This window comes from Paenibacillus sp. FSL R10-2771 (assembly GCF_038000205.1).
Classification (GTDB): domain Bacteria; phylum Bacillota; class Bacilli; order Paenibacillales; family Paenibacillaceae; genus Paenibacillus_AQ; species Paenibacillus_AQ phytohabitans.
In genome coordinates, this window is sequence record NZ_JBBOBM010000001.1 from 8,069,178 (window position 1) to 8,172,481 (window position 103,304).

The following is a 103,304-nucleotide window of genomic DNA, read 5'->3' on the forward strand; positions in this document are numbered from 1 at the left end:
GTAACGGATACTTCCGCGTTCAAAATCTTTTAATTGCAGAGTACTGGTAGGATTGCTAATTTCAAGCTTCCAGTACAACAGCCCTGAGAAAGTCCGGGGGAGCGTATACTCCAGTGTTCCGTTTGCTTTGTTCACTTTGACTGAAGCTACAACCTGCTGTTCGCCCATGGCAATGGATTTATCAAGGTTAATGTACAACTTGGCTGTCAAAGGATGATTCTCGAGGTCTATAGTGTTGCCGACGCTGAAGTTGAATTTCAGCTTATCACCTGGAACATAGATCTTTCCGTCTGTGGATGCGGGAACGTAGTTTTGGATCTCACTGCTGTTAGTAATTTCAAGTTGTGGGCGTTGCTTCAGGATGGAACTGTCGGTCTTCAGACCGTTAAAGAAATCAGTCAGTCCATTATCATTCAAAAAAAGAACATTGCTTTTCTTAGCTGTAGAGCTGCGCAAGGGATTGAAAGCTTCATAGAGGATGCCTTTGCTGGCGCCTGACTTCTCCTGATTTAAAAAGGTTTGCTCATGGAAAATTACATACAAGCCCTTATCAATGAAGAGCTTAGTAATATCGTCCGCCCGAAGACGCGTAATATCGTTCTGGACTGCCGAGGTATTCATTGCTTTGGAGCGGACAGAAGGGTCCGTATCCTTAAGATTACCCAGGGTTACGGGACTGTAGGTACCTTTACCTATGTAAATGCCGTCATATTGTCCATCCAGATCATCGCGTAATGCTACAAATCTCTTCATGCTCATGGTAACGACTGTAAAGTCTGTCAATCCGGTCTTGAGGGAGGATAACTGGCTTGCACCGTCTTCCGTGACTTCAAGCAGGCGAATCGGATAACTGGCCGGGCCAGCGTCAATTTTGGATACCATGCTCCAGACGATACCAGCCATGATCAAAACCAGTGGAAGGCTAAGCATAAGCAGCAGTCTTTTTCGTTTCAAGACCTTCATCGCGATCTCTCCCCAATAGTTATAAATAACACAAAATTTGTCATATAAACTTCTATTTTGCCTTATAAAGTCTGCAGTTTAGGTCGGTTTCCGTTGTAAAATTATCCATTCTATGCTATATACATTCTAGGACATATTTAGTAGATAGGCAATTAAAAGATATGCATATTAACCTAGAAAACTGAGACTAAATAACTATAAAATTTAAGATATTTTACGCGGGGACAATAGATACGCTGAGTTCAGCGGATTAGAGTGATTAGTTTGTACTAAGGTCAAAAATAAAGCGCTCTGGAGTGAAACGGATATGGCTATCATGAAGAAGAGACTGGGAGATTTGCTTGTAGAGAACGGAATTATCTCTCAAGAACAGCTTGAAGAAGCGCTAGTGGAGCAACGCAAAACCAAACGCAAGCTGGGAGATCTTCTAATTACTCAAGGCTATATCACTGAGCAACAGCTCATTGAAGTGCTGGAGTTTCAGTTAGGTATCCCCCATGTAAGCCTGTTTAAATATCAAATAGACCCGGCGATCACGCAGATTATCCCTGAAAGTATGGCTAAACGCTATCAAGTGCTCCCTTTCATGAAGGAAGGCAGCAAGCTGATGGTAGCGATGGCAGATCCCTTGGATTATTTCGCCATTGAAGATTTGCGCATGAGCACCGGATTCCGGATTGAACCGGCGATTTCCAGCCGGGACGAGCTGACAAGAGCGATAGCCAGACACTATGGCATGCGGGACTCTATGAGCCAGATGATGGTTGAGCTTCCTACTCAGGAGGAAATAGAAGAAACAGAAATTACGGATGAGGATTCGCCGATTGTACGGCTGGTCAACCAGATGATTCAGCAGGCAGTTTCATTACGGGCTTCGGATATTCATGTCGACCCGGGCGAGAATAATCTCTCCATCCGTTACCGGATTGACGGAACTTTACGTACAGAGCGGATCATTCCTAAGCAAATGCAGGGCTTTATAACCGCCAGACTTAAGATTATGGCCCGCTTGAATATAGCAGAACGGAGATTGCCGCAGGATGGCCGGATCAAAATGCAGTTTGACTACAAGATGGTCGATATACGTGTCTCTTCGCTCCCAACTATGCATGGCGAGAAGATTGTACTGCGGCTGTTGGATCTAAGTACCGGAGTGAAGTCGGTAGACACACTGGGGTTCAGTGATGGTAACGCGGAAGCCTTCAGAGATATGATCAGCAAGCCTTACGGAATACTCCTGATTACAGGCCCGACGGGCAGCGGTAAATCAACAACCTTATATTCAGCCTTGAGTCAGCTGAACACTGAGAATGCAAATATTATTACAATCGAAGATCCGGTGGAGTATCAGCTTGAGGGCGTTAATCAGGTACATGTGAATCCGGCGATTGGCCTGACCTTCGCAGCGGGCCTTCGTTCCATTCTCCGGCAAGATCCGAATATCGTTATGGTAGGAGAAATACGGGATACGGAAACTGCGGAAATTGCTGTGCGTGCTTCGCTGACAGGACATCTCGTATTGTCCACATTGCATACAAATGATGCCATCAGCACGATCTCAAGACTGCGTGACATGGGTGTTGAGCCCTATCTGATTGCATCTTCCTTGCTGGGGGTTGTCGCTCAGCGGCTGGTGCGCAAAATTTGCCCGGATTGCAAAGAGGAACACAAGCCTACTGAACAGGAAGCCATTATGTTACGGCGCCATAGCCTGCCTGCTGAGGTGATATACCGCGGGAGAGGCTGCGGTAACTGCAACAATACGGGCTACCGGGGACGGATTGCCATACATGAGGTGCTGAAGATTAATGATCGTATGCGGCAGCTGATTACCGACTCTGCTTCCATAGAAGAGCTTCGTGCAGCCGGAAGAGAACAGGGAATGGTGCAATTGATGGAAGACGGGTTCATCAAAGTGTCCAAAGGAATTACAACATTGCAGGAAGTAATGCGTGAGACGGTATCGCATTAGTTAGGGGGAGTAAGAATGCCATTATTCAATCGTGATATTGTTCAGCTGCTGCACATGGCCTTTACTTCCAAAGCTTCGGATTTGCATATATCTGTTGGATCGCCACCGGTTATCCGGATTGATGGGATGCTTCAAACGCTTGAGGGAGAGAATATCGTCCCCCAAGAATCTGCAAGCATGGCGGATACTTTGCTTGGCAGCAGCAGGAGTGAAATCTTCCGCAATATTGGAGAAATGGATTTCTCTTACCCTCTGGACAACGGAGTCCGGTATCGTGTCAATGTGTATAGGCAAAGAGGGGAAGTCAGTATAGCGGCGCGGGCAATACCTGTAGAGATTCCAACTCTGGAACAGTTATCATTGCCTCCCATACTCTCTAGTCTTGCTATGAAACCGCAGGGTCTAATATTAGTAACGGGTCCCACAGGCAGCGGTAAATCCTCAACACTTGCCGCAATGCTGAATCATATTAACAGGACAGAACGCAAACATATTGTGACTCTGGAAGATCCGATAGAATTTCTGCATACCCACGGCACTTGTATAATAGATCAGCGTGAGGTGGGAAGTGACACCGGCAGCTTCTCCAGCGGATTACGGGCTGCACTCCGGCAGGATCCTGATGTGATTCTGGTAGGCGAGATGCGTGATCTGGAGACGATGTCGGCAGCGGTTACGGCAGCGGAGACCGGACACCTTGTGATGGCTACTCTACATACGACAGATGCACCGCAGACAATCGACCGGATTATAGATACGTTTCCAGGCCATCAGCAAGGTCAGATCCGTTCACAGCTGGCCTCGGTTCTGCTGGCGATACTCTCGCAGCGCCTGTTCCCGCGGGCAGGAGGCCGGGGGCGGCTGAGCGCAACGGAACTGCTAATCAATACTCCGGCTGTTGCTAATCTCATTCGCACGGAAAAGACCCATCAGCTCAAAAATGTGATGCAAACCGGGCGTTCACTCGGAATGCATACGCTTGAAATGAATATACGTGAACAATTGCAGTATGGGCTTATTAAACCCGAGGCTGCCAGTGCTTATCTCACGGAGGTGGGCAGCTGATGCCGCAGTTCGAATATCAGGTTAAGACTCATGCCGGAAAGCAATTGAAGGGGAAGCTCACTGCAACGGACAAGGCCATAGCGATGGAAGAGCTCCGTAAACGCGGATTGACAGTGTTCTCGCTTGTAGAACGCAAAACTTCGATTCTGTCTATGGAGATTTATATTGGCAATCCGGTCAAGACGATTCATTTCATAATTTATTGCCGCCAGTTCGCCACACTAATGCGTGCCGGTGTTTCTATTGTTGATGCTACGCGTATATTGGCGGAGCAGACGGAGAGTAAACCTCTACGCAAGGCATTAATGGATGTGAATTCCAGCTTGTTAAGGGGGGCGGCGTTCTCGCAAGCCATTCAGGACCATAAGAAAATATTCCCGCCGCTCTTCATCAGTATGATCCGTGCAGGTGAGGAAACAGGTGATCTGGAAGGAACGCTTGAGCGGCTTGCTGTATATTTCGAGAAGCAGCATACAACCACCGAGAAGATCAAATCAGCGCTCACTTATCCAATTACAGTTGGAGTTATGGCCATTGCGGCCGTGGTGTATCTTCTCTGGGCGATTGTGCCGCAGTTCGTCAGCATGTTTGAGTCCATGGATGCAGAACTGCCCGCTATTACCAAGATGGTACTGGCACTCAGTAAAAGCATTCAAGGACAATGGTATATTTGGTTGCTGGTAATTATTCTGCTTATAACTGCCTTTCAGTTTGCCAAACGGACAGAACGTGGTGCGTATGCGCTTGATTATGCAAAGCTCAAGATTCCGGTGTTCGGCAAGCTGAATCAAAAAGGCTCCATTGCGCAATTCACGCGAACCTTCTCTTCGTTGTATGCCAGCTCTGTGCCTATTCTTCAATCGCTCGCGATTGTGGAAGAAGTGGCAGGCAACCGGGTAATCGGCGGATATATCCGCAAGGCTAGTGATTCTCTGCGCCAGGGTAAGCCGTTGTCAGAGCCGTTGAAGAAAGCCTGGGTATTTCCGCCGCTGGTTACACAGATGATTGCCATCGGTGAGGAGACAGGGGCACTGGATCAGATGCTCTCCAAGGTTGCTGATTTCTATGAAATGGATGTTGAGAATACAGTAGACCGTCTGAAATCACTGCTTGAGCCGTTACTTATTGCTTTTCTGGCAGGGGTGGTTGGAATCATAGTAGCATCGATCATGCTTCCTATGTTTAGTATTTACAGCAATATTTGAGTGTGGTCTTCCTTGTGTAAATTGAGAGGGGTGACGCCAATCGGGCGTACTCAAAGTGAGAAGAATGCTTTCGGGTAGCTTGAGGATAGAATAAGTACATTTCTATGACAGTCCACAAGCAGCAGGAATTACTGCTAATAGCAGAGTATCAGTTCTATTCATTTATCATACCACTATCGAGGGGGAATTAAGATGTTGGCACAAGCGATTCGCAAGAAGTTGGGCAAGGCAGTTAAAGAGGAAAAAGGGTTTACGTTGATTGAGTTATTGGCGGTTATTGTAATTATGGGGATTATAGCAATTATAGCTATTCCAATGATTAGTGGTCTTATTAAAAATACAGGTGATAAGGCAGATTTGGCGACTGCCCGGCAAGTTTATGAAGCCTCGCGTATGTATATTACTACTGAGCTTGATGGTACTATCGGGACTCAAACTATTGATGTTATAGGTACTGCTGCAAGCGGGACGACTAAAGCTACAGGTCTTCAAGCATTAAAATTTCTAGAAACTCCATTAGTATTACCTAGTACTAAAGAAAATATCGTAACAGGTTCTATAATTTACTATTCTAACGGAAAATTAGCTGATAATTCCTCTGGATATGCAGTTATGCTAAAAGATAGCTCTACTACTCCAGTAGTTAAAACATTTACTGCAGAGGAAATTTTAGAATCAAAATTAAAATAACTTTATTTCCAATTTAGGAATCGGAATTCCCGATTCCTTTTTTAAAATTCACCAGACAGGAACCGTTGAAACATGACGATTTTTTTAGCAAGTTACATCACGCTTATCGGTCTGATTCTGGGCTCTTTTTTTAATGTAGTAGCCTTGCGTATACCGGCAGGCGAATCGCTGTTGCGGCCGCCCTCGCATTGTCCAAGCTGCAATGCACAACTGAAAGCAAGAGATCTTGTGCCTGTCTTAAGCTACTTGTTCACTCAGGGCAAGTGCCGCCACTGCGGAAGCAGAATATCACCGTTATATATGTTTGGTGAACTAGCGACAGGCTTATTATTTCTATGGATATACCTGCAGTTTGGCCTAACGGGCAAGGGGATTATTGGTTTTCTATTGGTCAGTCTGGCGGTTATTGTAACGGTGGCCGATCTTAAGTTTATGCGGATTCCGAATAAGGTGCTGCTGTTTTTTCTCCCATTAGTCTCTATAGCAGTGCTGCTGTTTCCTGAAACTTCACTAGGCTTTCATCTGCTGGGGGCAGCTTCGGGTGGCGGTATTCTCTTATTATTAGCCTTGTTTGGCGGAATGGGCATGGGGGATGTGAAGCTGATGGCATTGCTGGGTCTGGTGCTGGGATTCCCTAATGTCATTCTGGCCTTTCTGATCGCCTGCCTGTTAGGGACGATGGTTGGCGGTACTTTATTACTTACCGGACGCATTCAGCGCAAGCAGCATATTCCTTTTGGACCATGGCTGGCAGCAGGAGCGCTACTTGCCTTCTCATACGGGTCACATCTTATCAGCGGTTATCTTGCGCTCATTCGTTAGGAGGAACTCTAGAGCATGTTTGGATTAGGTCATAGAGCGGCTGGTATCTCCATTGAGCAGACTGGAATCCGCTATATCAGCTTCAAGAATAACAATAAGCAGGTTCATAAAAAGAAATTCATCTCCCTGCTTCCGGGGATGATTGTAGAGAATCAGATTGCTGACAGGGAGGCTCTGCTTGACCGGTTGAAGCAATGGGTCAAAAATAAGGGCCTGCGCGGCAGTGTAGTGGATCTGTCGATTCCTCCCTCACAAATGATTGTCCGTAAGATGATGATTCCCAGTATCGGCGACAAGCAGATTGACCAGCTTGTAAAGCTGGAGGTTGAAACCGGCCTGCATCTGCCGTTTGAGAATCCGGTATATGATTATGTGATTACCGGTCAGGATGAGGGCCAAAGCCAGTTAATCATTTTTGCTGCGCCGCGTAAGGTTGTTCAGGATTATGTGGATGTTCTCGAAGCTGCCGGTCTGCGGATCAGGAGTGTAGAAGTAACAGCCACTGCGCTTGCGCGAAGTATTGTAGCAGGTTATGGACATGAATTCAGTGAGACGATGCTGATTCATCTGGAGCAATCTTTGCTGGATATTTATATGTTCCGCAGTGGTAATCCTGTGTTCATGAGAACCATTAACCTGGTAGATCTGACGCATGAGCAGCCGCTGAACCTCCAAAAGGAGCTGCCATTCCTGGCTGAATCCGAAGTTGCAGCTGCGTCACAGGAATACCTCTCTACCGAGCAAGTCGTAGAAATAACAGCAGAAATTTCCCGTATGCTCAGCTTCTATCAGTACAGTCTGCATGATGGTTCCACGCGGATTACAGAGATGCTGATTACCGGGTCTCCGGAGATGCGGGTACAGCTGCAGCAGGAACTTCAATTAGCGCTTCCGGAGATGGCAATCGCACCCATTGCTGTGGACCAATTCTCACAAGGGGCGAAGCCGGATAGCAGTCTTAATGATTACAGGATTGCTGCAGGAGCGGCACTGCGTGACAACAAAATCCGCAGCATTAATCTGCTGCCCCGTGAAGACCGTGAAACGATCGTTTTTCCCTATTTTGCTATATCCTTAGCGGCAATATGGATTCTGGGTGTTGCCGGGACAGGCATTCTATATGCATCTGCCCAGGGGCAATATGCGGAGCGGAGCGAACAGATTCAAGCTTATCAGAATCAGAATGCAATGCTTCAGGCAGAGTTAGCCGGATTAAACGACAGTAATCCATCCTCGGGAGGTCTTGATCGGACAGCTGTTATTGAAGCGATGTCGGCCAACCGTTCGGATGCCGCCGCCGTTCTCGACGAATTGCAGGCGGGTCTTCCCTATGGCGCAGTCATCAGGGACATTAATTATTCGTTCCATGGAGAAATTGCCCTTTCAGTGAACTTCACGGCAATGGAGCATAGCACAACTTATTTGACTGCATTACGTCAGATGTCGTTCTCCAAGGGAGCCTCTATTCAGAAGCTGACAGAAGGAATTCAGAATTCCGGTAATTCTCTTGCCAAATACACCGCTGTCTACAGGGTGGATATGACTCCTGTGGCAGAACAGAATGTAGACGCCCAGACACCGGCGGAAGGAGGAACGGATAGCAGTGGAACAAATCAATAAATACCGTTCGTCCATCGTACTAGGGTTGCTCGTTTTGTTCCTGATTCTGTTTGCTTTCTATATGTTCGCCATACGTCCGGTGAATAATGACATAGCCCTGCAAGACAATGAGTTTTCGATGCTCCAGCAGGAAAAAGAAATTCTGGCGAATAAGATCAATGAGCTTAAAAGTGCAGAAGCCGGGCCGGATTCAAGTGAAGACACTGCCTTGGCAGCAATCCCGCAGGGCGATGACAGCGAGGGGCTGATTCTGGATTTGAAAAGCATTGGCAACAGCTCCCACGCCAGATTGAAGGATATTGGATTCTCGCTAACAGAGACTAACGGAATTAGTGAGTGGACGGGGATTCCCCCGGAGGCTACCGGTAGCCTGAAAGAAATTAAAATGGCGGCCATTGTAGAAGGCGGCTATGCAGAGATTCACGAATGGTTAAAGCAGCTACATGACCTTCCGCGTATCATCACTGTAGACTCCTTTTCCTTTCAGCAGCCATACGAATTCCTTACACTGACGAAACCGGGCAGTATTCTGACCGCGAATGTTTCCTTTACCGCTTACTATGAAGCTGAAGCAGCTGCGTCACAGCCTCAGTAATTAAGGTGATTCATGCTATATAGTTCCATTTATTCCAGCTCTGGCCCCTATAAACAGGAGGGCGGAGCTTTTTTATGCTGTTTTGGGGTTTAACCGTTTACACATGGGGTAGTATTGGGTATTTTAGCTTACGGGCTATCGTAAGTTATATAGTACTTATCGCAGCAGTTGAAGAGAAATAGTTCTTCAATTTATAAAACAGGATTACAAGGAGGCATTCAGGATGAACAAAAAAATGTTGATCGGTTCATTAGCACTATCACTGGGTCTGGTTTCTGCGGGAAGCGGAGCACTCGCGGCTTCGCCAGCGGTGGGAATAGAGGGAGTAAGAACAGTAGCGGTATCTGCACCCGGCAAGGAAGGTCCCGCTACCATTAATAACCTTACGGTACGGAGTGTTATTCCGCTGGTAGTCCATGCCAAAGCACTGTATACGTACGCAAGCCGGGGAGGCAACGAATACAAGCCGGAGCTATTCACCTACAAAACGCTTGAATACCGTTATCTGTCCAGTGACCTTGGCACGAAGCAGCAGCTGATGAACTATATTAAGAAAGCGTACACGCATAATGCTGCAGCTTTCTATGTACAGACACAGTTCCTGGAATATAACGGAAGAATGGCCCAGGTCCATGCGGACTTAGGCAATACACTGGATTATACGAAGGCAACAGCCCGGATGATCTCAAAAACGGCACAAGCTGCAGTGTTTGAACTGACTGTGCCAAGTGAGGGTTCAGATGGAGTTACCGAAACCGTAACGGTGAAGCTGAAGAAGGTAAGCGGCTACTGGAGAATCGACATGTCGCCGGATACTCTTTTCTAGAGGGGATGGAGAACTGCACTCAGTGCAGCAGCTCCGCAGGATGAAGAATACCGGCAATCCGGCCTTGATCGGTCACGATAATGCAGTCGTTTCTCATCGGTTCGGGACGCTGCATGGCTTCGGCCCAGAGTGTTTCAGCCGGGGTGGAGATGTCTGCCACCAGAGGTTTGCGGTTCATCAGCTGGGATACGGGTTCATGGTAGAATCTGTCCATGCCCATCCGGCCTGTAGCCTTGAGGAAGAAGCGTTCGCACATGATCAGTCCCACGGGTTCATTGCTGCTGCTGCGGACGATGATGCATTTGGACTCCGGATGCTGGAACAATACCCTCAGAGCTTCACGGCAGGTAAGGGAAGGCAGAACAGCAGGAGCCTGGCGGAGGATCGCGGACAGATCGGTTGTTGATGCTGTAGTCATAAGAATTCATCCTTTCTGAAGAGGTCTACTTCAACTGTAGCGCGCAATCGTAAATTATAATGGCTTCCCGGGTAAGCCCTATGTAAAGGATGTCATTATTTATTAAAAAGCATGCTTGGGCTACAGTTTAAGTTTCCGCCTAATGTTACGCACGAACGGCTGTGCCTCCCTTTTACAAGGAGGGCACAGCCGTTTTTACTTGCAGCAGCTTATTGGCCCTTTACTCCGTCCTCCACCAGCTGTCTGCCCGGGGATTCCGGCTGCGCAGATTTGCTCATGCCGCCGCGGTTGATGGCAATGACGCGTTTCTGGGCGTAGTAGGTATCGCGCGAAAGTTTCTTCTTCTCCATGGCTTTACCGTCCACATAGCGGGTAATGTAAGTCTCTACTACATAGCCGGTTTTGCCGGCCTGCAGGACCCTTGTTCCGCCCTTCGGAAGCGAGGCATCGCTCACATACTTGTCGGTGGGAGGAAGTACCTCAACAGTGCGGGATTCTACGGAATAAGTAACGTTTCTCGGAAAAGTACCGAACAGCTTGACGGTCAGCGTGCGCCCCTGGAGTGTGGATTTGATAATCAGATATTTGCCGGTATTGTTGCGGAAGCGGAAATTGATATAGCCCTCGGCAAAAGTGGCATCCTGGCCCTTGGGCAGGTAGCTGACCGGAAGAGAATGGTTGCGCCGTTCCACGATCTCAAGCCCGGAGCGCAGCGCGGCATTATACAGGGTGCTGGAGACCTGGCAGATTCCCCCGCCCGTGCCGGGCTGCAGCTTGCCGTTTACAATCACCGGAGCCTCGCGGAAGCCATATTCCGCCTGGGCCTTCTGGATCGCTTTTCCGTAATCGAAAATAGCGCCAGGCGGCAGTATGGTCCCGTTGACTGCTTTGGCGGCAGCCTCCACATTGAAGCTGCGCCCGGGTCCGCTGGCCCCGAGTGAGGTGCTGAACTGGGTGATTTTGCGCTCGATGCCTTGATCCTTGAGCGCCTGCAGTGTGACATTCGGCTGCTTGACCGTTAAGGGCACCTCCAGCAAAATACGTTTACCCTCCAGTGCCCCGTTGCCGGCAAGCCGGGTTGGTACGGCCGCCTGCAGGGCAAGCTCCAGCGCATGCCAGTCTACCTCGAAGGAGGTGGTCCCGGGAGTATAGACGACACGGTCATCACTGGTAATCTGCCGCACCGCGTCGACAGGAACGCCGAAGGATTCTTTTTCCCAGGCCAGACTTAGGCTGTTCATGAGCTGCGAAATCTCCAGATGAGTTCCGATATTCCAGTTCCCGTTCCAATTGTACCGGGCCTGTACCCGGTCCATTAGCGGACCGTCCGTCAGCGTCCTCAGGGCGCGCCGGAATTCCTGGGCTTCATAGGTTACCCCTGCCTGCTGCAGTGAGACACTCAGCCCGGTATCCCCCTTGGCCTTCAGGGTGAGCGGCGTAGCTTCCAGCGCCTGAAGTCTTGCCTCCAGTGCGGCCCGCACCTCGGTGATGTCCTGGCCGCTGATATCCCAGCCGGCAATGGCTGTTCCCTTGGGCAGGGTGGTCTGGGTGCCATATAAATGAAACCCTCCGGCAACCAGCGAGCCGGCCAGAATCAGGCCGAAACCCGCGATGAGGGCAGCGTGTACTTTTTTCATATGCAATCTCCTTCTGTAGGGGCGGATTTGCGCCGGAAGCGGCGCGGGCCATGGACACAAGTGTTAAGGAACGCCTGGGAATGCCGATATATATAAGAGCTGGAGCTGGAGTAAACCTGATATTTTTATGTATATGTAAGGATTCGGTAAAACTTTCGGGTACTCAAGGGGTTAGGGATTTGTTACAATAGATACGCCTGCGATAATAATGCAGTTTATGGAAGCTTCCGCAGTTTGGTGCCCGGTGGACAAGGCCCGGCGGAATATGTCAGAATCGGGAAGTGAAAAGATGATCGAGATGCAGGATGTATGGAAGACCTATCCTAACGGAACCCATGCGCTCCAGGGGATATCTGTCAAGATCGACCGTAATGAGTTCGTGTATGTCGTCGGACCGTCCGGCGCAGGTAAATCAACGTTCATGAAATTAATTTATAGAGAAGAAACACCGACCAAAGGACAGATCTCAGTAGGCGGGTTCAATATCGGCAAGCTTAAGCCCCGCAAGATTCCTTATGTCCGCCGCAACATCGGCGTGGTGTTTCAGGATTTCCGCCTGCTGCCGAAGATGACGGCTTATGAGAATGTCGCTTTTGCCATGGAGGTTATCGAGGCGCCGAAGAAGGTTATCAAGAAACGTGTGAATGAAGTGCTCGATCTGGTGGGACTGCGCAGCAAAGCGGGACGTGAGCCCTCACAGCTCTCAGGGGGAGAGCAGCAGCGGATCGCCATTGCCAGAGCCATTGTCAACAATCCTTCCGTCATTATTGCGGACGAGCCTACAGGCAACCTGGACCCGGAGACCTCCTGGGGCATTATGCAGCTGCTGGATGAGATTAATTTTCGCGGAACAACGATCGTAATGGCTACCCACAACAGGGATATTGTCAACAAAATGCGCAAACGGGTGCTGGCTATTGAGAACGGGACGATTGTCAGAGACCAATTGAGAGGGGATTACGGTTATGAGTTTTAAAACCTTCTTGCGGCATGTGCGGGAAGGCTTCAAAAACGTATTCCGCAACGGCTGGATGTCAGTGGCCTCCATCACGTCCATCGTTGTCTCTCTCTTCGTGCTCGGAGTGTTTATATTGCTGGTGCTCAATGTCAATGAAGTAGCGGACAAAGCAGACAGCCAGGTGCAGATCAACGTGCATCTGACGCTGAATACGGACCAGAAAATGCGGGAGAAGCTGGAAAACGAAATCGGCAGTATGCCGGAAGTCAGCAAGGTGGAGTTCGTCTCCAAAGAACAGGGTCTGAAGGAATTCCGTGAAGATATGGGGCCGGATGCCGCCGAGCTCCTGGAAGGCTTCGATGAAGATAATAATCCGCTGCCGGACAAGCTGCTCGTAGAGGTGATCGAGCCGACAACTGTTCCGTTTGTAGCTGAGAAGATAGAAGCACTGAACAAGACCCATGAAGAGCAGCCGATCTACAAAGTGAACTATGGCAAAGGCTCGGTGGAGACCTTGTTTAAAGTAACTAAGGCTGTGCGCAACATCGGGTTTATTTTTGTGGCAGGTCTGGCGCTGATGTCCATGTTCCTGATCTCGAACACCATCCGCGTAACGATTCTCGCCCGCCGCAAGGAAATCGGCATCATGAAGCTAGTAGGGGCAACGAATTATTTTATCCGCTGGCCGTTCTTTATTGAAGGAGCACTCATCGGGCTGATCGGCTCGCTGGTTACTTCGGGTGCGCTGTATGTGGGCTATAGCAGTCTGGTCTCTTCGGTGCAGGGAGATCCGATGCTGGGGCTGCAGCTGATCCCATTTCAAGATATCTGGCTGCTGCTGTGCGGACTGCTGGTTGGCCTCGGAGTATTGATTGGTGTGTGGGGAAGTACCGTATCGATCCGCAAGTTCTTGAAGGTATAACATAAATAAAATTCACATTTGAACAAAGGACGGGGAGTGCGAGTTGAAGAAGATTGTCGCCGGAATAGCCGTAATGTTGCTGGCTGTCACAATGTTCGGGCCCTCTGACGGATATGCGAAGAAAACAAGTGTTGCCGAGATTGACAAGCAGCTGAAGCAGCTGCAGCAGGAGGTCCAGGCGGCCAAGGCGGCGCAGGAGAAGGCGGCATCCCGCAATCAGGAAGCGCAGCACTATAAGAATAAGACGACGCTGAATCTCCAGTATGTGCTGGACCAGATTGACCAGGTGAAGGGCGAGATGACGACCATTTCCGGTAAAATCGCCAGTACGGAGGAGTCGCTTAATGTGACGGCAACTGAACTGGACGATGCAGAGGCACGTGTGGCTTCCCGCGAAAAACTGCTGGAATCGCGTGTCCGCCTAATGTACACGGATGGTGCAGTCTCTTATCTGGATGTGCTGCTGTCTTCCACCAGCTTCTCGGATTTCCTCGACCGGGCCGATTCCCTGAAGATGATCGTGGATCAGGATCAGGATCTGCTGGTGCAGCATAAGCTGGACAAGCAGACGGTCATCGCGAAGAAGCAGGAGCTGGAGGGCCAATACGCCCAGGCTAAGCAGCTGTACACCGATCTGGAGTCCCAGCGCAGTGTGCTGAAGGAGAAGGAAGCGGAGAAGCAGGAGCTAATCGCTTACTACGATGAAGAGATTCAAGAGGCTGAGGTGATCTCCGAAGAGCAGAATGCCAAGCTGGTGCAGCTGGCCAGCAACCGCTCTGCCCTGGAGGAGCAGAAGGACAAGCTTAAGGCTGAGGAAGCTGCCCGCCGGGCAGCGGCCGCCAAAGCTGAAGCGGCACGCCGGGCGGCAGCAGCTGCTGCCAAAGCGGCCAAGGCCGCCAAGTCTGCGAGCAGCGGAAGCTCCATTGCCAGCGTAGAGGAATATGCCGGCGGTGACGGGCCGTTCCTGCTGCCGGTAGGCTCGGCGCGTGTCTCTTCGCCTTATGGTGTCCGGACGCATCCGGTTACGGGTGAAGTCGGCAAAATGCATACAGGCGTAGACTTTGCAGTTCCGCAGGGCACGAATATTCATGCCGCGGATTCCGGTACTGTCCTGGTGGCGGAATGGTGGAGCGGCTACGGCTATTGTGTAATCATTGACCATGGCGGCGGGGTATGGACGCTGTACGGCCATATCCGCGAAGGCGGAATCAAAGTGAAACCGGGAGAACGGGTAGAGCGCGGACAGACGATTGCCGAATCCGGTGCCACCGGACGTGTGACCGGACCGCATCTGCATTTCGAAGTGCGGGTCGACGGCAAGACGGTTAATCCTATGCCTTATCTGTAAATTTAAGCTCTAATAAATATAATTTGATTCAGCGGCATATACTGGAAGAGATGCCGTTTCTCATGGAACGGACCCTTGCGGGTGATAAGATGGACAAGAAGGGACGGTGGGAACATCATGTTAAAGAAGAGTACCGCGGCCTTTATGATCGTCGCCGCGCTGCTGTGCGGCAGCCTGCTGACCCTGGGCGTGACCGGCTATGCGCATGTATTCGGACAAGCGGCAGGCGAGGGAATTGCGACGGTCCTGCAGACAGCCGGACTGCAAGACAAGGAATCCAAGAAGCTAGGTACCGCCCTCAGCCTGATCGAGAGCAATTATTATGAGACCGTGGACCGCGAGAAGCTGATCGACGGCGCTGTCAACGGTATGATGGAAGCACTGGGCGACCCTTATTCCAACTATATGGGCAAGGAAACGGCAGCGAGATTCGAGGAGAGTATCGAAGGCTCGTTCTCGGGCATCGGTGCTGAAGTCTCCTCGGATAACGGCAAGGTCGTTGTAGTCTCGCCGATCAAAGGTTCACCGGCTGAGAAGGCCGGCATTCAGGCCAAGGATGTAATCCTCTCCGTGAATGGCGAATCGCTGGAGGGGCTGGAGCTTAATGATGCTGTAGCCAAAATCCGCGGCCCCAAGGGAAGCGATGCAACCCTGAAGATTCAGCGTACCGGTACAGCAGAGCCGCTCGAATTCGTCATTACCCGCGATGATGTGAGACTGGAAACGGTCTACGCTACGATGGAGAAGGACAATATCGGAGTGATCGAGGTTACGCAATTCTCACAGAATACTGGGAAGCGGTTCGAGGAAGAGCTGACCAAGCTGGAAACGCAAGGCATGAAGGGACTTGTCATTGATGTCCGCAATGACCCCGGCGGTGTGTTGCCGGTCGTTATCGAAATGGCAGAGCAGTTTGTACCGGCCGGCAAAGCCATCGTGCAGGTCGAAGACAAAAACAAACAGCGCGAGGTCAGCACCTCAAAGGGATCCAGTAAAAAGTATCCTGTAGTTGTGCTGATGAACAAAGGCAGCGCGAGCGCTTCGGAGATCATGGCAGGAGCACTGCAGCAATCTGCGGGTGCAAAGCTGATCGGTGAGGACTCGTTCGGGAAAGGCACTGTCCAGACCAGCTTCGAAGAGCAGCTGGGTGACGGCAGTCTGCTGAAGATTACGATTGCCAAGTGGCTGACACCAGACGGCACCTGGATTCACGGCAAGGGCATCAAGCCGGATATTGCGGTCGCCCAGCCGGATTACTTCTCGGTGGCGCCGATTAATAAGAGTGTAACGCTGCAATATAATATGAACAGCACGGATGTCAAAAGCGCACAGACGATGCTGGATGGTCTGGGCTATAAGCCGGGCCGCAAGGATGGATATTTCGATGCTGGAACCAAGGAAGCGGTCAAGAAATTCCAGAGCGCCGCTAAGCTGAAGTCAACAGGCGTGATTGATGCCAAGACCGCAGAAGCGCTGGAGCTGGCGCTGATCAAGGTCATTCAGGACCCGGCCAAAGACAATCAGCGGAATAAGGGAATCGAAGAGATCCGGAAGGAAATCAAGGCTACGGCGTCGAACAAGTAAGAAGGCTGATTCCAGCCTTCTTTTTTTCTACAAATAGAAGAAAGTTTATGTTGTACGCTAAAAGCTGAAGGCGATACAGAGTATTGCTGCTTCGATAACATAGACTCATTTTAGAGGACACCTAATACATTTCCACTAGTCCCGGACGAAAAGGAGTGTGACGAACGGTTTGAATGTGATGTTGGAACTGCTTGCTAGCTGGGGTACAGCGGTCATTCATCTGCTGATTCAGCCTTATTACTATATCGCTCTTATATTTATTGCACTCTATTACCGCAGGCAGGTTGCGCTGGAGCGGAAGCTCATCCATGTGAAGCTGCACAGCTGGGGCCGGGAAACATGGCGGACGGTGTGGACCGGCGGGGTTGCGGGACTTATTGTTTCCTTAGCAGCTGTAGCCTTGGGTATCTCTTTGTCCTATACGGCTGTAGCCTGCATCTGGGTGGTCAGTCTGGTATTAATGCTTTTTCGTGTGCGCTATTTATGCTTTGCGTATTCTATAGGTGTGCTGGGAATTGTACAGTTTGTTCTTTCGTTCTTTCCGGATACGCTGCAGAGCGGAGCCGCGGGAACGATTGCCGGGGCGCTGCGGGAGATGGATATCCCGGCGCTGCTGGTGCTGGCCGCGCTGCTCCATCTGGCTGAAGCGCTGCTGGCGCGATGGCAGGGCGCCAGGCTGGCGACCCCGCTCTTCCTGGCCGGCAAGCGCGGCAAGGTGGTCGGCGGCTACCAGCTGCAGGCCTTCTGGCCGCTGCCGCTGTTTCTGCTGATTCCCCCGGGTGCGGGAATCGGTGAACTGCCCTGGCATCCGCTGCTGGGCGGGGGCCTGGGCCTGGTCTCCCTGCCGGTCATCATCGGCTTCAGCGAGATGACCCAGGGCATGCTGCCCGGACGCAAGGCGGCCCGCACTTCAGGACGGCTGCTGGTATACAGCATCGTCCTGCTCGGCTTAAGCCTGCTTGCGGACTGGTGGAGCCCGCTGATCCTGGTCGCGGCGCTAAGTGCAGTGCTCCTGCACGAAGGGTTAAGCTGGTACAGCGCTCTGGAGGAGCGCAGTATCAGTCCCGTCTTCGTGCATCCCCCGGCCGGCCGCAAGGTGCTGGCCGTGCTGCCGGGCAGCCCCGGGCAGGAGCTGGGCATCCTGCCCGGCGAGGTCCTGCTGAAGGTCAACGGGGTCCTGTTGACCGGCGCGGCGCAGCTGCATGAGGCGCTGCGCATGAACCCGGCGTTCTGCAAGCTGGAGGTGCTGAACCGCGAAGGCGAGAGCAAATACCTCCAGCGCGCGATCTACGATGGCGATCACCATCAGCTCGGCATCATTCTGGTGCCGGAGCCGGACGGAAGCGTGACCGCAGAGGCCAAGCCGTCCAGCATCTTCAGCATCATCGGGATGCAGACGGGAACCCGCCAGCGGGGGCATACGCCCGGGCGGCGGGGCCGGAAGAAGCCGTCCGCCTCTGCGGATGCTAAGCAGAAATCTGCCGGAGTCTGACGGGGCAGCATAACTGAATGAAACCGTGAAGGCCAGTTCTCCTTGACTATCATCCAGGGAGAACTGGCCTTTTTTAGAGAAAGTTGAGAGAATACCTGCTTAATTATGCAACTTGAAGACACCATCATCCCGCAAACCCGCCAATCCAGCGAGAATCTTGTAGAAAGTACAACAATGTACGCTCAGTAGCCGCCAATCCGATGGAAATCCTGTATGAAATACAACAAAATACGCCCACCACCCGCTCATCTGGTGGAAATCCTGCAAAAAATACAACAATATGCGCTCAGCACCCGCCAATCCGGCGAAAATCCTGCAAAAAGTACAACAATGCAACATTTTACCCGCCAATCCGGCAGAATTCCTGCATTACGTACAACAATATGTCCCGGTTACCCAAACCCGGCCAACCGCCAACCTATGGTTCATTCCAATCTCGTATACGCCAAATTTAATGTCCCACAGAAGTCCCCGTTCTATCTCCACCTGAAAAACCTAAAGTCTCCAGAAATCGAGACTACCCTCTTGAGGAGGAATCGCTGCCCCGCATGTACTACCGTGCTGCTCCCCGTGCTACTCCCCATGTACTACCCGAGCCGCCACGATCTCCTACCCAAACCCCTACCCGATCCCCTGACTCTTCAAATAGAGAATGGCGATCTGTGTCCGGTCCCGCAGCCCAAGCTTGCTGAGGATATCGGTAATATAGTTTTTGACTGTGCCTTCGCTTAAGAACAGCTTCCCGGCAATCTCTTTATTGGTAAGTCCCTCTGCAATCGAGGACACTATGGTCAGCTCTGCTTTAGTCAGCCCGTAGGATTCCAGAGCCTGCCTATGGGCGGCTTCCTGACGGACAGGCGGCTGGAGGAAGCCGGCCAGTTTGCGGGCGATATCCGGATGAATGAGCATGTTGCCCTCATGTACAGTCTTGATGCCCTGAATGATCCGGTCCGGCGGAATGTTCTTGAGCAGATAACCGCTGGCTCCGTTACGCAGTGCTTCAATGATATATTCATCATCGTCGAAGGTAGTCAGCATCAGAACGGCTACGTGCGGATAAGCTTCTTTGATCAGGCGTGTGCCTTCGACGCCCCCGCAGCCCGGCATCCGGATATCCATGAGTGCGACATCAGCCCCGCCGCCTGGCGCCCCCAGCAAAGCGAGCGCTTCAAAGCCATCTCCTGCCGTTCCGGCTACCTCAATCTCGGGGTCCAGCCCAACCAGCACCTTCAAGCTCTCACGGATAAAAGAGTCGTCGTCCACGATCAATACTTTAATCATCCTATGCTTAGCTCCTTCTCACTGTAATTGGGGCTCCGCCAGCCCATAACTATTACTGAAAATCCTCTCCTTGCCTGTACACAGGCAACCGGGTAATGACTGTGAACTGCGCCACAGGCCGCAGCTCCAGGGTCCCGCCGATCAGGACGGTGCGTTCCGTCATACCGGTTAGCCCCATACCTCCGCCGCTTTGCAGTTTATGCAGGGCGTCTTCTTCGGGCAGCCGGCCGTTATTTCCTGCCTCCATCATGATCTCGTGATCCCTATACGATAAGGTAATCCAGACAGAGTCCGCCTTGCCGTGCCGCAGCGCATTGGTGATGGCTTCCCGGGCGTTTTTGTAGAGCACGACCTGAATGCTCGGGTAGAGCGGATAGGGAATCCCTTGCACAGTATAGGAGGTTGCAATACCGGTATCACGGCCTACCTCCTCCAGCAGCCGGTCGAGCGCATACGCACCTTCAAGCTGCGGCGTATAGTTGATCCGCTTCAGCGCAGCCCGCATATCTTCCATACTGGCCGAGAGCTGGTCCCGGACCTGATGCATCATGCCAAGGCCAGTTTCGGGAGCAGCCGGCAGCGTATGGATGGCGGCTTCGGTCATCATTTTGACCCGGATTAGCCGGTGTCCGATATCATCATGCAGCTGGCGTGCGATCCGCACCCTTTCCTCCGCTTGCGCGGCAACCTCTACCTGCGAGGTGAACTGGAGCAGGCGCGAGCGTGCTTCCTCAAGCTCGAAATGCTTCTTGCGCAGCTCATCGTAAAGAAACAAGGTATCTGTGCGGCCGCGTCCAGTCCGGATCAGCTGTATATTCAGTGCGGCGGCCAGCAGGAAGGTAAGGTTCGTGAACGCCTGCACAGCCGGGGCAGCATCGCGGAAGGCAACATTGAGCAGCAACAGGTGACTACAGAAGAAGGCTATTGCCGTGTTCTTACGCTGCAGCCAGGAGTAGGACAGTACCGCCGACAGGGCCGGAAAAATCATCAATGTGCTGTACTGGTAACACAGCCAGGCTGTGAAGATCAGCTCAATGCCCCCGGTGAGCAGAGGGAAGGGCTTCGGCAGTTTTGTGCCAAGCGTTGCGATCAGGAGCAGCAGGAGGAAATGAAGCGTGAACTGTTCATAGTCGGCGTACTCATAGACGTAGATAGATAGTACTGCAGGAATGATAATGAGACCGTAACGCAGCATATTCAGTTCTCTGGTCAATTAGGGTCATCCTTTTTTGGAATATATGAATTTATATGTCTTACGCGATAACTTATCCTTCTATCGCTTCTCAGGTATCTCCATCTTAGCATAAGAGCGCCATCGTTCAGGAGATGACTTTGGTCACCTCTGGAGGATGACCTTCTGTACCTTCGGCGGCGCCTTCACTGCGCTACAATGAGAATACGAGAACTAAGGGAACAGGAGCGATGGCAAATGGCACTTGCGGTATTAACCGATGTGGTGAAAAGGTATGACAGCAAACTGATCGTGGACCATGTGAATTTCAGTCTGCAGGAAGGTGAAATATTCGGTCTGCTCGGCCCTAATGGTGCCGGGAAAAGCACAACAATCAGCATGATCTGCGGTCTGCTTAAGGCGGACAGCGGCGAGATTATGATCGATGGCCTGTCCGTAAGGGAGAAGCCGCTGGAGGTTAAGAAGCGTATAGGGCTTGTCCCTCAAGAGCTGGCTTTATACGAGAATATGTCGGCGGCAGAGAATGTAAGCTTCTTCGGGAAGCTGTATGGCCTGCGCGGGAAGCTGCTGAAGGAACGGATCCAGGAAGCGCTCGAATTCACAGGTCTTAGCGACCGGGCCAGGGATAAGCCGTCCACCTTCTCGGGAGGGATGAAACGGCGCCTCAATATCGCCTGTGCCATCACGCACCGGCCGCGCCTGATCATTATGGATGAGCCGACCGTTGGCATTGATCCGCAGTCCCGCAATCACATTCTGGAATCGGTCAAAACACTGAATAAGCTGGGCTCAACGATTATCTATACCAGCCACTATATGGAGGAGGTAGCAGCGGTCTGTGACCGGGTGGCAATTATGGATAAAGGTCATATTATTGCCTGCGGCACGGAAAGCGAGCTGCGGGAACGGGTAGCCCATGAGGAGAAAATCGTAGTTAAGGCGGCGAATATCACTCCAGCTCTAATTAACGAGCTTCGTCAGCATCCACGGATTAGCCGGGTGGAGGTTGTGCAGGATGCTGTGGAGATGTATCTGCCTTCTTCACAAAATGAGCTGCAGGACATTCTGTTTATTTTCGCCAAGCATGAAGGGGTAATTGCCTCCCTTAACATTGAAGAGCCGGATCTGGAGACGTTGTTCCTCAGTCTGACCGGACGGACATTACGGGATTAGAGGGGGGACAGCGAGATGAATACCTGGACCATTATGAACTATGAACTGCGCAGATTGTTCCGCTCACGTTCGATGCTGCTTAATATGTTTCTGCTCCCGCTGGTGCTGATCTTTCTGCTGGGGGCTTCGCTCTCCGGGGTGGTGGGTGTGAAAGAAGCCGATGAGATCGACCCAGTACGGGTAGCTGTTGTGAATGCCGCAGGCGGAGAAGCAGGGACCTCTGCTATGATAACTGCTTTTCTGGAGGCACCGGAAGTGAAGGATCTCATCATCGCCCACAAGCCAGAGAGCCGGGAGGCGGCAGAAAGCGGGCTTCGTACAGGCAAATACGCCTATGCGGTCATTGTCCCTTCCGGCTTCGATGAAGAGGTACAGCGCGGAGAACACGCCCGGCTGGAGTTTATTCTCGGCAAGGATCATACCGATAATCTGGTGGCGGGAACGGCTTTTGACAATTTTCTTAGTACGATCAATTACAAGCAATCGGCAGCGGTAGCGCTTGGGCCGGAAGCACTTGCAGTTCCTCCGGTAACGGCAGAGACAGGGGCAGTGGTGATGGGTGATCTGAATAATGGGGGTAAAACCTATACAGCCTCCCAGTTCTACGCGGCTTCCATGCTGATGATGTTTCTTCTGTACAGCGGGCTGACGGTAACGGGCTCTCTCTTCAGTGATAAAGAGAACCATACGCTTTTTCGGATCAATTCGATGCCGGTCAAGGGCTCCCAGCTGTTTATCGGCAAAATGCTGGGGGTAGGCCTGGTCAGCATCCTTCAGTGTCTGGCGATCATTGTGCTGTCAGACCGGCTGTTCGGTGTATACTGGGGCAACCGGCCGGGACTTCTATTGTTGTTCTGCCTGTTGATGATCATCGCGTCCATGACGTTCTCCATTGTCATCTGCCTGTTCAGCAAAACTTCGGCCAGTGCAACGAATGTTATTAATGTTCTCGCCGTAGTGATGACCTTCGTCAGCGGGGGGATGGCTCCGCTTCCTGATTCCTGGGTGAACAGCATCGGTGCATTCACAGTCAACCATTGGGCACAGCAGGCGATTATCCGCATGATGCTCCATTCCGGTCTGAAGCAGATTCTGCCGAACTTATGGGTGATGTGTCTGATTTGTGCAGTTCTGCTGTGTGTAATGACTGTCTCATACCGGAAGGTGGGCTACCATGAATAAAATAATAACCATTGCCTGGAATATGATCCGCCGAAGCCTGGGCTCTGTCAAAGGGGTGCTGATATTTATTCTGCTGCCCAGTGTTGTGGTTGCAGGAATCATTTCGCTCACTGGGGGCGTTGGCGATGGTCCGGCGACCATATTGTACGCCAATATGGATAAGGGTGCTGCCGGAAAGCATCTGCTCTCCGAACTGGAGCAGACCGGCGATTACAAGTTTGAGCAGCGCAGGGATGAGGCGGCATTGAAGGAAGCGGCGATCGGGCAGGAGGGGGCGGCAGGGATATGGATTCCAGAGGGGTATTCAGCCGCCCTGATTGCCGGGCAGGAGCCGAAGATTAGCATCTATGAGCTTCGCGCGAGCGAGAGCTCCATTATCGTCAAGATGAAGGTCAATGCGATTGCCGGAAACATGGCTGAAGCTGCGCATGCCGTTGCTGCACTCAGCGGCGGCACGGCAGCAGATCAGCAGGCGCAGTTCGCTGCTGTGCTGAAGCAGGCGGAGCAGCATCATGTGGGAAGCCTTCGTACGGATTATGATTTATACCCCCGGGAGACGCTGGGTGTGATTACCGGTCTGACGCTCATGTTCCTGATGACACTGGTGACAAGCTCCGTGTCCCTGATCAACGATGACCGCCGGGGGCGCACGATGATGCGGATGTTCAGCGCCCCGGTCCGCTCTTACGAAATTGCCCTCGGCAATTTCCTAGGCAGCTTTCTCGTAGGGATTATTCAGATCATCGTGGTGCTCTCGCTTGGGAGATGGGTGCTACGCTACGATTATGAGATGCCGATGTTTCTCTACTTCCTGGTTCTGGCCGCATTCATGCTGGTATCCATGGGCATCGCCAGCACCGTAGCGGGACTGATCCGTAATCCGCGCAATGCCGGCATGCTCAATTCGCTGATCCTTATACCCACCTGTATGCTGGGCGGCTGCTTCTGGCCGATCTCGATCATGCCGGATTATATGCAGAAGCTAGCTAATTTCACACCGCAGAAATGGGCCATCCAGGCGGTAGATATCGCCGCAACGGGCGGAGGCTGGAACGAGCTGTGGCTGCCTTTTGCCATTCTGGGCCTGATGGCGGCAGTCCTGCTGACGATTGGCTCCACCATACTGCGTCCGAATGAAGCGGGGATCAGCGCTTGAGCTTTAACATGCGTCGTGGTTTATAGCCATGTGTTTTTAGGAGGAGCCCGTCACCAAGGGTTCCTCTTTGTCTTTTTTAGGGACCCAATACAGAGTAAAGGGAGTAGAATGCAACATGGAATTCATCTTATATTTGCTGCTGATTCTGTTATTCACCAAACTGGCGGGGGAAATGTCCGTGCAGCTGGGGCAGCCTGCTGTTCTTCGCCGCCGCTGTCCTTGCAGGCTGGCTGGTTGTACCCCGGGTGATGCGCTGGCTTGCTCCGCTGCGGGTGACCGAAGCGACGATCACGGCAGCGCTGGTGATTCTGTTCGGATATGCTTATTTCGCTGAAATGATGGGGATGGCAGGCATTATCGGCGCGTTTGCCGCCGGGATTACCAGTGCACAAACCTCCTTCAAGCATGTGGTGGAGTCCAAAGTAGAGCCGATTGCGTACTCGTTGTATGTGCCGGTCTTTTTTGTCAGCATCGGTCTCAGTGTCAGCTTTGAGGGCCTCGGCAGCCAGATCGGATTCATGGTGGTGTTGTCGCTGGTCGCTATTCTGGCCAAGCTGCTTGGCGGCGGAATAGGCGCACGCCTTACCGGCTTCAATACCCGCTCGTCACTGGTGATTGGTACAGGAATGATCTCCAGAGGCGAGGTCGCCCTGATCATTGCGGCCACGGGACTTGAGAGCGGGCTGCTGCGGAAGCAATATTTCACCGGTGTTATCATTGCCGTAATTATCACCACATTGGTGCCACCGCCGCTGCTTAAGGTGGTGTTCCGGGAAGAAGAGATACAGGGGGTATGAATCCGGGTTAAGAGCAGCAGAGCAACTTGTCCATATTCTTTTTAAATAGATCTCTCGTTTCCAGGCTGTCCTCAACAGAGCGGCCTTTGAATGATCAACTAAGCAAATCCCGCCAGTGAAATTAAACTGGTGGGATATTTAATGCTTCAGGACTAAAAGCATAACATTATGCTCTATTAGATGATGATATCCATCAGTTCCCAGGCTGCTTCTACCGTGGGCAGCTCAATCGATCGCTTGGTGCCAAAATCCAACCGATAGCCATCCTCCATTTCATACTGCAAAATAGAGTAGCCCTTATGCTCCTCGATCTCCGTATAGGGATCCGGAGTAGCCAAGGTAAAGTAACTGACCGCAGCATCAGAATAGACTCGGCCACAGTCGGAGGTTAAATACCCTACTTTTTTTCTGGCTCTGGAACCTTTTCTTTATTTCTAATGGATTCTATAGCTTGTGTTAGCCCTTTTAAAGAGGCGTCCAAATTATCTAATTTTTCGCCAACAGTTTGTAATACATAGCGAATCAGAATAAAGCAAAGCGTCACGGGAAAACCGACATTAGTTACTAGCGATATTAAATCTGCAACTTGCATCAGTGTTACTCCTTTCTCTTTTATCTTTACCAATAGGGAAAAGAATTGCCACGTTCTACAACTTAGATGTAAAATGTAATTAATAGAAACATATGTTCTTATTTCAGTTGTTAAATTAATCCCAAATTTCCCTATATATAGACACATTCAGTGAGGTGATATCTCGAATGGGAAAAGACACATCAATTTACGAGCGCTACAAAACCGAAATTTACCGAATAGGTTGGAGATTACAGTACAGAGCCAAAAAGATCAGAAGCCGAGAATGTTCTATTGACGACCATAATCCTAGCACACCTGACTTTACAGTAGTATCTGATGAAAAATTAATAGTTCAGCAGTTGTTTGCCACTTTAACCCCGCAAGAAAGATCACTACTGATAAAAATATATTTTCAGAACCTATCTGAAGCTGAAATTGCAAAACAATATCATATCAGTCAACAGGCGGTGAACAAATGGAAAAGAAAGATGATACAGAAATTATCTCAGACGATGAGATGATGAATTTATTGCACGCTGCCAAGAAAAGAGACAAGGAAGCCACTTTAAAACTGGTAGATCTATATAAGGAAGATATACAAAGAATAAGTCGATATATTTATTTACCGACTGAAGATGTAGTCTCTATGATTATCGTTGAGTTTCTAGAAATTTTATATAAATAAGCATTTTTCATAATTCATATTTTGATTCAAAGTCATAGTTAGGCCACAGTGGAAATTAATTGTAAACCACTCATAAGCTACGTATTAACCTTAAGAGGACCACTTCAAATGAAGCGGTCCTTTATTTCAGAAGAAGTCGAAAGAAAATAAGGTTGTAGACTGCCACAATAGGTTCGATCGTTGTGGAGAATTTATCTGTATGCAAATAGTGATGGGTAATTTCCTTAGTGTGAAGGTGGTGTATATAAGATTGGTGGCACTGCGTGGAAACCTATCTTAAATGCTTTCTTATTAAGGATATAAAATCCTTATTATGCAAAATCAACACCATTGATTTTGATGTCGGTATATTTTTTATTTTTTGGAATAAAGTGATATGATGGTTTTAGTATATATTTGCAGAGGAGGACAACATTGTGAAATGGGTGGGTTTAGGCTGTAAATTCATCTAAGTCTTGGCATACAAAGCAACGATCCTGCAAGGAGCATGTAGCAGTTGTCGACCTCTTAAGAGGCAGAACGAGAAATCTTAGGACTGTACTGTCGTGACAATATAGGGCAATCCGTCAGGTGTCGATATCCAAAGTGCGATCACAGGGAATATTTCAAGGTTCGGTTTTTCCGCCACCGGATTGACAGAAAACAAGGGAGGTCTAATATTTTTATGCGTAGTCGAAAGGTTCATTTAACATTAAGAATTATATTTGCTGCCATTCTTATTTTCCTCTTATTCCAAAGTTATGGTAACACTCTTCGAATTTTGTTAAGTTCCGAAACAACCTTAGGAAATGTGGTTACCGTTCTACCTAAAAAGGATATAACAACAATTACTTTTCTTGCTAAAAATGACATAAAAAACGAAATCAAACTTACAGACGATGATATTCTTAGTGATATGATTAATCGACTTTCAAACTTGGAAGTCAAGGAAAAGATAAAAGGTGATCATAATTCAACAGATCAGTTTGACTCGATATGGTTAGATGTTCAGGGAACCCTAAAAATTATTCTGAATGTCTCAGAAGATAGGAATGAACTGCTTGTAATTGATCTTAACGATGAGAAAAAAATCAACCGTTGGTATTCTATCATTAACAAAGAGGATATTAATAATTTAGTAAGCACCATAATGGAAAAGAAAATAAATTGATAATTAAAAAACCCCATGTCATTTTCATGCCTGGTCGGGATTACCCCCCTAACGTGAGACAAATCAAAACACCTTCAAGAGAATGAAACCATGTCGTAAGATATGGAGATAACCTTGAAGGTGTTTTTGCGTTGGCAAATGAGTTAGCTACAGTAGAAATTATGATGGAATCCATTGAGATGAAAGAAATTAACCGGAGTTACAGTGCGGGAGGTCATGGAGCAGTTAGGCATCCGAAATGTGACTTCACTAAAGGTATGGATGAAGTGGTATCGAAAAGGTAAAATTCACCCCTGTAGCTGTAGGTAAGCAGTATAGTTAGGTCCGTAACACTCTTCAGAGTACGGAAAAATTGTGGCTTACAGTATAGCAGATAAGCAAGACACTTCCTTGGTTTTGGATACGTTAAACCAACTTCCAAAGCAGGAAACGGTGTTACTCCATAGTAACCAGGGCAGTGTCTACACCTCCTTTGTGTACAAGAGGCCGTCAAAGGAAAAGGCATTACCATGAGCATATCCCACAAGGGAGCGCCTGCTGATAATGCTCCCATTGAATCGTTTCATTCCAACGCTAAAGTCTAAAAACATTCTATCTCGAAGGGTTAACCTGCAAAACGCCTGCAATCGTTAAACAGACCGTTCGAGACTACAGTATCTATTACACCTAAATTCGAATTCAAACGAAGCTAAAAGCCAGTCGCCGATTAAATTCCGACGACTGGCTGCTTAGACTTGTAAGGTGTTTCGATCCCAGTCTCATTTACAGGGGGCAGTCTCATAATACCAGACAAGGCTTTTATTAGTTAGCATTGATCCAACCCGAAGGTGTATGAAGACGAGTAATTGTCCCATAGCCCGAAACAAATCTCCAGTTATCGGCACTATTGTTATAAGTGTATTCTAAAAATGGAAGCTGAACTTCAATTTGATCATATTGTGCGCTACTGTTTATAGCAGTGTTTACTGTTGCAAGAAATGAGAGTCCTTTATTTGCCATGAATTCGGCAGATGCTTTTTCATCTGGGAACAATGAAGAAAATACGGCGACAATTCCAGATGCAAGACTTGGTATAGTTTTCTTAAATATCAGAAGAGACAAAACTGAAGTAACTGCAGACACAGCAGAAATGAAATTAGAACTATTTGGTACCTTGATACCATGCTGAATAATAGCATTTTGTTCAGTAAGCGCTTGGGACACTTGAGATTTGGTCATCACAACAACCTGCGTATACTCATTTGTATAAACGGACATTTAAATTCCTCCTGTTTTGTATTTAGCCTAGCAGGGCGTTCTCGGCTAAACACTTCATTTAGTTAAGGTAAGAAAAGTGCCCTTTACTTTCCTCCTCACCTATTAGGGAGATTTTGAATATCACTTAACAACCAAGGTAGAAACATTAAATAATTTATGTGTTGAAACTTCTGTACTTTCGTCGTCTTCTCTATACAGAAGAAGAGAAGATTTGATCGCATTCTACCGTTCCTTACGGCAAAAAACTCGTTATCTTCTATAAAATGAAAAAATGAGCGATTCAATAATGCAGCAAATGTTCGACGATTTTATTCAACAACTAGATCAGACAGGAATAGCCGATTGGACGATTGCAAATTACAAGGCAACTGCTTCCCTGGTTGCTAGGGACATTAGTAAAATGAGAGAAGAGTTACTTTTAAAACTTTTTTCAGCAAAAGGGATATTAGTAGAATCAGTTAAAGCCGCTGCCCACAGTTCCCTTGCTTTTTTATTGTGCTCCTTCGGTACGGGCGATGAGATTTCCTTAAGTCTGCTTATCGTCAAAAACTGCTGTTCTTCGCCGTTACCGTCCTCGCCGGCTGGCTGTACCCCGGGTTATGTGATGGAGTCCAAAGTAGAGCCGATTGCGTACTCGCTGTATGTGCCGGTCTTTTTTGTCAGCATCGGTCTCAGTGTCAGCTTTGAGGGCCTCGGCAGCCAGATCGGATTCATGGTGGTGTTGTCGCTGGTCGCCATTCTGGCCAAGCTGCTTGGCGGCGGAATAGGCGCACGCCTTACCGGCTTCAATACCCACTCGTCACTGGTGATTGGTACAGGAATGGTCTCCAGAGGCGAGGTCGCCCTGATCATTGCAGCCACGGGCTTAGAGAGCGGGCTGCTGCTGCCGCAATATTTCACCGGCGTTATCATTGCTGTAATTATTACCACACTGGTGACACCGCCGCTGCTAAAGAGTATGTTCCGGGAAGAAGCGGTACGGAATTCGCCTTAATTGCTATGCGGCGATACCAGGTTATTCTTTAACAGGCTGTCCTCTACAGGGCAGCTTTTTTGCGTTGTACCTCTGGAAGGAGGCGCCACCCGCCTTAAGACCGAGAACGAAACCCTCCGCCGGACCGTTTTGGCATCAGCCCAAAGCTTCTACACTTAAGCAAGAATCTGCAGCTCATACATAAGAGAACAGACATAAAGAGTTCAATACATTTGATGAAATGGAAGTGGTAAAAGAAATGACATGGCTTACGAAATGGTCGTTTGGCAATAAGGGGGCAGTCGGGCTTCTGGTGGTTATGGCGCTTGTGGTCGGTATCATGAGTTATACCTCGCTGCCGATGGAATTCATGCCGGAGGCAGATAATCCTCAGGTGACCGTTGCGGTTCTGGGTCCTGGCCAGGATGCGCATGCGATGGAGACGCAAGTGACGAAGCCGATTGAGGCTGCGACCTCACTGGTGAAAGGCAAGACGGAGCAGATGTCCACTTCCGCTGACGGCTATGCCAAGGTGGATATTTATTTTGACGGCAAAACCAATATGAAGGAAGCGGCGCAGGAGGTTGAGAAGGCAGTTCATGCCCTGCAATTCCCGCAAGGCGTGATGGACCCGTTCATCATTCAGCTGAATACCTCGATGATTCCTGTGTCGCAGGTCACTGTAGCGTTCGATGAAGGGCTCACCAAGGAGAATCTGGAGTTTGCCGAGAACAAGATCCTTCCCGAGATGCAGAAAATTGATGGTGTAGCGAGCGTAGCCCTCTACGGCAAAACTTCTCCGCAGGTGCGGGTGAAGCTTGATCCGGCAGCAATGGCTGCGAAGGGAGTAAACACGGCGCAGGTCATGGGATTGCTTCAGGGCCGCAGCGTATCGGCATCTGTGGGTGAACAGACGATTGGCGGCCAGACGGGCAATGTGAACGTGGTTTCATCCATTGAGAGCGTCGATACGCTTCAAAAGCTGCCGGTGGCAGCGGGAGTAACACTAGGAGATATTGCTGCTGTCGAGCCCAAGCTGGACCAAGAGAGTGTGAGCCGCTCGAACGGCAAGGATGTACTATTCCTCATTATCACCAAAGAAGCAAGTGCCAACGCGGTGGATGTGGGCGACAAGGTGCGCAGTACAGCAGAGGAGCTTAGCGCCAGCGTCAAAGATGCCGAGGTATCCATGATCTTCAGCACTTCGGATATGGTCGTGACCTCGGTAAACAGCATGCTGCGTGAGGTGCTGCTCGGTGCTTTATTCGCCACGATTGTGATCCTGATCTTCCTCCGCAATGTACGGGCAACGCTGATTACGGCTATCTCCATTCCGTTATCACTGGCGGTTACCTTGTACCTGCTGAAGGTGTCCGGGATCACGCTGAATATAGTTACGCTGGGCGGCGTCGCCGTTGCGGTTGGACGGCTGGTCGATGACAGTATCGTGGTGATCGAGAATATCTACCGGCGGATGCAAAAAGAACGCTTGTCCCGCGAAATGGTAGTCAGCGCAACTGGAGAGGTCGCCCGGGCGATTACTACCTCTACGATTGCCACGGTAGCAGTATTCCTGCCGATGGGGCTGCTGCGCGGCGGGCTGCAAGCCTTCCTGCTGCCGTTTGCCCTGACCGTCACTTACTCGCTGCTGACCTCGCTTATAGTTGCCTTAACGGTAGTACCGCTGCTCAGCTCCTTGCTGCTGAAGGGCTCCTCCTTGAAGGAGCATGAGCCTTCCCGCAAGTTCAGCCGCTTCCTGGAGTGGAATCTGCAGCGGAAGTGGATTACGTTATCACTCGGACTGCTGCTGCTTGTGGGGTCCATTGGCGCCTATGTCACGATGCCCAAAGGGGCGCTCGATGCTACAGATGCCAGCACGGTAACCGTTCAGCTGGTCTATCCGAATAATGTTCCGGTATCAGAGGTGCTGGAGAACGGCAAGCAGCTGGAAGCTGAACTGATGAAGCAGCCGCAGGCGGAGATCGTCATTATGCAATCTGGTAATAGCGCAGATTCGGCACAATGGGGCAGTGTGGTGTCGCTGACCCAAGTGGATTATACCGTCATGATGAAGGAAGATGCAGATGCGCAGGTATTCATGGACCATATCCGCAGCTTGCAGTCTTCCTATGACGGAGCAGCATTGACCGTGGGAGCAGCCAGTATGATGGGCTCCAGCTCAACCAATGAATACATTGATATTGTGGGCGATGATCTTCAAGCCATTAATGCGGTTGCCAAGGAAGTCGCTGCCAAAGTGAAAACGATCGAAGGCGTAGGGAAGGTAGCCAGCAACATGGAGGATACCAAGCCGGTGTTTGCGTTCAAAGTAGATCCGGCTGTGGCGAATGCCCAGGAAATCTCCATGCAGCTTAGTGCGATGCTGAATCCGGTTCCGCTGGGCCAGATCGAGCTGGATGGTTCCCCTGCCTCAGTAGTGCTGGAGCCAGTGGTTCAGCCTGCATCGCAGGAGGAACTGCAGAAGATTATGCTTATGACATCCGCCGGCCCGCAGCCGCTGTCACAGGTGGCAGAGCTTACGGTCACTGACCAGCCGGCAATGCTGTATCATAAAGACGGCAAGCCTTATGTACGGATTACCGCAGAGGCAGATCCGAAGCGGGTCTCGGAGATCGGTGCAGATATTAAAGCAGCGACTGACAGCATTACCTTGCCAGAGGGAGTAACCCTGTTCGCAGGCGGTGCCTCGGCCGATCAGGCCGGAGATTTCAGCGACCTGGGCATGACCGCATTGATCTCGATTGGTCTGGTATACCTGATCATGGTATTGACCTTCAAGACGCTGCGTGCGCCTCTGGCGATCATGTTCTCCCTGCCGCTCGCAGCAATCGGGGCCATCGTAGCGCTGCTGATCTCGGGTGTGACCCCTGACTTCACCGCATTGTTCGGCGCATTAATGCTTATCGGCATCGTGGTCACCAATGCGATCGTGCTGATCGACCGTATTAAGCATAATGAGGAGCATATGACGGTCCGCGAAGCCATTCTGGAAGCAGCCGGCACGCGGATGCGTCCGATTCTGATGACAGCCATTGCTACTGTCTGCGCCATGCTGCCGCTCCTGTTCGGGCAGTCCGAGCAGGGAAGCATCGTCTCGCAGAGTCTGGCCATTGTAGTCATCGGCGGCCTGACTGCGGCAACCCTGTTAACTCTAATCGTAGTTCCGGCAATCTATGAGCTGCTCTATTTCCGCAAATCGGCCAAAGAACGCAAGCAGGCTGCTGCAGCCGGAACTGTGGCGTCAACGGATCTGCCTAGCTGATTGGGGAAGTAGCTGCAGGAAGAAGGGAACGGGATGGAATAGCTGGAAGTAGTAGTTGATGAAAGTAGTAGTGGATAGTAGTTATTGGGACAGCAATGGCAGTTGGCAGCAGTAGTGAGAGCATAAATGAGAGCAGTGCGGGATTGTCCGCATTGCTCTTCGCTGTCTGCTGGGTGGCAGTGGAGTCTTCCTCGTCAGCATTGTCCAAACCAGTCAGCACTTGAGACTATAACCAAACAAGCAGGCGGTTGATCGCCAGAGGGGGGCATGGGAAATCGTTCAATTTCTCATAACTGATGCATTGCTGGCAGGATTGAGAATCTCAAGTTCACACTGCGTAGGCAAAAATGTTGTACGTATTACAACTTTGACTTAAGGATACACGGGTGTTTAGGAAGATTGTTGTATGAAATGCAAGAATTGTTCCGCTAAGCCGCCGGGATGAGCGGGATTGTTGTATTTTGTACAACAATTTAGGATTATGGCCGTTTTGATGAGAGAATTGTTGTATTTTGGGCAGGATTTACGAGAAATACGATAGTTGCAGCCGGATATTATGCTTGAGTTGCAGGTGGTTCCGTTACGAGACCTCCACTTAAGTTCTAACTAAGTTCAATCTAAGCTCAATCTAAGCGCTAACTGTGATTTAAACAACTAAACCGGGGCTATTATTGCGCATGAGGCGTATAGAGATAGTAGTTACTATTTTTTAATGCATAGAAGATAAGATTTAAATTTGTGAGAGGATATTCTCAATGGCTGTAGTGGAAATTCCGGCACTTGAAGAAGTAATCAGTCTGTTCCCCCTGGAGGGACAGGCCAGTTCAGCGCTGATTGATTCCGTTAATGATGAGGGGACCATCCGGGCGAGAGCAGCGACGGAGCTGGGCGAACTGCTGATGATCTCCAGCGGTCCGGAAGAGCGGGGGCACCTGAATGTCTCCACCATTGACGGTGTGGAAGGGGATCAGACCTATCAGGCGGATTACTCCATCGTGTATAGGGAGGATAATCAAAACTCCCTATTGAACTGGTTGCTAACACTTTCAGTTTTAAAAGGTAGGTTTCTTTTTTGCAGTATTCAGGTATTCCGGTCTTCTGGCATTTATGTGATTAAAGGTGTTAAACCGATTCCCGCTTAAACAGCGGAGCGGACGGAACGATTGTGTAAAAGCGTTAGCGGTCGCCTTTGTGTCCGGATTTTCACCGATAGTTAAAATCAAAAAAATCTGGACACAACAGCGATTGGAGCAACGTTCCGATTGCTGAGCGTCCACCCGAGTGCTCACGTATATCCTACTCCAACTTGTTAAAGGTTGTTGCTGTTATTTCGCCATCAATTCCCCGTACTCTCATACTTAGACAATCCATACCGGAAGATACCATAAGCCGCAGCCGCGCTTCCTATTGCCGCAACAGGGGCGAGCAGCCACCAGCCGGACCATCCGCTTTTGCCGAATATATAGGTTGCCGGATAAAAGCTGATGAACGCATAGGGCAGCACAGTAGAAATAAAGATGCGGATCGCCTGCGGAAACAGGGTAATCGGATATTTGGCCAGATCGGACAGGTTATGCACCATCAGCGGAAAGGCATTGCCCGCATTGCGGATCCAGAAGGCGGCGGAATTCCCCGCGAGGTTGATCGATACCCGGATGATAACCGCAGTAATAAACAGCAGGATCAGGATGGCGGCTTTGCCCAGCGTCCAGTGAACCGGGCTATGCACGAGCGACTGCCAGACGATCACTCCGCCAATCAGCAGATTACCGAGTCCGTTGATGCCGATCCCGGTGCAGAACACCTGAAGGACAACGGGCACCGGCCGCAGCAAATAACGGTCCAGCTCGCCCATGTTGACCAGCCGCCCGAGGCGCCAGGTGCCTTCGAAGAACAAAGAGCCGATGCCCTCCGTCAGAAAGATCATGGCGTACATAAACGTAACTTCCCAGAACTTCCAGCCGTTAATATCCGGAATCCGGTCATAGATCACCCAGAGGAAGACAAACCCCAGAATCTGTGTCAAGGCGGCAGAGCACATCAAAATATAGAAGTCCTTATTATATTCCAAAATCGCTTTAAGCTGCTGCACATACAGCCGTTTGTAGAGGTAGAGCATTTGGGACATTTTCATTCTGCGGCCTCCTCCTGCCTTAGCCTCCATGGATGGTCACCTGGCGTACCGCCCAGTTCCACATTGCCCTGCCGGCAATCCAGAGTGCTGCCCCCCAGAAAAGTTGAATACCGATCAGCTGCAGACTCTCCCCGGTATCTGCCTGCTGCAGAAAGATCATCGACGGCGTGTGGATGATGGCCTGGAAGGGCAGCAGGAGCGCCAGCTTTTCCAGCCAGTCCGGGAAGAAGGCCAGGGGCACCAAAGCTCCGGACAGGAGATTGGTCAGAGCAATCCGTGTCCAGACGATGCCCATCGATCCGGTGGACCAGAAGCATAAAAGTGCCGCCAGATAGACAACGCCGAATTTCACCACGATTGCACCGAGCAGACTGACTGCGAACAAGAGATAGACAGAGAGCGAACCCGGAAAGGTGACTCCGGTCAGGAAGGTGGCGAACAGGATCAGCAGCACCGTACTCATGCCGCCTTCAAGCAGGCTCGAGCCCAAGGTTTCCGCGAATCTTGCGGTCTGGAAATCGACCGGCTTCAGCAGGTCTACGGCGACGCTGCCGTCAAGGATTTTGCCGGAAATGGCCGATTCGGAATACCAGGACAACACAGAGTTAGCCAGGAAGGTAACCAGCAGATAGGTTTTCATCTGGTCCCAGGTATAGCCGCCTACCACCTCCCGCCCGCTGTAAATGCCCTGCCACAGAAAGTAAATGGCCAGCAGATTGATAGAGTTCGCCAGAAAGGTAATGATGTAAGAAATCCGGTAGGCCAAAACCCGTTGCAGGGAGCGGTTCGCGATACTTCTGTACATTTTAAACTGGGCAGCAGTCATCATCGTGTGTAAACCTCCTTATTCCCCGGTTCCGGTCAGATCCAGCTTGCCGTCATAGACGGCCTTGATGACCTGCTCAATATTAGTATCTTCCATCCGGAAGTCGACAACTTCGCCATATCTCATCACCCGGCCCACCACTTCACTGGCGGTATATTCGTACCGGTCAAAAGAGACCGAAAATTCCTGCGCGCTCTGCTGCGCAAGCTTCATTCCGGGTGTCTGCGCGAGCTGCGCGTATAACTCCGGCATCGGTGATCCGACCTGAAAGAAGATGACACGGTTTTTGGCAAAACGGGCCTTGACCTCGCTCAGGCTGCCGTCATAAATAATCGCCCCATGGTCGATGATAATCAGCCGTTTGCACAGATCCTCAATATCCCCCAGATCATGGGTGGTCAGCATCACCGTAGTGTTCTGCTCCTGGTTGATCTGTTTGATGAACTCGCGGATTTTCTGCTTCACGGATACGTCGAGGCCAATGGTCGGCTCATCCAGATACAGAATCGGCGGGTTATGCAGCAGGGCTGCGGCCAGATCGGCGCGCATCCGCTGACCCAGGGAGAGCTTCCGGGCAGAGAGATGGATGAACTCGCTCATTCCCAGCATTTCAGTGAACAGCTCCATATTCGTCTTGTAGACGGCGCCAGGAATCTGATAAATATCCTTCAGCAGCGAAAAAGACTCCACAATCGGGATATCCCACCACAGCTGGGTACGCTGGCCGAACACGGCACCAATCTGGGCGGCATTGTCCATTCTTTTTTTGTACGGATTGATACCGTTTACAGAAACAGTGCCGGCTGAGGGCATGAGGATTCCTGTCAGCATTTTGATGGTAGTCGATTTGCCTGCACCGTTCGGGCCCACGTAGGCCACCGTCTCGCCTGCTTCTACACTCAAATCCAGCGGCTTAACCGCCACCTTCTCAATATGCCGGGGGAGGAAGAGGTGCTTAACCGCTCCCCCCAGGCCCGGCTCCTTCACTGCCTGCATAAATGACTTGCTCAGCCCTCTGGCTTCAATAATACTCAAGGCTAACCCTCCTGGAAATTACTTTGAAAGCGCGTTCGCTTGTTCGCAGCATATAAATTTCTGAATCCCAATCTATGTAAAAGCCGTATGAATAAATATATCACTGCGGCAATGTCGAAAACTATCATAATCCATCGAATGAATATATTTATTTAGATTATTATGGCGAATGATGCTGCAAAAAAGCGGCTACCCTGGTTAACTAGACTAACCGGGATTTGCCGCTTCGTTCGAGAATGGCTTTGAGGAGTAACCCTATTAATAGTGGCAGCAACAGCTGAACTTCCAGTCTCCAGTCTACAGCGTACAGGTCTACAAGGTTGATCTGCTTCAATAGAACATAGACCACGTTGTACATCAGGAAGGAGCAGCTGACCGTGAGCAGCGGGATTAGGGCCAGATTGCTTTTGGAGCGGAGCAGCCTGTAACCCAGGAAGAGCATTAGTGTATGGCTTATCATGATCGCCAGTGCATAATTACTGCCGAAGCGCATGAATGATACCATAGCGGTTGCCAGATTCAGGACTGCCGAGATATAGCCGATGCGAAGCATGTAGAACCTCCTTGCTGAAAGGGTACAGTCCTTATTACAGGACAACATAGCCGTTTTCACTTATGATTTTTGACTGCAGATTTTTCTATTTTACAGCGCTTGCAGGTTCATTTACAGGTCCAATGCTGAATGTTCTTTATTCCGTAATTGTATGTTATAATACTTTCTTTTAAAATCGGTTATATAGGAAATGGTAAAAATGGAGGAGGATCGTCGTGAGAATCTTTGATCAATCGAGAGCATGGAGCGTGCCCGGAGATTTGGAAGCACAGCAGCTTGAAGCTTTCCGGCCGCTTGACGCAGAGCAAATCGAATTACATTGCGGGCAGTCCGGGGTTTCTTTTCCAGAAGAATCGAAGGAGCATATCTATCACAGAGCCATGATATCTTCCATCCGCAGTGAAATGAATAAATTAAGCCAGCTGCTCTCTATTCCTTATGTTGTATTCCTGACGGACAAGGCGGGTACCATTCTGGAGCTGGTCTGTTCTTCTCCGGTTACCCGGGATGAGATGGAACAGGCGGAGCTGCGTCCGGGAGTTAGCTTATGCAGGCAGCGCTCGGGCATGAATGCCGTATCCTTGGCCATGGAGATGAATTGCATCGGGGTAGTGCGGGGGGCGGAGCATTCCCACCAGGCCTTCCAGAACTGGAACTGTGTGTGTGCTCCGCTGCAGAATGAGGATACTGTCTTCGGATATGTGGACATTTCTTTTAATAGAGGAGAACCGATTGAATTCGCGATTCCGTTCGTGCAGCAGATTGCCGAGAATATTATGGAGAAGTGGATGGAGAAGAACCCGGAGATGCAGCAATACCGCCTGGAAGCCACTTTACAGGAATATAAGCTGACAGCGCGGGAGCAGGATGTAGCACGGCTATGGTTACTTGAGAAAAGCGCGCTGCACATCGGGAGTGATCTGGGCATCAGTGAAGGGACGGTTCGGAATATGCTGAAGAGTATTTACAGTAAAATGCGGGTGAATGACCGCTTCCAGTTCGTCAAACGGCTTACGCCATAGAAGGCGCGCAAAGCCTAGACATACATAAGAATAGCCGGGCAGTGATACTAGCGTATCGCTTGCCCGGCTATTTATTTGCGGTGAAGTTATTTCGCCTGTGCGTTGCCGCCAGTCGCGTTTAGCCGCAGGAGCAGTTCAGAACCGGCTTCCGCGCGGCCTGGGTCTCATCCAGACGGCTGATCTCCGTGGTATGCGGTGCATTAATAACGACCTCAGGTGTCTCCTGCGCTTCCTTAACGATCTGAATCATCGTCTCAATGAAGCCGTCCAGCGTTTCCTTGCTTTCGGTTTCAGTCGGCTCAATCATCATACATTCCTCTACTGTCAGCGGGAAGTACACGGTTGGCGGATGGTAGCCGAAGTCGAGCAGCCGTTTGGCAACATCCAGGGTACGTACGCCGTACTGCTTGAGGTTTCTGCCGGACATGACGAATTCATGCTTGCAGACACCCGGGAATGGAATTTCGAAATAAGATGCCAGACGGTGCATCATGTAATTGGCATTCAGCACAGCGTTCTCGGACACCTCGCGCAGTCCGTCCGGGCCGTAGGTGCGGATATAGGCGTAAGCGCGGACCAGAATACCGAAGTTGCCATAAAAGGCTTTGACGCGGCCAATAGATTGCGGCCCGCCGGAGTCAAGCGAGAAGCTGCCGTCTTCGTTCTGCACCACCGACGGCTGGGGCAGGAACGGAATCAGCTTCGCCTTCACGCCGACCGGTCCGGCTCCCGGACCGCCGCCGCCGTGCGGCGTACTCATCGTCTTGTGCAGGTTGAGATGGACCACATCGAAGCCCATATCGCCCGGGCGGGTGATGCCCATGATGGCGTTGGAGTTCGCTCCGTCATAATAGAGCAATCCGCCGGCTTCATGGACAATCGCGGCGATCTCGACGATCTGCGTCTCGAACAGTCCGAGAGTACTCGGGTTAGTGAGCATCAGCGCGGCGGTGTCGCTGCCGACCGCGGCCTTCAGCGCTTCGAGGTCGACCATTCCCTTATCATTGGAAGGAATGGTGACGGTGTCGAGTCCGGCGGCTGCGGCGCTGGCCGGGTTGGTACCGTGCGAGGAATCCGGCACGATGACCTTGGTGCGGACCTCGCCGCGGCTTTCATGGTAGGCGCGGATCATCATCAGGCCGGTCCATTCGCCATGGGCACCGGCGGCAGGCTGCAGGGAGACCGCATCCATGCCGGTCAGTCCGGCGAGATCCTTTTGCAGTGTATACATCAGCTCAAGTGCACCCTGGATACTCTCTTCCGGCTGGTACGGATGGATCTTGGCAAGGCCGGGGAAGCGGGCCACATCCTCATTGATCTTCGGATTATATTTCATCGTACAGGAGCCGAGCGGATAGAAGCCGTTATCGACCCCGAAGTTACGCCGGGACAGGGCAGTATAGTGGCGGATAACATCCACTTCGGATACTTCCGGCAGCACTACCGGCTCGCTGCGGAGCAGGCCCTCAGGAATCAGTGAGCTGATGCTCTCTTCCTGCGGCACATCACATAGAGGCAAAGAGTAAGCCGAGCGGCCGGGGCGGCTTAATTCAAAGATCAGGGTTTGTTCCGGTTTCATATACAGCCCTCCAGTGCAGTGGCGAATTCGTCAATTTCGGTCTTGCTTCTTTTCTCAGTCACGGCAACCAGCATATGTCCGGCAAGCTCCGGATACTCACGGCCCAGATCATAGCCGCCCAGATAACCTGCCTTCAGCAGCCTGGAGTTCACTTCACTGACACTGCTGCCTTCCGGGAGCTTCAGGACAAATTCATTGAAGAACGGGGCGGTGAAGACGCGCTCTGCACCGGTGATTTCAGCCAGCCGTCCGGCGGCGTAATGGCTCTTGCGGATGTTCAGCTCACCAACCTCGCGCATGCCCTCCTTGCCCATCACGGACAAGTAGACGGATGCGCATAACGCCAGCAGCGCTTGGTTAGAGCAGATATTCGACGTCGCTTTCTCGCGGCGGATATGCTGCTCACGCGCCTGCAGGGTCAAGACGAAGCCGCGCTTGCCGTTACGGTCAACGGTCTGGCCGACGATCCGGCCCGGCATGCGGCGCATCAGCGGTTCGGCAACCGCAAAGAATCCGCAGGTTGGTCCTCCGAGCGATGCAGCGATACCCAGCGGCTGTGCATCGCCGACTACGATGTCGGCGCCCAGCTTGCCGGGCGTTTCCAGCACGCCGAGTGCAATGGGATTCGCGCTGACCACGAGCAATCCCTTGACGGCGTGGATCAACGGCTCAACCTGGCGCAGATCCTCGATGCCGCCGAAGAAGTTGGGCGACTGGACCAGAACGGCGGCAGTATCGGCATCAATGGCCTCAGCCAGCTTGGCAAGATCGGTAACCCCGTCCTTATAATCGATTTCCACGATTTGCAGGCCCCAGGCATTGGCCGAAGTACGCAGCACCTGGCGGGCTTCCGGATGAACCGTACGGGAGACAATCAGCTTTTTGCGTTTCGTGGCACCTGCGGCAAGCACGGCTGCTTCGGAGAAGGCCGTTGCGCCGTCATACATACTGGCATTGGCGACCTTCATACCGGTCAGCTCACAGATATAGGACTGGAATTCGAAGATTGCCTGAAGCTCGCCCTGGCTGATTTCCGGCTGATAAGGGGTATAGGCAGTATAGAATTCCGAACGGGAAATAATATGGTTAATGACAACAGGAATGTGGTGGTCATAGAGGCCGGCGCCAAGGAAGCTGGCATGGGTATCAAAGTCGGCATTCTTGTCAGCCAGACCCTTCATATGGCGCAGCAGCGCATATTCGTCCAGCGGGCCGGACATCGGCATCGTTCCCTGGTAGCGGACAGATTGAGGGATATCAGCGAATAGCTCATCGATGGACTGAATCCCGACAGTCTCCATCATTTCTGCGCGGTCTTGCTCCGTCATAGGCAGATAGCGGTGCTTCATTACGGCTTCACTCCTTGGCTCTTTTTGTAGAAGGGGGCTTTGATCACGGCAGCCTTCAGTTGCTTGCCGCGGATCTCCACATACACCTCTGTGCCGATCTCAGTATAGGCAGCATCCAGCAGGGCAAGTCCGAGATTCCGCTTCAGCGTTGGGGATTGAGTACCGGTTGTGACTTCACCGATCTTCACACCGTCGGCATATACAGGATAATGGGAGCGGGGAATCCCGCGGTCGATCATTTCAAGCCCCACAAGGCGGCGCGGGAGACCGGCTTCCTTCTGCTTCAGCAAGGCATCACGGCCGATGAAATCTGCTTTGTCCAGCTTCACGAAGAACTGGACACCCGCTTCGAGCGGCGTAATATCCGCCGAGAGCTCCTGGCCGTACAGCGGCAGCTTGGCTTCGAAGCGGAGCGTGTCGCGTGCGCCGAGTCCGGCAGGGGTCAGGCCATGCGGCGCGCCTGCGGCCAGCAGACCATTCCAGAGTACAGCCGCTGTGTGGACCGGGGCGTACAGCTCAAAGCCGTCCTCCCCGGTATAGCCGGTGCGGGAGAGCAGTACAGATACGCCGCAGACCTCGGCGTGTTCGATGAAGTGGAAGGGCTTCATCTCTGCGAGCGGGGCAGAGGTAACTTCGGCCAGAATCGTCTCAGCCAGCGGACCCTGCAGAGCGAGCAGCAGCGTCTCATCAGAGACGTTCTTCAGGCTGACACCGCTGAATTCAGCGGTGAGATGTTCCTGCAGCCACTGGAAGTCCTTGTCGATATTGGAGGCGTTCACGACGAGCATATAGCGCTCATGGCCCAGGCGGTAGACGAGCAGATCATCTACTACGCCGCCGCTCGGATAGAGCATCAGGGTATACTGCGCCGCGCCGTCTGCAAGGCGGCTGACGTCATTTGTGGTCAACTGCTGCAGGAAGGCTTCAGCGCCGCTGCCGTCAACCATGAATTCACCCATATGCGATACATCGAACAGTCCGGCCTGCTGGCGGACCGCTTCATGTTCCTTAACGATGCCAGTAAACTGCACCGGCAGCTCCCAGCCGCCGAAATCAATGCATCTGGACTCCGCATAAGCGGCATAGAGATCATAAAAAGGCGTTCTTCTCAAAGACTCCATCGTGTCACCCCTTAGTCTGTTTACATGCAAAAAAGGACAGGCGAAAGTCCATCAATGCACATCAAACATGCATCAATAGACGTTCGCTCTGTCCTTTGTACCTGAGAGTTACCCTGCTATCATGCCCGCAGGTTTCCCCGTTGGTGATCCGTTTCCTGTTGTCCAGGCTGTGGATGCTCTCCAGAGATGCGTCCGGCAAAGGTCCTTTTGCCTGAGAGATTCACCCATCCCGGGCTTACTCCTTCGGCGCTGCCCCTGAGGGTCAGTCTCTCCCTATGCCATCATTCGCAAACCATATGTTTTTCTACTGACTCCATTAAACCGGGTTTACAAGCACGCTGTCAATCAAAAAACGTCAAAAAGATGACAAATTTAATTTTCCTGTCAGTTATATTGACATTAGGCAAGGTCATAACTTAGGCTATAACTAAATTTAGAACTCCAAATGTGGAAAAGAGGCGGCTTGGAAATGAGTGAAGTGTTGGACAACCTGCTATACAGCGAAGAGCATGAATGGGCACAGCAGGGTGAAGGACGCGTAGTACGTGTGGGAATTACGGATCATGCGCAGCATTTATTGGGCGACATCGTGTTTGTTGAGTTTCCGGAAGTCGGCGCAGCCATTTCCGCGGGCGACAGCGTAGGCAGCATCGAGTCTGTTAAGACGGTGTCGGAGCTGTACTCGCCGGTATCCGGCAAGGTAACCAAGATCAACGACGCACTCGAATCCAGTCCGGAGCTGATCAATGATCAGCCATACGGCGGCGGTTGGATTTTTGAGCTGGAGCTTGACGGTGAGTTTGCCGAGGCAGCTTCCGGCCTGCTGGATGCGGCTGCTTATAAGGAATTGGTTGGGGAATAGTTTCAACCGTTTATGTACCCGGATTATTAGAATAGATGACTGAACTGGATTTACGAAAAGATGAACATGGCAGGCTTCTCTTATTACATTAGATGTCACTAATGTGAGAGGTCTGTCTTTTTGCGTTTCTGTATCACTCCGGAAAGCTAAGCAGCCCCGGATAAATGCGGGGAGCCAAGTGCCAAAGGGCGGGCAGCAGAGCCAGACCCGTAACGGCAAAGATAAGGCACAGCAATAGGAACCGGTATCTTTTTCTGGGACGGGTATTGGGTTTGAGCACGAAGTAATACACACCGGCCGAATAAAACGGGAAAAGCACCACGGCAGACATGCCCATACAGACCAGAAATGTGGATTCCCCGGCGGAGGAAGGGATCATGGCTTCCGGGTTATAGACCGGATTGATCTGCAGAAAGAGGATCACAAATGTCAGATAGGCGAAGAGTAAAAGAAGAGGGAAACAGCGGATGCGTCCATCCTCGGACAAACCGTACAGCATCCACCAGACCCCGAGCCAGGGCAGGGCAAAGGCTGCGCCGGCAATAAGGAAGTCAATGCCTATATACATCAGTTTATCGGGAGGATACACATGGGCCAGGTCCCCCCAGAAGTAATCGGAGGAGAAGAACATCATAAATACAGATAATAAACCAATGAAGAAGGTAATTATTCCCTGGGCAAAAACAATCATGATCAGCGAAACCGGCTGCCGCAGAAAATAGAGAAAACGGGTGGCGTCCGGTGTCGTTCCGTTTGTAGTCTGCATAGCGTTCAATCTCCTTATACTAGCAAATGGTTGCCGTGCCTTCTCATCTGCAGATCTCTGAGCTGATTCGCTTGCAGATACGTGTTATTCTTCCTCTTGAAGCTGCCGCAGGACAATAAGTTCGACCCGGCGGTTCTTCTGCCGTCCTTCAACGGTAGTGTTATCGTAAGCAGGTCTGGTATCCGCGTAACCGGCATATTGGAAAGTATCAGGGCTAAGCCCCTCGTTATCCAGGAAGAAGCGCAGCACAGAGAGTGCGCGGGCGCCGGATAGCTCCCAGTTATCCGTGTAATCTGAAGCGGCGGTTACCGGGACATTGTCGGTATGGCCTTCGATGCTGATCGTGGCACCAATTCCGCGGAACAGGCCGGATAGCTGGCGCAGTGCCGGGAAGGCAGGTGATTTCAGCTCGGCTTTGCCGGCATCGAACAGGAACCGGTCGCTAAGCGTGATGGCAATGCCCTGCGGTTTATCCGCTACAAAGATCTGCTCCCCAAGGTTGTTATCTTCCACGTATTTGGTGATTACACCCATAAGCGCGGCCAGTTTGGCCTCCTGCTCACGAAAAGCGAGCTCACGCGCCGAAGGCTGGTGTTCTGCAGTTTCCCCGTTTTGCCCGGATGTATCTGTGCCCGTCCCGGTTCCGTTCGAACCACTCTCCTTCACATTGCCCCCGGAAGAAAGACCGCCACCAGTGCTTCCGCCTGCTTCCTGTTCATTCGAGACTGCGGCTCCCGTGTTCCCCTGATTACCATCCAGCACTCCATTTCCGCCTTCAAGCACAGGACTGCCGCTCTTAAAGGTATCAGATAATGAACCGGTAACGATCGCGTATTTTTGCGTATCCAGACTGCTCATGGCGTACAGGATGATGAAAAAAATGAGCAGAAGCGTAATCAGATCCGCATAGGTAATCATCCAGCGGTCCCGGTTCTCCTTACCTCTACTACGTCCCTGGCGGCGGTTTCTTTGTCTCATAGCGGGTCTCCCGGGTTATTATTGCTGCTGCGTCTAGGTGAGGCATCGAGAATAAAGGCGGTCAGTTTTTTGCGGACCAGATGCGGATGATCCCCATTCTGCAGGGACAGGATACCGACAAGCAGCATCTCCATGCTGCCCAGTTCGCTTTGGCTGCGGGATTTGATTTTGGAGGCGATGGGTAAAAATATAAGATTAGCACTGGCTACGCCATAGAGCGTTGCTGTAAAAGCTACAGCGATCGAGGCCCCCAGATTAGAGGGATCCGTCAGATTGCTCAGTACCCGTATTAATCCCATTACGGTGCCGATGATCCCCATAGTCGGAGCATAGCCGCCGGCGGCTTCGAAGATTTTGGCATAGCCTTCATACTTCAGTTCCTTGGCGTCCATCTCCAGTTCAAGAATTTGCCGGACCTGATCAGGATCGGTGCCGTCGACAATAAGAAACAGCCCTTCGCGGGTAAAGGTATCCGGATGCTCCTCCGCTCTCTTCTCCAGCGCAAGCACACCCCCGCGCCGAGTGATTGCAGCCATGGAGATCAGCTCTTCGGCCTTCTCCTGGGTGGTGTCGGGATGTCTGCCGAATGCCAGGCGCAGAGCCGCCGGGACGCTGCGTAATCTGGAGGCCGGAAAACTGATGAGTACAGCGGCAAGGGTGCCGCCGAATACGATCAGCGCGGCGTTCAGCTGCAGCAGGCCGGATAAGCTTCCGCCTTCCCAGAGAAAGCCGCCGATCATTGCGGCAATGCCTGCCAGCAGGCCGATAATTGAAGTGATATCCATAAGTTCAAGCTCCTTAAATTTCTATATATTATGGTTTGCATCAATCTGGGCAACGCTGTATAATAAACGGGAACGTGTATTCCTATCTTCCATATTTTTCAGTACGGTATGGATAGGCAACTATTAGGGCTACAATTATAATATATTCATATATTTTAGACGATAGAGGGGAGACGGGCAAATGAGTGATATTGTCGTCAGTACAAAGACATTTGAACTGGAGTCCGAGTATACACCCCAGGGCGATCAGCCTCATGCCATAGAAGAATTATTGGACGGCATCCGGCAGGGCAAGAAGCACCAGACGCTGCTGGGAGCGACAGGTACAGGCAAGACCTTTACCATCGCACAAGTGATTTCCAAACTGAACCGCCCGACGCTGGTCATTGCGCACAACAAGACGCTTGCGGCGCAGCTGGCGAGTGAGTTCAAAGAATTTTTCCCGAACAATTCCGTTGACTACTTCGTCAGTTACTACGATTACTACCAGCCTGAGGCGTACATTCCTTCCTCCGATACCTTCATAGAGAAAGATTCCAGCATAAATGAAGAAATTGACAAGCTCCGGCACTCCGCCACCAGTTCGCTGTTCGAACGGCGTGACGTTATTATTGTTGCGAGTGTGTCCTGTATTTATGGCCTCGGTTCGCCACAGGAATACGGAAGTATGCTGTTGACACTGCGGGTAGGGATGGAGAAGCCGCGCAATCAGATTCTGAGCAGGCTCGTGGAGATCCAGTACCAGCGCAATGACATTAACTTCGTACGCGGGACGTTCCGGGTACGCGGCGATGTGGTCGAGATCTTCCCGGCTTCACAGGGGGAGCATGCGATCCGTGTGGAGCTGTTCGGAGATGAGATAGAGCGCATTACCGAGATTGATGTTCTCACAGGAGAGCTGATTGGTGAGCGCGATCATATAGCGATCTTCCCGGCTTCGCACTTTGTCACCCAGGAAGAAACGATGCGTGTAGCTATTATCAACATTGAGCGGGAGCTTGAGGAACGGCTGGCCGTGCTTCGTGATGCGGGCAAGCTGCTGGAAGCCCAGCGGCTGGAGCAGCGGACGCGGTACGATATTGAGATGATGAAGGAAGTGGGCTTCTGCTCCGGTATCGAGAACTATTCCGGCCCGCTTACCTTCCGTGAGCCGGGAGCGACTCCATATACCTTAATGGATTACTTCCCGGATGATATGCTGATTGTTATTGATGAGTCCCATGCAACGCTGCCGCAGATCCGGGCTATGTATAATGGTGACCGTGCGCGTAAGACAGTATTGGTGGAGCATGGCTTCCGCCTCCCGTCCGCGCTGGATAACCGGCCGCTGCAGTTCGAGGAATTCGAAGAGAAAGTGAACCAGATTGTATATGTGTCTGCTACACCGGGACCATACGAAATGGAGCACTGCGATACTATGGTGCAGCAGATTATCCGTCCTACCGGCCTGCTGGACCCGATCATCGAAGTACGCCCTACAGAGGGACAGATCGATGATCTGATCAGCGAAATCCGTGACCGTGTAGAGCGTGATGAGCGTGTACTCGTTACAACACTTACGAAGAAGATGTCCGAGGATCTGACCGATTACTTCAAGGAAATCGGGATTAAGGTGCGGTATATGCACTCCGATATCAAGACGTTGGAGCGAATGGCCATCCTGCGTGATCTCCGGCTCGGTACGTTCCATGTACTGGTGGGTATTAACTTATTAAGAGAAGGTCTTGACCTGCCGGAGGTCTCCCTTGTCGCCATCCTAGATGCTGACAAGGAAGGCTTCCTCCGCTCCGAGCGTTCACTCATTCAGACCATCGGCCGGGCGGCCCGTAACTCTGATGGACGTGTCATTCTGTACGGCGACCGTATTACGGATTCCATGGAGAAGGCGATGAGCGAAACCCAGCGCCGCCGTGAAATTCAGATTGCCCATAATGAGAAGCACGGCATCACGCCAACGACAATCAATAAGAAAGTGCGTGACATCATCGAGGCCACCAAGGTGGCCGAGTCCAAGGCCGATTATCTCACCGGCGCCGGCGGCAAGCTGAACAAGAAAGAGAAGCAGAGCCTGATGCAGCGTCTGGAGGCCGAGATGAAGGACGCGGCCAAGAACCTGCAATTCGAACGCGCCGCCGAGCTGCGCGATGCGTTGCTTGAACTGCGGGCCGAGTAAGCTGGCCCCGCCAGCACTTACACTTAATGATCACGGAACGGCGCTTCACTGGCCGTTCTTTTTGAAGATACATTTGCACTTCGCGCATCCCGTAGGGACAGCTGCAGTTAAGCACTTAGCGCATTCCGTAGGAACAGCCGTAGTTTGCGCATCCCGTAGGGACAGCTGCAGTTAAGCCCTTAGCGCATTCCGTAGGAACAGCTGCAGTTCGCGCATCCCGTAGGGACAGCTTGTAGTTAAGCCCTTAGCGCATTCCGTAGGAACAGCCGCAGTTCGCGCATCCCGTAGGGACAGCGGTTGTCGGCCCGCTAGTAGCATGCAGCGAGCCGTATCCTGCGCCTATAGTATAGCGGTCCCGTAGGGACTAGCGCTCCCATTGCCCCAGTAGCCAATTCCATCCCAGTCCTAACTCTTTCCGCCGAGCTTGCGGGTGTCCAGAGGGTGCAACCCTTGGGGCCCTCCCTTGGAAGGGAGGGTTTGGGAGGGATCGAAAATATTTTGCTAAATGTTTTTCCATTTTAATAGGTTTTTATAAAGGAGAGGTACCGTTGGCGAACGAAAGTATAATAATCAAGGGCGCAAGGGCCCATAATCTCAAGAACATCGACGTAACGATTCCGCGTGACCGCTTCGTCGTGCTGACGGGACTGAGCGGCTCGGGTAAATCATCTTTGGCATTCGACACGATTTATGCCGAGGGCCAGCGCCGTTACGTTGAATCGCTGTCTGCCTATGCCCGCCAGTTCCTGGGTCAGATGGAGAAGCCGGATGTGGATTCCATTGACGGGCTATCCCCGGCCATATCGATTGACCAGAAAACTACAAGCCGTAACCCGCGTTCGACCGTAGGTACGGTTACAGAGATTTATGACTATCTGCGGCTGCTGTTTGCCCGGGTTGGGCATCCCCATTGTCCGGATCATGGCATAGAGATTACATCACAGACTGTGGAACAGATGGTTGACCGGATTATGCAATACCCGGAGAAGACCCGCCTGCAGATTCTGGCACCTGTGATTTCCGGCCGTAAGGGTGAACATAAAGGCTTGTTCACGGATATCTCCAAGCAAGGTTTCGTTCGTGTGCGTGTTGACGGTGAGCTTCGCGAAGTTACGGAAGATATTGTACTGGAGAAGAATAAGAAGCATACGATTGAAGTTGTTGTCGACCGGATTGTCATTAAGGACGATATTGAGACCCGTCTTACCGATTCACTGGAGACTGCACTGAAGCTGTCGGGCGGTCAGATTCTGGTCGATGTGATGGGCCAGGAAGAGCTTTTATTCAGCGCAAGCTTTGCCTGCCCAATCTGCGGGTTCAGTATAGAAGAGCTTGCTCCGCGTATGTTCTCGTTCAACAGCCCGTTTGGTGCCTGCACGGAATGTGACGGGCTTGGTGTGAAGATGGTAGTCGATCCGGATCTGCTGATCCCGGATGCGGAGAAGTCCATCGAAGAAGGTGCATTCTTAGCCTGGACAGGCAGTACGTCAAACTACTATCCGCAGTTCCTGAAGTCGGTATGTGAGCATTTCAAAATTCCGCAGAATGTTCCTGTCAGCAGCCTGTCACCGGAGCATATGACCAAGCTGCTGCACGGAACGGGCAGTGAGAAGATCCGCTTCCGTTATGAGAACGACTTTGGCCAGCGCAAGGATGCACTTGTTGCTTTTGAAGGAATCATCCCGAATCTGGAGCGCCGTTACCGCGACACTGCCTCTGAAGGCATCCGTGAGTTTATCGAAGGCTTCATGAGCGCCAAGCCATGCCATGTCTGCAAAGGCAAAAGACTGAAGAAAGAGATTCTGGCCGTGACGATTAATCAGCAGAATGTTGCCGATGTAACGGATCTTTCGATTGGAGATTGTCTGGATTTCTTCGAGAATCTCAAGCTCAGTGAGAAAGAAACGGCCATCGCTAACCTGATTCTTAAGGAAATCAGCAGCCGCTTAGGATTCCTTGTAAATGTAGGGCTGAACTATCTGACCCTTAGCCGAGCAGCGGGCTCGTTATCCGGCGGTGAAGCGCAGCGGATCAGGCTGGCTACACAGATTGGCTCCAGTCTGATGGGCGTCCTGTATATTCTGGATGAGCCGAGCATCGGGCTTCATCAGCGTGATAATGACCGGCTGATTGCTACGCTGGCTCATATGCGCGACCTGGGCAATACTCTGATCGTCGTTGAGCATGATGAGGATACCATGATGGCTGCCGACTATATTATCGACATTGGCCCCGGTGCCGGAATACATGGCGGACAGGTAATTGCTCAAGGTACACCTCAGGAGATTATGGACGATCCGAACTCCCTGACAGGTGAATACTTAAGCGGACGCAAATTCATCCCTGTCACCTCGACGCGCCGGCCTACCGATAATGAGCGCTGGATAGAGATTCGCGGGGCTAAAGAGAATAATCTGAAGAATGTAAATGTGAAGATTCCGCTTGGTGTCTTTACAGCGGTCACCGGAGTATCCGGTTCCGGCAAATCTTCACTTATTAACGAAATTCTCTATAAGAGCCTGGCACGCCAGCTTAACAAGGCTGTCAAGGTCCGTCCCGGTGTGCATAAAGAAATCCGCGGTCTGGAGAATCTGGATAAAGTAATTGAGATTGACCAGTCACCGATCGGGCGTACACCACGTTCCAATCCGGCCACGTATACAGGTGTGTTCGATGATATCCGCGATTTGTTCTCCAAGACCAATGAGGCTAAGGTACGCGGCTTCCAGAAGGGGCGCTTTAGCTTCAATGTGAAGGGCGGCCGCTGTGAGGCTTGCCGGGGAGACGGGATTATCAAGATTGAGATGCACTTCCTGCCGGATGTGTATGTGCCTTGTGAAGTCTGCAAGGGCAAACGGTATAACCGCGAAACGCTGGAAGTGAAATATAAAGGCAAGAGTATCTCCGATGTATTGGAGATGACCGTCGAGGATGCAACGGAATTCTTCAAGAATATCCCGCGTATCCACCGCAAAATGCAGACGCTGCTTGATGTGGGTCTGGGCTATATCAACATCGGCCAGCCGGGGACAACCTTGTCCGGTGGTGAAGCGCAGCGCGTGAAGCTGGCTTCCGAGCTGTACCGCCGCAGTACCGGCAAGACGCTGTACATTCTGGATGAGCCGACGACCGGCCTGCATGTAGATGACATTGGCCGTCTGCTTGAGGTGCTGCACCGTCTGGTGGATTCCGGTGAATCGGTCCTGGTTATTGAGCATAACCTCGATGTAATCAAGACTGCTGACTATATTATTGATATGGGGCCGGAAGGCGGCAGCGGCGGAGGAACGGTGCTTGCGACCGGAACGCCGGAGAAGCTGATTACTGTCGAGGAATCCTACACAGGCCGGTATCTGAAGCCAGTCCTCATCCGCGACACCGAACGTACTCAGGCGCTTGAACTTCAGACCTCTGATACGGTGTAACCGGAGGAAGCTGCAAACTTAAATAGCCCATGGTCCACTGCGAGGTGGGCATGGGCTGTTTTTTTACTACAACTCACTCCGGATACCAAAGATCACTTTGAAGTGATTGCGCGCTTTGGTGGCTTTCTTGAAGCCGTCCTGTGAATCCAGAATCCATACCGTTCTTCTGATCCAGACTCTTATATACAGGGAACGGCATTTAACAGGCCCGATAATTCCCCGTGCTTCGGTCTCTGTACCATCAGGCTTCTCGGTCTCAGTTCGTACCAGCCATCTGTTTCCTATTCCGAATTCGATGTATTTCAAGCCGGCGGGCACCTCCAGTTCTGCATGACTGATCATAACATCGTCGTCCGGAGTTTTACAGTGAGGGTTGTGGCAGGCGATTTCATGTGTGCAGACAAAAATTATGCTGGCGGCAGAGAAGCAGAACTGGCATAACTACAGCATGTCCGCAGTAAGATTCAAAGAGAGGGTTTTGCGTTGAATGATTAGCAGAGGCTGTTGCGGTTGCAATAGGAATCAGCTCCTTGAAAATCACATACCACAACGAATGGTCAATGATAAATATCTCTGTATTTTAGCTGATTTCCGGCTTCGGAAATATTTTTTATGACAAATACATAATTTTTAGACAATTTCTATTGCGTCACTGAAATGGTAGCGATAACATAGAAGGTGATATGGATTAGATGAACTTGCTTGACAACACTTTCAGGGAGGGATTGCCATGCTGCTTGCAGAAGCTGCCGCGCAAGAACCGTCTACATTTCATACCTTCGATGTATTTATGATTCTATTCACGATCCTGATATTTATCGGTGTGGTCCGGCTATTGAAAGCTCCGCAGAAGAACAAATTTGCAATCGGCTTCGGAGTGGTGAGCCTGCTGGTTTTTGCAGTCTCTGACTATGCAATGATTATGAATTGGTTCAGCTAAGTTCAGGCACAACTAACTTCAGAAGCAAGGTCTTTCAAAGACACCTTTATCCGCCACCCGGCGAGCCTAAAGGCGTCTTTTTTTAAAATGATGAAGGAATCAGCTGTACAGGAGAAAGGGGGAAGGCGATGAACGCGGGAAAGAATGCAGTTGCCCGGAGTGGCATTGTGCTGTTGTGCGGGTTGATATTGTCGGGATTCACAGGTAGTCCGCTGTCTGCACTTGGCACAGTGTACGGAGGGACAGGCCCTGTAACGGCTGGACAAATAGGCGGACTCAAGCCCGTTAACAAGGAGCAAGCGGCTAAACCTGCAGTGGATCCGGTACCACAAATTATCCGCGCGGTGTCGGCATCGGTCGTGGGCATTATCGGCAAAGCCAGTGGTGAATCTGGAGGTCCGGATGACCGCTACAATCTGACACACGGGTCCGGAATTATCGTCAAAGCAGACGGGTGGATTATTACCAATGCCCACGTCATGGAGGGGCTGCAGAATGCAGTAGTGATTACCTCAGACGGCAAGAGCTATAACATTACGGATACATATTTGGATGAGGTGAGTGACCTCGCTCTGATCAAGATTGCAGCCAAATCCCTGAAGCCGGCAAAGTTCGCCGCTAGCCCGGCAGGCATACAAGTTGGAGAGAAGGTCATAGCGATTGGCACACCTATTTCGTTCTCCCTCAGAAATTCGGCTACCGTAGGAGTGATTAGCGGCCTCAACCGTTCGGTGGATGCGGCTTACCGGCTGATTCAGAGCGACACGGCGATTAACCCCGGCAACAGCGGAGGGCCGCTGGTCAGCATGAAAGGTGAGGTGCTTGGGGTCAACAGCTTGAAATTTGCGGCAGTAGGCGTGGAAAATATGGGCTTCTCCATTCCGGCAGATACGGTGCAGTATATTATGAATCAGCTGCTCAAATACGGTGAAGTCCGCCGTCCGAGTCTCGGAGTTGAGCTGGAGGAGAGCTGGCCCGTCATTGTCGGGCTGCCTACCCAGGAGCCTTTAACGGTTACGAAGGTGGTCACTGCAGAAGCACGGAAGGCGGGGATTGCCGACGGAGATGCACTGTATGCGATAGACGGCCACCGGGTCGCGTCCCTTGTGGACATTAACGAATGGTTCAAGCAATACAAGCCGGGAGCAGTGGTCAAGCTGCTCATGCAAAGTGACGGCGATATCGTCGCCAGAAGCCTTGTTCTGGGGCAAGGTGATCCATTGGTGAATACGGAAGAGGCGGAGGTGGATGGCGATGATCAGGCGGAAGAGTAGAAGACTTGCAGAAGCAGGAACGCGGCGATTGGGGAGGAAATCTATACCCCGCGGACTGTCTGTCATGCTGGTAGTGCTATTGTTGCTTGCTGTATTTCCGGGCATGAATGCCTATGCGGCAGAAACTCCGATTCTAAAGCTAAGCCTCAAAGTAGGCAGCGCATCTGCAAAGGTTAACGGGGAACCGATAGTGATTCAGAAGCCCTTTACGGAGAGCGGGGCGGTCATGGTGCCGCTGGGGATTTTCAAAAAAGCATTCGGCAGCACAGTCTCTCTTGAAGGTAACGATGTAGTGAAGGTGATGTACGGTCCGCATACCGGAGCGATGACGATAGGCAGTACCACTGCCTGGAAGGATGGCGTCAAAATTAAGCTTGCTGCGCCGCCGCGTATGGTTTCCGGTGTGCTGATGGTGCCCCTGCGGTTCGTGACAGGAGTGCTCGGTGCACGGATTACTGCGGCAGATGGCGGGGGATTGCTGGTTACACTTACTCCTTCGGAGAAGGAGGCGGCAGCAGAACCGGAGAGCGGCATCGACAGTGATGTCGGCAAAACCCGGATCGGCAACAGTTATTTTGAATGGAGTATGAATTATCCGTCCGGACTTGTTGTGGGTGACAGCGGGGGGAATGAGAATGTTGCGACTTTTATGAGTGCAGAGAATAATTATTATCTGGAGGTCCATGCTTCACCGCAGGAGGTACCGCTTGATCCGGAAGGGCTGCTGGAGAATCTGGTGCGGTCATCGGAGGAGGGCGGAGAGACTGTACTGGACCGGGAGGTCGTGCCTGAAGCCAAGGTTCCTTACGCCCGGATAGTCAGCAAGGATTCCAGTGGAGCGCTGTGGGAGGGCAGGCAATATTATGCCAGCGGCAGGCTGTATGAAATTTATCTGACGGACGATAACGCGGTGAACTATAAGGATCTGGATCAGTATGCCGTGCTGCTGGACTCCTTCCAACCTTCCTATAATTCTTCTGACAAAAGCATCCGTGATCTCTCCACAGTCACAAACGGCCTGCGCGAAGGATATAACGAAGACTACGGAATCTCACTGCTGGTGCCGGCAGACTGGAGTGTGGATGACCAGCATTTATATTATGAGAGCAAACAGGGAAGCTATCTGCGTGTAAAAGTGAGCTCTGCCCCTGCGGGATCAACGCTCGAGAGCTGGAGCCGGGAACTGGAGTCGCAGCTGCGTGACACCTACGTGGCCGAAGCTTATACGCTGAAGAACGGCATCGCAGGCAAAGTCTCCGGTGAGCTGGTATTGATCCATGAAATCGGACTCAATCCAGGCAACAGCTGGAGTACGGAATATCAGATTCTTCTGCTGAAGAACGGCTACCGCTATTATTTTGAATACCAGACAGCGCCAGGACAGGATGGCGACAAGGCGCGGTTCACAGATGTGCTTAACTCCATCGATATTGATTTTGCGCAGATCAAGGAGAACTTTGGCCGTCTGGAAACCGATGATTACGCGCTGCTCAGCACAAAGTCGATCCCTAAGAGCTCCAAAGCTTACGGTTACAGTATTGATATTCCGCGCCTGTGGACGCCATATCAGGATCTTTTTGAGAGCCAGACCGTGGAATACCGCTTCACCGGCGGACGGTTCCAGATTTATGCCAGTCCGGATGTTACATTGGAATATGCCGTCAGCCAGCTGCAGAGCTATTATCAGAACACCAAAAAAGACCCGAAAGGGCCGCAGGTGAAAAGTGTGGAGGAAACCACCTTTGCGGGAGTGCCCGCCACCATCCTCACAGTAGAACAGACCAAGAGCAGCATCCCTGTGAGCACGCGAAACATTATCTTCAGCAAGAATGATGTGGTGTTCACGATCACTGTTACGCTGAATGATGCCAATGCAACAGCCAGCCAGCAGGCGGTGCTGGAGAGGGTGCTGGGGTCGTTTGGGTGGGGGGAATCCTCATAGTTTAATGTTAGCGTAAAATTAGCTATGACTAAGAACGTCTCAGTTGCCGGTAGGCAGTGGGGCGTTTTTTTTCTGTAAGGGAAAGAGCTCGAGGAAGGTATATGAATCATGGATAAGATATGATTTACTACAGCCGGACGATATTCCGTACCCTGGTGATTTGCGATGTAAAAGACAAAAAAATGCAGCATGATGCTTCTGTCCTCCTATTATTCATATAATTCTTGCCATTTTGATGGCGCAGAGATGTGATATTTGATACAATTAATAAGTTAAAAAGCTGTAAATGACCCGCCGAACAGGCGGTTTAGGAGGATATAAATGAAAGAGCAACAAATACGCAGAGAAGACGTAGAACTGCTGGCTCCGGCGGGAGACTGGGACTGCATGCGTGCAGCAGTGGCGAACGGGGCGGATGCTGTCTTTTTTGGCGTAGAGAAATTCAATGCACGGGCCAGAGCCAACAACTTCCGTATGGACGAGCTGCCGGAGATTATGGCCTTTCTGCACAGCTATGGAGTGAAGGGGTTTCTGACCTTTAATATACTGGTGTTTGAGAATGAGCTGCCGGATGCAAAGGAACTGATCGATGCCTGCGTGGATGCCGGTGTGGATGCGGTTATAGTACAGGACTTGGGTCTGGTCCAGATGATTCGTGAGATCTCTCCGGATTTCCCGATTCACGGTTCTACGCAAATGACGATTACTTCACCGGAAGCGGTGGAGTTCACGAAGCCTTGGGGGCTGGAACGTGTAGTCCTTGGCCGTGAAAATAATCTGAAGCAGATCCGCACGATTGGCGAACAAGCCCGCCTGCCGATGGAAGTCTTCGTGCATGGTGCACTATGTGTATCCTATTCCGGACAATGTCTGACTTCCGAAATGTGGGGCGGACGCTCTGCGAACCGCGGAGAATGTGCCCAGGCCTGCCGCCTGCCGTATGACCTGGTGGTAGACGGAGAAGTGAAGCCGATGGGTGATGTAACCTACCTGCTGTCCCCGAAAGATCTTGCCGCTATTGATCTGATGCCCGAACTGATTGAAGCTGGAGTGACCTCTTTCAAAATTGAAGGCCGGCTCAAGACTCCCGAATACGTTGCGAATGTGGTTAGTAAATACCGCAAAGCGATTGATAAGTATTTTGACGGTAACTGGACACCGACCTCGAAGGAGGACATGCGTGAGCTGCAGCAGAGCTTCTCGCGCGGCTTCACTCATGGTTTCCTGGACGGTACTAACAATAAGAAATTAGTTGATGGCACCTTCCCGAAAAGCCGGGGGGTGTTCATGGGAACCGTCGAACAGATTCTGCGCGACGGTGTAGTCTGCCGTATTCATGCTCCGCTTAAGCGCGGAGACGGAATCGTGTTCGATGCCGGAGATCCGACCAAGAAGGAGGAGGGCGGCCGCGTCTACGATCTGCGCCGCAAAGGCGTCAAGCTGGAGGGCGAAGCCGGTGAAGGCTGGATTATCGACATCGTACCCGGCCGTAATGACGTGGATCTGCGCCGTCTGCATGTTGGCGACCGCATCTGGAAGACGAATGATCCGGCGCTCGACAAGGCGCTGCGCCAGTCGTATGAGACTGAGAAGCCTTACCGGGTCTTCCCGGTTCACGTGAGAGTGCAAGGCTGCGCCGGTGAGAAGCTGACGACCTGGTGGACGGACATTCAGAAGAAGGTAACCGTCCGTGTGGATTCGGAGCTAGCGCTGGAGACAGCGCAGAAGCGTCCGATGGATACCGCGCTGCTGGAAGAACAATTTGGCCGCCTGGGCGGAACCGTGTTCCAGCTTGAAGCGCTGGAGTCGCATCTGCAAGGCGACGTGATTGTGCCCATGCGCGAGCTGAACAGCATCCGCCGCCAGGCGGTGGAGCTGCTTGCAGGCGAGCGCCCGAAGCCTCCCGTGTATGTGAAACGGGAGGTAGAGGTCTACGGCGGCGCTTCCCGCAGGGGCGCCGCAGAGGCGCGCGGTGAAGCGGATCTCACCGCGCTGTGCCGCAGCCTGCCGCAGGTGCAGGCTGCGCTCGAAGCCGGCGTAACGAGCATTTACGCCGATTTCGAGTTCATCAAGCAGTTCCCGGCGGCAGTAGACGCTGTGCGGGCTGCAGGGGCCAGCATCACGCTGGCCACACCGCGCATCCATATGCCGAACGAGAACGGCTATCATGCCAACATCCTGCGGCTGCAGCCGGATGCTGTGCTGGTGCGCAATACCGGCGCGCTGTATTATTACCTGCGCCACCGGATGGAGCATCCGGATGCTGTGCATCCCCGGCTGATCGGCGATTTCTCGCTGAATATCGCCAACCACAGAGCGGTTGATCTGTTCCTGAATGCCGGCCTTGATGTGGTGACACCGTCGTATGACCTGAACATCCAGCAGATGGTTGATCTGCTCGGACACAGCGACACCTCGCGGATGGAGGTTGTTATTCACCAGCATCTGCCAATGTTCCACACTGAGCACTGCGTATACTGCACCTTCATGAGTGAAGGTACTGACTACACTAACTGTGGCCGTCCTTGCGAGGAGCAGCGTGCTTCGCTGCAGGACCGGATCGGCATGTCCCATCCTGTCCGTGTAGACGAAGGCTGCCGCAACACCGTCTATAACGCCGTTGAACAGTCAGGTGCAGAATACCTGAATCACTTCCGTGAGCTTGGCGTATCTTCTTTCCGCGTAGAGTTCCTGGAGGAAACACCGGAGCAGGTAGCTGAGGTTATCAGCCTGTACAGCCGCGCACTGCGCGGAGAAATCTCCGGAACGCAGGTTTGGAAAAGCCTGAAGGCCACCAACCAGCTTGGGGTTACACGCGGGCAGTTGGTTAATGCGAAGTAAGCAATTTGTGTAATCTTCAGACGTATATGTACTGATGCAGGATCTAATAAATACATGCTAGGCCAGACTGCCTTTGAGGAGGAATACACTCTCAGGACATCTGGCCTTTGCTTTTTCTACATCTGTTCCAAGATGTAACACAATCACCCTGCCAAAAATCTGCTATAACTGCTATAATTGAATCAAATATGCCATTTTTCTATAAGAAATCAAGTGGTGCAAACAAGATAATAGAAGGAGCTATGAGATGAAAATCCGTAAAGCCATTATTCCCGCAGCTGGTCTGGGTACCCGCTTTCTGCCCGCGACCAAGGCGATGCCAAAAGAAATGCTGCCGATTGTAGATAAACCGACAATTCAATATATTGTTGAAGAAGCAGTAGCTTCCGGGATTGAAGATATTATCATTGTGACGGGGAAGGGCAAGCGTGCGATTGAGGACCACTTCGACAATTCCTTCGAACTGGAATTCAATCTGGCTGAGAAGCAGAAGTGGGAGCTGCTGGAATCGGTACGAAAATCCTCGGAAATGGCTGATATTCACTACATCCGCCAAAAAGAACCGCGCGGCCTCGGACATGCCATCTGGTGCGCACGTAAATTCATCGGCAATGAACCTTTTGCCGTTCTGCTTGGGGATGACATTGTAGAGTCGGATAAGCCATGTCTGAAGCAGATGATTGATGTATACGATCAGTACAAATCCTCTATTGTGGGAGTTCAACAGGTGCCGTGGGAAGAAGTGTCCCGGTATGGACTGGTGGATGGAACTGAATTAGCAGAACGTGTCTACAAGGCCAACCGCCTAGTCGAAAAGCCGAAGAGAGAAGATGCTCCTTCCAACCTGGCGATCCTGGGACGGTATATCCTGACTCCGCGTATCTTCGACATGCTTGGCGAACAGCAGGTGGGCGTAGGCGGAGAAATCCAGCTTACGGATGCTATCTCTCGTTTAAGCGAAGTGGAACGGATTATTGCTTATGATTTCGAAGGCAAGCGGCATGATGTCGGTGAAAAGATGGGTTTCATTCAGACTAGTATTCATTATGCGCTTCAGCATGAGGAGCTTAAAGAAGGATTGCTGGATTACCTCAAAGGGATAATCAATAACGAAACAAAAATTAAAGCTAATTAGTGGTAGTTGTTTTGCATGGAAATGAATTAAAGAATGCTGGTGATGATGCAAACTGATGGAAGATTATAGCCATTAAAAAATTAATTTGAAGTGTAGGATGCTATGAGTTATAGACCATTCCTGAATTGATCTATCAACCAAGTAATATATAGATTGTTGTTGGGAATTATATTAGTATTAGTGAAGGGGCAACATTGTGAATCGAGAGAGGTATGAGTGGGCGGATTTTGCAAAAGGATTTGCCATGATTGCAGTAATTCTTAATCATTCCGAAGGATTGATATATCCTGCAAATAGTTCGATTATTATGCATAGTATATATTCAGTCTCATTATTTATTTTTGTTGCTGGAATTACATCAGCAATTTCTATTTCCAGTAAGTCTAAAATTGATGCTAGATACATTCTTAAGAGATTAAACAGCATTATTATTCCATATTTTTTTGCTACCCTTGTTTATCACATTATAAACAATAATTATAGGTTTGACTTAACTCTTTTTCGACAACAGATTTTTGAATTTTCAGCATCTGGAGCGTTCTATTTTGTAGCATTTTTTATACAACTAGTAATAATTTCAACAGTCCTATATTCTTTGTTCAAAATTAACGGGAGTATACTAAAGCAGATTTTTATACTATTAGTTATCTATTTTATAGCATCGAAATATTTAAATAATTTCACTTCTATTGGGAGTATACCTCTAGGTGGGGGGAAATTATTAGGTGGAAGCTATTTGTTCTCGTTTAGTTTAGGCATGTTTTTTTACATGAGAAGAACGTTAATTGCAGGTAAAGTTGCAATAGGTTGCTTAATATTATCGGCTATTTCTATTTTCGTTATAGAATATAAATCTTTGTTACATCTAGCATGGTCAAATCCACCCAATAAGTTTGCCTTAGTATATGCGTTTACAATTTTCGGGATTATATACTCTTGTTACGCTGTTTATAGTGATTATTTCTCGAAATATAAGATGAATTATCTTAAGAAACTTTTAAATATAGTTAATTATATTGGGAAAAATTCTCTATATATTTTTTTATACCATTTGTTATTTCTAAGTCTGGGGCAAAAGTACAATTTAATAACGCTGATTTTCAAGCATAGATTGGATTCATTAACCTTGATTAATAGTTTGTGGTATATTTTTTGCGCGATAGTCCCACCAATCTTAATGAGTCGATTTTCCGAATTTTTAAAGCCGAAATTGTTGAAACTCACATTTTGGAATGATGCTTCAGTAGTTGAAAAACAAAATAAATAGTAAAGGAGTGTTGAGTCCTCTCCACTGCGTTTATTCATTCTCATCAATTTGCAATAAATAGTTCTATTCGAAAATTAACATTTCAAGTCTATAAAAGCAGTGGGTAAATATTGAATTGTAACATTTTATACACAACAGATCTAGTATATGGTAATTTGATGTATGCTGCTTAGAAAAGAAAAGTCTGTTTTTTTCCATGGTTAACGGCGGAGCAACATTCGGATTCTGAATGCTGTTCCGCCCTATTTATTTTCTCATTTTTCTCATCACGAACCGTACCTTCCACATGTTGAATTCCTACCAAAAGTAATTATTAAAGTATGGGAAAGCGGCTGGCCTTGAGAATGAGAGTTAAAATGTTGAAACTAATTTTACGGTTGAGTTGTAGTACTAGTGGTTTCTTTGGACAGCAACAGCAGTTTGTCGGCATTTGATGCAATAGTTGATGTGACCGAGAATGGACGACCTTGCAGCTGTTCAGGCGGCAGCGTCTTCAGGTGCTCCACACCGTCAACGACATGCTTGTAAGCCTCAAGACCTGTTGTAACATACTCTTGCGTCTTAGCCTCGTCTTTCTGCTCATGTGCAGCTGCCGCAAGTGTCTGTGAACGGCTGATTAGTGCATCGTACCAGTCAATATCCCAGTTGAATTTATCAGCATTATCACGATATACAGCCAAGGCCAAATCACTTTGACCCTTCAGATCATAGTAGCTGGCCCATTGAGTCAACAGGCTTTTGTTGTAGGGCTCGTCTTTTAGAGCACGAGTCAGCAGACTGGAGACTTCAGCCAGGTATTGCTCATCCTTAGTTTGTTTAAACACCTGTAGATCAAGAGAAGTCAGGTACAACACTGCTTCCGGATGAGAAGGGCGGGCATCTAGTGCTTCAACTAAAGGTGTTTTAATTTCTTCATAAGAAGTGCTAACCGAAATTAAGCTTTTCCCTTTAAATGCCGCATTGCTGGACCCAATATAACTAATCGATAGGAAGAGCAGATATATCGAACCAACCGCAAGCAGAACCAGATACCCGATGCGTAATCCGGGTTTATTCCAACTTTTGCGGAGAGGCTTGCTCTCCATTACTGCACCCATACCCGCCAAACCGATGAATACGAGAATGCCCATGAATGCGTAACTCATATTGAAATCGAGCAAGCTGTGAATCAGGATGGATAAGGCGATAATGTAGAAAAAGAATCCATTATTGAAATCGTCCTTGTCCCGTTTCAGATAAGCGCGGATATATTTGTAGAAAATATATCCGATGAAGCCCATACACACGACGAATCCGACAATCCCTACCTCTATCAGATACTGCAGGAAGAAGTTATGAACCTGTCGGCTGACATAAGGGTTGTTCTGATAATGCTCATACAAGGCGGCCCAGCCTCCGCCACCTGTACCGATAATTGGATAATCCTTAACCACCTTCATCGCATCTTTATAGAAAGTGATACGTTCAAGTACACTGTGCTGTTTGACGTTGATGTTCTCAAGCCGGGTTTCCATATTGGAAGGCAAAATGCTGCGGACGCTTGTCCCAATCAGCAGGAAAGCGATAAGGGCAACAAGAACAAGTGCTCCAAGAGGGAGCCATAAGCCTGTGAGTTTGCGTTCACCCCAGCCTCCCAGTTTCTTCTGCAGCCATGGGGCGGCGAAATGTTGAATGACCCAGCCCAGAGCGGCGACAACTGCTGAAGCGCCCAAGAGATAGGCCCAGCCTTTAAATGCGGCAGCAGAAGTGAAGGTTGTATTCAGTTTTGTACCCAGATTGGTCAGCGGACTTGTAATCGCAAGCGCCCCGAGACCGGAAATGGCGAGATGAATAATCCACAGAATCTGCTGGGCAGGCTTCAGGAACAACAGCAGCAGAATGAATACTACAGGCAGCATTACAAGCCCGCCGCGTGACAAGGTCAACAGCAGGGAAACAATAATTGGAACAAGCATAAATCCGTGAGTCACTGTGCCGTACCACTTTTTGGAGCGGACCAGAGCGAATACCGCTACGAATAGGAAGGCCATCAGGAAGGCGGCATAAGTATTGGCATACTGGAAAATGGATGTTAGACGCAGACCGTTCGCGTCCGTCATTACCGCATCCAAATATTTACCAGCCTTCACAGTATTGGAGAACCAGCCCACAAGGCTGCCTGCGAATTTCCAGTTCCCAAGCCAGTTCAGCAGGCCGAAGCCTACTATAAAATAAGCAATGGCCAGAATGGCATTCTGAATGACAACATTTAGTTGCTTTTGCTGGAGCAGATATAACGCTATAATGAATATTGCGATATACATGCTCTGTATGAACAGCAGGTTCATCGCCATATAATGCGAAGCAGCAACAATAAGCGACAATGCATATGTGACAGGCAGTAACAATGAGGCAACCACTAACAAATCACGTTGCTCCTCAAGTTTGAACTTCATGAAATACAGACCGATCCACACCAGCAGCATAAGGCTGCTCAGCAGCGAAGACACATATATCGGCTTTTCGAAGTCGATCTGCTGCCCATTAAACAATCCCACCTGAAATGGGGTCCAAGCCAAAAAGACAATAAAGGCAACGACCAAAGCCCATATGTAACTTGATATCTTTTCAACATTTCTCAACTGTACAGCATTTTTACCGTATACTGGTTTCGACACGTTATTATCTCCTTTTTCTGAATTGCAATAGCTAAGTGTTATTTTAGCATACATTTATTCACATAGTCTTGCCTTTGTTGAAAGCAACAGTTACCATAAGACAAAACTAATTATGTAATAAATATATTTGGCCTATGCCCTAACGCTCCGCGGAACGTTAAGGACATAGGCCATCTTAATTTGTTGAATGTTTTGAGGCAAGAGTTAAAATAGGAAATTCAGATTCGCTTCCTTTAAAAGCGGTGCATGTTCATCTTTAGAAGAAAGAACGGGAACAACATCTATAGGCCATATAATTCCAATTGATGGGTCGTTCCAAAGAATGCCTCCATCACATTCGGGTGCGTATAATTCATCGCATTTATACTGAACTTCAACATTTTCAACTAACGTCATGAAGCCATGTGCAAAACCCTTTGGAATCAATAATTGTTTTTTGTTTTCTGCTGATAAATCAATACCAAACCACTTTCCGAAATTAGGGCTTCCTTTGCGGATATCGACTGCGACATCAAATATTGAACCCTTTGTGCAGCGTACCAACTTACTCTGTGCTTTTGGATTAATCTGATAATGTAATCCACGCAACGTTCCTTTGCTTGCAGAATAGGATTGATTATCCTGAATGAAATTTAATGAGATCCCCTGCTTTTGAAATTCGCTTTCATTGTAAGTTTCCATGAACCAGCCCCGGTGATCGCCGAAAACATGCGGTTCAATAATGAAAACGCCTGGCAATATCGATTCTGTGATTTTCATGTCTCAACACCTTCTGTTGTTTTAATATTGAATCTTACCAGTAGCAACTTTCATAAGATATTGCCCATATCCAGTTTTACTTAATTTTTGTCCACAATCCCAAAGATGCTCTTTTGTAATCCATCCATTAATATATGCAATTTCTTCGGGAGCGGCGATTTTTACACCCTGGTGCTCTTCAATTGTTCTCACAAAATTAGTGGCGTCAACTAGGCTTTGGTGGGTACCTGTATCTAACCAAGTAAAGCCTCGACCAAGTAATTCAACATCCAATTCACCTAACTTTAAGTATTCATCGTTTATAGAAGTGATCTCTAGTTCACCCCGCGAAGATGGCATAACCTCTTTTGCAATTTGCACTACACGGTTATCATAAAAATAAAGCCCTGTAATTGCATAGTTGGATTTAGGGTATTTAGGTTTTTCTTCAACACTAAGTACTTTACCTTCATCGTTAAATTCAACTACACCAAAACGCTCAGGGTCTTGCACATGATAACCGAAAACCGTAGCTCCTGATTTTTTTTCTGAAGCACGTTTCAATAATTTTCTAATCCCATTCCCATAGTAAATATTGTCCCCTAATATCATTGCAACTGAATCGTTACCGATAAAGGATTCTCCTAGGATGAAAGCTTGAGCCAAACCATCTGGATGTGGCTGCACAGTATACTGCAAAGAAATTCCAAATTGCGAACCATCGCCTAAGAGGCTTGTAAACCGAGGTGTATCCTCAGGAGTGGAAATTATTAAGATGTCTTTAATACCTGCTAACATTAAAGTGGATAGAGGGTAATAAATCATTGGTTTGTCATATATTGGAAGTAATTGCTTGCTTGTGACCATCGTTAAAGGGTATAGACGCGTTCCGCTACCACCAGCCAGAATTATACCTTTCATTTAGAATCAACACTCCTTTTTAATTTGAAATACAAAAATCCATAATGAGAAAGTTTCAATTCTCACATAGAAAGGTTATGGAACTAAAAGTCTAAGTTAAGTAATTTCGTAATCAGTAAATCAATACTAAAACATTCTAGCACATTTTGTGATCCTCACTCTTTATGGGTTTATATTTACAAGCAAAGGAGGATTAAATATAACTGGGTTAGATTTAGGGGTAACAATCGAAGGGGAATAAGGAACACATAACCTGATTCATATAAAATATAATATGAGTGAAGAAAACGCACTTGTAATTTCATCGCTCATATTATATTTCCCCGAGCTGTATAGTCAGTGTTATTCTACAATATATTTAAATAATGACTCCCGAAGTGCCGTATTATCTAAAATTTCTAATTCGGGGTTTTTCTCTCCGCGTTTAAGGGCTGCTTCAAAATATGACCGGAGAATCCAAAGTAACTTATCATTTCCTTGTAAATTAATTGATTCAGTGAGCTCTTCCAATTCCAACATGGAATTCTCTTTGAAAATATGAGTGGATTCAAAACGGTGAAGATTAGCTGCATAAATCCAGCAAATTTCAAAAAGCATGTGTTTTCTGTTCGTACTGATTGTATTGTTTCCATGGATACGGTACCCCATTAATGCTTCTTCAATAAGGGCGCATTTTCCATATTCGGCCGCCCTAAGTGCGAAATCCCAGTCATGGGCGAAACGTAGATTCCTCATTCCGCCAATCTTATTATAAAGCTCGCTAGTAAACACCATATTACTTGTTGTAGAGATGAAATTAGACATAAGTAAATTCTTGACAAAATCATCGTTTTTAGCAAAGGATTTTTCTTTATTAGGAACTGCCCAGGGCTCCATATTTTTCCAACCCTTTTTTATACCTTGAGTTTTTCCTGTTTCATTTATAACTTTAATATAAGTGCTAACTAAATGGGTATCCGGATTATGGAGTAGGTAAGCAATACATTGTTTCAGTCGATCTTTCTCATACACATCGTCTGAATTTAGAATAGTTAGAAACTCTCCTGTGGCAAGATCAAGGCCGCGATTAATAGTATTGTGAGCACCATTATTCTCTTGTGAGATCACTTTCAAACGTTCATCGTGAAAGCTTTGAGCAATTTTGAGGGAATTATCGCGTGAGCCATCATCAATAATGATTAACTCAAAATTTTTGTAAGTCTGATCCAAGACGCTTTGTATAGCCTCTTTTATAAACTTCTCATGATTATATAGTGGAATGATTACTGAAATTTTAAATTCTTCACTAATGCTTGGTTTTCTTTTGAAAAACATATTAAATCTCCCCTATTAAATTTTCTTAAGTGCTATTCCGGTTGGGACCAGGTATCCGCGTCCTTCTTGATAAGGGCGTTCGTCTCTAACCACGATAATTAATGCATCATTAATCCATTGAATTTGTTCATGAGCTTGATAGGTTCCGTTTGCTAGTGCAATATCAAGAGAATATTTACCGTTACGTAGGTGAGGGAATTCCATCGTAAATTGATAGTGATAGGTCTGCCCCGTTTTCAAAGGTTCCAACATAACCTTTTCAAAGTGAGTGTTAGTTACAATCACTGAATTTCCAAGAGCATCCTTAAGCGTGAATCCCAGTATAGGCATATCAATCTCATTATTAATTTTTATAGTGAAATCAATAGCAACTTTATCTCCACCACTAACTGTAACAGACTCTCTACCAGTATCAAGTTTAATTAAACGAAGAGTTTCAAAAAAGCCATCTCCATTACCAAAAGCTTGAGCTTTTGTCTGAATGGATGGTTCATGCTCATCTTCAGATACGTCGCTTTTAATACTATATGAGGTGATTGATTGCATTTCTTTAATGTCATAACTCATAAATGCTTGATATTCATCAAGAATTTTATCTGGTCTTCCTTCTTTAAAAATCCGTCCACCATCCATCCAAATAATACGATCACAAAAGCTGGCTAAGGCACCAGTGTCATGGCTTACCATTAATACTGTTCCTGTTTTCTTGATTTCCCGAATTTTACGATAACATTTCTGTTGGAATCTCATGTCTCCTACGCTTAATGCTTCATCTACAATTAGAATCTCGGGATCAATATTTATTGCCACTGCAAAAGCAAGGCGTACAAACATACCGCTTGAGTAGGTCTTTACAGGCTGGTGAATAAATTCTCCAATATCCGCAAAATCAAGAATGTCTTGAAGGATTTTTTCGATGTAGTCTTTGCTATATCCAAGCAATGTCCCATTAAGAAAAATGTTCTCAAAACCTGATAAATCACCATTAAATCCAGCGCCAAGCTCTAGTAGAGCAGAAACATTACCTGTAACTTTAATACGTCCAGAAGAAGGTGTCAAAACCCCAGCAATCATTTTTAAAAGTGTGGATTTTCCTGAACCATTTTTGCCGATTATCCCCACAGTCTCTCCACGCTTTACAGTAAAAGAAACATTATCAACAGCATGAAAATTTTGATGGTATTTTTTTTTGGCAGGATGTAAAACTTCTTTTATTCTATCCACAGGTTGATTGTAAAGCTTATATATTTTTGAAATATTGTCGACGTCTATCAAACACTCCAAGTTTATCTACCTCCAAGAAAGTTTATCCCAAGAAACCTTAAATAACATCAGCAAAATGAGGTCTCATCCGTTTATAAAAAATAAAACTGAAGAATCCTATAATGATGACTACACCCCAAAAATAGAGTGTTTGCCTTGGATGTGCAAAGAACCATGTGTTATTTATTAAGGAATCTCGATAACCGTTAATAATGTAATAAATAGGATTAAGCTTAATAATCCATAAATATTTCTCGGGAATAACTGATTCTTGCCACATGATAGGGGTGAGCCATATTCCAAATTGAAGTAATATACCTACGATTTGCGAGGTGTCTCTAAAAAATACATTTAATGTTGATAGAAAATATGCTAATACTGTAATGAGGGCAAACAGACATAAGTTTAAGTACACAATACTAAGTAGTTGGATTCCAGGAAAATGATGATAGGAAGTGAAAATTATAATAAGCAAAAAATTAAATGCAATATTTAAAAAAAATGAAGAGATAACTTTTACTAGTGGTAATAAACCTACTTTAAAAACCATTTTCTTAACTACAAAAGAGTAACTTGTAAAGGCTCCGGTTGAATTGATTATACCATCGGTAAAGAAATTCCAAGGAATCATGGCGGCACATAACCATAAAATAAATGGAACGTTTGATACTGGTTGTGCTCTGAAACCAACCTGGAAAACAAACCAAAAAATTATAATGGTCATCAGCGGTTGAATCACTGCCCACAAGACGCCGAAGTAAGACCCGGAAAATCTGTTTTTAAAATCACTTTTGGACATATTTATAAGAAGTTTTCGACTTCTACATATATCACGAACTGAATTCAGAATATAAATCGCTCCCTTTTCAACTAATACCTTTAATTTATATTTTTTAAAGCTTGTTGGAAAGACATATTCATTAATTCTGCTGCTCTTTCGGATGAGAAGAATTTTATATTCTCGGGTGCTTGTTCCACCAAATTTCGTTTGAAGAGATCAAGGTTATCGAAAAATTCATCAAATTCGGTTTTTAGTAATTCTAACTCATGGCTCTGAGAAACAATTCCGATATTTTTATCTCTAACAAATAATGCAATATCTCCAACATCAGTTGCAAAAATCGGTGTTGAAACGCACATCGCTTCGATTGTTACAATGGGTAATCCTTCATAAATAGAAGCAATGATTAGACCGTCTGTTGCTTTAATGAAACTAGGGACATCAGCGATATAGTTTATACGATGAACACGATTTTTCATAGTGGGCGTTTTGGCAATAACTTCTGCGACTTTTGATGATAATTCTCCGTCTCCGACCATAACAAAATCAGCATTTTCGTAAGTTTCAATAATATATTTTGCCAAAGCCAATACCTTTAGTGGTTGTTTTTGTTCAGTGAATCGTCCTATAAAGACAAAATGCATTTTTTGAGGATCTAGATTAAATTTTGATAATTCCGCTTCTCTTGAGTAGCTATCCACAGAAGTTGGAATGATTTTAGTGTTATCAACTGCGGGATAAACTAAGTCAATATTAGCAGCGTTGATACCGTAGGTATTGATGAACTTCTCTTGGATTTTTTTATTTATTGCTATAAAACGATCATAAGAATGAATAGCCGGTTTATGATAGTATTGAATCCAACCATATTCATAGTCGTAAACATCCTGAACAACTATTGCGGAATCGTTAAATACTTTTCTTATTTCGGTACTATTATCCATCATCCAAGGGGAACTATTGCATATCCATATAAGTTCAGGTTTATAAGATTCCCTTAAATTTTTAAATAAATTCAGATAATTGTCGAATGAAGTAATCTCTGCAAAGTCAAAATAATCAATTCCCATTCTTGCAATTTGGTAAAATAAACTTCCCTGCTCAGTACGATGACTCTCAATAGTTATAACAACAAAATCATATTCATTTTTCAAACGCTCCATAACCTCTATGGTATTGCGCTCCACTCCTCCTACTGCCATAAATACGGGCAGTACAAAAACGAGGGGCTTTATCTTTTTTGTTTGGGATAAGTTTATTTGATCAAGCCAAACCAAATCACGGATATAGTCTACATAAAGTATATCGTTTCCCGATATATCCATCTTTGGAAACTGATTTTTTAAATTCAATTCATTTTCGATTTGTTTACTGCCTGGAATTCTTAGAAATTTTCCAGTGGAACTTGTTATACCGGTTATAAATAAGTCAAAAGGAGCAAGATGTCTGGCGAGTAGTGTGGATTCCTTTAATGAATAGCCGTTAATGATAGGGAATACATTAAGACTGTCGGATAATATTATGAAATCGTACTGTTTTTGCATTAGGCATAGAGCAGCATTAGCCAACTGGCTAGATTCTATTGCACATTCTTTTAGATTAATTTCATAGATGTATTCTAGATAATCCTCTGATGAACAAGGTAAGGTGTCAATATGCAAATCACTAATAAATGAACAATGTTCTTGGTAATATTCCACTAAGGAAGCGATATCTTGATCGGAAGGTCCGCTTACTGTTATCCAAACTTTTTTCTTTATCTGTTGCGAATTGATAACAACAGGGGTAATTGATTCCGTATTAATTTGCTTCTTTTTTTGTTTAATTAACAAGAATGCTTTTTTTGCGCTTTTTTTCATTAATTTCAGTATTTTCCTGAAAATACTATAGAATCTTTTTTGTAGCAAGTAATTTAGTTGGTATCTAATTTCAACTGAAATAGTTCCCTCAGGAAGTTGATCACATATCAGGACAGGATCCATTTGATTCGAGAAATCATATATTTTTTCACTTGTTTTTATTGCATTTGTGAAATTGAATACAATATCTTTTTTAGAACCATCTGATAAGATAGCATGGGCGTATTCAAGGTGCATTTTGCAGTAATGGTCCAGGGGATCGAACCGTAATCCTCCAAGATGATCAATAGGTATTCTAGAGCTAAGGGTAAGGAGCTTTTCTCCAGCAGCACGAACAAACACAGAATTTTTTTCATTGAAATTATTCTTCTTATCAAAGAAAATTTGTGATCTGCCAAAGAATAAAAAGCGGAATGTGAATCTTTGGGCTGTTCTTTTTCTTGTATGTTTAGACTCTGTGTAACCTAGAGCAAGTCCCAAGTACATATAGTAACTAAATATTGCAGCATAAAATTTTGAGCATATTTTTTTTAGCTTAAAGGAATTTTTTCTTTTTAATATCATTTCAAATAATTGAGTTGATTTAATCATCAGTTGAATTAACAAACGTCCAAGGTCTCCGACTAAGTCGAAAGAATTATTTTTAGATGAATATTGCTTATACATAGTGTGGAATTCATCAATATCAACTTTTATTTCATCAACACTAAGATCTGGGTGGAGGCGTTTAAAAGTATTTAGTTCCTCACCAGCGGACTGTTGTCTTTTACAGAATTTAACCACACTATCATAAATATGATCGTGATGTCCTAAAGCATTAGGGTTGTAAAAAATTTGAACACCTAATTTATGCAACCTATAGCCTAGATCAATATCCTCGAAGCCGTACTTTTTAAAAGCAGGGTCAAATAAGCCTTCAATTTTCTCTAATTGTTCTCTTGCAACACTTACATTAGAGGTATAGAAATGTCGAAAGTCGATGATTTCAAAAGGCTTCATTCCTACGAAGCCGAATTGCTCGCATCCAATATCTGTAATATGCTTCATTAAATGATTCATTTTTATTCCGTCACGCCATTCAATACAACCGAGTGTAGCATACTCTTTTCCATTTTTTAGATATGATTCATAGTGCTCATTTAAAAAATTGGGTGTGGGAAAAATATCATCACCTGTAAAAATAATGATTTCTCCGGATGCGTACTCATAAGCGTGGTTCCGTGCTTGCGCAGCTCCACCATGTTTATTAGTAAGAACTCTTATAGGGAGGTCGTCACAATCTCTAAGAATCGAGACCGATTCATCATGAGACTCATCATCTGAAAAGATGAGCTCGTATTCGTATTTAGTCTTCAGGTCTACCTTTCTCCAATGATCTAGTAAATCGGATAATAACGAGGCTCTGTTATAAACAGCTATAATTACACTGATTTGCATATTTGCACCACCATATTTTATTCGAAATGTGTTGATTTTATTTGTAAAAGATATTCTAAATTTAATTAGTTGCTTCGACTAGTTGTTTATAAATCTCATCAACAATCTCGCTAATTTCAACCTGAGTCATAATCTTAAAATATCCCTTTAGCGTAATAAAAGTAGCCTGATCGAATTTACCTTTTATTTCGAATTGAGGATCTATATTCATGAACAGGAAGCCTTTTTTATGATACTTCAAAGCATTTAAGGGAGTTACAGATTCAATCTCACCATCGGAAAGAACCTCTTCGACATTACAAATGCAAAAACAATTTTCAATAGGATCAAACCTGAATTGCCCACTTTTGGCGATTTGTGAAATGTCAAAACTAAGTGAAAAGGTATTATCTCCTTCTGTAGTTAAAAGCTTAGTTTGTCTAAGGTCTTGTGAGTATAAGTTTTCCTCGAGGCTACTATACAACGACGCCATGTTAATTCCCAACGCGGAATCATATTTATATATGGATCCTAAATCGAACGGAGAAATAGCCCCTTTTTTATTAGAGCATAACGCAATCATGTATTTTCCATCATTATCAAGGCTAGCGTTGTGGAAGATCCGTGTTCTTCGTTCATTAAAGGCTTCATCACTAATGTTAGATATAACATGAAGTGACTGATTGTATAATTTTGTATATAAGAACTCTTGATTTAAATATTCTTTGAAATCATTAATGTAAAATTCTGCTATGTGGTAAGGGTTTGTATAGCCACTTTTATCGGTATAAATAGATCTGTTGGGAGTAGACATAATTAATATTCCATCAGGTTTTAAAATACGTTTGGCTTCTTTTAAAAACATATTTTGAATCTGTGCATCGACATGCTCTATAACTTCAAAAATTACTATACAATCAAATTCAGAATCACTAAACGGAAGATTTTCTAAAGATGCTTGTAAGAATTTCAGGTTCTTTTGATCAGAATAATGCTCTTCACACCAAGTGATAGTCTCTTGAGAAATATCAATGCCAATTACTTCTTTAGCGTACTGGGACATGAAAAGTGAACCGTATCCAGTTCCGCACCCTGCATCCAAAACCTTTAAGTTCTTCAAGCCACTTGTAATGGCTTTGTATCTATGAACATGCTCCGCTTCTATTTCTAAACCATCGTTGTCAGGAATAAATCGTTCACCTGTATATTTCATTCTTAATTAATGCCTCCTAGAAATCACTTGAATTTTCAGGGAATCTTAATACATGTAAAGGCATAAAGTTCCCTAAACGAAACTAGATCAATGGTATCACTAAGATAATTATCTAGCAAGCAACGGATTGAAGGCTATGTAAACTTTGGAAAATACATAACAAAGTAAAATTTTAAAAGGGGAATAGTATTAAAAATCATTCTCTTTTTTATCTAAAATCGTCTACAGAAGTAAATTTAATAGATTTGTCAAATGGCAGGTAAAAGCAGATTGTAGCATAGGTTATAATACGTTAGACTAATTTTGTTGTGAATTTTATGGATGTAGTAAATTAACAGTTAATTGTTAGCACCCGGGAGAACTTTCTTTATCTGCTTCTCACTAATTTGTTGCGAAAGGTGTCAGTAAAGTGGATACACAAATTCTTTTATCGACTTATAATGGGGAGAAATATATAACTGCTCAAATTGAAAGTATACTGCGACAATCTTATCAGGGAAGTAAGTTGTTAATACGTGACGATGGATCCAAAGATAACACCGTAACGTTAATTGAAAGATACTCTAAAAAGTATCCTGAAAAGATTCATTTTTTAAGTGGCCCCAATATAGGAGTGAAAAAAAGTTTTTTTGAACTTCTGCAGCAGGCTGATCCTAACTGTATGTACTACTCTTTTTGTGATCAGGACGACATATGGTTGGAGGATAAATTATCAATAGCGATTTCTGCTCTGAATAAAGAAAAACAAAACCAGCCTTTGTTGTATTTTGCGCCGACTCATTTAACAAATGAAGATTTAATTCCTCAAAAAATTTGGCCCAAACATGTCGATGTGCGTCCGTCTTTTTATAACGCTCTTGTTGATAATATAGTTGTTGGAACAACTGCTACCATTAATAATAAGTCGAGAGATCTATTATTGGCTAAGAAGCCTAACTTCCTTAATGTGATAATGCATGATTGGTGGTCCTACTTATGTGTCTCGGCACTTGGAAAAGTAATATACGGGAATGAACCTGCGGTGCTATATCGGCAACACCAGGGGAATGTAATCGGTGGTGATAAGGATTGGAAAGCGGTTGTTCGGCGAAAATTAAGCAGTTATTCAAAAAATAAAGGAAAGAAGATTCTTTATAATCAAGCTTTAGAGTTTATGGATTGCTATGGCGAATATCTTAGTGAGGAAAAAAAGAATCAATTGAAACTCTTTATTACTCCTAGACCATCTTACATCTCTAGAATAAAATATTTGCGAGAGAGTAAATTGTATAGGCAATCTTTGTATGGGAATATTTTGCTTAAGTATCTTATATTTACAGGATATATTTAGTGATTATAATTTGTGAATATATGTATATGAAGAAAATAGTGCTCATTGTTACCTCACGCCGATTAGTACCACCTCATTTTAGGGAATAAGATCATGGGGATTCACGATCCTCGTCCATCAAGGTTTTATAATAGTAGCAAATTTAATGTGAAGTAATTGGCGAGATGCTTATCATTTAGAGTGTGAATATATAGATAAACTTCTTGTATAGGTCATGTTATAATTGTAATCGGTTTGACTGTAATTATAAAATTTTGCGGAATACTAATAGTAAATGTAAAGTTTGAAATTATTGACTTTTCACTAAAGGGAGAAATAAAAATGCTTAAAAAGGATTTTCGGAATGTTAAATTATGGAGTTATTTGATTTTGGGGATATTAGTAATTTATTTAAGTGTATCTTTAGTTGTTTTTGGACGAGTTACTTTCGAGTCTCCTGCGTTAAATACAAACTTTGAAATAACAACAAAACAATTATATTCATCATTGAAGGATTTTAATCGAAACGGAGATGTTATCACATCTAACACTGAGGATCCTTGGATTAACTTGGAGTTTGAGAAGGCATTGTACATAAAAAAGATTAATATTGAGGTTTCGGGTTTAAGTGTTGATCGTACTTCTGCCCAAATCTATTATGCTAGTGTGGATAATAATTATACTGCTGACAAATATATCGACACTACTTTAAAAAATGGTAGTAATATTGTGGATTTCAAAGACAATCTCAAAATCAAGTCTTTACGACTGGATTTAACGAATTCTAAAGGGATATCTGTTGTTATTCCCAAAATACAGGTGGATCTATCAAAAAACACGTTGTTGTTTTGGACTGTTTTTACTCTTGTAGTTGTTTTATATTGTTTAGCAGTTTGTAAATCTTATTTTATTGATGAAGATAATAAAAGTAAACATCATAAAGATGGTGGAAGGGGATTGGACAATCTTAACTTGTGGAAGGAGTTAATATATTTTAATGACACCAACCATATAAAACTTCTAGGATTTAGTTTCTTAATAACATCCATGTGTTATTTTCCTTATATTTCAAATCTTTTGTATTCAATTGATGATTATTATTTAAACCAAATTTATGATATTAACCTCAATACCCTAGGGTATAATTTTTATTCAACAGGAAGGTTCTCAGAAGCAATACTGGCACAATTTTTTTATTTTTTGAATATTCAACCTCTAACAAAGCCGCTTGGCCCTCTACTATTTATTGGCGCTATGTGCTTAATAGGTTTGTATTTTACGAAATTACTGAAAATTCGTTCCTTTAATGTTTCATTGGGGTTTATATTGATATTTACCACTAATCCTTTCTTATCCGAAATTTTCAGTTACAGCATTGTTACAGCTTACAGCGCATTTGCAGTCTTAGCTCTTTGTATGGGAGTAGTTTTTGGGGAAATATATGTTAGAGAACGCAAGGTGCATTTCCTTTTACTGTCACTCGTTGGATATTTATGTTCACTTACTGTATACCAGATTTTTTTCCCGATTGTAAGCATCATTTTAATATATAGATTAATTGTTCCAACTGATTTGCTTGAAGATGTAACAATAAAAAAGAGAGAGCATTATAAGCGTGCAATTCCTTTCTTGATATATATTTTATCCTTTGTGCTATATACCGTAATATTGAAAGTGTGTTTCTATTTTTGGCCGCCAACATTGAAGTATTCAGGCGGCGACATAAGTGAGTTTTTGAACAATATAAAAACTAAAGAGTATTGGGATCTGTTATACAGTAATATTCGAATGTATACTTTCCAGGATAACCCATTTAATTCCAAAATCATTAATTCCTTGATATGGTTGTTTTCTTTGGGGACTCTCATAACTTATTACCTTAGAAAAGGGGTTTCAAATCTAGTTTCTGGCCGTAAGTTGCGAAATGTTCTTTTAAGTTTCATGTTGATAGTTACACTGGGGTTATGTTTATCATTTGGATTTTCCATACTACGACCGGTAGAAATCTCCTCAAGATCTCTTACAGCTTTTGGGCTATATCAAAGTCTTTTAGTTCTGTTTTCTTATTATTTACTAACTGCATTGGATGTGAAATCATCAAGAAAGAAAATAATGATTACTATCATTGCAATAATAGTGTTGTTTGGTAATATGGGGCGTATCGGCCGGAGTTCTATGGATCAACATAGATTAAATAATCTTGAGCATAGTCTCGTTACTAGGATTGTATCCAGAATGGAAACAAACAATGATTTTTCTCCTAATTCCAAGCTTGTTATTGTGGGTTCACCAGAAACAGGGGGGTTATCAAGAACAAACTTTGGAGACTATAATACACCAGCAATCCGTCAATTTGCAAAAGTATTCCTATTCAATGAAATTTCTGGGTATAATTTTCAAACGCCAAATGATAAAGACATTGAAAAAGCAAATTCTATTTTAGAGAATATGGAACCTTGGCCTAGTGCGAGTTCTATTAAGTATGTGGATAATCTGTTTATCGTAAAGTTGAACTGATGTGTGTACTTGATAAGGGCTGTTAAACGATTTTATATAATGGAGGAAAAAAATGCTAAGCATTCGTCTTAAAGATAAAAAAGGTAAGTATTATTTTCTTGTTTTATCACTCTTGATATTTATTTATTATTTGAGACAGAACTACTTCGTTAGTTATTATGACGAGAGTGGATATATAAATGTTAGCAGAAATATATTGAATTTAGGGTTGCTTAACATAAATGAACCGCTTAGAACTTACTTTTACCCCTTAATAATATCTTGTGTTAGTATATTTACCAATGGGAATATGGAAGTTATTAAGACAATAATGAGTGTTTTGCAATTTGTAGTATACACATATACAATCCTTACAATTGCTGAAAAAACTCATCTTTTAATTGATAGTAAGGTGGGATATTATCTCATCTTAGGCTTTGGGTTACTTAACCCATATCTTATTCAATCTACCACATTATTACTTACCGATGTGTTAGCCTCCTGCTGCATTGTCCTCTCCTTAATTAAATTGGTATTTGGGGATTTCAACAAACTATTGACATATTTTTGGGTTATAGCTTTAGCGTATATTGCAGTCATGATAAGACCCGCTTCTTTGATCTTAGTTCCAATTATTATTGTTTTGCTAATAATTCGGACATTAATCTTAAAGGATGTTTCAATCTTAAAAGCTTGTTTGATCTCTATTATTTCACTAATAATATTTTTCCCGCAGTTATATAACAATGTGAAACAGTTTGATAACTGGACTCCCTTAGTGAATACGAATTTGTATGAGTTTCAAAGCAATTTGGCAACGAAAAATTTGAAATATGGAACGGTTATCATTAACAATGAAGAACCAGGTATGTTTTTTGTTTCCCCCCATCCTGTCAATGAGTCAGTTAAGGGAATGTATGATTTAATCTACAAAGATTTCCCGGGTTTCTTAATAGTATATTCTTCACATTTATTTGGAGTATTGGATTGGGGATATGTTGATACATATATAACTGATTACTATCCACCCAGTAGAGTGATTTCTTCATTGTTTCTTTATATGTACTGGATTACAGCATTCTATGGGTTGTACACAATATTTAGAAACAAACAGCCTAACAAACAACAAATTTACTTTATAATATCTTTTATAGGTTCTTTTCTTTTTTATTGGGCATTTATTGGGACCACTATTATAGAATCAAGATTCGGTTACCCACTCTTTATGTTGTTATTGCCATTCGTAGGGTGGGGAGCTAAAAATGCTTACAATAATATAAGAAGTGGCACCAATTCTTTCAACTATAAAAGATGTATCCAATATGTTTTGATTTGTCTTATCTTTATGGCTTTAGCTTTATATATATCCTTTTTGATTGACTATCAGACTGGAAGAATTAACTGGCTTGAATTTTTAATGAAACGAGGGGGATGAAGGTGCAGACATTTACAAGTAAATTAGTTAAAATAGAGTCGCTGGGTGACGAAAGAGGTCAACTGACAGTACTTGAAGAGAATAAATACATCCCATTTGAGTTCAAACGGGTATTTTATATTTATGGCACTATATCAGGGGTTCGTAGGGGGTTCCACGCCCATTATAAAACCCGACAGGCATTAATTTGTGTTTCAGGAAGTTGCAAAGTGCATTTAGATAATATTAGAAGGACTGAAGAGATACTACTGGAATCACCGAATACAATTCTAATCCTTGAACCGAATGATTGGCATGAAATGTATGACTTTTCACCAGACTGCGTTCTTTTGGTTATTGCATCTCATATGTATGATTCTGCAGATTATATACGTGATTATTCTAGATTTCAGGAGGTATACGGGTCATGAGCTCATTTTTTGCTCACTCACATGCTATAGTAGAAAGTAAGAAGATTGGTGCAGATACTCGGATATGGGCCTTTGCACATATCTTACCTGATGTTGAAATTGGAAGGAATTGCAATATAAATGATCATACATTTATTGAGAATGATGTAACTATCGGAGATAATGTCACGATTAAGTCAGGTGTCTATATATGGGACGGAGCTAGAATTGGTAATAATGTATTTATTGGACCTAATGTAACTTTTACTAACGACATAAGACCAAGATCTAAACAATATCCAAGCGAGTTTCTTAAGACTTTATTAGATGACTACTGTTCGATAGGGGCAAATTCTACAATTATAGCAGGGAACACCATAGGAAAGTATGCTATGATTGGCGCTGGATCTGTGGTGACTACTGATATTCCTAATAACACATTATGGTATGGGAATCCAGCTAAGTTCAAAGGATATATATGTAACTGCGGAGAAAAAATAGACGAAAATTTTAAATGCCTTGAGTGTGGCCATGAATATGCAATTAATAATACAGGTTTTCTGGAGATACAAATTTAATTTAATACGAAAGATGTAAACTATATATGAAAAAGGTGAAATAGATGATTTCCTTCCTTGATTTAAAAAAAATCAACTTACGACATGAAAAAGAAATAATGGAATCAGTCGAAAAAGTACTACATTCGGGATGGTATATTTTAGGAGAAGAAGTAAAGGGTTTTGAACAGAAGTATGCAGAATACTGTGGAACAGAATATTGTCTAGGTGTAGCGAATTGCCTTGATGCACTTGAGTTGATTATACACGCTTATGGAATTGGGGAACATGATGAAGTCATTGTTCCTTCCAATACTTATATTGCCTCAATTCTAAGTGTTTCGGCAAATGGAGCAACACCGATACTGGTTGAACCAGATCTAAATACTTATAATATTGATCCAGCTTTAATTGAAGAAAAGATTACACCTCGAACTAAAGCAATACTAGTTGTTCATTTATATGGACAAGCTTGCGATATGGATCCTATTATGGAGATTGCAAAAAGATATGATCTTAAAGTAATTGAAGATTGTGCCCAAGCACATGGAGCTTTATATAAAGGTAAAAGAGTTGGGAGTATTGGCGACGCTGCGGGATTCAGCTTTTATCCAGGGAAAAATCTTGGTGCACTAGGAGACGGTGGTGCAATTACAACAAGTGATAAGGAACTATATGGTAAATTACACGCTTTGAGGAATTATGGATCAAAAAAGAAATATGAAAATTTGTTTAAAGGTTATAACAGCCGACTTGACGAATTGCAAGCTCCGATATTGTTAGAGAAACTGAAGTGGCTTGATCAAGATAATGCACACAGAAGAGACATTGCGGAATACTACTCCTCATCCATTATAAATCCTAATCTAACGCTTCCTCTCGTTCTAGGAGAACCTGAGTCTCATGTATGGCATGTGTACCCTATAAGAACTGGAAACAGGGAACATTTCATGAATTATATGAATGAAAATGGTATTCAAACTTTGATTCACTATCCTATCCCTCCTCATAAACAGGCTGCATACAAAGAATGGGGACATCTAAACTATCCAATTTCCGAACAAATTCATAACGAAATAGTAAGTCTGCCTATCAGCCCGGTTTTTGATTTAGAAGATGCTCGATATGTTGCGGAGGTAATTAATCGTTATGAAGCAATTTAAGTTTTCTATTGTAATTCCTGTATATTTTAATGAACTCAATCTTCCTCATACAATTCCTAGACTTAAGGAGTTACAAAAGCTGTTACCTAATTACGAATTAGAGTTTGTTTTTGTAGATGATGGCTCAGGAGATTCTTCTTTATCTGTTCTTCTTGAGGAAAGGCAGAAAGATGAAAGAATAAAGGTAATAAAGTTAAGTAGAAATTTCGGATCAATGTCAGCTATCCAGGCAGGGTTATTAGAAGCTACTGGTGACTGCGTTGGAATTATTTCTGCTGATTTGCAGGACCCTCCGGAATTATTCGTTCAAATGATAGAGAAATGGAAAAATGGAAAGAAAATTGTGCTTGCTACCCGTTCTGATCGTGAAGAATCACTATCTCAGAAGGCGTTCTCTAACGGATATTATTTTCTGCTTGAAAAGCTTGCTCTAAAAGGATACCCCAAGGGTGGTTTTGATTTTGTATTGATTGACCGGCAAGTAGTACAAGAAATTACCCACATAAAAGAGAAAAACACCAATGTAATGAGTCTTATTTATTGGCTTGGGTATGATCAAGAACTTGTACCATATGTGCGTGAACAGAGGAAATTAGGTAAGTCTAGATGGACACTCTCAAAAAAAATTAAATTGTTTGTGGATTCATTTGTAAGCTTTTCGTACACGCCTATTCGTTTTATGTCAATTATTGGATTTATCACTGCTCTTCTAAGTTTTTTTTATGGTATATTTGTAGTGGCTGGAACATTATTCGGATTTATTGAATTACAGGGTTGGACGACAATAATAGCTTTAATTACGTTCTTACTTGGAATTATTATGATTATGCTAGGAATCATTGGGGAGTACATGTGGAGGATACTAGATGAAAGTAGAAGAAGACCTTCATATATTATTGATGAAATTTATAAATAAACCATTCTTCCGATTTGTTATTAGTGGGATACTTAACACTGCAGTTACCTATGCACTATATTTGGTTTTGCTCTTATTTATAGAGTATAAAACATCGTATACTATCTCTTACATAATAGGTATATTTTTCTCCTATTATTTAAGTACTAAGTTTGTATTTAAAGAGAGTGTATCTTTCATAAAGTTTTTAAAATTTCCCATAGTTTATTTAGTTCAGTATTTTATTAACCTTCTTTTTGTTTTTCTTTTCGTTGAAAAATTGGGTGTCTCATCACAAATTGTACCCATCATCGTTACTTTTATTTCTATTCCGATAACATTTGTTCTTTCCAAATTCATTATTGTTTCAAGAAAAGCGTAAAGTGGTCATCTGTAGTTTTATCTGCTCGATTACATTTCGCTTACCAATAGCATAGAATAAGATTAATACGACCATATTGGTATACTCAAAAACAAAAGGTGGTTTTTTGTAATGAAACTGCTTGTTACCGGCGGAGCCGGCTTCATCGGCAGCAACTTCGTAATTTATATGCTGCAGCAACATCCTGATTACCAGATCGTCAACGTGGATGCGTTGACTTACGCAGGGAATCTTGAGAACTTGAAATCAATCGAGAATCATCCGAACTATACATTTGTCAAAGCGGACATTACCGATGTAGCGGCGATGGATGCGCTGATCGGTGACGGTGTGGATGTCGTGGTTAACTTTGCCGCAGAGTCGCACGTGGACCGGAGTATTCTGGAGCCGGAAGTGTTTGTGAAGACGAATGTGCTGGGTACTCAAGTACTGCTGGATGCAGCTAAGAAATACAGTGTAACCAAATTCGTGCAAGTGTCCACGGATGAAGTCTATGGATCGCTTGGCGCTACGGGTCTGTTCACTGAAGAAACACCGCTGACACCGAACAGTCCTTATTCCGCGAGCAAAGCGGGCGGGGATTTGCTGGTTCGAGCTTATCACGAAACATTCGGATTGCCGGTTAATATTACCCGTTGCTCCAATAACTACGGCCCGTATCAGTTCCCGGAGAAGCTGATTCCGCTGATGATCTCCCGTGCACTGGCTGATCAGGCGCTGCCTGTATATGGTGACGGAATGAATATCCGTGACTGGCTGTATGTTGAGGATCACTGCAGCGCAATCGATCTGGTAATTCATGAAGGTGTGAATGGTGAAGTGTACAACATCGGTGGCAATAATGAGCGGACGAATGTGCATATCGTGAATACCGTGTTACAGGAGCTGGGCAAACCGGATTCGCTGATTTCTTATGTTCAGGACCGTCCTGGACATGACCGCCGTTACGGTATAGATCCGACCAAGATCACGAACGAGCTGGGGTGGAAGCCAAAGCATACGTTCGAAACGGGCATTAAGGAAACCATTCAGTGGTATCTGAATAACAAAGAATGGTGGACCCGCATTCAGTCCGGAGAATACCAGAAGTATGCCGCACTCCAGTACGGCAGCCGTCTTGGGGATTCACTGTAATGGCGAAAATGAAAGTGTTCGTTACAGGTTCGGGAGGACAGCTGGGGCAAGATCTTATGCTCTTGCTTCAAGGTCAGGATTATGAGGTTCTGGGCTGTGACCGTCAGGAGATGGATATTACTGATCTGGACCAGTGCCAGGAGGTTATCGGTGCTTTTGCTCCTGATGCTGTTATTCATTGTGCGGCCCATACCGCGGTTGATGCGGCAGAGACCGATGTTGACGCAGCGTACCTGATTAATGCTACCGGAAGCCGGAATGTGGCTCTTGCTGCAGAAAAGGCGGGCGCCAAGCTGGTCTATATCAGCACGGATTATGTGTTCGATGGCATGGGGGTTCAGCCTTACCATGAATATGATAATACAGATCCTAAGAGTATCTACGGTAAGTCTAAACGGGCTGGAGAGATCCTGGTCCAGTCTTTATCGTCTAAATTCTTTATCGTACGTACCTCTTGGGTTTATGGCAAATACGGCAATAACTTTGTGAAAACCATGCTGAAGCTGGGGCAGGAAAAGCCGTTGCTGCAGGTTGTAGATGACCAGAAGGGCTCGCCTACCTATACGGTGGACCTGGCAAGATTCTTGCTTGAGCTTATCCAGACTGAAAAGTATGGAGTGTACCATGCCTCGAACACAGAGTCTTGTACATGGTATGAATTCACCCAGGCCATCTTTGCGGAAGCAGAAGATATTCTGGGGCTGAAGTTCACAGCGAAGCTTGAGCCGTGTGCTACCGAACAGTTTCCACGTCCAGCGCCGCGTCCGCGCAACTCGGTGATGGAGCATCTGGCCATCCGTACCAACGGGTTCCAGGACATCCGCCCATGGCGGGAAGGTCTGAGAGACTTTTTGCTGGAGCTGAAGTAACCATTGGCGCGGGATTTGCATAAATAACTAACTATATAAGCCGCATTAAAAAATAAACAAAAAGCGAAAGAAGCGGAGGACAAATTTGGAACTGTAGGAGCGGTAGCGACCGCCTTTGTCACCGGATTTCTACCGCGAATAGCGGATCAAGAAATATGGGACAACAGCGGCCGGAAGTCCAAATGTTCACCGCAGTGACGACTAAGCTTCAAGTTCAAATTAAAAGTGAGTCTTATATAGCAACTAATGAAACTCCTGATCGCTTATGCGGTAAGGAGTTTTTTGCTGTCTGTGACAATATAGCAATAGGGTTGAACCACAATAACTATTTAACTAACATTACCTTCTAATGTGCTTAACATAGCCTGTCAACCTTCTTTTCGCTATAATAGATATAGATTTCCCAATAAAGAACCAGAAATTCGAGGTCACCTATGAACCCTAAAACAGTCAGTATACATATCGTTACCTATAACAGCGCGGATGACATCATTGAATGCTTGTCGGCTGTATTAGCTCAGGATTATCCGGTCAAAAAAATTGTCATAGTGGACAACGCTTCAACAGATGGTTCGGCGGATAAGGTCAGAGCTTTCTATCACCAGCTACATTCTAACTCAACTAAAGTAATCTCAGCGGACTTTCAAGCACCCAGCTCCGCAGGTAGCAGTACCCGGACATCTGCACTTGTCCTTCTTGAAAATGAACACAACACCGGCTTTGCCCCCGCACACAACCAGGCTATCGCCGGCACTAATACAGACTATGTACTGGTACTGAATCCCGATCTCACGTTGGCTCCGGATTATATATCCAGACTAGTCGCCTGCTTTGAAGCCAATCCCCGGATCGGCAGTGCCACAGGTAAACTGCTGCTGAAGGCGGATCACTCGCTTGTGGACAGCACGGGACTGCGGATGAATAGAGCACGCCGGGCGTTTGACCGTGGAGCGGGAGAGTCCGCTGATCTGTGGAACGAGTCTGGTGTGGTATTCGGCGTATCCGGTGCAGCAGCGATGTACTCCCGGCGGATGATTGAGGATATTTGTATCGAAGGTGAGTTTTTTGATGCGGACTTTTTTGCCTATAAGGAAGATGTGGATGTAGCCTGGCGCGCCGGGTTGTTTGGGTGGCAGGCCTACTATGATGCGGAAGCGATAGGTTACCACGAACGGGGCTGGAAGACATCCGGGCGGAGCGGCAAGGCGATGTTCATCAAGCGGATTTCTTATATCAACCGCTATAAAATGATCTATAAGAACGAGTCCTCCCGCAGGATGCTGCTTACCCTACTATATTCTCTGCCGTATGAGATCGCCGCACATGGCTACTCGTTATTGAAGGAACCTAAGTTATTGGGAGCCTGGCCATCTTTCTTCTCGCAGTGGACAGCTCTGAAACGCAAGCGCCGTTATATTCAGGAGAAGGCTAAGCGTCAGGGATTATGAAGCGAAACGAGAGAGAACTCAACCGATTGTGAAAAAGATTCTTCTATTCCCCGGATTTTCATCAGCTATTTAGATTGAACTTAAAAATAAATGGACAGGGAAAAGTGGCGGAGGAGAATTTTGGAACTGTAGGAGCGATAGCGTCCGCCTTTGTCTGCGGATTTCCACCGCGAACAGCGTTAAAAATCAAGAAATCTGCAGACAACAGCGGCCGGAGGGCCAAACATTCTTTGGAGTCACGGCAATCCGATAATAGATAAAATACAAGTTCAATCTTATAGCACTGTTCCTCCCACATTATCCTCACGCTTGTAAAAACCTCCCTGAACAGGCTGCGCCTATCAAGGAGGTTTTTGTGTTATAATAATTGTCGATAGATTACTATATTTGTCAGGAGAGTATAGCAGTGAATGTAGATGTTAGTATAATCATTCTAAATTACAACACATGCCGCCTGACGATGGACTGTCTGAGGTCGGTATATGATTCCGAGACCCGCTACTCCTATGAAATTATTTTAATAGATAATAACTCCCATGATCACTCGGTAGAGACGATAAGCAAGGAATTCCCGGATGTGCTGCTGATTGCCAATTCGGAGAATGTAGGGTTTGCCAAGGGTAATAATCAGGGGATGGAAGCGGCCTCCGGGCGCTATGTGCTGCTGCTCAATTCCGATACGGTGGTGCGTAAGGATACGCTGGAGACAATGGTTGCTTTTATGGACACCCGTCCGGATCTGGGGGCTTCTGGCTGTAAGGTGATTTTGCCGGATGGTTCGCTGGATAAGGCCTGCAAAAGAGGATTCCCGACGCCATCCGCTTCCTTCTATTATGCTTTTGGCTTCAGTAAGCTGTTTCCGGACCGTCCAAGGTTCAACGGCTATCAGCTGGGTTATCTGGACCCCGACGACTCCTACCCGGTAGATTGTCTGGTGGGAGCGTTCATGCTGCTGCGGCGGGAGACCATCGAGCAGGTGGGCGGACTGGATGAGACGTTTTTTATGTATGGAGAGGATCTGGACTGGTGTTACCGGATCAAAGCGGCCGGCTGGGGGATTTATTACTATCCGCAGACATCGATCGTGCATCTCAAAGGTGGCAGTGCGCGCCGCAGACCGTTTAAGATCGTGTACGAATTTCACCGGGCGATGATTTTATTCCATAAGAAGCATTATAGCAGGCGGTACAACAGTATGATAAACGGAGCGGTATATGCGGGAGTCGGCGTCAAGTTCACGCTTTCGCTGCTGCGCAATGCGCTGATTGCTCCACGCAAGGTTCCAACACCAGCACAGAGTCTGACAGTCTCCGGGGAAGCCGGTTTACGCAATGAATCGAATACTGAGGTGAGATTATGATCCGCCGTAATCAAAAGTTTCTAACACAGTTATATATGGTTGCCGATTTCCTGGTCATTCAAGTGGCCTTTCTGGCTGCCTGGTGGCTGAAGTTCAAAAGCGGTTTGCTGGAATCCTACAGGACTCTTCCTGTAGAGTCTTATGCTTACTGGAGTATTATCTACGGAGCCATCGCTATTCTGATCGGAATTGTGCTTCAATTGTATTTGCCGAAGCGCAAGAAACGGTTCATTGACGAATTCATCAAAATCTTTCAGGTTCACGCCATGGGTATCTTCATTCTGCTCGGCCTGATGTTCTTCCTGAAGGAGATTGACGTCTCCCGTCAATATCTCGCTATATATATGGGCTTCAATATTCTTTCCATTATGCTGTACCGTTATGTGCTGAAGAAGATGCTGAAATCGCTGCGTGAAAAAGGCTTCAACCGCCAGTTTGTACTGATTCTCGGCGCAGGTACGCTGGGTAAGAGATTCTACAATAATCTGGAGCAGTATCCTGAGCTGGGGTACGAGGCCATCGGCTTCCTGGATGATTTTCATGAATGGGATGGTCTTGAGGAACAACGGTATAAGCCGATTCTCGGCACCGTGGATCAGCTGGAAGGCATGCTGGAGATGCTGCCGGTCGATGAGGTCATTCTGGCGCTTCCGCTGGATGCCCATTCGAAATATCCGACCATTATCGCTACCTGCGAGAAGGCGGGTGTACGGACACTGATTATCCCTGACTTCTTCGACTACCTGCCAGCCCGTCCTTACTTCGATAACTTCGCCGGGATGCCGATGATTAACGTACGCGACATTCCGCTGGATATGGCCGGCAACAAAATGGCGAAGCGGGCGTTTGATCTGGTGTTTTCCCTGTTCGCCATTATTATGCTGTCTCCTGTAATGCTGATTGTAGCGCTGGGTGTGCGCCTAACCTCGCCCGGACCTATTATTTTCAAGCAGGAGCGTGTAGGACTTAACCGCCGTAACTTCATGATGTACAAGTTCCGTTCGATGAAGATGCAGACAGACGGTGAAGTGGATACGGGCTGGAGTACGCGTGAAGATCCGCGCCGCACACGTTTTGGGACATTTATCCGCCGGACCAGTCTGGATGAGCTGCCGCAATTTTTCAATGTGCTGTTTGGCCAGATGAGTGTGGTCGGTCCGCGTCCGGAGCGCCCGTACTTTGTAGAGCAGTTCCGCGGTGAGATTCCGAAGTATATGGTGAAGCACCATGTGCGTCCGGGGATTACCGGCTGGGCTCAGAGCAACGGTCTGCGCGGGGACACGTCGATTGAGGACCGGATCAAACACGACATTTTCTATATCGAAAACTGGTCACTACTGTTCGACATCCGGATCATCGCCAAAACCATCCGCAACGGCTTCAAGAACGCTTATTAATGGACCGGTCTCATACTATATCATTCCATAGAAACGGTTGCTGCCCCCCCTGAGGACGACACAGCCGTTTCTTCTTGTTTTCAGGCCAACTACTCTAACACTTGCAAAGGAACCTGCCATCATGGATAGAAAAAAGATTATCGCCTCCGTCATTATGATCGGAGCTATTGTACTCCTGCTTGTACTCACACTTGGGGGAAAAGAGAAACAGCCGGCTACCGGCTTTGCAGCCCATAGAGTTGTAGCTCATGCTATGGGAGGGATTCATAACTATACGTATACGAATACGCTGGATGCTTTTATCGCTAACTATGAGCAGGGAACCCGGGTTTTTGAGGCAGACCTGCTGCTGACAAGTGATGACAAGCTGGTGGCCCGCCATGAATGGACCGCTAATATGAGCAAGCTTCTGGGCCAGCAGGGTGTTCTTCCTGCCGCGAAGCAAGGGATCGTACTCAACTATGCGGATGTCATGAGCAGCCCGATTCTTGAACTCTACTCCCCGCTGGATATTGATAAGATCATGGACTTGATGGTGATCTACCCGGATGCCTACATTGTAACGGACACGAAAGAGCTCGAACCGGAACTTGTAACGAAACAATTTCAGCTGATTGTGGAAGCGGCCGAGAAGAGGGACCCTGCCCTGCTGCAGCGGATTGTTCCGCAGATTTACAGCCGGGATATGCTGGATGTGGTGAACCGGGTGTACGCTTTTCCTGAAGTGATCTTTACGCTATATCAGACGCAGGATAGTGATGAAGTGGTCATTGATTTCGCCAGTCAAACCGGAGTGGATATCACCATGCCGACGGTAAGAGCTACCAAGAGTTTCGTGCGGAAGCTGAAGAATGCCGGGGCAAGAGTCTATGTGCATACAGTGAATGACGAGAAGGAAATTTCGGAGCTGTCCCGGATGGGAGTGGACGGATTCTATACCGATTTTGTCTCTGAGGACGACTTAAGCAGGGTCAAGGGTGTCCGCTAGTAGTTGAACGTGCAGGCTTCTGTACATCAAAAAGCTTATACTCTAAAAATGCGAAAAAATGTTCGCATTTTTGTTCGCTTTAAATTGACACCCGCCTTCGTACTGACTTAGACTAGAGATACGGCTTTTGCATGTGCAGGAGTATATTTGTTGTTTTGAAATACTGGGAAATAGAGTATTTACTTAGATGAACATTGAGGATGGACGATAATGAATGGAATGCGACAAATGATCAAGCCGTGGCGGCATGTGTTCAAGCTGGACCCGGACCGGGAGCTTGCTGACAGGGAACTTGCGGCTGTCTGTCTCTCGGGAACCGATGCGATACTGGTAGGCGGCTCCACTGGCGTGACTTATGAGAATACGGTGAGTCTTCTCTCGAGAATCCGGCAGTATGATCTGCCTTGTGCCCTGGAGGTGTCGGATCTCGAAGCCGCTGTGCCCGGATTTGATCTGTATATGATTCCCATGGTGCTCAACACTGCCGATACTTCATGGATTCTTGGCCATCACCGCCGGGCAATTGAACGGTTCGGCAGTCTGATTCCATGGGAATTGCTGCTGACAGAGGGCTATATTGTGCTCAATGGCGATTCATCCGTAGCGCGGCTTACAGGGGCAGACCACTCGCTTAGCGCAGACGGGGCAGCGGCTTATGCGCAGATTGCGGACAAGCTGATGAATCTGCCTGTCGTTTATCTGGAGTACAGCGGAAGGTTCGGAGATATGGAGACTGTGCGTGAGGTCAGGGCAATGGTCGAGCACAGCCAGCTTTTTTATGGAGGCGGTATTACAGGTGAGGAAGAAGCCATGCAGGCAGCTGCTCTATGTGATACAGTAGTGGTCGGCAATATTATTTATTATGATGTGGAGCAGGCGCTGCTGACCGTTCAGGCAGTGAGAAATACGCAGCAGCTGGACCGGGAGAACTTATAAATTTCAAGCTTATATTCAGAAAGGAGCATGTCACACATGCAACTTGTTAACATACAAGACGCCGTAAGCCGGCTAAACCCCCCGCAGCGTCAGGCTGTAGAAGCTACCGAAGGGCCTTTATTGATCATGGCCGGAGCGGGCAGCGGTAAGACCCGTGTGCTTACCCACCGGATCGCCTGGCTGATTGCGAACCGCAAGGCACCGCCTTGGGCGATTCTGGCGATTACTTTTACGAACAAGGCCGCCCGGGAGATGCAGGATCGTGTCTCCAAGCTGGTAGGGACGGAGGGCCGGGATATTTGGGTATCCACCTTCCACTCGATGTGTGTGCGGATCCTGCGGAAGGATATTGAGCGAATCGGCTTCACTTCGAACTTCTCCATTCTGGATTCGACGGACCAGTTATCCGTTATCCGCAATTGTATGAAGGATCTGGACATTGATACCAAGAAATTCGAGCCGAAGGCCATTCAGGCTGTGATCAGTACGAACAAGAATGAGCTGATTACACCGGCGCAGTATGAGCAGAAGATCGGCGATTATTTCGAAGGCCTTGTGGCCAAAGTGTATACCAAGTACCAGCAACGGCTGAGAAGCAATAACTCGCTGGATTTTGATGACCTCATCATGAAGACGATCCAATTGTTCAAGGAAGTTCCTGAGGTATTGGATTTCTACCAGAAGAAGTTCAAATATATTCATGTCGATGAGTATCAGGATACGAACCGGGCGCAGTATATGCTCTGCCGGATGCTGGCCGAGGGCCATCACCGGATCTGCGTAGTCGGGGACAGTGACCAGTCGATCTACCGCTGGCGCGGGGCGGATATTTCGAACATCCTTAATTTCGAAGAAGACTATCCGGAAGCCAAAACCATTCTGCTGGAGCAGAATTACCGTTCAACCTCCAATATTCTGAACGCAGCCAATGGTGTTATCGCACTCAATACCGGACGCAAGCCGAAGAAGCTGTGGACCGATTCGGATGAAGGCGCCAAGATCAAGGTGTTCCGCGGTGACTCCGAGCATGATGAAGGATACTTCGTCACCGGAGAGATCAGCAAGAATGTGAAGCAGGGCCAGGCGTACCAGAACCATGCGATTCTGTACCGTACGAACGCCCAGTCCCGTGTAATAGAAGAAATTCTGATCAAATCAGATATCCCTTATCAGATCGTCGGCGGGATCAAGTTCTACGACCGCAAAGAAATCAAGGATCTGCTGGCGTATCTGCGCCTGCTCTCCAATCCCGATGATGATATCAGCCTGACGCGGATTATCAATGTTCCCAAGCGTGGCCTCGGGGATACGACTGTCGGTAAATTGGCGGCAGCAGCAGCTTCCCAGGGAGTATCAATCTTCCGTGCGCTGCAGACGGTGGATGATCTGGGCTTTGCCGGCCGGACGCGCAATACGCTGGTGGAGTTCTATGATATGATCGAAGCCCTGCACCGCATGGTGGAATTCCTCTCGGTGACCGAGCTGACAGAGAAGATTCTTGAACTGTCCCAGTACCGACTGGAGCTGCAGAATGAGAATACTCTTGAATCCCGTTCCCGTCTGGAAAATATCGATGAATTCCTGTCCGTAACGATGGAATTCGAGAAGAACAACGAGGATAAGTCGCTGGTCTCCTTCCTGACGGATCTGGCGCTGATCGCCGACATTGACAGCGTGAATGACGAAGAAGAGCGCAGCGATGCGGTTGTGCTGATGACGATGCACAGCGCGAAGGGCCTGGAGTTCCCGACCGTGTTCATCATCGGGATGGAAGAGGGCGTGTTCCCGCACAGCCGTGCCTTCCAGGACAATGACGAACTGGAAGAAGAACGCCGGTTGGCGTATGTGGGCATTACCCGTGCGGAGAAGCAGCTGTTCCTCAGCTGTGCACGGATGCGCACGCTGTTCGGGCGGACGACCGCGAATGCGCCGTCCCGCTTCCTGGAGGAGATTCCGGAGGAGCTGAAGGAAGACACCGTGAAGGAATCGGACCGCTTCCGGCGCGGAGGCGCGGAGGTTGGCGGTGCTTATGGCGGCCGCGGCTTCGGCGGAGGCGGAGGCAGCCGCGGGAACTTCGGCAGCCGCACCGCTGCTGCCGGGAACGCGCCGGCAGGCGGCGGGGCCGCCAGCTTCGGCAGCGGCAGCTCGGCGAGCGCGGTGCCGGGCGCGGGCCGTGTCGTAGTGACGACCGGAGGCGCGCAGAGCGCTCCGGGAGCAGGGGCCGCAGCGTCCGCCGGCTTCAAGGCGGGCGACAAGGTCTCCCACGGCAAATGGGGCATAGGCACCGTTGTGGCCGTGAAGGGCAGCGGCAACGATACGGAGCTGCAGATTGCCTTCCCGGCACCGGTGGGCGTGAAGCGGCTGCTGGCCGGCTTTGCACCGATCACCAAAGTTGAATAAAGCAAGCTGCGATTAACGATTGTGTTTTTGGATCACGCTAACCGTAGGAAACCTATTTGACGGAGGGATGTGCCGGATGGATATTATGTTCACGATGGAAGAGCTCGTAGCCGAGCTGAATCAATATAACTATCATTACTATACAATGGATGCGCCGCAGATCAGCGACAAGGAATATGATGCGCTCTATGACAAGCTGGTGGCGCTGGAAGCGGAGAGCGGAATTGTACTGCCGCATTCTCCAACCCAGCGGGTGGGCGGGGAACTGCTGAAGGGCTTCACGCCACACCGCCATCTGGCACCACTGTGGAGTCTCGACAAGGCGCAGAATATTGAACAGCTGCGCACCTGGAACGCCCGTGTGCTGAAGCTGGTGAATGACCACAACACCAAGAATCCGGAGAATCCTCTGCCTGACCCGTGTTATGCGGTGGAGCTGAAGTTTGACGGATTAACGCTGAACCTGACCTACCGTGACGGCGTACTTGTCCAGGCAGCAACACGGGGCAACGGCGTAACAGGCGAAGGTATCCTTGCCCAGGTGAAGACGATCAAATCCGTTCCTTTGAACATCCCGTTCAAGGAAGGCCTGATCGAAGTGCAGGGCGAGGGGATCATGAACCTGTCTGTACTGGCTGACTATAATACACGTGCGGCGGAGCCGCTCAAGAATGCGCGCAACGGTGCAGCCGGTGCGCTGCGCAACCTGAATCCTAAGATGACTGCGGACCGCAGACTGAATGCCTTCTTTTATAATGTGGGGTACTCGGAGGGCGTACAGTTTGCCGATCATCAGGAAATGATGGATTTCCTGCGCAGCAACCGGTTCAAGGTCAACCCGTATCTCAATTACTTCAGTAATTTCGATGACGTTACCGAGCAGCTGGCTGAGATCGAAGAGAGCCGTTCCGGCCTCGATTATCTGATTGACGGGGCAGTCATCAAGGTGACAGATTTCCGGATCCGCGAAGCGCTGGGCTATACGGATAAGTTTCCCCGCTGGGCGGTTGCCTATAAATTCGAGGCGGAAGAAACCACGACGATTCTGGAGTCGGTCAGCTGGAACGTAGGCCGTACAGGCAAAGTAACTCCGCTGGCGCGCGTAGAGGCTGTGGAGCTTGCCGGTGTTACGGTGCAGAATTGCACACTTAACAACGTGGGCGACATTGAACGGAAGAATCTGAAGTTTGCACTGGGCACACGGGTTTTCATCCGCCGCTCCAATGATGTAATCCCGGAGATTCTGGGCAAGGTGACCGAAGAGAGTGACGGCGGGGAGATTATTTTCCCTGAGAATTGTCCGGCCTGCGGCTTCCCTCTGGAGATGCGCGGTGCACATCTGTTCTGTAATAACAAGCTGGACTGCAAGCCGCAGATTGTCAGCCGGATTACGCATTTTGCCTCTAGAGATGCCATGGACATTGAGACATTCAGTGAGAAGACGGCTTCTCAGCTGCATGAAGAGCTTAGTGTACGTGAGCCGGCCGATCTCTATGAATTGACCTTCGAGCAGCTCGTGAAGCTGGATCGTTTCGGGGAGAAGAAGGCGGATAATCTGCTCCAAGCACTGGAAGAGAGCAAAGGGCGGGACCTCGCCTCCTTCTTATATGCCCTCGGTATCCCGAATACCGGAAAAGCAACCACCCGAATGCTGGCTGACCACTACCGCAGTCTGGACGCTGTAATGTCCGCTACGGCGGAGGAGCTGGCCGGTCTGCCGGATATCGGCGGGATTGTGGCTGAGAGCATCGTGAATTATTTTGCCGACCCGTTCGTGGTTGTAAGCATTAACCGCATGCTGGCGCTGGGTGTAGAGGCTAAGGCACCCGAAGCTCCGCGTGTAGTCAGTACCAATACTTTCTTTAGCGGCAAAACCGTTGTCCTGACCGGTTCCCTGCAGAAAATGACCCGCGAGGAAGCGGCTGAGCGTCTGGAGGCTCTCGGAGCTAAGGTGTCCGGCAGTGTCTCCAAGAAGACCGATCTGGTCATTGCCGGTGAGAAGGCAGGCAGTAAGCTGGCCAAAGCGCAGCAACTCGGCATTCAGGTCATTGAAGATGAAGACGAACTGATTCGGCTTCTGGAAAGCTAAGCATACACAAAATCCCGGGGTCCTCGCACTTAGCGAACGACACCGGGACTTTTTTTATCTCAAATATAGACTATGCCTGCATTATTTCGCCGCGTTCAGCCCCATCGACTGCAGAAGCTTATCAAATATAAGAGTGTTCTCATAGACGCCAGTGAATAGCTGGGCGTTCTTGCCCATAGCCGTAACCGGAATATCAACAGCAGTATGTCCCGAAGTCGTCCAGTCGACTACAAAGTTAAGCTTGGAGTTGGCAATAGCGAAAGGGCCATCTTCCTGAGAAATAGCATCTCCGCTCTCATCCTCTGCATCCACCGCTTCAATCGAGAATCCACCCGTTTCATGGTCAGCCAGTACAAGTACCAGGGTGTCAGGGTTTTTCTTCGCATAGTCTTTAGCCACCTGAACGGATTTGTCCAGCTCCTGGCCGGATTTGATCGTCATTTTGGCGTTGTTTTTGTGGGCGAACTCGTCCGTGCCTTCTTCTTCAACCATCAGGAAGAATCCTTTGGAGTTGGCGTCCAGCGTATCGATCGCTTTCTTCGTCATCTCAGCCAGGGAGACTACAGGCTTATAGATATCCCCTTTGCCTTCTTCATTCTGCTGGAACATTTCTTCATTGGCGAAAAGCCCCAGCAGCTTGCTGCCCTTAGCCTTCTGCAGATCAGTCTTAGTGGAGACATAGCTGTAGCCCAGCTGTTTCGCTTTTTCTACCAGATTCCCCTGGGTTCCCTTGCTCTTCTCGGAAGGATCTTCAGCAGGCTCGTCCGGGAATTTGCCGGGCTGTCCGGCCGGATACCAGAAATCCTCCCCTCCGCCGAGTAGCACATCTACCTTGCTCTTGGTCAGCAGCTGGAGTGCGATATCGCTCTGCTTGGAACGGTCTTCCACATGTGCGCCAAAAGCAGCTCCTGTAGCGTCAGTAACCTGGCTCGTCGTCACCACTCCGGTGGACTTACCCGCTTTTTTGGCATATTCCATAAGAGTCGCAACCGATTTCTTGTCGGCATCCATGCCGATGGCCCCGTTATAAGTCTTCACACCGCTTGCGTAGGCTGTTGCGGATGCCGCAGAGTCCGTTACCGGAACCGTGGAGCTTGTATGAATCAGGCCGACGTATGGCATCGAGTCCATAGCAAGGTTGCCTTTTTCACCTACAGTGGCTAACCGGATGGCATTACGCTGAGCAGTCCCCATGCCGTCGCCGACGAATAGAATTACATTTTTGGTTTTGGAGGTTGCCGCGTCGGCCTGATTGCTTGAAGATCCTGTGGTGATTACACCTGAGACGAGCAGCGCAGCGGTTGCAGTTGCGGCAAAAGCGGTCTTCACTCCATACTTTTTAGCTGATTTCATATTTACCCTCCTATAATCTTTGGTTTACTCCCTTATACTAGAGAGCATTCATTAAGAGAGTGTTACTCAAATATACATTTAATGTAAAGATGAGGCTGTTTCTATAAAATAAAAATCTCCCGTCCCTGAACAAGGGAAGCGAGAGATTAAGAGTAGCCTTAAGTTACAGCATATTTAGAGTAGAATGGAGAAGTTATACCCGCTTGGCGTTAGGCAGCCAGGCATCAATGTCATACCCGCGCTGTTCCCAATAGCCGACATGATCACCTGCGATCAATTCGATGCGGTTCAGCCATTTAACTGACTTGTAGGCATACATTTGCGGAGTAACCAGGCGTACAGGCCCTCCGAGCTGATTAGGGATAGGTTTGCCGTCATGCATTACAGCCACCATGATATCCTCCATCCGCGCTTGAGCCAGCGTTAGAGAGTCCGTGTAGACACCGTCTCCCGAGTAGAGCTTGACCGTGACAGTTTCATCCTGCACACCGGCCATATCCAGCAGCTTATAGAGTGGAAGACCCTCCCATGTGTTTTTATAGACCGACCAGCCGGTTACACAGTGAAAATCACTGACCTGCACCTCGCGCTGCAGCTTGACGAATTCTTCCCAGCTCCAGGTGAACTTTTTGTCCACCAGACCGTCGATTGTAAAAGACCAGTTGGAGTTATCGAAGGCGGGAATGTCAGTGACGGTGTATACACGAAAGCTGCCTTCGGCTCCCCCGCCGATGGGAGGGGCTGATTCCGCCAGCGGAACCGGATCGGGAATCAGGGCATTGGCATTGGAGGCCGCATAATCGGCTGTACCCGGAAGCTGCAGGGATTTGCCGATCCAGCGTACAAAGGTTGGGCCGAGCGTTACGGCGAGACCTGCTCCTACAGCTACTTTGATGAAACCTCGGCGTGTGTACATAGGTTGAGCTTCTGACGAAGCTGCGGGTCGTGGCCGTACAGTAGGTTCAGTATTACTCTCTACAGGTAACGTCTCCGCTATGATAGAGCGCTTCTTAGGCTCCTTCAGCCATTTAACCCGGGTAACGGAATGGTAGATGATCACCGGGAGTCCTACCCAGGTCAGCAGATCATGAACGAACAGCGCACTGTTAGCCGCTCTGGGCCCGGCAAGTCTGAATTGCCACAGGACAACTCCGGAGACCAGCCAGCCGATCAGAAGAGTGAGCACGAAGATGACATTAGCCTTTTGACCCGTTTTGCCCTTCAATCGCTTCCAATGCTTCGCAGCCAGCAGCAGATAATAGACGACAGGGATCAGCAGCGCCAGTCCAAACACAATATGGCCCCATTTCAGCCAAACTCTGCCTTCCCCCAGTATCTCCCTCCAGAAGCCGCCCACCAGCATCAGGCCGCTGAGCGCGAGGAACAAGACCAGCCAGGCATTCCACATGTGAATGGATACTAGCTTTTTACCGTACCCTTTGCGGATTTTCGTAAGTATATTCTTCAATTGCCTACCTCCTTCGGAGCTTCCAGCCTGACAATAGATAATTCAAGTTTAAACTAATTGTACCGCAAAAAAAGCCTGTTGAATAATGTTCCCCAGCCAGGCTGGACAGAGTGGTTGCCTTTCCTGAACTTTATCTTATAGACTAATGGAAAGAGCTCTGGAAAGGATCAAGTACCCGTGAACCAAGAAACGATTCTGCTGGTGGATGATGAAGTGGAGATTGTGGAGCTGCTGGATATCTATCTTAGTAATGAGGGATACCGGCTGCTTAAGGCTTTTGACGGAATGGAGGCGCTGGAGTGCCTTGGCAAAGAGGAGGTGGATCTCATTATACTAGATGTGATGATGCCCCGCATGGACGGGATTGCCGCCTGCATGAAGATCCGTGAGGAACGGAACATGCCGATTATTATGCTCTCCGCCAAGAATGCGGATATGGACAAAATTCTTGGACTCAGCATCGGTGCCGACGATTATGTAGGCAAGCCGTTTAATCCGCTGGAGCTTGTGGCGCGGGTCAAATCGCAGCTGCGCCGTTACCATAAATTGAATCGGGACGCTCCTGCCAGAACGAATGAGCATGAACTGGTCTTTGAAGATTTGCTGATAGATACGCTTCGGCATGAGGTGAGCGTGGACAACCGCAAGGTAAAGCTGACGCCCCGCGAGTTTTCTATCCTGGAACTGCTGGCGCGGCATCAGGGACAGGTGCTCAGTATGGAGCAGATTTACCTGAAGGTGTGGAATGAGCCTTTTCTGGATGGGGGCAACACCGTGATGGTGCATGTCCGCAATATCCGTGACAAAATCGAGCTGGACGCCAAGCAGCCCCGTTATGTGCAGACCGTGTGGGGCATTGGCTACAAGCTGGATCATCCGTCCTGAAAGCTGAGGTGAAACGTAGTGAATACCAAATATATCAGTACCATCCGCTGGAAGTTCATCTGGGCCTTTGTACTGAGTATTATGTCGGGGGCAGTGCTGCTTTTGGGTGGCTATCGGCTGGTCAATTCCATGATCTATCTGAATCCGGCGGAGCCCTCCGCACCGTACTCTCGTATTCTGAAATGGATTATCAACCATATCGGTTCGGCGCCGCTGATGACTGCTGTCGGGATCGCCAGCTTCCTGATCTTCTTCTTCATCTACACGCGTAAAATCGTCTCCTACCTCGAAGAGATCACCAGAGGTATCCAGCAGATTACGAAGCTTGATGAATCGCACCGGATCGAGGTTCGTACGGCGGACGAGCTGGGGGTGCTTGCGGAGAACATCAACATTATGTCTGAGCGGCTGCAGCGTTCGCTGCTGGAAGAGCGCAGGGCTGTTGAGTCCAAAAACGAGCTGATTACCGGCGTATCGCATGATCTTCGCACCCCGCTGACATCGGTGCTTGGCTTCTTGGAGTATATTGAGCAGGACCGCTGCCGGGAAGAGACGGAGATACGCTACTACGTAGGGATTGCCTATCAGAAAGCATTAGTGCTGCGCAAACTGATTGACGACCTGTTTGAATACACACGGGTTAACAGCAGTAGACTGCCGCTTGTGCTGGAACGGCTCGATCTCAAGGCCTTTATGCGCCAGCTTGCGGAAGAATCCGTTCCGGCTCTGGCCCGTGCAGGCATGACTTATGAATTGTATGATGATACCGAATCGCTGTGGATTGAAGCGGCTCCTTATGAACTGGTGCGCGCTTACGAGAATCTGATTGCCAATGCGATCCGGTACGGCAAGGACGGGAAGCGGCTGGAGATCGGGCTGAGCCGTGAAGGAGACGATGCGCTCGTGCGGATCAGTAATTTCGGCGAGATGATCGCGGAAGGGGATCTCCCGCATATTTTTGAACGGTTCTACCGGGCGGAGCGCTCCAGATCGCAGGTCACCGGGGGATCGGGGTTGGGGCTGGCGATTGCCAAGGGGGTTGTGGAACGGCATCATGGAGAGATCACGGCCCGCAGCAGCAGTTCCCGGACGGACTTTATTACCCGGTTTCCGGTGACTTCTTAACAATCTTCAGCGTTTCTTAAGAAGTGGCAGCGGTAATTCTTAAGATTTAGCCGATATCCTTGTGCTATGGGGATGAAACCCGGGAAGGCAGGAGGAATTGGCTGATGTCAAAAATACACACGATACGCTCACTTTACCTCTACATGTTCTGCGGTAGCGCCCTGCTTAGTGCAGGGCTGCTTCTGGCTATGCGGGGGCTGTTTGCTATGCTCTACTCCCGGTATACGCCTGATTCGGCGGCGCTGTTTGTCCGTTTCACGCATTGGATAATGAATCATATCGGCGCAAGACCGGCGGCTGTCATGATGTTCACCGCTGTATGTGCAGGGCTGTTCCTGCTCCGTTCGCAAAAAGCAGCCAACGATACCACGGCGCTGCTGCGCGCCGCAGAGCAGCTGGCGGCCCGCGGCTCCTGTGAGCTTGCGGACCTTGAGGTGCAATCCGGCGGGGAATTCGGCCGGCTGGCCGCCAGTCTGCGCCGGATTCAGCAGGCCGGGTTGCGGCCGGCGGCGGCCTCCGCCATACAAATACCGGCGCCGGACCCGCAGGAGTCCATGGCGCTTATTCTGCGGACACGAACGCTGATCCGCATGCTGGGACAGGCAGAAGCGGAGTCAGGGGAGGCGGGCTGCAGCATACCGGGTGCGGTTCTGCAGCAGCTGGAGATTGCCAGGCTCGAGGCGCAGGGACTGGAGAAGACTCTGGAGAGATGGATACGGCAGGTATGAGAACAGGACGGAAGCAACTGCTGCGTATTTGCTATGCCGGTTTTGATCTGGCGGTCATCCTAACCATACCGATGCTGGCAGGACTTATCTATATTTTTCAGTATGGGGGGCTGATGCTGGACCGTTATCCGGAGAAACTGATTTTACCGGAATCGAGCGTCATTATGGCCTCAGACGGAACTGTGTTGCGGAGAATACCGCTGCCTGAAACAGGCTATCGGACCAATGCCGGACTTGGAGAGATGCCGCAGCTGCTCATAGATACTTTTATTGCTGTCGAGGACCGCCGTTTTTACAGCCATGAGGGTCTGGACTACCAGGGAATAGCCCGCGCATTGGTGAACAATACGGTACGGATGGGGGTATCCGAAGGCGGAAGCAGCATCACCCAGCAGTTGGCACGGGGATTGTATCTGAACCGGGGGCAGAATCTGCTGCGCAAGCTGAATGAGGCTTCGATAGCGCTGGCGCTGGAGAGGCGGTTATCGAAGGATGAGATTCTGCAGCTGTATCTCAACCAAATTTATATGGGGCAAGGGCAATATGGGGTAAAGTCTGCAGCGGAGCGTTATTTTGGCATATCTGACCTGAAGCAACTGGGGATTGGGCAGATCGCGACGCTGGCAGCTATTCCTAAAGGCCCGTCCATTTACAATCCGGCAGACAACCTTGAACGGTCAGCAAGCAGACGGAATCTTGTCCTGAGGATTATGCAGCAGCACAAGCTGATAACAACGGATCAGATGACGGCGGCAATGAACAGCACCTATCAGCCTCCAGTTAGGGCTAAGACTGAGGTTGTCGGGGCGTCCTATATGGATGCGGCACTTCAGGAAGCGATGCAGCAGACCGGGTTATCCCAAAAGGAGCTGCGCACAGGCGGGTACACTCTCGTGACGGGAATGAATATCGGGGCGCAGCGGGCCATGGAACACATATTCTCTCAGGAGGATGCGTTCCCTCCGGATGGAAAAGACCAGAGAGCCGAAGCAGCCATGGTCATCATCGACCAGCGGACTGGTGAAGTGGCCGCGCTGTTAGGCGGGCGAAACCCGAGTACAGGCGATCTGAACAGAGCTGTAATCCCTTCCCGGCAGCCAGGCTCCGCGCTCAAGCCCATTATAGATTATGGGCCGGCGCTGGAGAGCGGCAAATATACGCCGGACAGTCTCCTGCCTGACGTCAAAACAGCCTATGGCAGCTACAGTCCCGCCAATCTGAACGGAGTATATCGTGGGCAGGTGAGCATGAGGGTAGCCCTGCAGCAGTCCATCAATGCCCCTGCGGTATGGCTGCTGCAGCAGGTGGGGGTCAGCTATGCCCGCAGCTTTGCCGCCAGGCTGGGGGTGAAACTCGCGGCAGAGGACAATCATCTGGCTATTGCCCTTGGAGGTCTGCACAGCGGCGTCTCTCCGCTTACGATGGCCCAGGCTTACACCGTCTTTGCGAACGGAGGCATTCTTAATAAGGCATATCTGGTGCGCAGCATCAGGGATGCGCAGGGCCGGGAGGTGTACGCGCATGTCTCTGCGCCGCAGCAGGTCATTTCGGCGCGCACCGCAGCGGATATGACCGGGATGCTCCGTCAGGCGGTGAGTGAAGGAACGGGCAGACGGGCGCGTATGAACGTTACAGTGGCCGGCAAGACAGGAACCACACAGCTGGATCTGCCGGGAGTCCCCGGCAAGGCCAACCGGGATTTATGGTTCGTCGGTTATACCCCTAGATGGACAGCGGCGGTATGGATGGGCTTTGACCGCTCCGACCCTGACAACTATATAACTGCCGGAAGCGGGCTGGCGGCTGCTTTATTCTCCAGGGTTCTCTCAAAGCTTTGAATAGATTTGTTTACTCAGCCGCCCATTCCTCAAGCCTCCTGTCACCGGGCAGAAGCAGTGCAAGCAGACCAAGCAGGGGGAGAAATCCGCATGCCACGAACACCGTCGCAATTCCGATCGTATCAATTAAATGTCCGATCACGACAGATCCTATACCGCCAAGACCGAAGGCAAGTCCGGTAATCAGACCTGAGACCGTACCGATATTGCCGGGATACAGCATCTGCGCGTAGATCACAGTTACGGAGAAACTGGATAATAGGATGAACCCGGAGATGATCAGCAGCACTGCCGCCCAGAACTGATTCACAAAAGGCAGAGCCAGCGCAAACGGCACCGTCCCGATCATCGAGACCAGGATGAGATTACGGCGGCCGAAACGGTCGGCGAGCGGACCCCCGAAGAACGTCCCGACTGCACCAGTCGCGAGGTACATGAAAATATAGATCTGGGCATCATCAAGTGTCATTCCGTATTTGTCCATTAAGTAGAAGGCATAATAGCCGCCGATGGAGGCGCCGTACCAGGATCGCACGAACACAATGAAGACCAGAATGACCGTTGTAATCAGAATACGTTTGCTGCGGGCGGGGTCAATGGAGCGGGACACTGATTTTTTGCGAAAAGTATACCCGGAATCAAGCATTTCCCGGTACCAGCGGGCCACATAAGTCTGGACGGCGATCCCGGCAGCGGCGATTACGGTGAACCCGAGAGCCCCCATCTGCCCGAAAGGAATGAATACCCATTTCATCAGAAGCGGACCCAAGGACTGACCGGCGTTGCCGCCCACCTGAAAAATAGATTGCGACAGCCCCTTCCGTTGACCGGCGGCCATATGGGCTACACGCATGCCTTCCGGATGAAAGGCGGCTGAACCAAAGCCCACGAGCATCACGGATACGATGACAAGTACGTAGTTCCCGGCAAAAGCGAGTAAGAAGACGCCGGCAAAAGTGCAGCACATCCCCAGAGGAAGCAGAATTGGGCGGGGTTTGCGGTCAGCGGCAAAGCCGATAATGGGCTGAATCACCGAGGAGGTGAGGTTAAGCGCGAACGCAATCCAGCCAATCTGGGCATAAGAGAGCAGCATGTTATCCTTCAGTACAGGAAACATCGCCGGAATAAGCGCCTGGATGGAATCATTGAACAGATGAACAAAACTGACTGCGAGTAAAATCCGGTAAATAGTTGCCTGCTGCAAATTGCGGGATTCCTCAATAGCGGTGGCAGGAGCAGCGGGTATTGACTTGTTGGACATTTGGACTCCTTTCAGAGACGGGAATTAGCAAGAGCATCTATAAGATGAAGATAAATCCTATTGTAGCCATAAGCGATGTATTATGGGAATCAATTTGTGCGGTATAGAGCGTAATTATGCGTTCCTGGTTTTATTTATAAAAAAGGCTTGCAAACATCTGGGCGGCATGATATATTATCTCTTGTGCTTATGAGACATCGACGCTGAAACAAGCGGCGAAGGAAAAAAAGTTGACATGAAATATAGAAACATGATATGATCTAATTCCTGTGCAAGATACATAATGTTGAAATGCCGGGAGCAAGTTCTTTGAAAACTGAACAAATGGAACGCGTTAATTTTTACAAGATTCATTTAATGAATCGTCAGTTTCAAAATGAGCAATCGCTCTTTCTAAATACAATTTGGAG

Annotated in this window: 83 protein-coding genes, 2 pseudogenes and 2 riboswitches (1 of these 87 only partly in view); of the genes and pseudogenes, 55 read left to right on the forward strand and 30 right to left on the reverse strand. The window is 48.0% G+C overall.

All coding sequences use genetic code 11. The features are described 5' to 3' along the window. Positions 1-963, reverse strand: partial view of a DUF5057 domain-containing protein gene (locus NSU14_RS35035; RefSeq protein WP_340948797.1) — the beginning only. 3,849 nt of this gene lie to the left of the window's left edge; only the first 963 of its 4,812 coding nucleotides appear in the window; its start codon is at positions 961-963; its stop codon lies off the left edge, out of view. A 307-nt stretch (positions 964-1,270) separates the two neighbouring features. Between NSU14_RS35035 and NSU14_RS35040 the strand changes: the two genes are divergently transcribed. From NSU14_RS35040 to NSU14_RS35075, 8 genes are all read left to right on the forward strand, one after another. Then, positions 1,271-2,935 (forward strand): GspE/PulE family protein, encoded by a 1,665-nt coding sequence (locus NSU14_RS35040; protein WP_340948798.1) that lies wholly within the window; start codon positions 1,271-1,273, stop codon positions 2,933-2,935. A 15-nt stretch (positions 2,936-2,950) separates the two neighbouring features. Then, positions 2,951-4,000, forward strand: coding sequence for a type IV pilus twitching motility protein PilT (locus tag NSU14_RS35045; RefSeq protein ID WP_340948800.1), 1,050 nt, complete (start codon positions 2,951-2,953; stop codon positions 3,998-4,000). Further along, a complete protein-coding gene (locus NSU14_RS35050; RefSeq protein WP_340948801.1) occupies positions 4,000-5,205 on the forward strand; it encodes a type II secretion system F family protein in 1,206 nt (401 codons plus the stop codon). The genes NSU14_RS35045 and NSU14_RS35050 overlap by 1 nt, the downstream gene beginning before the upstream one ends. 192 nt (positions 5,206-5,397) lie before the next feature. Beyond that, positions 5,398-5,895, forward strand: a complete 498-nt coding sequence (locus NSU14_RS35055; protein WP_340948802.1) for a prepilin-type N-terminal cleavage/methylation domain-containing protein — start codon at positions 5,398-5,400, stop codon at positions 5,893-5,895. A gap of 72 nt (positions 5,896-5,967) precedes the next feature. Next, entirely contained in the window at positions 5,968-6,717 is a 750-nt protein-coding gene (locus tag NSU14_RS35060) for a prepilin peptidase (RefSeq protein ID WP_340948803.1), read from the forward strand. 15 nt (positions 6,718-6,732) lie between these two features. Beyond that, positions 6,733-8,337 carry a pilus assembly protein PilM gene (pilM, locus tag NSU14_RS35065; RefSeq protein ID WP_340948804.1) on the forward strand — a complete coding sequence of 535 codons (1,605 nt, stop codon included), beginning with the start codon at positions 6,733-6,735 and terminating at the stop codon, positions 8,335-8,337. Then, positions 8,321-8,932 carry a type 4a pilus biogenesis protein PilO gene (gene pilO, locus NSU14_RS35070; RefSeq protein WP_340948805.1) on the forward strand — a complete coding sequence of 204 codons (612 nt, stop codon included), beginning with the start codon at positions 8,321-8,323 and terminating at the stop codon, positions 8,930-8,932. Before pilM ends, pilO begins: the two co-directional genes overlap by 17 nt. A 223-nt stretch (positions 8,933-9,155) precedes the next feature. Continuing rightward, the gene (locus NSU14_RS35075) at positions 9,156-9,758 is read left to right on the forward strand and encodes a DL-endopeptidase inhibitor IseA family protein (RefSeq protein WP_052422130.1); all 603 of its coding nucleotides are present in this window, start codon (positions 9,156-9,158) and stop codon (positions 9,756-9,758) included. Positions 9,759-9,777: 19 nt separating this feature from the next. Here NSU14_RS35075 and NSU14_RS35080 read toward each other — a convergent pair whose 3' ends face one another. After that, a complete protein-coding gene (locus NSU14_RS35080; protein ID WP_042140206.1) occupies positions 9,778-10,176 on the reverse strand; it encodes a CBS domain-containing protein in 399 nt (132 codons plus the stop codon). A 209-nt stretch (positions 10,177-10,385) separates the two neighbouring features. After that, a complete protein-coding gene (locus NSU14_RS35085; protein ID WP_340948807.1) occupies positions 10,386-11,813 on the reverse strand; it encodes a VanW family protein in 1,428 nt (475 codons plus the stop codon). A gap of 289 nt (positions 11,814-12,102) precedes the next feature. On the opposite strand from NSU14_RS35085, the gene ftsE reads away from it, so the two are divergent. The 5 genes from ftsE to NSU14_RS35110 all read left to right on the forward strand — a co-directional run bounded on the left by ftsE (position 12,103) and on the right by NSU14_RS35110 (position 18,117). Then, entirely contained in the window at positions 12,103-12,789 is a 687-nt protein-coding gene (ftsE, locus tag NSU14_RS35090; RefSeq protein WP_042140204.1) for a cell division ATP-binding protein FtsE, read from the forward strand. Then, entirely contained in the window at positions 12,779-13,693 is a 915-nt protein-coding gene (gene ftsX, locus NSU14_RS35095) for a permease-like cell division protein FtsX (protein WP_042140203.1), read from the forward strand. The genes ftsE and ftsX overlap by 11 nt, the downstream gene beginning before the upstream one ends. 43 nt (positions 13,694-13,736) lie before the next feature. Further along, on the forward strand, positions 13,737-15,041 hold the full coding sequence (locus NSU14_RS35100) for a murein hydrolase activator EnvC family protein (RefSeq protein WP_340948809.1): 1,305 nt from the start codon (positions 13,737-13,739) through the stop codon (positions 15,039-15,041). A gap of 117 nt (positions 15,042-15,158) precedes the next feature. Then, positions 15,159-16,625 carry a S41 family peptidase gene (locus NSU14_RS35105; protein WP_076246471.1) on the forward strand — a complete coding sequence of 489 codons (1,467 nt, stop codon included), beginning with the start codon at positions 15,159-15,161 and terminating at the stop codon, positions 16,623-16,625. Between the two features lie 169 nt (positions 16,626-16,794). Continuing rightward, a complete protein-coding gene (locus tag NSU14_RS35110) occupies positions 16,795-18,117 on the forward strand; it encodes a PDZ domain-containing protein (protein ID WP_445670078.1) in 1,323 nt (440 codons plus the stop codon). Between the two features lie 621 nt (positions 18,118-18,738). On the opposite strand, the gene NSU14_RS35115 is transcribed toward NSU14_RS35110, so the two are convergent. Continuing rightward, entirely contained in the window at positions 18,739-19,398 is a 660-nt protein-coding gene (locus NSU14_RS35115) for a response regulator transcription factor (RefSeq protein WP_042140200.1), read from the reverse strand. A gap of 52 nt (positions 19,399-19,450) precedes the next feature. Further along, a complete protein-coding gene (locus NSU14_RS35120; RefSeq protein ID WP_340948811.1) occupies positions 19,451-20,611 on the reverse strand; it encodes a sensor histidine kinase in 1,161 nt (386 codons plus the stop codon). A 216-nt stretch (positions 20,612-20,827) separates the two neighbouring features. Here NSU14_RS35120 and NSU14_RS35125 point away from each other — a divergent pair, with 216 nt between their 5' ends. The 4 genes and pseudogenes from NSU14_RS35125 to NSU14_RS35140 form a co-directional block, all read left to right on the forward strand. Further along, positions 20,828-21,763, forward strand: a complete 936-nt coding sequence (locus NSU14_RS35125; RefSeq protein WP_340948812.1) for an ABC transporter ATP-binding protein — start codon at positions 20,828-20,830, stop codon at positions 21,761-21,763. A gap of 15 nt (positions 21,764-21,778) precedes the next feature. Then, the gene (locus NSU14_RS35130) at positions 21,779-22,945 is read left to right on the forward strand and encodes an ABC transporter permease (RefSeq protein ID WP_340948814.1); all 1,167 of its coding nucleotides are present in this window, start codon (positions 21,779-21,781) and stop codon (positions 22,943-22,945) included. Continuing rightward, entirely contained in the window at positions 22,938-24,101 is a 1,164-nt protein-coding gene (locus NSU14_RS35135; RefSeq protein WP_340948816.1) for an ABC transporter permease, read from the forward strand. The genes NSU14_RS35130 and NSU14_RS35135 overlap by 8 nt, the downstream gene beginning before the upstream one ends. Before the next feature lie 194 nt (positions 24,102-24,295). Continuing rightward, positions 24,296-24,898: pseudogene (locus NSU14_RS35140) on the forward strand (cation:proton antiporter); the annotation flags it as partial. A 176-nt stretch (positions 24,899-25,074) separates the two neighbouring features. Here the strand turns inward: NSU14_RS35140 and NSU14_RS35145 are convergent. Together NSU14_RS35145 and NSU14_RS35150 are read right to left on the reverse strand one after the other, a co-directional pair. After that, positions 25,075-25,236, reverse strand: a complete 162-nt coding sequence (locus tag NSU14_RS35145; RefSeq protein WP_340948818.1) for a hypothetical protein — start codon at positions 25,234-25,236, stop codon at positions 25,075-25,077. Positions 25,237-25,295: 59 nt separating this feature from the next. Next, the gene (locus NSU14_RS35150) at positions 25,296-25,490 is read right to left on the reverse strand and encodes a hypothetical protein (protein WP_076246486.1); all 195 of its coding nucleotides are present in this window, start codon (positions 25,488-25,490) and stop codon (positions 25,296-25,298) included. Between the two features lie 167 nt (positions 25,491-25,657). On the opposite strand from NSU14_RS35150, the gene NSU14_RS35155 reads away from it, so the two are divergent. From NSU14_RS35155 to NSU14_RS35170, 4 genes and pseudogenes are all read left to right on the forward strand, one after another. Further along, positions 25,658-25,993 carry an RNA polymerase sigma factor gene (locus tag NSU14_RS35155; protein WP_042140194.1) on the forward strand — a complete coding sequence of 112 codons (336 nt, stop codon included), beginning with the start codon at positions 25,658-25,660 and terminating at the stop codon, positions 25,991-25,993. Continuing rightward, positions 25,948-26,157: a hypothetical protein gene (locus tag NSU14_RS35160; RefSeq protein WP_076246488.1), complete on the forward strand. Its 210-nt coding sequence runs from the start codon at positions 25,948-25,950 to the stop codon at positions 26,155-26,157. Before NSU14_RS35155 ends, NSU14_RS35160 begins: the two co-directional genes overlap by 46 nt. Before the next feature lie 664 nt (positions 26,158-26,821). Continuing rightward, on the forward strand, positions 26,822-27,307 hold the full coding sequence (locus NSU14_RS35165) for a hypothetical protein (RefSeq protein ID WP_340948819.1): 486 nt from the start codon (positions 26,822-26,824) through the stop codon (positions 27,305-27,307). Between the two features lie 345 nt (positions 27,308-27,652). Next, positions 27,653-28,039, forward strand: a pseudogene (locus NSU14_RS35170) (transposase); the annotation flags it as partial. Between the two features lie 69 nt (positions 28,040-28,108). Here NSU14_RS35170 and NSU14_RS35175 read toward each other — a convergent pair. Then, on the reverse strand, positions 28,109-28,564 hold the full coding sequence (locus tag NSU14_RS35175; protein ID WP_042140192.1) for a hypothetical protein: 456 nt from the start codon (positions 28,562-28,564) through the stop codon (positions 28,109-28,111). Between the two features lie 400 nt (positions 28,565-28,964). Between NSU14_RS35175 and NSU14_RS35180 the strand changes: the two genes are divergently transcribed. From NSU14_RS35180 to NSU14_RS35190, 3 genes are all read left to right on the forward strand, one after another. Then, positions 28,965-29,558, forward strand: a complete 594-nt coding sequence (locus NSU14_RS35180) for a cation:proton antiporter (protein ID WP_256703966.1) — start codon at positions 28,965-28,967, stop codon at positions 29,556-29,558. A 220-nt stretch (positions 29,559-29,778) separates the two neighbouring features. Beyond that, complete coding sequence (locus NSU14_RS35185) at positions 29,779-32,820, forward strand: efflux RND transporter permease subunit (RefSeq protein ID WP_340948821.1); 3,042 nt, start codon at positions 29,779-29,781, stop codon at positions 32,818-32,820. Positions 32,821-33,575: 755 nt separating this feature from the next. Next, positions 33,576-33,962 carry a hypothetical protein gene (locus tag NSU14_RS35190; protein WP_042140188.1) on the forward strand — a complete coding sequence of 129 codons (387 nt, stop codon included), beginning with the start codon at positions 33,576-33,578 and terminating at the stop codon, positions 33,960-33,962. Between the two features lie 194 nt (positions 33,963-34,156). Here the strand turns inward: NSU14_RS35190 and NSU14_RS35195 are convergent, their stop codons facing one another. The 4 genes from NSU14_RS35195 to NSU14_RS35210 form a co-directional block, all read right to left on the reverse strand. Continuing rightward, positions 34,157-34,954, reverse strand: a complete 798-nt coding sequence (locus NSU14_RS35195) for an ABC transporter permease (RefSeq protein ID WP_042140187.1) — start codon at positions 34,952-34,954, stop codon at positions 34,157-34,159. Positions 34,955-34,973: 19 nt separating this feature from the next. Further along, entirely contained in the window at positions 34,974-35,783 is an 810-nt protein-coding gene (locus NSU14_RS35200) for an ABC transporter permease (protein WP_340948822.1), read from the reverse strand. A gap of 15 nt (positions 35,784-35,798) precedes the next feature. Next, the gene (locus NSU14_RS35205; protein WP_042140186.1) at positions 35,799-36,815 is read right to left on the reverse strand and encodes an ABC transporter ATP-binding protein; all 1,017 of its coding nucleotides are present in this window, start codon (positions 36,813-36,815) and stop codon (positions 35,799-35,801) included. Positions 36,816-37,017: 202 nt separating this feature from the next. Then, complete coding sequence (locus NSU14_RS35210) at positions 37,018-37,368, reverse strand: hypothetical protein (RefSeq protein ID WP_076246497.1); 351 nt, start codon at positions 37,366-37,368, stop codon at positions 37,018-37,020. 215 nt (positions 37,369-37,583) lie between these two features. On the opposite strand from NSU14_RS35210, the gene NSU14_RS35215 reads away from it, so the two are divergent. After that, positions 37,584-38,390, forward strand: a complete 807-nt coding sequence (locus NSU14_RS35215) for a LuxR C-terminal-related transcriptional regulator (RefSeq protein ID WP_340948823.1) — start codon at positions 37,584-37,586, stop codon at positions 38,388-38,390. 118 nt (positions 38,391-38,508) lie between these two features. Here the strand turns inward: NSU14_RS35215 and gcvPB are convergent, their stop codons facing one another. From gcvPB to gcvT, 3 genes are read right to left on the reverse strand one after another with little or no spacing between them, the layout of a single operon-like run. Beyond that, positions 38,509-39,969, reverse strand: a complete 1,461-nt coding sequence (gene gcvPB / locus NSU14_RS35220; RefSeq protein ID WP_340948824.1) for an aminomethyl-transferring glycine dehydrogenase subunit GcvPB — start codon at positions 39,967-39,969, stop codon at positions 38,509-38,511. After that, positions 39,966-41,318: an aminomethyl-transferring glycine dehydrogenase subunit GcvPA gene (gene gcvPA / locus NSU14_RS35225; protein WP_076246503.1), complete on the reverse strand. Its 1,353-nt coding sequence runs from the start codon at positions 41,316-41,318 to the stop codon at positions 39,966-39,968. Before gcvPA ends, gcvPB begins: the two co-directional genes overlap by 4 nt. Further along, complete coding sequence (gene gcvT / locus NSU14_RS35230) at positions 41,318-42,439, reverse strand: glycine cleavage system aminomethyltransferase GcvT (protein ID WP_340948827.1); 1,122 nt, start codon at positions 42,437-42,439, stop codon at positions 41,318-41,320. Before gcvT ends, gcvPA begins: the two co-directional genes overlap by 1 nt. Positions 42,440-42,525: 86 nt before the next feature. Next, a riboswitch (glycine riboswitch) is annotated at positions 42,526-42,625 on the reverse strand. 3 nt (positions 42,626-42,628) lie between these two features. Further along, positions 42,629-42,724: riboswitch (glycine riboswitch) on the reverse strand. Positions 42,725-42,908: 184 nt separating this feature from the next. Here gcvT and gcvH point away from each other — a divergent pair. Then, complete coding sequence (gene gcvH, locus NSU14_RS35235) at positions 42,909-43,301, forward strand: glycine cleavage system protein GcvH (RefSeq protein WP_039302830.1); 393 nt, start codon at positions 42,909-42,911, stop codon at positions 43,299-43,301. Between the two features lie 133 nt (positions 43,302-43,434). On the opposite strand, the gene NSU14_RS35240 is transcribed toward gcvH, so the two are convergent. The 3 genes from NSU14_RS35240 to NSU14_RS35250 form a co-directional block, all read right to left on the reverse strand. After that, entirely contained in the window at positions 43,435-44,067 is a 633-nt protein-coding gene (locus tag NSU14_RS35240) for a hypothetical protein (protein ID WP_340948828.1), read from the reverse strand. Between the two features lie 84 nt (positions 44,068-44,151). Next, positions 44,152-45,045, reverse strand: coding sequence for a flagellar motor protein MotB (locus NSU14_RS35245; RefSeq protein WP_340948829.1), 894 nt, complete (start codon positions 45,043-45,045; stop codon positions 44,152-44,154). Further along, complete coding sequence (locus tag NSU14_RS35250; RefSeq protein WP_340948830.1) at positions 45,042-45,830, reverse strand: flagellar motor protein; 789 nt, start codon at positions 45,828-45,830, stop codon at positions 45,042-45,044. Before NSU14_RS35250 ends, NSU14_RS35245 begins: the two co-directional genes overlap by 4 nt. Before the next feature lie 181 nt (positions 45,831-46,011). Here NSU14_RS35250 and uvrB point away from each other — a divergent pair, with 181 nt between their 5' ends. Then, on the forward strand, positions 46,012-48,003 hold the full coding sequence (gene uvrB, locus NSU14_RS35255; protein ID WP_042140176.1) for an excinuclease ABC subunit UvrB: 1,992 nt from the start codon (positions 46,012-46,014) through the stop codon (positions 48,001-48,003). A gap of 548 nt (positions 48,004-48,551) precedes the next feature. After that, a complete protein-coding gene (gene uvrA, locus NSU14_RS35260; protein WP_039307097.1) occupies positions 48,552-51,428 on the forward strand; it encodes an excinuclease ABC subunit UvrA in 2,877 nt (958 codons plus the stop codon). Between the two features lie 66 nt (positions 51,429-51,494). On the opposite strand, the gene NSU14_RS35265 is transcribed toward uvrA, so the two are convergent. Next, on the reverse strand, positions 51,495-51,734 hold the full coding sequence (locus NSU14_RS35265; RefSeq protein ID WP_042140175.1) for a DUF3977 family protein: 240 nt from the start codon (positions 51,732-51,734) through the stop codon (positions 51,495-51,497). Between the two features lie 424 nt (positions 51,735-52,158). On the opposite strand from NSU14_RS35265, the gene NSU14_RS35270 reads away from it, so the two are divergent. From NSU14_RS35270 to NSU14_RS35295, 6 genes are all read left to right on the forward strand, one after another. Further along, positions 52,159-52,368, forward strand: coding sequence for a DUF2759 family protein (locus tag NSU14_RS35270; protein WP_042140174.1), 210 nt, complete (start codon positions 52,159-52,161; stop codon positions 52,366-52,368). Between the two features lie 128 nt (positions 52,369-52,496). Beyond that, positions 52,497-53,642, forward strand: a complete 1,146-nt coding sequence (locus NSU14_RS35275) for a S1C family serine protease (protein ID WP_340948833.1) — start codon at positions 52,497-52,499, stop codon at positions 53,640-53,642. A gap of 64 nt (positions 53,643-53,706) precedes the next feature. Further along, positions 53,707-55,584, forward strand: coding sequence for a stalk domain-containing protein (locus tag NSU14_RS35280; protein ID WP_340948835.1), 1,878 nt, complete (start codon positions 53,707-53,709; stop codon positions 55,582-55,584). Positions 55,585-55,905: 321 nt separating this feature from the next. Beyond that, entirely contained in the window at positions 55,906-58,425 is a 2,520-nt protein-coding gene (locus NSU14_RS35285; RefSeq protein WP_340948836.1) for a DUF3656 domain-containing U32 family peptidase, read from the forward strand. 247 nt (positions 58,426-58,672) lie between these two features. Then, positions 58,673-59,560 carry a UTP--glucose-1-phosphate uridylyltransferase GalU gene (galU, locus tag NSU14_RS35290; RefSeq protein ID WP_340948838.1) on the forward strand — a complete coding sequence of 296 codons (888 nt, stop codon included), beginning with the start codon at positions 58,673-58,675 and terminating at the stop codon, positions 59,558-59,560. A 196-nt stretch (positions 59,561-59,756) separates the two neighbouring features. Next, positions 59,757-60,827: an acyltransferase gene (locus NSU14_RS35295; RefSeq protein WP_340948840.1), complete on the forward strand. Its 1,071-nt coding sequence runs from the start codon at positions 59,757-59,759 to the stop codon at positions 60,825-60,827. Positions 60,828-61,198: 371 nt separating this feature from the next. On the opposite strand, the gene NSU14_RS35300 is transcribed toward NSU14_RS35295, so the two are convergent. The 8 genes from NSU14_RS35300 to NSU14_RS35335 all read right to left on the reverse strand — a co-directional run bounded on the left by NSU14_RS35300 (position 61,199) and on the right by NSU14_RS35335 (position 72,989). After that, complete coding sequence (locus NSU14_RS35300) at positions 61,199-63,484, reverse strand: O-antigen ligase family protein (protein WP_340948841.1); 2,286 nt, start codon at positions 63,482-63,484, stop codon at positions 61,199-61,201. 204 nt (positions 63,485-63,688) lie between these two features. After that, positions 63,689-64,243 (reverse strand): dTDP-4-dehydrorhamnose 3,5-epimerase, encoded by a 555-nt coding sequence (rfbC, locus tag NSU14_RS35305; protein WP_340948842.1) that lies wholly within the window; start codon positions 64,241-64,243, stop codon positions 63,689-63,691. A gap of 21 nt (positions 64,244-64,264) precedes the next feature. Then, positions 64,265-65,143: a glucose-1-phosphate thymidylyltransferase RfbA gene (rfbA, locus tag NSU14_RS35310; protein WP_340948844.1), complete on the reverse strand. Its 879-nt coding sequence runs from the start codon at positions 65,141-65,143 to the stop codon at positions 64,265-64,267. Between the two features lie 342 nt (positions 65,144-65,485). Further along, on the reverse strand, positions 65,486-66,457 hold the full coding sequence (locus NSU14_RS35315; RefSeq protein ID WP_340948846.1) for a glycosyltransferase: 972 nt from the start codon (positions 66,455-66,457) through the stop codon (positions 65,486-65,488). Between the two features lie 15 nt (positions 66,458-66,472). Continuing rightward, positions 66,473-67,741 (reverse strand): ABC transporter ATP-binding protein, encoded by a 1,269-nt coding sequence (locus NSU14_RS35320; protein WP_340948847.1) that lies wholly within the window; start codon positions 67,739-67,741, stop codon positions 66,473-66,475. A 37-nt stretch (positions 67,742-67,778) separates the two neighbouring features. Beyond that, entirely contained in the window at positions 67,779-68,519 is a 741-nt protein-coding gene (locus NSU14_RS35325) for an ABC transporter permease (RefSeq protein WP_340948848.1), read from the reverse strand. 80 nt (positions 68,520-68,599) lie between these two features. Further along, on the reverse strand, positions 68,600-71,797 hold the full coding sequence (locus tag NSU14_RS35330; protein WP_340948849.1) for a glycosyltransferase: 3,198 nt from the start codon (positions 71,795-71,797) through the stop codon (positions 68,600-68,602). A 61-nt stretch (positions 71,798-71,858) separates the two neighbouring features. Continuing rightward, on the reverse strand, positions 71,859-72,989 hold the full coding sequence (locus NSU14_RS35335; RefSeq protein ID WP_340948850.1) for a class I SAM-dependent methyltransferase: 1,131 nt from the start codon (positions 72,987-72,989) through the stop codon (positions 71,859-71,861). 409 nt (positions 72,990-73,398) lie between these two features. Between NSU14_RS35335 and NSU14_RS35340 the strand changes: the two genes are divergently transcribed. From NSU14_RS35340 to ligA, 17 genes are all read left to right on the forward strand, one after another. Continuing rightward, positions 73,399-74,319: a glycosyltransferase family 2 protein gene (locus NSU14_RS35340; protein WP_340948851.1), complete on the forward strand. Its 921-nt coding sequence runs from the start codon at positions 73,399-73,401 to the stop codon at positions 74,317-74,319. Positions 74,320-74,640: 321 nt separating this feature from the next. Continuing rightward, positions 74,641-76,815 (forward strand): glucosyltransferase domain-containing protein, encoded by a 2,175-nt coding sequence (locus tag NSU14_RS35345; RefSeq protein ID WP_340948852.1) that lies wholly within the window; start codon positions 74,641-74,643, stop codon positions 76,813-76,815. A gap of 52 nt (positions 76,816-76,867) precedes the next feature. After that, positions 76,868-78,229, forward strand: a complete 1,362-nt coding sequence (locus NSU14_RS35350) for a hypothetical protein (protein ID WP_340948853.1) — start codon at positions 76,868-76,870, stop codon at positions 78,227-78,229. A gap of 2 nt (positions 78,230-78,231) precedes the next feature. Beyond that, positions 78,232-78,639 (forward strand): sugar 3,4-ketoisomerase, encoded by a 408-nt coding sequence (locus tag NSU14_RS35355; RefSeq protein ID WP_445670079.1) that lies wholly within the window; start codon positions 78,232-78,234, stop codon positions 78,637-78,639. After that, entirely contained in the window at positions 78,636-79,196 is a 561-nt protein-coding gene (locus NSU14_RS35360; protein WP_340948856.1) for an acyltransferase, read from the forward strand. The genes NSU14_RS35355 and NSU14_RS35360 overlap by 4 nt, the downstream gene beginning before the upstream one ends. A 44-nt stretch (positions 79,197-79,240) precedes the next feature. Beyond that, complete coding sequence (locus NSU14_RS35365) at positions 79,241-80,338, forward strand: DegT/DnrJ/EryC1/StrS family aminotransferase (protein ID WP_340948857.1); 1,098 nt, start codon at positions 79,241-79,243, stop codon at positions 80,336-80,338. After that, positions 80,325-81,254: a glycosyltransferase family 2 protein gene (locus NSU14_RS35370; protein WP_340948858.1), complete on the forward strand. Its 930-nt coding sequence runs from the start codon at positions 80,325-80,327 to the stop codon at positions 81,252-81,254. Before NSU14_RS35365 ends, NSU14_RS35370 begins: the two co-directional genes overlap by 14 nt. Further along, positions 81,238-81,615, forward strand: coding sequence for a GtrA family protein (locus NSU14_RS35375; protein WP_340949045.1), 378 nt, complete (start codon positions 81,238-81,240; stop codon positions 81,613-81,615). Before NSU14_RS35370 ends, NSU14_RS35375 begins: the two co-directional genes overlap by 17 nt. Positions 81,616-81,726: 111 nt before the next feature. Beyond that, complete coding sequence (gene rfbB, locus NSU14_RS35380; RefSeq protein WP_340948859.1) at positions 81,727-82,749, forward strand: dTDP-glucose 4,6-dehydratase; 1,023 nt, start codon at positions 81,727-81,729, stop codon at positions 82,747-82,749. An 8-nt stretch (positions 82,750-82,757) separates the two neighbouring features. Beyond that, positions 82,758-83,618 carry a dTDP-4-dehydrorhamnose reductase gene (gene rfbD / locus NSU14_RS35385; protein ID WP_042141731.1) on the forward strand — a complete coding sequence of 287 codons (861 nt, stop codon included), beginning with the start codon at positions 82,758-82,760 and terminating at the stop codon, positions 83,616-83,618. Positions 83,619-84,052: 434 nt separating this feature from the next. Further along, complete coding sequence (locus NSU14_RS35390; protein WP_340948861.1) at positions 84,053-85,066, forward strand: glycosyltransferase family 2 protein; 1,014 nt, start codon at positions 84,053-84,055, stop codon at positions 85,064-85,066. 460 nt (positions 85,067-85,526) lie between these two features. Further along, on the forward strand, positions 85,527-86,426 hold the full coding sequence (locus NSU14_RS35395) for a glycosyltransferase family 2 protein (protein WP_445670109.1): 900 nt from the start codon (positions 85,527-85,529) through the stop codon (positions 86,424-86,426). After that, a complete protein-coding gene (locus NSU14_RS35400; protein WP_039307143.1) occupies positions 86,423-87,823 on the forward strand; it encodes an undecaprenyl-phosphate glucose phosphotransferase in 1,401 nt (466 codons plus the stop codon). Before NSU14_RS35395 ends, NSU14_RS35400 begins: the two co-directional genes overlap by 4 nt. Positions 87,824-87,944: 121 nt before the next feature. After that, on the forward strand, positions 87,945-88,811 hold the full coding sequence (locus NSU14_RS35405; protein ID WP_076246549.1) for a phosphatidylinositol-specific phospholipase C/glycerophosphodiester phosphodiesterase family protein: 867 nt from the start codon (positions 87,945-87,947) through the stop codon (positions 88,809-88,811). A gap of 219 nt (positions 88,812-89,030) precedes the next feature. Beyond that, positions 89,031-89,747 carry a heptaprenylglyceryl phosphate synthase gene (locus NSU14_RS35410; protein WP_042141728.1) on the forward strand — a complete coding sequence of 239 codons (717 nt, stop codon included), beginning with the start codon at positions 89,031-89,033 and terminating at the stop codon, positions 89,745-89,747. Positions 89,748-89,783: 36 nt separating this feature from the next. Beyond that, positions 89,784-92,147 (forward strand): DNA helicase PcrA, encoded by a 2,364-nt coding sequence (pcrA, locus tag NSU14_RS35415; protein ID WP_340948863.1) that lies wholly within the window; start codon positions 89,784-89,786, stop codon positions 92,145-92,147. Positions 92,148-92,223: 76 nt separating this feature from the next. Beyond that, the gene (gene ligA, locus NSU14_RS35420) at positions 92,224-94,236 is read left to right on the forward strand and encodes an NAD-dependent DNA ligase LigA (protein ID WP_340948864.1); all 2,013 of its coding nucleotides are present in this window, start codon (positions 92,224-92,226) and stop codon (positions 94,234-94,236) included. Between the two features lie 81 nt (positions 94,237-94,317). On the opposite strand, the gene NSU14_RS35425 is transcribed toward ligA, so the two are convergent. Together NSU14_RS35425 and NSU14_RS35430 are read right to left on the reverse strand one after the other, a co-directional pair. Beyond that, positions 94,318-95,589, reverse strand: coding sequence for an alkaline phosphatase (locus NSU14_RS35425; protein WP_340948865.1), 1,272 nt, complete (start codon positions 95,587-95,589; stop codon positions 94,318-94,320). A 193-nt stretch (positions 95,590-95,782) separates the two neighbouring features. Beyond that, positions 95,783-97,057, reverse strand: coding sequence for a molybdopterin-dependent oxidoreductase (locus tag NSU14_RS35430; protein WP_340948866.1), 1,275 nt, complete (start codon positions 97,055-97,057; stop codon positions 95,783-95,785). Positions 97,058-97,234: 177 nt separating this feature from the next. Here NSU14_RS35430 and NSU14_RS35435 point away from each other — a divergent pair, with 177 nt between their 5' ends. From NSU14_RS35435 to NSU14_RS35450, 4 genes are all read left to right on the forward strand, one after another. Continuing rightward, a complete protein-coding gene (locus NSU14_RS35435; protein WP_076246555.1) occupies positions 97,235-97,942 on the forward strand; it encodes a response regulator transcription factor in 708 nt (235 codons plus the stop codon). An 18-nt stretch (positions 97,943-97,960) separates the two neighbouring features. Continuing rightward, positions 97,961-99,067 carry a sensor histidine kinase gene (locus NSU14_RS35440; RefSeq protein WP_340948867.1) on the forward strand — a complete coding sequence of 369 codons (1,107 nt, stop codon included), beginning with the start codon at positions 97,961-97,963 and terminating at the stop codon, positions 99,065-99,067. A 104-nt stretch (positions 99,068-99,171) separates the two neighbouring features. Further along, positions 99,172-99,795 carry a hypothetical protein gene (locus NSU14_RS35445; RefSeq protein WP_042140150.1) on the forward strand — a complete coding sequence of 208 codons (624 nt, stop codon included), beginning with the start codon at positions 99,172-99,174 and terminating at the stop codon, positions 99,793-99,795. Further along, on the forward strand, positions 99,792-101,633 hold the full coding sequence (locus NSU14_RS35450) for a transglycosylase domain-containing protein (protein ID WP_340948868.1): 1,842 nt from the start codon (positions 99,792-99,794) through the stop codon (positions 101,631-101,633). The genes NSU14_RS35445 and NSU14_RS35450 overlap by 4 nt, the downstream gene beginning before the upstream one ends. 10 nt (positions 101,634-101,643) lie before the next feature. Here NSU14_RS35450 and NSU14_RS35455 read toward each other — a convergent pair whose 3' ends face one another. After that, positions 101,644-102,894 carry an MFS transporter gene (locus NSU14_RS35455; protein WP_042140148.1) on the reverse strand — a complete coding sequence of 417 codons (1,251 nt, stop codon included), beginning with the start codon at positions 102,892-102,894 and terminating at the stop codon, positions 101,644-101,646. Positions 102,895-103,304: the final 410 nt, after the last annotated feature.

Bases quoted from the DNA above. Each gene is read 5' to 3' on its own strand.
- NSU14_RS35370 (WP_340948858.1), top strand. From the start codon at position 80,325: ATGAAGCAATTTAAGTTTTCTATTGTAATTCCTGTATATTTTAATGAA.
- gcvH (WP_039302830.1), top strand. From the start codon at position 42,909: ATGAGTGAAGTGTTGGACAACCTGCTATACAGCGAAGAGCATGAATGG.
- NSU14_RS35250 (WP_340948830.1), bottom strand. From the start codon at position 45,830: ATGGATATCACTTCAATTATCGGCCTGCTGGCAGGCATTGCCGCAATG.
- NSU14_RS35390 (WP_340948861.1), top strand. From the start codon at position 84,053: ATGAACCCTAAAACAGTCAGTATACATATCGTTACCTATAACAGCGCG.
- NSU14_RS35175 (WP_042140192.1), bottom strand. From the start codon at position 28,564: ATGTCCGTTTATACAAATGAGTATACGCAGGTTGTTGTGATGACCAAA.
- NSU14_RS35245 (WP_340948829.1), bottom strand. From the start codon at position 45,045: ATGAGACAAAGAAACCGCCGCCAGGGACGTAGTAGAGGTAAGGAGAAC.
- NSU14_RS35455 (WP_042140148.1), bottom strand. From the start codon at position 102,894: ATGTCCAACAAGTCAATACCCGCTGCTCCTGCCACCGCTATTGAGGAA.
- NSU14_RS35375 (WP_340949045.1), top strand. From the start codon at position 81,238: ATGAAATTTATAAATAAACCATTCTTCCGATTTGTTATTAGTGGGATA.
- rfbC (WP_340948842.1), bottom strand. From the start codon at position 64,243: ATGAAAATCACAGAATCGATATTGCCAGGCGTTTTCATTATTGAACCG.
- NSU14_RS35365 (WP_340948857.1), top strand. From the start codon at position 79,241: ATGATTTCCTTCCTTGATTTAAAAAAAATCAACTTACGACATGAAAAA.
- NSU14_RS35080 (WP_042140206.1), bottom strand. From the start codon at position 10,176: ATGACTACAGCATCAACAACCGATCTGTCCGCGATCCTCCGCCAGGCT.
- NSU14_RS35160 (WP_076246488.1), top strand. From the start codon at position 25,948: ATGGAAAAGAAAGATGATACAGAAATTATCTCAGACGATGAGATGATG.
- pcrA (WP_340948863.1), top strand. From the start codon at position 89,784: ATGCAACTTGTTAACATACAAGACGCCGTAAGCCGGCTAAACCCCCCG.
- NSU14_RS35155 (WP_042140194.1), top strand. From the start codon at position 25,658: ATGGGAAAAGACACATCAATTTACGAGCGCTACAAAACCGAAATTTAC.
- NSU14_RS35400 (WP_039307143.1), top strand. From the start codon at position 86,423: ATGATCCGCCGTAATCAAAAGTTTCTAACACAGTTATATATGGTTGCC.
- NSU14_RS35040 (WP_340948798.1), top strand. From the start codon at position 1,271: ATGGCTATCATGAAGAAGAGACTGGGAGATTTGCTTGTAGAGAACGGA.
- NSU14_RS35050 (WP_340948801.1), top strand. From the start codon at position 4,000: ATGCCGCAGTTCGAATATCAGGTTAAGACTCATGCCGGAAAGCAATTG.
- NSU14_RS35285 (WP_340948836.1), top strand. From the start codon at position 55,906: ATGAAAGAGCAACAAATACGCAGAGAAGACGTAGAACTGCTGGCTCCG.
- NSU14_RS35105 (WP_076246471.1), top strand. From the start codon at position 15,159: ATGTTAAAGAAGAGTACCGCGGCCTTTATGATCGTCGCCGCGCTGCTG.
- ftsE (WP_042140204.1), top strand. From the start codon at position 12,103: ATGATCGAGATGCAGGATGTATGGAAGACCTATCCTAACGGAACCCAT.
- NSU14_RS35185 (WP_340948821.1), top strand. From the start codon at position 29,779: ATGGAAGTGGTAAAAGAAATGACATGGCTTACGAAATGGTCGTTTGGC.
- gcvT (WP_340948827.1), bottom strand. From the start codon at position 42,439: ATGGAGTCTTTGAGAAGAACGCCTTTTTATGATCTCTATGCCGCTTAT.
- NSU14_RS35210 (WP_076246497.1), bottom strand. From the start codon at position 37,368: ATGCTTCGCATCGGCTATATCTCGGCAGTCCTGAATCTGGCAACCGCT.
- NSU14_RS35045 (WP_340948800.1), top strand. From the start codon at position 2,951: ATGCCATTATTCAATCGTGATATTGTTCAGCTGCTGCACATGGCCTTT.
- NSU14_RS35180 (WP_256703966.1), top strand. From the start codon at position 28,965: ATGAGAGAAGAGTTACTTTTAAAACTTTTTTCAGCAAAAGGGATATTA.
- NSU14_RS35275 (WP_340948833.1), top strand. From the start codon at position 52,497: ATGAACGCGGGAAAGAATGCAGTTGCCCGGAGTGGCATTGTGCTGTTG.
- NSU14_RS35360 (WP_340948856.1), top strand. From the start codon at position 78,636: ATGAGCTCATTTTTTGCTCACTCACATGCTATAGTAGAAAGTAAGAAG.
- NSU14_RS35270 (WP_042140174.1), top strand. From the start codon at position 52,159: ATGCTGCTTGCAGAAGCTGCCGCGCAAGAACCGTCTACATTTCATACC.
- NSU14_RS35335 (WP_340948850.1), bottom strand. From the start codon at position 72,989: ATGAAATATACAGGTGAACGATTTATTCCTGACAACGATGGTTTAGAA.
- NSU14_RS35165 (WP_340948819.1), top strand. From the start codon at position 26,822: ATGCGTAGTCGAAAGGTTCATTTAACATTAAGAATTATATTTGCTGCC.
- NSU14_RS35195 (WP_042140187.1), bottom strand. From the start codon at position 34,954: ATGAAAATGTCCCAAATGCTCTACCTCTACAAACGGCTGTATGTGCAG.
- NSU14_RS35345 (WP_340948852.1), top strand. From the start codon at position 74,641: ATGCTTAAAAAGGATTTTCGGAATGTTAAATTATGGAGTTATTTGATT.
- NSU14_RS35410 (WP_042141728.1), top strand. From the start codon at position 89,031: ATGCGACAAATGATCAAGCCGTGGCGGCATGTGTTCAAGCTGGACCCG.
- ftsX (WP_042140203.1), top strand. From the start codon at position 12,779: ATGAGTTTTAAAACCTTCTTGCGGCATGTGCGGGAAGGCTTCAAAAAC.
- NSU14_RS35280 (WP_340948835.1), top strand. From the start codon at position 53,707: ATGCTGGTAGTGCTATTGTTGCTTGCTGTATTTCCGGGCATGAATGCC.
- NSU14_RS35150 (WP_076246486.1), bottom strand. From the start codon at position 25,490: ATGCAAGTTGCAGATTTAATATCGCTAGTAACTAATGTCGGTTTTCCC.
- NSU14_RS35130 (WP_340948814.1), top strand. From the start codon at position 21,779: ATGAATACCTGGACCATTATGAACTATGAACTGCGCAGATTGTTCCGC.
- gcvPA (WP_076246503.1), bottom strand. From the start codon at position 41,318: ATGAAGCACCGCTATCTGCCTATGACGGAGCAAGACCGCGCAGAAATG.
- galU (WP_340948838.1), top strand. From the start codon at position 58,673: ATGAAAATCCGTAAAGCCATTATTCCCGCAGCTGGTCTGGGTACCCGC.
- NSU14_RS35125 (WP_340948812.1), top strand. From the start codon at position 20,828: ATGGCACTTGCGGTATTAACCGATGTGGTGAAAAGGTATGACAGCAAA.
- NSU14_RS35350 (WP_340948853.1), top strand. From the start codon at position 76,868: ATGCTAAGCATTCGTCTTAAAGATAAAAAAGGTAAGTATTATTTTCTT.
- NSU14_RS35330 (WP_340948849.1), bottom strand. From the start codon at position 71,797: ATGCAAATCAGTGTAATTATAGCTGTTTATAACAGAGCCTCGTTATTA.
- NSU14_RS35200 (WP_340948822.1), bottom strand. From the start codon at position 35,783: ATGATGACTGCTGCCCAGTTTAAAATGTACAGAAGTATCGCGAACCGC.
- NSU14_RS35240 (WP_340948828.1), bottom strand. From the start codon at position 44,067: ATGCAGACTACAAACGGAACGACACCGGACGCCACCCGTTTTCTCTAT.
- NSU14_RS35075 (WP_052422130.1), top strand. From the start codon at position 9,156: ATGAACAAAAAAATGTTGATCGGTTCATTAGCACTATCACTGGGTCTG.
- NSU14_RS35060 (WP_340948803.1), top strand. From the start codon at position 5,968: ATGACGATTTTTTTAGCAAGTTACATCACGCTTATCGGTCTGATTCTG.
- NSU14_RS35325 (WP_340948848.1), bottom strand. From the start codon at position 68,519: ATGTCCAAAAGTGATTTTAAAAACAGATTTTCCGGGTCTTACTTCGGC.
- uvrB (WP_042140176.1), top strand. From the start codon at position 46,012: ATGAGTGATATTGTCGTCAGTACAAAGACATTTGAACTGGAGTCCGAG.
- NSU14_RS35405 (WP_076246549.1), top strand. From the start codon at position 87,945: ATGGATAGAAAAAAGATTATCGCCTCCGTCATTATGATCGGAGCTATT.
- NSU14_RS35190 (WP_042140188.1), top strand. From the start codon at position 33,576: ATGGCTGTAGTGGAAATTCCGGCACTTGAAGAAGTAATCAGTCTGTTC.
- NSU14_RS35115 (WP_042140200.1), bottom strand. From the start codon at position 19,398: ATGATTAAAGTATTGATCGTGGACGACGACTCTTTTATCCGTGAGAGC.
- NSU14_RS35135 (WP_340948816.1), top strand. From the start codon at position 22,938: ATGAATAAAATAATAACCATTGCCTGGAATATGATCCGCCGAAGCCTG.
- rfbA (WP_340948844.1), bottom strand. From the start codon at position 65,143: ATGAAAGGTATAATTCTGGCTGGTGGTAGCGGAACGCGTCTATACCCT.
- pilM (WP_340948804.1), top strand. From the start codon at position 6,733: ATGTTTGGATTAGGTCATAGAGCGGCTGGTATCTCCATTGAGCAGACT.
- NSU14_RS35395 (WP_445670109.1), top strand. From the start codon at position 85,527: ATGGACTGTCTGAGGTCGGTATATGATTCCGAGACCCGCTACTCCTAT.
- ligA (WP_340948864.1), top strand. From the start codon at position 92,224: ATGGATATTATGTTCACGATGGAAGAGCTCGTAGCCGAGCTGAATCAA.
- gcvPB (WP_340948824.1), bottom strand. From the start codon at position 39,969: ATGAAACCGGAACAAACCCTGATCTTTGAATTAAGCCGCCCCGGCCGC.
- NSU14_RS35450 (WP_340948868.1), top strand. From the start codon at position 99,792: ATGAGAACAGGACGGAAGCAACTGCTGCGTATTTGCTATGCCGGTTTT.
- rfbD (WP_042141731.1), top strand. From the start codon at position 82,758: ATGAAAGTGTTCGTTACAGGTTCGGGAGGACAGCTGGGGCAAGATCTT.
- NSU14_RS35315 (WP_340948846.1), bottom strand. From the start codon at position 66,457: ATGTTTTTCAAAAGAAAACCAAGCATTAGTGAAGAATTTAAAATTTCA.
- NSU14_RS35055 (WP_340948802.1), top strand. From the start codon at position 5,398: ATGTTGGCACAAGCGATTCGCAAGAAGTTGGGCAAGGCAGTTAAAGAG.
- NSU14_RS35445 (WP_042140150.1), top strand. From the start codon at position 99,172: ATGTCAAAAATACACACGATACGCTCACTTTACCTCTACATGTTCTGC.
- NSU14_RS35425 (WP_340948865.1), bottom strand. From the start codon at position 95,589: ATGAAATCAGCTAAAAAGTATGGAGTGAAGACCGCTTTTGCCGCAACT.
- NSU14_RS35085 (WP_340948807.1), bottom strand. From the start codon at position 11,813: ATGAAAAAAGTACACGCTGCCCTCATCGCGGGTTTCGGCCTGATTCTG.
- rfbB (WP_340948859.1), top strand. From the start codon at position 81,727: ATGAAACTGCTTGTTACCGGCGGAGCCGGCTTCATCGGCAGCAACTTC.